Source organism: Mesorhizobium xinjiangense, from assembly GCF_009749525.1.
GTDB lineage: Bacteria > Pseudomonadota > Alphaproteobacteria > Rhizobiales > Rhizobiaceae > Mangrovimarina > Mangrovimarina xinjiangensis.
Window position 1 is genome coordinate 1 of sequence record NZ_WOAC01000020.1, and the last position, 90,028, is coordinate 90,028.

Annotated in this window: 82 protein-coding genes; 32 read left to right on the top strand and 50 right to left on the bottom strand. The window is 64.5% G+C overall.

Annotated elements, in window-relative coordinates:
• Positions 1 to 115 (bottom strand): LysR family transcriptional regulator (locus GM909_RS19365; RefSeq protein WP_157018936.1); only part of this gene is annotated, 115 nt, incomplete at its 3' end.
• Positions 116 to 744: 629 nt separating this feature from the next.
• On the opposite strand from GM909_RS19365, the gene GM909_RS26515 reads away from it, so the two are divergent.
• Positions 745 to 948 carry a hypothetical protein gene (locus tag GM909_RS26515; protein WP_198174316.1) on the top strand — a complete coding sequence of 68 codons (204 nt, stop codon included), beginning with the start codon at positions 745 to 747 and terminating at the stop codon, positions 946 to 948.
• Positions 893 to 3,037 (top strand): TonB-dependent siderophore receptor, encoded by a 2,145-nt coding sequence (locus GM909_RS19375; protein ID WP_157018864.1) that lies wholly within the window; start codon positions 893 to 895, stop codon positions 3,035 to 3,037. Before GM909_RS26515 ends, GM909_RS19375 begins: the two co-directional genes overlap by 56 nt.
• Positions 3,038 to 3,095: 58 nt before the next feature.
• On the opposite strand, the gene GM909_RS19380 is transcribed toward GM909_RS19375, so the two are convergent.
• A complete protein-coding gene (locus GM909_RS19380) occupies positions 3,096 to 3,785 on the bottom strand; it encodes a TetR/AcrR family transcriptional regulator (protein WP_157018938.1) in 690 nt (229 codons plus the stop codon).
• Positions 3,786 to 3,957: 172 nt separating this feature from the next.
• On the opposite strand from GM909_RS19380, the gene GM909_RS19385 reads away from it, so the two are divergent.
• The 7 genes from GM909_RS19385 (at position 3,958) to GM909_RS19415 (ending at position 10,493) form a co-directional block, all read left to right on the top strand.
• A complete protein-coding gene (locus tag GM909_RS19385) occupies positions 3,958 to 4,839 on the top strand; it encodes a shikimate dehydrogenase (protein WP_157018865.1) in 882 nt (293 codons plus the stop codon).
• Positions 4,836 to 6,728, top strand: coding sequence for a bifunctional sugar phosphate isomerase/epimerase/4-hydroxyphenylpyruvate dioxygenase family protein (locus GM909_RS19390; RefSeq protein ID WP_157018866.1), 1,893 nt, complete (start codon positions 4,836 to 4,838; stop codon positions 6,726 to 6,728). The genes GM909_RS19385 and GM909_RS19390 overlap by 4 nt, the downstream gene beginning before the upstream one ends.
• A gap of 29 nt (positions 6,729 to 6,757) precedes the next feature.
• Positions 6,758 to 7,741: a sialic acid TRAP transporter substrate-binding protein SiaP gene (locus GM909_RS19395; RefSeq protein WP_157018867.1), complete on the top strand. Its 984-nt coding sequence runs from the start codon at positions 6,758 to 6,760 to the stop codon at positions 7,739 to 7,741.
• 138 nt (positions 7,742 to 7,879) lie between these two features.
• A complete protein-coding gene (locus GM909_RS19400) occupies positions 7,880 to 8,389 on the top strand; it encodes a TRAP transporter small permease (RefSeq protein ID WP_157018868.1) in 510 nt (169 codons plus the stop codon).
• Positions 8,386 to 9,687 (top strand): TRAP transporter large permease, encoded by a 1,302-nt coding sequence (locus GM909_RS19405; RefSeq protein ID WP_157018869.1) that lies wholly within the window; start codon positions 8,386 to 8,388, stop codon positions 9,685 to 9,687. Before GM909_RS19400 ends, GM909_RS19405 begins: the two co-directional genes overlap by 4 nt.
• Positions 9,688 to 9,702: 15 nt before the next feature.
• Positions 9,703 to 10,143 carry a type II 3-dehydroquinate dehydratase gene (locus tag GM909_RS19410; RefSeq protein WP_157018870.1) on the top strand — a complete coding sequence of 147 codons (441 nt, stop codon included), beginning with the start codon at positions 9,703 to 9,705 and terminating at the stop codon, positions 10,141 to 10,143.
• A gap of 47 nt (positions 10,144 to 10,190) precedes the next feature.
• Entirely contained in the window at positions 10,191 to 10,493 is a 303-nt protein-coding gene (locus GM909_RS19415) for a hypothetical protein (protein WP_157018871.1), read from the top strand.
• Here GM909_RS19415 and GM909_RS19420 read toward each other — a convergent pair.
• From GM909_RS19420 to GM909_RS19445, 6 genes are all read right to left on the bottom strand, one after another.
• The gene (locus GM909_RS19420; RefSeq protein ID WP_157018872.1) at positions 10,439 to 11,470 is read right to left on the bottom strand and encodes an NAD(P)-dependent alcohol dehydrogenase; all 1,032 of its coding nucleotides are present in this window, start codon (positions 11,468 to 11,470) and stop codon (positions 10,439 to 10,441) included. The two genes, GM909_RS19415 and GM909_RS19420, sit on opposite strands and share 55 nt — an antisense overlap.
• Positions 11,471 to 11,575: 105 nt before the next feature.
• Positions 11,576 to 13,834: a tetratricopeptide repeat protein gene (locus tag GM909_RS19425; RefSeq protein WP_198174317.1), complete on the bottom strand. Its 2,259-nt coding sequence runs from the start codon at positions 13,832 to 13,834 to the stop codon at positions 11,576 to 11,578.
• Between the two features lie 88 nt (positions 13,835 to 13,922).
• The gene (locus GM909_RS19430; protein WP_157018874.1) at positions 13,923 to 14,486 is read right to left on the bottom strand and encodes a hypothetical protein; all 564 of its coding nucleotides are present in this window, start codon (positions 14,484 to 14,486) and stop codon (positions 13,923 to 13,925) included.
• Between the two features lie 60 nt (positions 14,487 to 14,546).
• The gene (locus tag GM909_RS19435; RefSeq protein ID WP_157018875.1) at positions 14,547 to 15,509 is read right to left on the bottom strand and encodes a DUF2950 domain-containing protein; all 963 of its coding nucleotides are present in this window, start codon (positions 15,507 to 15,509) and stop codon (positions 14,547 to 14,549) included.
• A gap of 21 nt (positions 15,510 to 15,530) precedes the next feature.
• Positions 15,531 to 16,943 carry a DUF3300 domain-containing protein gene (locus tag GM909_RS19440; RefSeq protein WP_235911979.1) on the bottom strand — a complete coding sequence of 471 codons (1,413 nt, stop codon included), beginning with the start codon at positions 16,941 to 16,943 and terminating at the stop codon, positions 15,531 to 15,533.
• 119 nt (positions 16,944 to 17,062) lie between these two features.
• Complete coding sequence (locus GM909_RS19445) at positions 17,063 to 17,857, bottom strand: transporter (protein WP_157018876.1); 795 nt, start codon at positions 17,855 to 17,857, stop codon at positions 17,063 to 17,065.
• 416 nt (positions 17,858 to 18,273) lie between these two features.
• Here GM909_RS19445 and GM909_RS19450 point away from each other — a divergent pair, with 416 nt between their 5' ends.
• The 10 genes from GM909_RS19450 to GM909_RS19495 all read left to right on the top strand — a co-directional run bounded on the left by GM909_RS19450 (position 18,274) and on the right by GM909_RS19495 (position 29,649).
• Positions 18,274 to 20,118 (top strand): sensor histidine kinase, encoded by a 1,845-nt coding sequence (locus GM909_RS19450; protein ID WP_235911980.1) that lies wholly within the window; start codon positions 18,274 to 18,276, stop codon positions 20,116 to 20,118.
• Complete coding sequence (locus GM909_RS19455) at positions 20,118 to 20,732, top strand: response regulator transcription factor (RefSeq protein ID WP_157018877.1); 615 nt, start codon at positions 20,118 to 20,120, stop codon at positions 20,730 to 20,732. The genes GM909_RS19450 and GM909_RS19455 overlap by 1 nt, the downstream gene beginning before the upstream one ends.
• A 109-nt stretch (positions 20,733 to 20,841) precedes the next feature.
• Positions 20,842 to 21,222 carry a response regulator transcription factor gene (locus tag GM909_RS19460; protein ID WP_157018878.1) on the top strand — a complete coding sequence of 127 codons (381 nt, stop codon included), beginning with the start codon at positions 20,842 to 20,844 and terminating at the stop codon, positions 21,220 to 21,222.
• A 148-nt stretch (positions 21,223 to 21,370) separates the two neighbouring features.
• Positions 21,371 to 22,954, top strand: coding sequence for an arylsulfatase (locus GM909_RS19465; protein WP_157018879.1), 1,584 nt, complete (start codon positions 21,371 to 21,373; stop codon positions 22,952 to 22,954).
• A 181-nt stretch (positions 22,955 to 23,135) separates the two neighbouring features.
• On the top strand, positions 23,136 to 24,125 hold the full coding sequence (locus tag GM909_RS19470) for an AAA family ATPase (protein ID WP_157018880.1): 990 nt from the start codon (positions 23,136 to 23,138) through the stop codon (positions 24,123 to 24,125).
• Positions 24,126 to 24,400: 275 nt separating this feature from the next.
• Positions 24,401 to 25,387 carry a DUF58 domain-containing protein gene (locus GM909_RS19475; protein ID WP_157018881.1) on the top strand — a complete coding sequence of 329 codons (987 nt, stop codon included), beginning with the start codon at positions 24,401 to 24,403 and terminating at the stop codon, positions 25,385 to 25,387.
• Complete coding sequence (locus tag GM909_RS19480; RefSeq protein WP_157018882.1) at positions 25,384 to 25,857, top strand: DUF4381 domain-containing protein; 474 nt, start codon at positions 25,384 to 25,386, stop codon at positions 25,855 to 25,857. Before GM909_RS19475 ends, GM909_RS19480 begins: the two co-directional genes overlap by 4 nt.
• Positions 25,854 to 26,840: a VWA domain-containing protein gene (locus GM909_RS19485; RefSeq protein ID WP_157018883.1), complete on the top strand. Its 987-nt coding sequence runs from the start codon at positions 25,854 to 25,856 to the stop codon at positions 26,838 to 26,840. Before GM909_RS19480 ends, GM909_RS19485 begins: the two co-directional genes overlap by 4 nt.
• Positions 26,837 to 28,354: a VWA domain-containing protein gene (locus GM909_RS19490; protein ID WP_157018884.1), complete on the top strand. Its 1,518-nt coding sequence runs from the start codon at positions 26,837 to 26,839 to the stop codon at positions 28,352 to 28,354. The genes GM909_RS19485 and GM909_RS19490 overlap by 4 nt, the downstream gene beginning before the upstream one ends.
• The gene (locus GM909_RS19495) at positions 28,351 to 29,649 is read left to right on the top strand and encodes a BatD family protein (protein WP_198174318.1); all 1,299 of its coding nucleotides are present in this window, start codon (positions 28,351 to 28,353) and stop codon (positions 29,647 to 29,649) included. Before GM909_RS19490 ends, GM909_RS19495 begins: the two co-directional genes overlap by 4 nt.
• A gap of 46 nt (positions 29,650 to 29,695) precedes the next feature.
• Here GM909_RS19495 and GM909_RS19500 read toward each other — a convergent pair whose 3' ends face one another.
• The 3 genes from GM909_RS19500 to GM909_RS19510 form a co-directional block, all read right to left on the bottom strand.
• Entirely contained in the window at positions 29,696 to 30,166 is a 471-nt protein-coding gene (locus GM909_RS19500) for a hypothetical protein (protein WP_157018886.1), read from the bottom strand.
• Positions 30,167 to 30,257: 91 nt separating this feature from the next.
• Positions 30,258 to 30,920: a hypothetical protein gene (locus GM909_RS19505; RefSeq protein ID WP_157018887.1), complete on the bottom strand. Its 663-nt coding sequence runs from the start codon at positions 30,918 to 30,920 to the stop codon at positions 30,258 to 30,260.
• Positions 30,921 to 31,028: 108 nt separating this feature from the next.
• Positions 31,029 to 31,805: a siderophore-interacting protein gene (locus tag GM909_RS19510; protein WP_157018888.1), complete on the bottom strand. Its 777-nt coding sequence runs from the start codon at positions 31,803 to 31,805 to the stop codon at positions 31,029 to 31,031.
• 292 nt (positions 31,806 to 32,097) lie between these two features.
• On the opposite strand from GM909_RS19510, the gene GM909_RS19515 reads away from it, so the two are divergent.
• A complete protein-coding gene (locus tag GM909_RS19515; RefSeq protein WP_157018889.1) occupies positions 32,098 to 33,150 on the top strand; it encodes a serine hydrolase domain-containing protein in 1,053 nt (350 codons plus the stop codon).
• Between the two features lie 449 nt (positions 33,151 to 33,599).
• On the opposite strand, the gene ligM is transcribed toward GM909_RS19515, so the two are convergent.
• From ligM to GM909_RS19575, 12 genes are all read right to left on the bottom strand, one after another.
• A complete protein-coding gene (gene ligM / locus GM909_RS19520; RefSeq protein WP_157018890.1) occupies positions 33,600 to 35,009 on the bottom strand; it encodes a vanillate/3-O-methylgallate O-demethylase in 1,410 nt (469 codons plus the stop codon).
• A gap of 155 nt (positions 35,010 to 35,164) precedes the next feature.
• Positions 35,165 to 35,899, bottom strand: a complete 735-nt coding sequence (locus GM909_RS19525; RefSeq protein WP_157018891.1) for a GntR family transcriptional regulator — start codon at positions 35,897 to 35,899, stop codon at positions 35,165 to 35,167.
• Between the two features lie 83 nt (positions 35,900 to 35,982).
• Positions 35,983 to 36,729, bottom strand: a complete 747-nt coding sequence (locus GM909_RS19530) for an ABC transporter ATP-binding protein (protein ID WP_157018892.1) — start codon at positions 36,727 to 36,729, stop codon at positions 35,983 to 35,985.
• Positions 36,722 to 37,483 (bottom strand): ABC transporter ATP-binding protein, encoded by a 762-nt coding sequence (locus tag GM909_RS19535; protein WP_157018893.1) that lies wholly within the window; start codon positions 37,481 to 37,483, stop codon positions 36,722 to 36,724. Before GM909_RS19535 ends, GM909_RS19530 begins: the two co-directional genes overlap by 8 nt.
• A 10-nt stretch (positions 37,484 to 37,493) precedes the next feature.
• On the bottom strand, positions 37,494 to 38,486 hold the full coding sequence (locus GM909_RS19540; protein ID WP_157018894.1) for a branched-chain amino acid ABC transporter permease: 993 nt from the start codon (positions 38,484 to 38,486) through the stop codon (positions 37,494 to 37,496).
• 8 nt (positions 38,487 to 38,494) lie between these two features.
• Positions 38,495 to 39,358 carry a branched-chain amino acid ABC transporter permease gene (locus tag GM909_RS19545; RefSeq protein ID WP_157018895.1) on the bottom strand — a complete coding sequence of 288 codons (864 nt, stop codon included), beginning with the start codon at positions 39,356 to 39,358 and terminating at the stop codon, positions 38,495 to 38,497.
• 36 nt (positions 39,359 to 39,394) lie between these two features.
• A complete protein-coding gene (locus GM909_RS19550) occupies positions 39,395 to 40,573 on the bottom strand; it encodes an ABC transporter substrate-binding protein (RefSeq protein ID WP_157018896.1) in 1,179 nt (392 codons plus the stop codon).
• A 254-nt stretch (positions 40,574 to 40,827) separates the two neighbouring features.
• Positions 40,828 to 41,703 carry an SMP-30/gluconolactonase/LRE family protein gene (locus tag GM909_RS19555; RefSeq protein WP_157018897.1) on the bottom strand — a complete coding sequence of 292 codons (876 nt, stop codon included), beginning with the start codon at positions 41,701 to 41,703 and terminating at the stop codon, positions 40,828 to 40,830.
• A 174-nt stretch (positions 41,704 to 41,877) separates the two neighbouring features.
• The gene (minE, locus tag GM909_RS19560) at positions 41,878 to 42,141 is read right to left on the bottom strand and encodes a cell division topological specificity factor MinE (protein ID WP_157018898.1); all 264 of its coding nucleotides are present in this window, start codon (positions 42,139 to 42,141) and stop codon (positions 41,878 to 41,880) included.
• Entirely contained in the window at positions 42,138 to 42,953 is an 816-nt protein-coding gene (gene minD, locus GM909_RS19565) for a septum site-determining protein MinD (RefSeq protein ID WP_157018899.1), read from the bottom strand. Before minD ends, minE begins: the two co-directional genes overlap by 4 nt.
• A 32-nt stretch (positions 42,954 to 42,985) precedes the next feature.
• The gene (gene minC, locus GM909_RS19570) at positions 42,986 to 43,723 is read right to left on the bottom strand and encodes a septum site-determining protein MinC (RefSeq protein WP_157018900.1); all 738 of its coding nucleotides are present in this window, start codon (positions 43,721 to 43,723) and stop codon (positions 42,986 to 42,988) included.
• A 299-nt stretch (positions 43,724 to 44,022) separates the two neighbouring features.
• Complete coding sequence (locus GM909_RS19575) at positions 44,023 to 45,195, bottom strand: acyltransferase family protein (protein ID WP_157018901.1); 1,173 nt, start codon at positions 45,193 to 45,195, stop codon at positions 44,023 to 44,025.
• 277 nt (positions 45,196 to 45,472) lie between these two features.
• On the opposite strand from GM909_RS19575, the gene GM909_RS19580 reads away from it, so the two are divergent.
• Positions 45,473 to 46,933 (top strand): hypothetical protein, encoded by a 1,461-nt coding sequence (locus tag GM909_RS19580; protein ID WP_198174320.1) that lies wholly within the window; start codon positions 45,473 to 45,475, stop codon positions 46,931 to 46,933.
• A 76-nt stretch (positions 46,934 to 47,009) separates the two neighbouring features.
• Here the strand turns inward: GM909_RS19580 and GM909_RS19585 are convergent, their stop codons facing one another.
• Positions 47,010 to 47,171, bottom strand: a complete 162-nt coding sequence (locus GM909_RS19585; protein ID WP_157018902.1) for a hypothetical protein — start codon at positions 47,169 to 47,171, stop codon at positions 47,010 to 47,012.
• A gap of 250 nt (positions 47,172 to 47,421) precedes the next feature.
• Here GM909_RS19585 and GM909_RS19590 point away from each other — a divergent pair, with 250 nt between their 5' ends.
• The 3 genes from GM909_RS19590 (at position 47,422) to GM909_RS19600 (ending at position 50,016) form a co-directional block, all read left to right on the top strand.
• Positions 47,422 to 48,285 carry an alpha/beta fold hydrolase gene (locus GM909_RS19590; RefSeq protein ID WP_157018903.1) on the top strand — a complete coding sequence of 288 codons (864 nt, stop codon included), beginning with the start codon at positions 47,422 to 47,424 and terminating at the stop codon, positions 48,283 to 48,285.
• 175 nt (positions 48,286 to 48,460) lie between these two features.
• Positions 48,461 to 49,249 (top strand): DUF481 domain-containing protein, encoded by a 789-nt coding sequence (locus GM909_RS19595; RefSeq protein ID WP_157018904.1) that lies wholly within the window; start codon positions 48,461 to 48,463, stop codon positions 49,247 to 49,249.
• A 71-nt stretch (positions 49,250 to 49,320) separates the two neighbouring features.
• Positions 49,321 to 50,016, top strand: a complete 696-nt coding sequence (locus GM909_RS19600) for a GntR family transcriptional regulator (RefSeq protein ID WP_235911982.1) — start codon at positions 49,321 to 49,323, stop codon at positions 50,014 to 50,016.
• A gap of 171 nt (positions 50,017 to 50,187) precedes the next feature.
• On the opposite strand, the gene GM909_RS19605 is transcribed toward GM909_RS19600, so the two are convergent.
• The gene (locus tag GM909_RS19605; RefSeq protein WP_157018906.1) at positions 50,188 to 51,171 is read right to left on the bottom strand and encodes an NAD(P)-dependent oxidoreductase; all 984 of its coding nucleotides are present in this window, start codon (positions 51,169 to 51,171) and stop codon (positions 50,188 to 50,190) included.
• A gap of 95 nt (positions 51,172 to 51,266) precedes the next feature.
• Positions 51,267 to 52,163, bottom strand: coding sequence for a LysR family transcriptional regulator (locus tag GM909_RS19610; protein ID WP_157018907.1), 897 nt, complete (start codon positions 52,161 to 52,163; stop codon positions 51,267 to 51,269).
• A gap of 112 nt (positions 52,164 to 52,275) precedes the next feature.
• Between GM909_RS19610 and GM909_RS19615 the strand changes: the two genes are divergently transcribed.
• The gene (locus tag GM909_RS19615) at positions 52,276 to 53,415 is read left to right on the top strand and encodes a TauD/TfdA family dioxygenase (protein ID WP_157018908.1); all 1,140 of its coding nucleotides are present in this window, start codon (positions 52,276 to 52,278) and stop codon (positions 53,413 to 53,415) included.
• 2 nt (positions 53,416 to 53,417) lie between these two features.
• The gene (locus tag GM909_RS19620) at positions 53,418 to 54,167 is read left to right on the top strand and encodes a class II aldolase/adducin family protein (protein ID WP_157018909.1); all 750 of its coding nucleotides are present in this window, start codon (positions 53,418 to 53,420) and stop codon (positions 54,165 to 54,167) included.
• Positions 54,168 to 54,198: 31 nt separating this feature from the next.
• On the opposite strand, the gene GM909_RS19625 is transcribed toward GM909_RS19620, so the two are convergent.
• The 13 genes from GM909_RS19625 to phnD form a co-directional block, all read right to left on the bottom strand.
• Positions 54,199 to 55,788, bottom strand: a complete 1,590-nt coding sequence (locus GM909_RS19625) for an FGGY-family carbohydrate kinase (RefSeq protein WP_157018910.1) — start codon at positions 55,786 to 55,788, stop codon at positions 54,199 to 54,201.
• Positions 55,788 to 56,495 carry an HAD family hydrolase gene (locus tag GM909_RS19630; protein WP_157018911.1) on the bottom strand — a complete coding sequence of 236 codons (708 nt, stop codon included), beginning with the start codon at positions 56,493 to 56,495 and terminating at the stop codon, positions 55,788 to 55,790. The genes GM909_RS19625 and GM909_RS19630 overlap by 1 nt, the downstream gene beginning before the upstream one ends.
• Before the next feature lie 54 nt (positions 56,496 to 56,549).
• Positions 56,550 to 58,034, bottom strand: coding sequence for a mannitol dehydrogenase family protein (locus GM909_RS19635; protein WP_157018912.1), 1,485 nt, complete (start codon positions 58,032 to 58,034; stop codon positions 56,550 to 56,552).
• Positions 58,034 to 58,807: an L-iditol 2-dehydrogenase gene (locus GM909_RS19640; protein WP_157018913.1), complete on the bottom strand. Its 774-nt coding sequence runs from the start codon at positions 58,805 to 58,807 to the stop codon at positions 58,034 to 58,036. Before GM909_RS19640 ends, GM909_RS19635 begins: the two co-directional genes overlap by 1 nt.
• Positions 58,804 to 59,805, bottom strand: coding sequence for an ABC transporter ATP-binding protein (locus tag GM909_RS19645; protein ID WP_157018914.1), 1,002 nt, complete (start codon positions 59,803 to 59,805; stop codon positions 58,804 to 58,806). The genes GM909_RS19640 and GM909_RS19645 overlap by 4 nt, the downstream gene beginning before the upstream one ends.
• Before the next feature lie 160 nt (positions 59,806 to 59,965).
• On the bottom strand, positions 59,966 to 60,790 hold the full coding sequence (locus GM909_RS19650) for a carbohydrate ABC transporter permease (RefSeq protein ID WP_157018915.1): 825 nt from the start codon (positions 60,788 to 60,790) through the stop codon (positions 59,966 to 59,968).
• Positions 60,791 to 60,805: 15 nt separating this feature from the next.
• Positions 60,806 to 61,675 (bottom strand): carbohydrate ABC transporter permease, encoded by an 870-nt coding sequence (locus GM909_RS19655; protein ID WP_157018916.1) that lies wholly within the window; start codon positions 61,673 to 61,675, stop codon positions 60,806 to 60,808.
• A gap of 104 nt (positions 61,676 to 61,779) precedes the next feature.
• Positions 61,780 to 63,087 carry an ABC transporter substrate-binding protein gene (locus tag GM909_RS19660; RefSeq protein ID WP_157018917.1) on the bottom strand — a complete coding sequence of 436 codons (1,308 nt, stop codon included), beginning with the start codon at positions 63,085 to 63,087 and terminating at the stop codon, positions 61,780 to 61,782.
• A 241-nt stretch (positions 63,088 to 63,328) separates the two neighbouring features.
• Complete coding sequence (locus GM909_RS19665) at positions 63,329 to 64,279, bottom strand: sugar-binding transcriptional regulator (RefSeq protein WP_157018918.1); 951 nt, start codon at positions 64,277 to 64,279, stop codon at positions 63,329 to 63,331.
• A 367-nt stretch (positions 64,280 to 64,646) separates the two neighbouring features.
• Complete coding sequence (gene phnE, locus GM909_RS19670) at positions 64,647 to 65,450, bottom strand: phosphonate ABC transporter, permease protein PhnE (RefSeq protein ID WP_157018919.1); 804 nt, start codon at positions 65,448 to 65,450, stop codon at positions 64,647 to 64,649.
• The gene (gene phnE, locus GM909_RS19675) at positions 65,444 to 66,250 is read right to left on the bottom strand and encodes a phosphonate ABC transporter, permease protein PhnE (RefSeq protein ID WP_157018920.1); all 807 of its coding nucleotides are present in this window, start codon (positions 66,248 to 66,250) and stop codon (positions 65,444 to 65,446) included. Before phnE (GM909_RS19675) ends, phnE (GM909_RS19670) begins: the two co-directional genes overlap by 7 nt.
• Positions 66,247 to 67,041: a phosphonate ABC transporter ATP-binding protein gene (gene phnC, locus GM909_RS19680; protein ID WP_157018921.1), complete on the bottom strand. Its 795-nt coding sequence runs from the start codon at positions 67,039 to 67,041 to the stop codon at positions 66,247 to 66,249. The genes phnE (GM909_RS19675) and phnC overlap by 4 nt, the downstream gene beginning before the upstream one ends.
• 82 nt (positions 67,042 to 67,123) lie before the next feature.
• The gene (gene phnD / locus GM909_RS19685) at positions 67,124 to 68,125 is read right to left on the bottom strand and encodes a phosphate/phosphite/phosphonate ABC transporter substrate-binding protein (RefSeq protein WP_157018922.1); all 1,002 of its coding nucleotides are present in this window, start codon (positions 68,123 to 68,125) and stop codon (positions 67,124 to 67,126) included.
• A gap of 203 nt (positions 68,126 to 68,328) precedes the next feature.
• Here phnD and GM909_RS19690 point away from each other — a divergent pair, with 203 nt between their 5' ends.
• A complete protein-coding gene (locus GM909_RS19690) occupies positions 68,329 to 69,162 on the top strand; it encodes an HAD-IIB family hydrolase (RefSeq protein WP_157018941.1) in 834 nt (277 codons plus the stop codon).
• The gene (locus GM909_RS19695; protein WP_157018923.1) at positions 69,162 to 69,953 is read left to right on the top strand and encodes a DeoR/GlpR family DNA-binding transcription regulator; all 792 of its coding nucleotides are present in this window, start codon (positions 69,162 to 69,164) and stop codon (positions 69,951 to 69,953) included. The genes GM909_RS19690 and GM909_RS19695 overlap by 1 nt, the downstream gene beginning before the upstream one ends.
• On the opposite strand, the gene GM909_RS19700 is transcribed toward GM909_RS19695, so the two are convergent.
• The 11 genes from GM909_RS19700 to ehuR all read right to left on the bottom strand — a co-directional run bounded on the left by GM909_RS19700 (position 69,943) and on the right by ehuR (position 82,625).
• Positions 69,943 to 71,874, bottom strand: a complete 1,932-nt coding sequence (locus GM909_RS19700; protein ID WP_157018924.1) for an autotransporter outer membrane beta-barrel domain-containing protein — start codon at positions 71,872 to 71,874, stop codon at positions 69,943 to 69,945. The genes GM909_RS19695 and GM909_RS19700 overlap by 11 nt on opposite strands.
• Complete coding sequence (locus tag GM909_RS19705; RefSeq protein WP_157018925.1) at positions 71,847 to 72,449, bottom strand: hypothetical protein; 603 nt, start codon at positions 72,447 to 72,449, stop codon at positions 71,847 to 71,849. Before GM909_RS19705 ends, GM909_RS19700 begins: the two co-directional genes overlap by 28 nt.
• Positions 72,450 to 73,325: 876 nt before the next feature.
• Complete coding sequence (doeB, locus tag GM909_RS19710) at positions 73,326 to 74,333, bottom strand: N(2)-acetyl-L-2,4-diaminobutanoate deacetylase DoeB (RefSeq protein WP_157018926.1); 1,008 nt, start codon at positions 74,331 to 74,333, stop codon at positions 73,326 to 73,328.
• Between the two features lie 7 nt (positions 74,334 to 74,340).
• On the bottom strand, positions 74,341 to 75,522 hold the full coding sequence (doeA, locus tag GM909_RS19715; protein ID WP_157018927.1) for an ectoine hydrolase DoeA: 1,182 nt from the start codon (positions 75,520 to 75,522) through the stop codon (positions 74,341 to 74,343).
• Positions 75,523 to 75,588: 66 nt separating this feature from the next.
• Complete coding sequence (gene eutC, locus GM909_RS19720) at positions 75,589 to 76,581, bottom strand: ectoine utilization protein EutC (RefSeq protein WP_157018928.1); 993 nt, start codon at positions 76,579 to 76,581, stop codon at positions 75,589 to 75,591.
• Between the two features lie 70 nt (positions 76,582 to 76,651).
• Positions 76,652 to 77,440 carry an ectoine utilization protein EutA gene (gene eutA, locus GM909_RS19725; protein ID WP_157018929.1) on the bottom strand — a complete coding sequence of 263 codons (789 nt, stop codon included), beginning with the start codon at positions 77,438 to 77,440 and terminating at the stop codon, positions 76,652 to 76,654.
• A gap of 192 nt (positions 77,441 to 77,632) precedes the next feature.
• Positions 77,633 to 78,073 (bottom strand): universal stress protein, encoded by a 441-nt coding sequence (locus GM909_RS19730; RefSeq protein ID WP_157018930.1) that lies wholly within the window; start codon positions 78,071 to 78,073, stop codon positions 77,633 to 77,635.
• A gap of 35 nt (positions 78,074 to 78,108) precedes the next feature.
• Positions 78,109 to 79,392, bottom strand: a complete 1,284-nt coding sequence (locus GM909_RS19735) for a TRAP transporter large permease (RefSeq protein ID WP_157018931.1) — start codon at positions 79,390 to 79,392, stop codon at positions 78,109 to 78,111.
• A gap of 11 nt (positions 79,393 to 79,403) precedes the next feature.
• Entirely contained in the window at positions 79,404 to 79,985 is a 582-nt protein-coding gene (locus GM909_RS19740; RefSeq protein ID WP_235911983.1) for a TRAP transporter small permease, read from the bottom strand.
• A 71-nt stretch (positions 79,986 to 80,056) separates the two neighbouring features.
• Complete coding sequence (locus GM909_RS19745) at positions 80,057 to 81,076, bottom strand: TRAP transporter substrate-binding protein (RefSeq protein WP_198174321.1); 1,020 nt, start codon at positions 81,074 to 81,076, stop codon at positions 80,057 to 80,059.
• Between the two features lie 163 nt (positions 81,077 to 81,239).
• Positions 81,240 to 82,625, bottom strand: coding sequence for a MocR-like ectoine utilization transcription factor EhuR (gene ehuR / locus GM909_RS19750; RefSeq protein WP_157018932.1), 1,386 nt, complete (start codon positions 82,623 to 82,625; stop codon positions 81,240 to 81,242).
• Positions 82,626 to 82,709: 84 nt separating this feature from the next.
• On the opposite strand from ehuR, the gene GM909_RS19755 reads away from it, so the two are divergent.
• The 4 genes from GM909_RS19755 to GM909_RS26320 form a co-directional block, all read left to right on the top strand.
• Positions 82,710 to 83,201: an Lrp/AsnC family transcriptional regulator gene (locus GM909_RS19755; RefSeq protein ID WP_157018933.1), complete on the top strand. Its 492-nt coding sequence runs from the start codon at positions 82,710 to 82,712 to the stop codon at positions 83,199 to 83,201.
• A gap of 127 nt (positions 83,202 to 83,328) precedes the next feature.
• Entirely contained in the window at positions 83,329 to 84,822 is a 1,494-nt protein-coding gene (locus tag GM909_RS19760) for an NAD-dependent succinate-semialdehyde dehydrogenase (protein ID WP_157018934.1), read from the top strand.
• Positions 84,823 to 84,847: 25 nt separating this feature from the next.
• On the top strand, positions 84,848 to 86,227 hold the full coding sequence (locus tag GM909_RS19765; protein ID WP_157018935.1) for an aspartate aminotransferase family protein: 1,380 nt from the start codon (positions 84,848 to 84,850) through the stop codon (positions 86,225 to 86,227).
• 426 nt (positions 86,228 to 86,653) lie between these two features.
• On the top strand, positions 86,654 to 90,028 hold a 3,375-nt coding region (locus GM909_RS26320), incomplete at its 3' end, for an autotransporter-associated beta strand repeat-containing protein (protein WP_198174322.1).

Below are 90,028 nucleotides of genomic sequence, written 5' to 3' on the forward strand. Positions count from 1 at the left end.
GTGAGACGGCCGGCTGGGCGGTATGCAGGCGCTCGGCCGCGCGGCTCACGCTGCGCTGGCGCGCAACCTCCAGGAAGGTGCGAATGTGGCGAAATCTGATCCTGCGTTCCCGAATGCTAGCCGTCCCCCTATTGATTCGGTGTCGTGTCTGCCTGCCATCGCGCGGCACGATAGGCGGGCCGTCACGGTCAAAGTAAGATTTTTTCTGCTCTGACGGAAAAAAATCCCGTTCCGAGTGCGGAAAAATCTGGAATCCGGCTCAACCAAATATTGGTGGGAGATTGTTCTGCTATCGAGGCCCTCGAACAGGCAGCACGCTACGAGGGGCATATTTGCATGACGGTTCGGGACCTTTGGGCGTCGCTTTGCGATCTGGAACGCGGGCGGAGCGGCGGCGCTGCTGGCAGGAAAGCTTGTCGAGCGCCAATCCTCGTGCGTCGCTGCCGTATGTCTTGTTCACCTGCCGGGCATGGTGATCGGAGATCGTTTGTGATCGCAGAAGGGAATTGGGGGTACAAAGTTTTGCAGCGTAGCAATCGGGAACCGGACACAAGCGGGCAGGACAGATTTTGCACCGCCACGTGCATGCGTTGCACGCGCTCCGGAGTCGGCTCAGGGCTGTCCGGTGCGATGCCTTTGCGCACGCTTTATGTGTCCACGGCCCTTGCGGCGCTGTTTTGCGCGGCGGCGGGCCTGCATCCGGTTTAGGCGCTGGAGGTCATCGATGGTGGCGAGACCGTCACCGTGCCCGGCGACCACGCCTCGCCATGGAATATCTCCCAAGACATCCTTCTTGTCGGCGATGATGGCAATGGCACGCTCACGATCGGGGCCGACGGAACGGTCACCAGCACCGACGGAATAATCCGTATCGCTGCAAGGCGGCGGCGGTGTGATCGAAGGGGCGACCGTACTGGAAAGGATCACGGTCGAGGACGCGTTGCGTGATGGAACCGCGGCGGACGGCTACCGGGTGGGCGAAGTCGGTGTTGGCGTGCTTGGCGAGAAGTCGCTTCAGGATACGCCCTACAGCATCGAGAGCTATTCTCGCGAGTTCATGGACAACATTCAGGCGCGCTCTCTGGCCGACGCGACCAAGAACGATGCTTCGGTCGGGCTCATGTCGGACAATCTCGTCACCGAGAACAATGCGCTCGCCATCCGCGGCCTGACGCCGGACGGCAATACCGGCCGGAAGATCGACGGCATGAATGTGCGCGTGCGGGCCGACGATCTGCCGCTGGAGCATTTCGAACGCGTCGAGGTTCTCAAGGGCGCGAGCGGATTTCTCTATGGCTTCGGCGCTCCGGGCGGCATCGTCGACCATGTGCTGAAGCGGCCGACCGACGAACCGCTGCGCAGCCTGAATGCCCAGGTGATGGATAGCGGCCTCGCGCTCGTGCATGGCGATGTCGGTGGCCGCTTCGGCCCCGACGATGCGATCGGCTATCGCATCAATCTGGCGCATGAATCCGGCGACACCTATGTTGATGGCGGCACGTCGCGGCGCATCTCCGGCTCGGCGGCCATGGACTGGCGCATAACGCCCGATCTCGTCTGGCGGGCCGATATTCTGGCGGGCGAGCACATCCGCAATGGCGGCTACTGGGCCGTCATCCCCAATGCCGACGGTGTCGCCAACAATTATGCCCTGGCGGCGCCCCTGTCGCCGATCGACGGTAGCCGCCGCCTGGCGCCCACCTTCTCGCGCTACGGATCGCGCCATCTCAGCTACGGAACCGACCTTTCCTGGCAGTTCGCGACGGATTGGAACCTGACACTCGCACACCGGGTTTCAGACAATGGCCGCGAATACCTGCTGCCCGGCATTTTCGCCAATACCGAGGGCGATTATGCCATGCGCTTCACGAACTACTCGAACCGTTTCGAGAGCCGCCATTCGCAGGCAACGCTGACGGGACAATGGGAAACCGGTCCGGTCACGCACGATCTGACGTTCGGCGCAGCCTATATCTGGACCGAAAGCTCGTGGTCCGAGGACGCGTATTACGCTGGCGATTTCGGCTCGGGCAACCTTGCCGATCCGGTGGATTTCGACAATTCCTTCGGCGGCTATGTGAGTTTCGACGAGGCGACGACCCCGTATGAGCGCACCAGGCGGCGCGAGGTCTTCGTCGCCGACACGCTGCATTTCGGCGACAGGCTGGACGTGATCCTCGGCCTGCGTCACGGCAGCTTGCAAAGTGACCTGTCGGGCTACGACGAGAGCGCCACGACGCCGACGCTTGCCGCCGTCTATCGCCCGGTCGACGGTGTTTCGTTGTATGCCAGCTATGTCGAGGCACTGGAGGAGGGGGCCACCGCCCCCATAACCGCCACGAATGCCAACGAAGTCTTTCCCCCGCTCGTGAGCAAGCAGTACGAGATCGGCGTCAAGGCGGAGGGCGAAGACTGGTCGGCGAGTGTCGCCGCCTTCCGCCTGCAGCGGGGACTGACCTATACCACCGACGACAATGTCTTCACGCAGGACGGCGAGGCCCTCTACCAGGGGGTGGAACTGAGCGGAAAGTTCAGCCTGACCCCGCAATGGTTCGTCGGCGGCAGCTTCATGCATCTCGACGCGACCAACGAGAAAACGACGGATCCGTCACTCGAAGGCAAGCACATACAGGGCGTGGCGCGCTGGCAGGCTGCCGCGTACACGGAATATCGCCCGTTCGACCTTCCACTGACCTTGACCGCGAGCATGCGCTATCTCGGCGAGCGGCCGGTGGATGCAAACAACAATTGGCATGTGGATTCCGTTACCCTGTTCGACCTGGGCGCGCGCTACGAGACGGAGGTCAACGGCCATCCGGTCTCGCTGTGGCTCAATGTCGATAACGTCGCCGACACGGCCTACTGGGTCACGCAGCCGCAAAGCGGCTATCTGAGGCAGGGCGCGCCGCGCACGTTCAAGCTGGGAGGGCGGTCTCTGGATCTGCTGGCGACCGGCATGGGGCTGCTCGTTTCGGTGCTTTCGGTGACCGGCGCCATCATCTGGTGGAAGAAGCGCAAGGCGCGCCGGGCGCGGTAGTGCGTTACGGGATGGGCGGGACAACAGCTCCAACGCACGGCTTGCAATCAGGTTTTGGCTAACCCCGCATCTCGGCAATCTTGTCGGGCATCAGGACGAAACGAAGAACCATGTCGCCGACGTGACGCCGCAGGTTTGTCTGACCTTCGGGCTTGAACAATTCATCGCCGAAGATCTGCGAGAAGGTCGCACGGTTCGAGACGTTGAAGTAGCACAGCGCCGAGATGTGCCAGTGCAACTCCACCGCGCTCAGCCCCGGCCGGAACAGGCCGGCTTCGCGGCCGCGGTCATAAATGTCTTCGAGCAGGCGAATGGCCGAACTGTTCTGGCCCGAAATCTCTGCCGCGTCAGGCATATGCTGGCCGTTGTGGACATTCTCGATCATCACCAGCCGGATAAAATCACGTGATGTCCTGTGGTGGTCAAAGGTGAACTCGGCCAGCTTGCGCAGCGCATCGACCGGCGGCATGTCTTCGAGGTCGAGCGTATCTTCGGCAACGCGCATCCGACGATAGGCATCGGCCAGGACCTCGCGGTAAAGTCCTTCCTTGTCTCCGAAATAGTAATAGATCATCCGCTTCGAGGTGGCCGTGCGCGCCGCGATCTCCTCGATCTTCGCGCCCGTCAGGCCTTTGTTGGCAAAAGCTTCCCGCGCCACCTGCAGGATATTTGCCCGCACGCCATCGGGATCCTGTTTCCAGCTTCGCCGGGGGTGGTCGACGGTGTCGGCGCTGGCCTGAATCGTCATGGTCATGTCCCGCTCTTCGTGGTTCCGGCCGCGATCATCGCCCGGACCGACCGATCTTTCCATAGCTTGTGACGATATTAACTGTCACGAACATTCTTGACTGAATTAACCGATGCGAACAATATGTGTTCGGAGTACGGCGAGTCGCCGAGCGTGGGGAGGCGTAGCGAACATGGTTGAAAGCGGGGGGACGAACGTCAGACAAAACGTAGTCGTCGGTCTTCTCGGCCGCGACGTGGGTCCGTCCCGCACGCCACGAATGCACATGCAAGAAGGGCGGGCACAGGGGCTCGACTACGACTACAGGCTGATCGACACGGCCGGCGCCGATACGGATACCGCTCTCGGCCCATTGCTCGTGCGCCTCCAGGACGAGGGCTTCAACGGCCTGAATGTGACATATCCCTACAAGCAGCAAATCCTGCCGCTTCTCGATGAGTTGTCGGAGGCGGCGCGGGCCGTCGGCGCCGTGAATACGGTGGTTTTCCGTGACGGCCGGCGCTGCGGCCACAACACGGATTGCTGGGGCTTCGGCGAGAGCTTCCGCCGTGGTCTGCCGGATGCCGGACGGGATACGGTCCTGTTGATCGGCGCGGGTGGGGCTGGCGCGGCCGTTGCCAACGCGCTACTGGAGCAGGGAACCGGGCTCCTCCTGATCTGCGACACGAATGACGCCGCTGCGCATCGTCTGGCCGAACGTTTGGCCGGTCGCTACGGAGAAGAGCGAGCCAAGGCCGTCAGCGATCCGGCCGAAGTTGCGGCCGCGGCCGACGGACTTGTGAACGCCACTCCGATGGGAATGGCGAAGCTGCCCGGCCTGCCGATCGCCGACAAGTTGATCGAAACGCGGCATTGGATCGCTGATATCGTCTATTTTCCACTGGAGACCGCGTTTCTGGCAACGGCGCGCGCGAAGGGCTGCGCGGTTCTGTCGGGCGCGGGAATGGCGGTGTTCCAGGCCGTGCGCGCATTTGAACTGTTCACTGGTCTGAAGGCGGACCCCGAGCGTATGTGGCGGGCGTTCTCTTCGTTCGAGACGGAGGTGGAGGGTTGAAGACGTCAATCGCCACCGTCTGCCTGGCTGGTGACCTGCGCGAAAAGCTGGCGGCGATTGCTGCCGCGGGCTTCGACGGTATCGAGATATTCGAGCAGGATTTCATCGCCTTTGACGGTTCGCCGGCCGATGTCGGCCGGATGGTTCGCGACCATGGGCTGGACATCACGTTGTTCCAGCCATTTCGAGATTTCGAGGGGTTGCCGGAGCCGTTGCGGCGGCGCGCCATGGAGCGGGCCGAGCGGAAGTTCGACGTGATGCAGGAACTCGGCACCGACCTGATGCTGGTCTGTTCGTCGGTTCACCCGGAGGCATTGGGCGGTGTCACGCGGATGGCCGACGACTTTGCCGAACTGGGCGAGAGGGCGGCCAGGCGCGGGCTACGGGCCGGCTTCGAGGCCCTGGCCTGGGGCAAGCATGTCCACGATCACCGTGACGCCTGGGAGGTCGTGCGCCGGGCCGACCATCCGAATGTCGGCCTGATCCTCGACAGTTTCCACACGCTGGCCCGCAAGATCGACTCCGACACAATTCGCGCCATTCCCGGCGATCGGATCTTCTTTGTCCAGCTTGCCGATGCGCCGCTGATCGAGATGGACCTGCTCTACTGGTCGCGGCATTTTCGCAACATGCCGGGCGAGGGCGACCTCGACGTCGCCGGTTTCATGCGGGCCGTGGCGGCAACGGGCTATGACGGACCGTTGAGCCTGGAAGTCTTTAACGATCAGTTCAGGGGCGGAAGCCCCCACACCATCGCCGTGGATGGGCACCGCTCGCTGCTCTACCTGATGGACCAGGTATCGCGGCAGCAGCCGGATATCGCAATCGCGGTGCCGGAAATGCCCGCGCGTATCCACGCCGACGGAGTTGCCTTCGTCGAATTCGCCGCCAACGAAGCCGAGACCGAAATGCTGGCCGGGCTCTTGCGCAGCCTCGGCTTCCGGCGCGTCGGGCGGCATATCGCCAAGGCGGTCGAGCTCTGGCAGCAGGGCGAGGTCCGGATGGTCGTCAATACCGATCCCGACGGGTTTGCGCACGCGTCCCATATCGCCCACGGACTGAATATCTGCGATGTCGGGCTGAAGGTCGACGATGCCCATGACACGGTCGCCCGGGCCCGCGCGCTCGGTGCCGCGCCCTTCCATCAGCCGGTCGGGCCGGGCGAGATGGACATTCCGGCGATCCGGGGCGTGGGCGCGGGCATCATGCATTTCATCGACGATACGAGCGGATTGTCGGAAGTCTGGCGGACCGAGTTCCGTCCGGTCGAGGATGATGCGCCGGGCCGCTCCGCCGGACTGACGCGTGTCGATCACGTCGCCCAGACGATGAACTACGAGGAAATGCTGACCTGGTCGCTCTTTTACGTCTCTTTGTTCGAGACGGCGAAGCAGCCGATGGTCGACGTGGTCGATCCCGGCGGGCTGGTGCGCTCACAGGCTATCGAATCCCCTGATGGCGCGTTCCGGATCACGCTGAACGGGGCCGAAACCCATCGTACATTCGCCGGCCGCTTCATTGCCGACAGTTTCGGATCGTCGGTCCAGCATGTCGCGCTGGCAACCAACGACATATTTGCAGCGGCCGAAGCACTGGAAGAAAACGGCTTCGAGCCCTTGCCGATCCCGGGCAACTACTACGATGACCTGGCCGCGCGTTTCGGCTTGGACGAGGCATTCGTCGCGCGGCTGCGCAAGGCCAACCTGCTTTACGACCGGACCGGCCAAGGCAGCTTTCTGCAACTCTATTCGCGCCCCTTCGGCGACGGAATCTTTTTCGAGATCGTCGAAAGGCAGGGCGGATACTCCGGTTATGGCGGTCCAAACGCGCCATACCGGGTGGCGGCGCAGTCCCGGCTGATGCGGCCGGGATCGGCGCCAAGCAACTGAAACCCATGGACCAAAAGGGAGGACCATCCATGCTGAACACTACTCGCAGAACCGCGTTGGGGCTGCTTTCCGCCGCCGCAATCGTACTGGGTGCACCGGCAATTGCGCAGGACAAGCCAACGCTGCGATTCTCGGCCGTGTTTTCCGAACAGGATATCCGCGCCGAGATGATGCAGCGGCTTGAAAAGTCGGCCGGCGACATCGCCGACATGGAGCTCTATTACGGCGGCAACCTGTTCAAGCAGGGCACCGAGATCGTCGCCATCCAGCGCGGGAACCTGGAAATGGGCAATGTCGCCCCGCAGGATATCGCGAACCAGATCCCGGCTTTCTCGATCCTGACGTCCGCCTATCTGTTCCGCGATGCCGATCACCTGAAGAAATTCTTCGCTTCCGAGGCGGGCGCCGAGATGAAGGCCATGGCCGAGGACCAGCTTGGCATCCACATTCTCGGGCCCACTTACTTCGGCACGCGTCAGGTCGGGCTGCGCATCGACAAGAAGATCGAGACGCCGGAGGACATGGCGGGCGTAAAACTCAGGATGCCCGGCGGCGACGCCTGGCAGTTCCTCGGCAAGGCGCTTGGCGCGAATCCGACACCGATGGCCTATGCGGAAGTCTATACGGGCCTGCAGACCGGTGCCATCGACGGACAGGATAATCCGTTTCCCAATGTCGAGAACATGAAGTTCTACGAGGTGATGGATCAACTCGTCCTGACGTCGCACCTTGTCGGCTACGATCTTCTGGTGATCTCGCAGAAGGCCTGGGACGCCATGGATGCCGATCAGCAGGCGGCGTTCGAGAAAGCTGCTGACGAGGCCATCGCCTGGTCGACCGAACAGCACCTCAAGCGCGAACAGGAACTTGGCGATCTCTTTAAGGAGCAGGGGCTGGAGATCTACACGCCGAACGTGGATTCGTTCCGCGAGCATGCCCAGCAGATGTATCTCGACAGCGAGTTGTCCAAGGACTGGCCGGAAGGCATGCTCGAGCGTATCAACGCCCTGTAACTGATGTGGCGTGTCCGGCGGTTGCGCCGGACACGCCTGCGACTGGCGGACCCATGAAAGAGCGATTGCTGAGACTTGGCGGGTGGCTGCACCACGTGTCCGGCGGTTGCGCCGGACACGCCTGCGACTGGCGGACCCATGAAAGAGCGATTGCTGAGACTTGGCGGGTGGCTGCACCGTCGGGCGGAGAATCTCGCCGCGCTGATGCTGGCGACGATGTTCGTGGCCTTCATCGTGCAGGTGGCGTTTCGCTACCTGTTCAATCTTCCCACCGGCCCTGCCTCCGAACTGACCATCGTCATGTGGCTGTGGCTTGTGCTTTGGGGCGCGGGCTTCGTTCTGAAGGAATCCGAGGAGATCCGCTTCGACCTGATTTACGGCACGGTCCGAAGGAGAACGCGCCGGGTGATGACGATCCTGTCGGCGCTGGCACTGCTGTTTCTCTATGGGTACTCCTTCCCTGCGGTCTGGGACTACGTCACCTTCATGAAGATCCAGGAGACATCGTATCTCGATATACGATACGACTGGCTCTATTCGATCTACATTCTGTTCGCTGTGGCCGTGATCGTCCGTTACGTCTGGATTCTCGTTCAGGCTTTGCGGGGCAGTGACGAAGACGCTCATCGTGGCGAGGGCGCCCAATGATGGGGCTCGATCCCTTCGCTGTCAGCGTCCTTTCGATCGTCGTCCTGGCGCTCCTCGGCCTGCCTATCGGGCACGCCATGATCGCGTCTTCGATCCTCTATCTGATGATCTCAGGGCTCGACATGGGCACGGCGGCCGAACAACTCCTGAACGGGCTGTTCACCAGCTATATCCTGCTTGCCGTTCCCTTGTTCATCCTCGCCGCCGAACTCATGAACACCGGCACCATGACGACGCGTCTGCTGGCCTTTTGCAATGCGTTCGTCGGCCGCTTTCCAGGCGGGCTTGCCCTGGTCAACGTGGCCCAAAGCGTCATATTCGCCGGCATGTCGGGATCAGCCATTGCCGACGCTGCCGGCACCGGCAAGCTGATGCAGAAGATGATGACGGAGGGCGGCAAATACCCGCCCCAGTTCGCCGCCGCGCTGACCGCATCGTCGGCGGTGATCGGGCCGATCATCCCGCCCTCGATCCCGGTGGTCATCTACGCGCTCGTCTCCGATGCCTCGATCGGCTACCTGTTCCTCGCCGGCGTCGTGCCGGGTCTGATGATGGGGCTCTTTCAGGCCGCGATCATCCTGTCCTCCGCGCGCCGGCGCAATTTTCCGGTCGAGCCGCCCGTGCCCGTGCGCCAGCTGCCCGGCATCACGCTGCGCGCCTTTCCTGCCTTGATGATGCCCGTCGTCCTGCTGGGCGGAATCTATGGCGGCGCAACCACGCCGACCGAGGCCGCCGCCGTTGCCGCCCTCTATGCGTTGCTTGTTTCGGCGCTTCTTTATCGCAGCGTCACGGCCCGCGCTCTCTACCACTCGCTTCTGTCAAGCGCGCGCATCACCGCGTCCATCGGAATGCTGATCGCGGGAGCGCTGGTCTTCAACTACGTGGTCACGGTGGAAAACATTCCGGCGGCCCTCAGCGCCTGGCTGGCCGGCTTCGAGCTCACGCCGATCGCTTTCCTGCTGATCGTCAACGTTGTCCTGCTGGTGCTGGGTTGCCTGCTCGAAGGCACGACGATCTTGCTGGTCGTAGTCCCGGTATTCATCCCCACGGCGAACGCGCTCGGCATCGACCTCGTCCATTTCGGAATCGTTTGCGTGGTCAACATCATGCTGGGGCTCATCACGCCGCCCTATGGGCTTCTCCTGTTCGTGATGACGACGATTTCGGGTCAGCCCTTGAAGAAGATCGCCAGTGAGGTCATGCCGTTTCTCATCGCCATGCTGGCGGCGCTCTTGATCATAACGCTCGTTCCCGATCTGTCGCTCTGGCTGCCGCGGCTGTTCGGCTACAATGGATAGGCAAGGACCAAGACGATGACGCGCCCGATCTACATCCTGAACGGACCCAACCTGAACCGGCTGGGGTTGCGCGAGCCTGAGATCTACGGAACCACGACGCTGGCCGAGATCGAATCCGCCTGCCGGAACGCGACCGGCGATAGGCCGCTTGTCTTTCGGCAGAGCAATTCGGAGACCGAACTGATCGAGTGGATCCACGAGGCGAGCGACGAGGCGGCGGGACTGATCATCAACCCGGCGGCGTTCACCTTCACCTCGATGGCGATCATGGACGCGCTGAAAATGTTTCCGGGGCCCCTGATCGAGTTCCACATCTCCAATATTCACCGCCGCGAGCCGATGTATCACAACTCGCTCGTGTCCGGTGTTGCGACGGCGGTGCTGGCGGGGCTGGGAGCGGAGGGCTATCCGCTGGCGATATCCGCTCTGCTTGGCATGATCGAACGCCGGGAGTGACGATCGGCGCGTGGCGAAGAACTGTGTCATTCATGCCACGATGCGCCGTGAACCCGCACGGCACATTCAACGGGCAGAAACACATTCCCGCGCAGCGCAAAAACGTCTATGTCGGCGAAAAAGTTGATAATTCTACTCATCAAATTGGCGGAACGAAGCGACATGGCGTGCGGGCAGCGGGCGCGGTGCTGAATGCTCGATGGCAACAGGATTGCGGCGTCGAAGTGGGGCGTTTCATGTTCCGCGTCGGCGCATTCGATGGGCTGGTGCAATTTCGTGGGGACCCAACCCATGATCAGGGCAGCAACACCGCGCGGCCGTGGATCTTGCCGTCGCGCAGACGCTGGTAGACCTCGACGGCCTGTTCCAGCGGAAAGGTTTCGACGTCGGCGCGGATATGGTCGGCCGCTGCGAGCGCGATGACTTCCATCAATTCGGTGCGCGAGCCCCAATAGGGTACCATCACCTGGCATCCGTAAGGCGGATTGTTGGCTTCATAGTTCACCACGCCGCCGGCCAGCCCGACCACGTACAGGCGGCTGTTGCGGCCCACCACCTGCACGCACAGATCGATGGTGGGTTGGGCGCCGACGAAATCGAGCGCCACCGTAATGCCGCGCGGGCCGGTGAGGTCGCGAATGGCCTCCAGGGCCTTTTTCGGATCGCCCGTATTGACGGTATGGGCGGCGCCGAGTTTCTTGGCGTGGGCAAGTTTGTCGTCGTCGATATCGGCGGCGATGAGCTGCGCCGACGTCATCGCTCGCAGGATCTGCACCGCCATATGGCCGAGGCCGCCAATGCCGACCACCAGCACGGTGGCTTCAGGCGTCAGCATCGGCAACGCGGCCTTGATGGCGTGATAGGGGGTGAGCGCCGCGTCGGAAAGCGGCGCGGCGGCGATAGGATCGAGGCCCTGCAGCGAAACCAGCAGGCGCGGCGAGGGAATGCGCATATATTCCGCCATCCCGCCGTCGGAGCCGAGCCCGCCGCCCATCGTGCCCAGGCTGGCGTGGTTCTCGCAATAATTCTCCATCGAGGTCTGGCAGGTGTGGCAGCGTCCGCAGCCCCAGGGGCCGTAAACCGCAACGGCGTCGCCCTCCTTCCAGCCGGTCACGCCGTCGCCGAGCGCGGATATCCATCCGGCGTTTTCGTGGCCGAGCGTGAAGGGGCCGGGAAGGCCCATATCGTGGTCGAGCACGTGCAGGTCGGAATGGCAGACGCCTGCCCCGGCGACCTTGATGACCACTTCGCCGGGGCCGGGCGTGGGGGCCTTGATATCAACGATTTCGGCCGGATGGCCGCTTTCGACGAAACGCACGGCTTTCATTGTCACCTCCTGCAAAAGTGGTCAGTTTCCAGACGGCCTGGGGATCAGTCGGCATTAATCGGGCAGGCAACCGAGAGTAGCACAATGGCTGTTGTCGTTTAACTCCTAAGGCATCCGCGACAACGCCTCGAGCTGTGGCGGCAGGCGCATGGTCGGATGACGCGCCGTCAGGGTGCGGACCGTCTCGCGGGCGCCAGCAATGTCGCCGGATGCAACCTGATAGAGGCCGTGCAGAACCATGACGAGGGGCGTGTCGGCGGCGCGGGCACGCAGGAGGTCGATCTCGGCGCCGGCCGCGGCGACATCGCCGGACTGCAAGAGCGCGTAGGCGAGGCTTATGCGCGTCTCCAGATTGGCCGGATCGGCGGCGACGGCGTCCTTGAAGAGCGGAACCGCTTCGGCGGTGCGTCCCTCCTGCATCAGGCTTTGTGCCAGAGCGGCGGCGATGGCGGGCTCGTCCGGGTTCTTCGCGCGTGCCGCCGTCAGGATATCCCGGGCATCGCCGCGCCTGCCGAGCGCCCCGGCGATGCGCGCGCGCGTCAGCCAGGCCTGGACGAGCTGCGGATCCATGAAGACGGCCTCGGCGAAGGCCGCCTCGGCGGCCGCCCAGTTGCGGGTCGACATGGCGAGGCCGCCGATTGCCATCTGCGTCTCGGGAAAATCCGCCTTGGCGGTCATGGAGGCGCGCAGCGCGTCGAGCGCCGTTCCGAGCGCCGTGCGGCTCTCCTCGGGCAGCGCATCGGGTGGAATGCTGGCGAGCTCGAGCGCGGCGGCAACCTGGACCGAAGCGACGGGATCGTCAAGCAGCGGCTGCAGGCGCTGCGCGCGTTCGGGCGGCGGGGCGGAGCGCCACAGCCGCACCGCCGCCTGGCGCACAATGTCGCTTCCGTCGGCCAGGAGCTCCGCGAGAGACTGTCTGGTTTCCTCGTCCAGTCGATCGCCGATCTCGTGCAGCGCGCTGGCGCGCACGATTGCCGGCTTGCTCGTGTCACGCGAAAGCGCCGCAAGTTCGGCCACCCGTTCGGGTGTCGGCCCATCCCGGCGCACGGCGTCGAACAGCATCGCGTCATGGTGATCCGCCGGCGGACGATCCGGTGCCCACTGTTCGATGGCGTCCGCGGCCCAGGCCGCGTCACGGCCTTCATGGCAGGACAGGCACGCATCGGGCGAGCCGACCTTGTCGGACAGGAGCGGGTCGGGCACGCGGAAGAAATGGTCGCGCCGCCCGTCGACGACCATATAGTCGCGCTCGGGCATGTGGCAGGAGACGCATTGCGCGCCGGCGCTGCCTTCCGGGTGGTGATGGTGGTCCGGCGAATCGTAATCCTTCAGCACCAGCGAGGGAAACTCCTCGCGCCCGGCTTCGTTGTGGCACTGGGTGCACACCGCATTGCCCTCGGCCAGAAGCTCGCCCGAATGCGGTTCGTGGCAATTGCTGCAGGTCACGCCCTTGTCGTGCATTTTCGACTGCAGGAACGAACCGAGAATATAGACCTCCTCGTCCTGCTGGCCGTCGGCAAAATAGAGCCCTCTGCCGAGCGTCGAAAGGTTGTAGTGGTCGCCCAGCGGCTCGCCCGGCAAGGTGCTGTTGGGCCCGAGGGTCTCGCGCCGCGAATGGCAAGGGCCGCACATATCCTGCTCGATCGCCTGCCGGTTGCGGCCCTGCGGGGCAATGAGCCCGTGCGATGCCAGTCCCGTCCAGTGCCCGGCATCATAGCCGGCATCCTTTTCAGCCCAGGCGATATGCGCCTCGCCTGGTCCGTGGCAGGCCTCGCAGCCGATCGTCAGCTCCGACCACGTGCTCTGGTAGCTGCGTGACTTCGGGTCGTAGTTCTTGCGGAAATCGGTCTGGTGGCAGACCGCGCAGCGCGCCTGCCAGTTCTTGTAGGGCCCTGTCCAGTGCAGCCCGTTGCCGGCCGGGACGTCTTCTTGCGGATAGAGGTGATACCAGCGCCCAGCTTCGGTGTCCCAGGCGATATCCAGCGCCTGCAGCCGCCCGCCATCGAGTTCGACCAGATATTGCTGCAGCGGTTCAACGCCGACGACATATCTGATCTCGAAGCGGGCAAGCTTGCCGTCGGCGCCGTCGGTCTCGACGTAAAACGTGTCACCTTCGCGAAAAAAGCGCGAGACGACCCCCTTGTGCTCGAAGGTCGCGTCGTCGAAATCGCCCAGCACGTTTTGCGGTGTCGGCTCGCGCAGCGCCCAGCCGTGGTGCGAGTCCGTCCAGGCGTCGAACTGCGGCTCGTGGCAGGTGCCGCAGGCCGCGGACCCAGCGAAGCCAGGCGTCTTCTCGTCGGCCAGCGCCGTTGTCGCTGCGGCAAAGGCAAGAAACGCGAATGCGGCGACGAGAATCCGAACCATGGCCATCCGTGCAGCGATAACAGATGCGGCCGGCGCCGGAAACGCCGCCGGTGCGCCGCGATGGGGCGGTTGAGGCATCATTCGATTGTCATATCCGGAAGCCGGCGCCGTCCTGATCGCCTGCAATGTCGTCGAAATGCAGTTTCAAGGGCTGGTGTTCGTCGGTGATGGACGTCTGGAACACCTGTCGGTCGGTGCCCTTGTGGACGAGGAAGGCGCCCGACCAGACGCCGATCAGGAAACCGCTCTTGTCGCGCAGTTCGATCGCGTGGCCGATGAGATCGGTGGCATCGAGGCCCGAGCGGTCCTTGCCGGCGACGATTTCGAGACTGATCAGGCCGTTGCGGTAGAAGCGCCAGCGCGCGCGATGCAGGACGCAGTCGTCGACCGTCTGGTCGGCCGGCCAGTCGAACTGGATCCAGCCGACAGGCTTGCCATCCTGCGTGACCGTTCCCTGTTCGCTCGATGCATTGCGCGTCCGGACATGCCCGTTATAGGGCAATGTCGCCTGCTGACGCCCGAGCGCGATCCAGCTTTCGCCGCTGCCGCCGTTGAGCAGCGCACTGACGGCGGCGAGCTTGCCTTTGGCGGCATCGGGCAGTGGCAGCTTTCCGAGAAGGGGACGGGCGAGCAGCGTGGCGAGCTGGATCATCGAGCGTCCCGCTCGCCAACGCAGTGCATGGTCTCTGCCGCCCCGGCGCGCATCCTGTCCTCAGTCTCCGACCACATTCCAGCTTTCGTCCGGATTGAAACGGTCGACATATTTGACGATCGCATCGGTGGCCGCGCCGAGATCGGCTTCGTAGATGGTGCCGTTCTGGTTGACCATGAAGGACTGCACGCCGGTTTCGCCATAGCGGGCCGGCCAGGCAACGAGGCCGAAGCCGGCGATCATGTTGTCGTTGATGACATAATCATAGGCGCCGCCGGCGATCCTGTCGCCCTGTCCGGCGAGGATACGGAAGTGGTAGCCGAAATAGCCGTCACCCTTGGCGGCCGTATCGAGCGATGCCTGGTCGACGAATTCGCCGGCCGGGCTCGCAGCGCTACCGGATTCGGACGGCCAGTAAAGCCCGTCGGTCGCGCCTTCGCTGCTGATGAGCTTCTGGGCGTATTCCAGCACACCATCGTCGTCGCGGTCCTGCGATGCATAGTCGTGCTGCGCCTCCAGATAGGCGCGCATGGTCGCGATCGCCTCCAGTTCATTCCCGCCGACGCGCCGGTTGACGATCTCCTCCAGCCCGGCATAGGTGTCGAAGGCCCATTTGCCGTCCTCGGTCTTGACCACCGGGAACGGGAACGGCCACAGCGCCGCTCCAAGGTCGATCAGCGCGCGGTCGTCGAACTCTTCCACCACGACCTGTTCTGCCGCGCTGGCACGGATGTCGGCATAGCTCTGCATCGTGGCGTCGTCGGCCTTGAGGCGCGCGGCATCGAGGCCGAGAACGCCGGCCAGTCGATCCACGTCGTCGGCGACGAGCGCTTCCATGAAGGCCTCGACCGCGGCTTCTGCATTATCGTATGCCGGCGGCTCGTCCTTGGCGGCAAAGGCGGAGATGCCGGTCTCCTCTTCCTGCGACCAGGCGAGGCTGGCGGGAGCGAATGTCGCAAGGCCCGCGGCTATTCCCGCGGCCAGCGCACGGCGGACAAGCAAGCGATGAAGTTTGGTGTTCATTGTCGTCTCCTGTCCGCCTGATCAGCGCCGCCGTCCGCCACCGCGATGGACGGCCCGGTGTCCGCCGCCACCGCGATGGACGGCACCGCCGCCATGGCGGCCGCCTCCCATCGAGTGGTGGCCGCGCTGTGCGGCGATCTTCTGTGACTTGCCGTGGCTGACATGGCCGAGCCCCGACGGTCTCGTCGGCCGGTGGTCGGCCCGGGCCGCCGGTTTCTTCCTGGCGACCGGGTGGTTGATCTTGGTCGGTTTCCTGGCTGCCGGTCGCGCCGCCGGCTTGGAGATGTTCGGTTTGTGCACGGCGGGCTTCTGGGCCGGTCTCTGGATGTTCGGCCGCGAGGAGGGTCTGGGGATGTCGGGCCGGTTGGCCGCCCGATCGCCTCTGCCCTTCAGCCCATCCAGCGTGCTCTTGCGCACGTCGCGCGCCTGCACCGTCCGGCCGACGCCGCCGGAACGGGCGCCGGCATGCTGGCGCTTTATGCTGGTCGCGCGGTCGCGCACGGAATTGTCCCGGCTGGACTTGAGGTTGTTCCTGATATTGTCGCGGTCGATATTGGCGAACTGATCGCGATCGATCTTGATCTTGGAACGGTCGATGTTCTTCCAGTTCGCATCGTTGAAGTTGATCTTGCCGTCGAAGTCGCGATTGTTGAAGCAGTGGTCGCAATCGATATCGATGTCGCCGCCATGCCAAGGACCGCCCCAGACGTCCCAGTCGTTCCAGTCGACCGCTGCCGCCCACAGCGCCCCTGTGGCGGCCGCCGCGAAGAAGGTCGCGGTGGGGTCGTAGTAATAGGGATAGGGGTTGGGATAGTAGCCGATCGGAGCGGGGGGATAATCGGCGACGTAAAGCATCTGCGGCTCGTACTGGGGAACATAGACGGTGTCCGGCGCGGCTGACTGGATGACCACGTTGTTGTCGTTGTCCTGGGTAACCGTCATCTTGTCGTCGGTCTTGATGATGTCCTTGGCGACCGCCTCGTCGCGCAATTGCTGGATGGCGACCAGGACATCCTTCTGCTGATAGGCGATCGCGTCGCCCAGCGTCTGGGTCCAGTCGAGGTCGTCGCTCATCATCTTGAGGACCTCGGGATAGTTGAGCAGCGAGATGACGCTGCCGTCCCACGTATCCTTCGGCTTCAGGCTGTTGTCCTTGTCGTAGTCGTCGAGAAAGCGTGCCGCCTCAACGATCTGCAGCGGATAGAGCGATGCGGCCGAGATGACCGCGACAAGATCGTCCGGGTAGAGCGCGATGCGGGCGACGAGCACCTCCATCTCATCCTGGCTCAGCGGGGCAGGGGCCTGGTCCGTTACGGCGGCGTCTTCGGCCGCAGGCTCTTCCTGGGCGATGGCGGCGGTGAGAGAAGGTCCGCCGGCCAGGCCGAACACCAGCGCGACAGTTGCACCGGCCGATACAAATCCATGCATTCTCATCGTGGCGATCCTCCTCGACCGGCGCGCCGATCGAATTCTTCGATTTTTTCCAATTCCAGACGGAAAACCGGTTTCCACTTCTGCTGGAATTGCTCCCTCGTCGTCATCGATCGAATTTCTCAGTTCTTCGGGAACAGGAAGGTTATGCCGAGCCGGGCGCCGAAGCCGTCCGGCCCGTTTTCCGGGCTCTCGGCCCAGTAGCGCACGCCGGCCTGAAGACTGATTGGCTGCTTGTTGATCGTGACCAGCTTGCTGACCATGAAATTGATCGGCACCGACCAGGACTCGCTCTCCCAGTCATAGGTGGATTCCGTGTTCAGCGCGAACGTCCAGGCGTCATGCGTGGTGTAGTTGATGAAGGGCTGCAGGAAAGTGGCCGAGACGTCGCTGCGCGCGCCATCGCCGGCGAATGACCAGATATGGTTGGCCAGCATGCCGTAGGTCCATGGTCCCGACTGCTTCAGCACCACGCCGGTCGGGCCGGCGCCCCATTTCTCGCCGCCGAGCAGATCGTCCGTCGCGGTCGGCACAAGGAAGACCGGGCCCACGCCCCAGATGGTGCCGCCGGGGCCCGGCGCCTTGGGCGAGAAGAACAGGCTCTGCACCGTATCGCCGAGGCCGAACTGGGTGCCCGACGGTCCGGCTATGTCCTCCTGCCACGCGACGGGCAGGATGGTGCGCGAAATCAGGTTCCAGTCGTCATTGAGCGAGAAGGGAAGCACCGGCTGGATGTTGACATAGGTCTTGGAACCGTCATTGGGGCCGTAACCGGTGTCGTAGTTGAACTGGAAGGGCACGCTGATGAGCGAGGCGATCGGGTTGGCCAGTTGCTTGGCCAGATCTGAATCCTGCGCCGAGGCGGATGTCGCCGACGCGGCAGCCACGAGAAGGCATGACAGCAGTCTTGCGCTCATTGTCTTCGACCCTTCATTCCGTTCTTCGTCCTTCTGTGAACAAGACGAAACCACACCACTGGCGACAATTGCAGCGATCACAGGCAGGGAAGGCAAGCGTCTGCTTTCACCTTGAAGGTCCCTCCGCGGCCTTGCCATGTGCTACACGCGGCCCGCACCCGGATCATGCGGCCACTCAAACATCGATATTAGAACTTGTGCAGTGATGGGATAGTTGGACTTTGGGGCAATGTCCCCGGCGGCCATGCGTGCAAGGTGGCTTTCATGTCGCCCATAGGTTACCTTCGCGTTGCGTTGCCTCCGGGGTGATTCTTGGAGACGTGGGAACCGGTTTTTCGTCCGGAATTGCAAAAAAGACAAAGAGCTAGATCGGCGAACCGATCCCGTGAACCGATGAACTGATCTATGGACCTGATTTGTCGCGTGCTCTTGCCTTTCTGATTGTCCTGATGTGTCTGGTCCCGGCGAGGGGCGAGGCCAATGAGGTCACGGACGTCAGACGCATATTGATCGTCTACGAAAACGAAAGCACGCTTCGTGCGGTGGTCGAAGTCGCGAGCGGCATGCGGCAGGGATTTGCCGATGGCGCGCCGACGCGGATCGAGTATTACAGCGAGTTTCTCGACGCCGTGCGCTTCCCCCAGGCCGAGCATTTGCGCCGCCAGGCCGAGCTTCTGACGGCGAAGTATTCCAAGATTCCGATCGACATCGTGCTGGCCGGCGGGCCGGGCGCGCTGACCTTCATGCTGGAGCATCGCGAGACCATCGCGCCGGGCGCGCCGGTGGTCTTCGGGGGCGTTTCCGAATCCTCGCTGTCTTCCATCTCCCTGCCGCGCGACATCTGGGGTGTCGTCAGCCGGTTCGACCCTGTCGGGACGCTCGACCTGGCGCGCCAGCTTCAACCGCAGGCGCAACAGCTCGTCGTGCTGACGGGCTCGTCCGAATTCGACCGGCAATGGCAGATCCGGGCCCGCCGGGAGCTTTCCGGGCGCCAAGACGGCCTGAGCGTGCAATATCTGTCCGGGCTGACCCTTGACGGATTCAAGGATGCCGTGGCCCGGCTGCCGCGCGATGCAATGCTGCTGATACTCACCGTGTTCGAGGATGCCTCGGGCCGCACTTTCGTGCCGCGCGACGTGGCGGCCGAGATCGCGGCGGCCTCGGCGGCGCCCGCCTATAGCGTCTACAGCACCTATATCGGCACCGGCGTGGTGGGCGGCTTCGTCGAGACGTTCGAGGGCGTCGGCCTGGACATGGCGGCGCTCGCCAACCGGATCATGGCGGACCAATCGCCGCGCGAGCAGATCATTGCCTCAACGGGGCGCCTGGTTGTGGATTGGCGGCAGTTGCAGCGATGGGACATCAGCGAAGAGCGTCTTCCCCCGTCCACGCTGCTCGAATTTCACGAACTGACGACCTGGGAACGCTATCGCGCAGAGATTCTCGGGGCGATGGCGATCATCGCCCTCCAGGCGGCGACGATCGCCGGGCTGGTCGTTATCGACCGCCGGCGGCGCACGATGAAGGAAGAACTGGCGCTCGAGCGGCTGGAACTGGCCCATCTTTCGCGCACGTCGCAGCTCGGGCAGCTTTCCGGTGCTTTCGCTCATGAGCTGAACCAGCCGCTGACCTCCATCCTCGCCAATGCCGAGGCCGGCGCGAGATTGCTGGAAAAGGACCCGCTGGACCTCGATGAATTGAGGGACATTCTCGGCGACATCGCCACCGACGACCGGCGTGCGGCCGGTGTGATCGCGCAATTGCGCCAGCTCATGCTGAAGGGTGAAGTGGAGCTTGAGCCATTGGACCTCAACAAGGTCGTGGCCGCCACGGTGGAATTGACGAGAGGCGAACTCGTCGCCCGTCAGACAACGGTCGACGTTCATCGCGAGCAAAAGGAGCTGTTGGTCAATGGGAACTTCTCGCAATTGCAGCAGATCGTCCTGAACCTGATGCTGAACGCATCGCAGGCGATGGCACATCTGCCGAGTTCGCAACGCAGGATCACCATCGAGACGCGGATGCGCGACGACGGCACGCGTGAACTGTCGGTCGCCGACCGCGGGCCGGGCATCTCGCCAGAGATGCGCGAGGGCGCTTTCAAGCCGTTCGTCAGCGGTGGCGGCAAGAGCATGGGCCTGGGACTGCCGATCTGCCGGTCGATCGCCCTGGCGCATGGCGGCACGCTCGGCTTTGACGAGTACGAGGCAGGTGGCGCCCGGGTGGTGCTTACGCTGCCGCCGATCTCACGGAACGCGTGATGGCTGCCGACACGCCCACCGTCTATCTCGTCGACGATGATGCCGGGGTCCTCATAGCGCTTTCCAGGTTGCTCGGATCGGTCGGCTATTGCGTCCAGCCCTGCATCAGTGCCGAGGAGTTTCTTGAATGCCACGATCCCGATGTGCCGGGTTGTGCGGTGCTTGATCTGCACCTGCCGGGCATGGACGGTTTCGGCCTGCAGGACAATCTGGCGGGTGCGACCTCGGACCGCCCGATCATCTTTTTGACCGGACACGGTGATATTCCCGCCAGCGTCAAGGCGATCAAGGCGGGAGCGATCGACTTTCTGACCAAGCCTGTCGAGGCTCCGGCCCTGCTTGCGGCCATTTCCGCCGCCCTGGTTCGCGATCTGCAGGTGCGGTCCGATGCAAACCAGCGCCAGTCGGTGGAATGTCGGCTGGCCAGCCTGACAGCGCGCGAGCGTGAAGTCCTTTCCCATGTCGTCGCCGGTCGCTTGAACAAGCAGATCGCCGCGGAACTCGGCATCGCCGAAAAGACCATCAAGGTCCACCGTGGCCGCATGATGGAAAAGATGGACGTCCAGACCGTGGCCGAGTTGGTGCGGCTGGTCACGCTTTACGAAACCCACTGAGATTTACGAAGCCCGTTGGATGAGCCTGTTGGGCCCTTTGGGCCACGCGATCACGCATGGGACCCAAGGCCAATTACGGCAGGCCCGCACCTTGCTGTAGATTATAGGGATGGTCAATGCGGGATCCATAGTAGCCATCGTTGACGACGACGATGCAGTACGCCGAGCCTTGCGACGCCTCGTCCTGTCGCTTCCGCACCGGCCGCAGACCTTTGCCTCCGGCGAGGAATTCCTCGACAGCCTGCAGCGGTGCGCACCCCATTGCGCACTCGTGGACCTGCATATGCCCGGCCTGAAAGGATTGGACGTGCTTGATCGACTGCGCATGCGGGACCGGCGCGTGCCGGCCATCATCATCACCGGCTATGACGAAATCGGCGTACGAGAAAAATGCCTGGCGGCAGGCGCGGCGGCCTATCTGGTCAAGCCGCTGGAGCGGGCGGTGGTGGCAAAGGCCATCGAGGACGCCATTGCCGCCGCCTCAACCTGACCCGGACTGTCGCGGTGCGAAATCGCCGTGTCCGTATTGCCCCAAGGTCCAACTTACCTTGTGTCATGAATGTCTGAAATAATCGGTCCGGACCCATGACGGTTTCCACGAGGACGCGTTCAATGAACGGACAAGACAGGAGACATCGATGAAACCTTGCGCCCTGACGAAAACGCTCGGCGCCGCGGCGCTTGCACTCGTTGCGGCCTACCTTGCCGCACCCGGTCCCGCCGTTGCCCAAGAATCGGCCGAGAAGCCCAACATCCTGGTGATCTGGGGCGATGATATCGGACAGACCAACATCTCGGCTTACAGCTTCGGACTGATGGGCTACCAGACGCCGAACATCGACCGCATCGCGAACGAGGGAATCAAGTTCACCGACTACTACGCCGAGCAGAGTTGCACGGCGGGCCGGTCGACCTTTATCACCGGCCAGTCGACGCTGCGCACCGGCCTCTCCAAGGTCGGCTTGCCCGGCGCCGATATCGGTCTTCAGCCCGACGACGTGACCATCGCCTCGGCGCTCAAGGATCTTGGCTACGCCACCGGACAGTTCGGCAAGAACCATCTTGGCGACAAGGACGAGTTCCTGCCGACAAACCACGGCTTCGACGAGTTCTTCGGCAACCTCTACCACCTCAACGCCGAGGAGGAGCCGGAGAATTTCAACTATCCGCGAGACCCGGCCTTTCGAGAGAATTTCGGCCCCCGCGGCGTGATCAAGTCCTCCGCCGATGGCCAGATCGAGGATACCGGCCCGCTGACGAAGAAGCGGATGGAGACGGTCGATGAGGAGACCTCGGCCGCGGCCATCGACTTCATGAAGCGGCAGGCGGATCAGGACACCCCGTTCTTCGTGTGGATGAACACCACTCGGATGCACTTCCGCACCCACGTCAAGGAAGAGAACCGCAGCGAGCCCGGTCTGACCGCACTGACCGAATATGCCGACGGCATGATCGAACATGACGCCATCGTCGGCCAGATCCTCGACGCGGTCGACGAGATGGGGATCGCCGACAACACCATCGTGATGTACGCGACCGATAACGGCCCGCATCAGAACACCTGGCCCGATGCAGGCACCACCCCGTTCCGCAGCGAGAAGAACACCAATTGGGAAGGCGCCTTCCGTGTGCCCGCGATGATCCGCTGGCCCGGCCATATCGAGCCCGGCACCGTCAAGACCGGCATGGTCTCGGGCCTCGACTGGTTCCCGACACTGCTCGCCGCCGCCGGAGATGCGGACATCAAGGACCGGCTGCTCGAAGGCACTACGATCGACGGCAGCGACTACAAGGTTCATCTCGACGGCTACAACCAACTGCCGTATCTGACGGGCGAGGCCGATGAGAGCGCGCGCAACGAGTTCTTCTACTTCAACGACGACGGCGACATCGTCGCGCTGCGATACGAGAACTGGAAGGTTGTGTTCGAGGAGCAGAAGGTGAACGGCACGCTGGAGATATGGGCCAATCCCTTCACGCCCCTGCGCGTCCCCAAGCTGTTCGATCTGCGCGCCGACCCTTATGAGCGGGCCGACGTCACCTCGAACACCTATTACGACTGGCTGATGGACCACGTCTTCCTGCTCACTCCGGCACAAGTCGAGGTCGCGAGGTTCTTCGCGACTTTCGAGGAGTATCCGCCGTCGCAGGGCGCCGCGAGCTTCTCGGTCGACCAGATCCAGGAGAATCTCAGGAGGAAATTGAGCGGCATGGCCCAATAACGGCCTGACCGAACCAGCCCGCGGGGACGTTGTCTCCTCGCGGGCAATTGAACTGGTGCTGCACCATGAGAACAAGGTGCGTTTCCATACCCAGGGGACCTTTGGGCTCGCGTGCTGATAAAGGGCGAGCCGTCGGACCTGATCGGGATGGTCAGTCGATTAGCAATTAGCCGGGCCAGCCATGACGCCACGTGACCAAATCGACGAACTGCGCACCCGCATGGGTACGGCCATCATCGGCCAGCGCGATGTGATCGACCGGCTGCTGATCGGGCTCCTGGCCAATGGCAACCTGCTTGTCGAGGGCCTGCCGGGCCTCGCCAAGACACGTGCCATCAAGGCGCTGGCACACAATCTGCAGGCCGATTTCAGCCGCATCCAGTTCACGCCCGATCTTCTGCCTTCGGACGTGACGGGAACCGAGGTCTATTATCAGTCGGGAGACAAGGCCGAGTTCCGCTTCGAGCCGGGGCCGATCTTCGCCAACATCGTGCTGGCCGACGAAATCAACCGCGCCCCGGCCAAGGTGCAGGCGGCGCTTCTGGAGGCCATGGAGGAGCGGCAGGTCACGGTGGCCGGCAAGACCCATGCGATGGAGCCGCTCTTCATGGTGATGGCGACCCAGAATCCGATCGAGCAGGAAGGCACCTATCCGCTGCCGGAAGCGCAGCTGGACCGCTTCCTGATGCATGTGCTCATCACCTATCCACCGGTGGAAGACGAGGTGGAGGTGATCCGGCTGGTGCGCGGCGAGGAGATTGCGGCGCTGGAGGCGAAGAAGAACAAGGCGGCCGCCAACAAACCGGACGCCATTGCGCAGGACGCGGTTTTTGCCGCGCGGCGCGAGATCGGGGCGATCCATATCTCCGAGGCGATCGAGCGCTATATGGCCGATCTGGTGAACGCCACGCGCATCCCGTCGGAGTTCGGCGAGGATCTGCCGCGCTGGATCGAGGTGGGTGCCAGTCCGCGCGCCTCGCTCGCGCTCGACAAATGCGGGCGCACCCATGCCTGGCTCGCCGGCCGCGACTATGTCGATCCGGAGGATGTGCGCGCCATCGCTCCCGATGTGTTCCGGCACCGGCTTGGCCTGACCTTCGAAGCGCAGGGCGAAGGCGTGACACCGGACAAGGTAACCGGCGAGTTGCTCAGCCAAGTCGCCTTGACCTGAGTAATACCAAGGACCACTGATAATGACCGATCTGATGGGGCAGGACGATACGCTGGCTAGGCGCGCTGTGCAGGGCGATGCGGGGCATCGGTCAAACAGCGCAACGACGTCCAGCGGTTCGCCCTGTCCCACCCAAAGGGCCGGGCTCTTGCGCGCCGTGGCCGCGTTGCGCCACGCTTATGATGCGACGGCATCACGGCGCGCGGCGCGCCTTGCCACGACACGCAATAACTCCGGTCAGATCGGTCATTATCAGTGGTCCTTGGTATAAAACCATGCGGGACAGGTCAGCACGCATACGCGCAGGCATAGACAAGCCGGCGGGTGAAACGGGCGTGGAGGATGCGCGCATCCATGTCGACCTTCCGCATCTGCGCGCGCTCGAGGCGCGGGCCCGCCGCATCAGCTTCCTGCCGCGCCAGCCGGCGCGCAGCGTGCTCAACGGCCGCCATGCCTCGCGCCTGCGCGGACGCGGGCTGAATTTCGAGGAATTGCGCGGCTATCTGCCGGGCGACGACATCCGCGCGATCGACTGGAAGGTGACGGCACGCACCGGCGAGCCGCATGTGCGCATCTACACCGAGGAGCGCGACCGCCCGACGCTGATCGTCGTCGATCAGCGCATGTCGATGTTCTTCGGCTCGGTCATGAACATGAAGTCGGTCACCGCGGCCGAGTGTGCCGCGCTTGCCGCCTTCCGCATCTTCGACCAGGGCGACCGGGTGGGCGGCATCGTGTTCGGCGACACAGAACTCGCCGAGATCCGGCCGGGGCGCAGCCGCAAATCGCTGACCGCCTTTCTGACCGCGTTGAGCGACGCCAACGCACTGCTCCACGCCGACCGCCCGCCGGTCACGCCGATGCCGATGAACCGCGTCCTGCAATCGGTGGCGCGGATTGCGCCGCGCAACCATCTGATTTTGCTGTTGAGCGATTTCGACGAGATCGACGAGACGACGCATCGGCTCGTCGCCGGGCTCTCGCAGCGCAACGATCTGGTGCTCGTGCTTGTCTCCGACCCTTATGTCGACGACATGCCGGCCGGGGTGAAGGTGGTCGTGTCCGACAGTGTCCTGCAGGCTGAGATCGACACCGCCGACAGGACGGTGCATCGCCGTCTCAGGGACATGGCGCAGGGCCGGCTTGCCAAGGTGCTCGACTGGCAAAGGCAGCTTGGCGTGTCGGTCCTGCCATTGACGACGGGAGAGGACAGCGTTGCGCAGATGCGGCGGCTCATGGGCCTGCCGGGACGACGGCGATGAACGGTGAAACCCAGCCCGTCACGCTGCTTGACTTGCTCGACCGGCTGGTCAAAGCGCCGGAGCCGCCGCCCGTCTCCATGATGCCGCAGACCTGGGGCTGGGTGGCGCTGGCGCTGATCCTGCTCTTGGCCGGCACCCTGATCGCGCTTCGAATCCGCCGCCGCAACTTGGCCAATGCCTATCGTCGCTTCGCGATCCGGGAACTTGACGCGGCGCGAGACGATCCGGCCGCCATTGCCGCCATCCTCAGGCGCACGGCGCTCGCCGCCTATCCGAGGAGAGACGTCGCCGGTCTTGCCGGCGAAGACTGGCTGCGCTTCCTCGATGAACGCGTTGAAGGAACGGATTTTCTCGAGGGGCCGGGCAGGCTGGTGGCCGAAGCGCCCTATCGCTCGGCAAAGGACGATCCCGCTCTCTACCGCATCGCCAGGGGATGGATTGCGCACCACCGGCCGGAGCAGGCGTCATGATCACGCTGGCCTTTCCCTGGGCGCTGCTCCTCTTGCCGTTGCCGCTCTTATTGTGGTGGCTGTTCCCGCCGCATCGCGAGCAGGTGCCGGCGCTGCGCTTCCCCTTCTTCAGGCGGATCGTCGAGACGGCCGGTTCCGAGCCGGGGCAAGGTGCGGTGATCCTGGCGCGCACGCGCCTGCAGATGGGGGCGGCCATCGTGATCTGGCTGCTGCTGGTTCTGGCGCTGGCGCGGCCCGAACGGCTGGGCGAGCCCGTCGAAATGAACAAGTCCGCCCGCGACGTCATTCTCGCCATCGACATATCGGGCTCGATGGACGCCAAGGATTTCACCGCGCCGGACGGCACCAAGAAGCAGCGGCTTGCAGGCGTGCGCGGCGTGGTCGACGATTTCATCGCCGGGCGCGAAGGCGACCGCATGGCGCTGATCGTGTTCGGCTCCAAAGCCTATGTGCAGGCGCCGCTGACCGAAGATCTGCAGACGATCAGCGAGCTCCTCGACCAGACCGAGGTCGGGATGGCCGGGCCGCACACCGCACTTGGCGATGCCATCGGCCTTTCGATCCGCACCTTCGAGGCGAGCGACATCGAACAGCGGCTTCTGATCCTGCTTTCGGACGGAACGGATACGGCCAGCCGCATGAGCCCCGTCAACGCGGCCGAGATCGCCAATGACAGGGACATAGAGATTTACACCATCGGCGTCGGCGACCCGAACGCCTCGGGCGAGGATCGCGTTGATATCGCGACCCTGCAGGACATCGCCAAGCGCACCGGGGGACGGTACTTCTTTGCCGAGGATGAGGACGGCCTCGAGCAGGTCTACGACCGGATCGACCAGCTTGCGCCGCGCCAGACGGAAACATTGTCCTATCGCCCGCGGCAGCCATTGGCCTTCATGCTTCTGGCGGCGGCCAGCCTCATCGGCGCGATGACCATCGCGGTGCTCGCCTTTTTCAGCGCCCGGAGGGTGCGACGGGCATGACGGATCTTCGCCTGTTCATCGACGCGTTCCATTTCATCAGGCCGGCCTGGCTTGTGCTCGTGCCGGTCATCGTCGTGATCTGGTTTTTCGTGCGCCGCCGGGCGACCCGGCCCGCCATGGAGCTGGAAGGCATTGCCGCACATCTGCGCCGGGCGCTGACGGTGGGCGGCGGGAAAAGGCGGCTCGTGCTGCCGATCGACGGTGCCGCATTGGCGCTCGTGCTCGCCGCGCTGGGTGCTGCCGGGCCGACCTGGTCGCGCGTGCCGGACCCCTTTGTCGCGCAGACGGCGCCCCTCGTCATAGTGCTGAAGGTCACGTCGTCGATGGAGCAGGAGGATCTGGCTCCCTCCCGGCTGGAACGCTCCAAGCAAAAGATCCGCGACCTGCTCGAACTGCGCGCCGGCGGGCGCACGGCGCTCATCGCCTATGCCGGCACGGCGCATTCGGTGGTGCCGATGACGGAGGACCCCAATGTCGTCCAGCCCTATCTGGAGGGCCTGTCGCCCGAAGTCATGCCCGAAGACGGCGACGATGCGGCGGCGGCGCTCGAACTGGCGCAAAATGATCTTGCCAAGGAGAATGCGCCGGGCGGCATTCTGTTCGTGACCGATGCGATAGAAACGGTCGATGTCAGCGCGATCGACGCGGTCGAGGAAGCCAGCATCGCGGTGCTCGCCATGCTGCCCGGCGGCACGAATGATCGCGGCATCGACAGTCTCGGCATTTCCGTCGTCCGCGCGACCCCGGACGATGGCGATGTGCGCACGCTCGATCGCCAGTTGAACGCCGCCTATCAGCGCGCCCTCACCGAGGAAGGCACCCAGCCCTGGGACGATCGCGGCTGGATCCTCGGTTGGCCGGCGGCCCTTCTGGCGCTCCTGTGGTTCCGCCGCGGCTGGACCATGCGCTGGTCGCTGTTCCTGGCGCTCAGCATGGGGATCATGCCGCCGGCGCCGGCACAGGCCGAGGGCATCGCCGACTGGTTCTTCACACCGGACCAGCAGGGCCGCATCGCCTATCAGCGCAAGCATTTCGACCAGGCGGCGGAACTGTTCGTCGATCCGATATGGAAGGGCGAGGCGCTTTCTCGCGACGGGCAGTACAGCGAGGCGGCAAAGGTCCTTGCCCGGCTCGACACGGCCGATGCCGCCTTCCGGGAGGGGTTGGCGCATGTCAAGGGACGCGAATACCGCGAGGGGATCGCCGCATTCGAGGAGGCCCTCAAGCGCGATCCCGACTATCCGGGCGCAGCCGAAAATCTCGAGACCGCCAAGCAGATCCTCGATTACGTCGAGACTGCCCGCGAGCAGTCCGACACCGGCGAGGAATCCGGCGAAGGCGCCGACGATGTGGTATTCGACAATGAGGATGCGCGCGGTGCAGACACTCAAATTCAGGGAGCAGACGAAGAAGGAGGACTGCTGACGGCCGAGCAATGGATGAACACGGTCGATACCGATCCCGGCGATTTCCTCCGCCAGCGCTTCGCGATCGAGGCAGCGAGGGGACAATGAGAACGTTTCTCCTTCTCGTCACCGTCTTCGTCCTGTCGGCCGGCGTCGTGCGCGCGCAGGACCCCGACCAGCCTGCAGCGCAGCCGCCCGCGCAGCCGATCGTCGAGACCGAGCTCGACACGTCGGAGGTGGTGCCCGGCCAGTATGCGACGCTGCGCGTGACGGTTCTGGTGCCCACTTGGCTGCCCAAGCCGGTGGAGTTTCCGTCGATGGAGGCGCCGAACCTCAGGGTGCGTCTGCCGGAGCGTTCGACCGGGCCGACGAGCCGAACCGTCGACGGCGAGGCGTGGTCGGGCGTCAGCCGGCGCTATCTGATCTCGCCCATGGTGGCCGACACGTTCGACATTCCGGCCCAGACGATCTCCGTCACCTATGCCGTTCCCGGAAGCTCCGATCCGACGCAGGTCGATTTGCAGACGGAACCCGTCACCATTACCGGCGTCGTGCCGCAAGGCGCGGAAGATCTCGATCCCTTCATTGCTGCCGAGAGCCTGAAGCTCACCCAGGACGTGACCCAGCCCACGACCGGCCTGAAGCCGGGCCAGAGCATCAAGCGCACGGTGACGGTGCAGATGGAAGGCGCTTCACCCATCGTGCTTCCCGCGCTGATGCCTGCCCTTGAAATCGACGGGATCGCCGCCTATCCAGACCAGCCCGCGATCAGCGAAAAGGACGAGCGCGGCGTCCTTTCGGGAACGCGCACGGAGACCGAAACCCTGATGGCCGAAGGCGGCGGCAGCGGCCATGCTCCGGGCATCGAGTTGCGCTGGTTCAACCTGAAATCGGGCGCCGTCGAGACGGCCTCGGTGGACGGCTTCGACATTTCCGTGGACGGTCCGCCTGCAGTGCGAGAGGGGGACGACCGCTCGCGGCTTGTTCTTGCGGTGGCGGGGCTTGCCGCGCTTGTCGTCCTGGCCCTGTTCGCCATGGCGATCCGGCGTTACGGGCCGCGCCTGTCAGCGGCCCGGCGCAACAGTCAGGAGCGCCGCCGCGCCAGCAAGGCATGGGCGGAACGCGAGCTGCTGAAGGCGGTTAGACGGCGCGATTATCACGCGACCCTGCGCGCCCTCGATGAATGGGCCAGGCGTTCCCCTGTAACGGACCCGTCCCAGATCATTCCCGTCCAGCAGGCGCTGACGACGATCGGCAGATCAATCTATGGCCGTGGACAAGATTCCCCGGCCTCCGCCAACTGGAGCGCCGTGGCCGAGGCGGTCGGGAAGGCGACGGCAGCGCATTCCAAGTCTGCCGGTATCGGCCTTCCGCCGCTCAATCCCGAGACCGCCCGAAACTGACACCTTCAGCGGCAAAGCGTGCAGGGCACTGACCTTGACCGGCCGGTCATCGCGTTGGCGGCGGCGGGCCTGATCTGCGGCTGAGACCGCGCCGGCGCTGAGGCTGCAGCGTTCCTGGCTGAACCTGGCGATGGAGCCTGGTCTGGTGCGCCTGCGGGCGGCTTGCCTTCCGACGCGGCTGTTCTGCCCTTGGCCGATCGGCCTTTTGTCTGGAATCCGAACGGTGGACCTTTCGAGGCCGGTCCGGGCGATGGGCGCGGTGATCGCGGTCATAGCGACGGTGCCGGTCATAATGACGGTGCCGGTCGTAGTAGCGGGGTCGGTCGTAGCGGTAGCGCACGCGTGGACGGCTATCGTAGATGATTGCGCTGCCGACATAAGAACCGCTGCCGTAATAGGGGCCGTATGGCCCGTAACCGTCATAATCGTAATAGCCGGCATCAGAGACGCAGCCCGACAGGGACAGCCCGGCAAAGCCGATGACGGCAAGGATGATCAGGAATCTGAAACGCATCATCCGGTTCGCCTAACATCGAATTGTGGGCGTCTCGTGGCTGCTGCGGTGCGCGCCGAGGTGTTGGTGCGGCCATGGGGAGACAATGGCCGCTTCAGTCCAGATCGAAATCGACGAGGCGGCCCAAGCGGTCGAATTCCGCCTCTATCTCGCCGCCCGAGGCCGAGAAGCCCTCGATCTCGACCTCGCCGTCGTCCGAGATTTCGATCTTCCGCAGACCGCTGAGGTTCTGGAGCTGCGGGTGACGCGCGATGGAGTCCGGCATGACGCGCTCAAGGAATGTGGTTGGCATCACGGCGCGGCGGCCTTCCGCCTCGATCTCGCGTACATGGCCGTCGCGGTCGACCTCGATCTCGATGCGCGTTCCGTCCGCCAGACGTGTCAGAAATTCCCGCTTGCCGTAGGGCCAGTCCCGGCTGCCGACGATTTCCAGGCCGAGGCCGCGCAGGGCGGCGGGCAGCTCCGCGTCGGAGGCCGTGGCGGCACCTGTTTCCTGCTGCGAGGCGCCATCAGTCTGGATATGCTCGGCGAGCATCTGATCGCCGTTGCGCTCGCCCGTCACCGTCAGGCGTTGTCCGGCCTGCACTTGCGGCGCGCCCGGCGGCGCCGTTACCAGAAGGTCACCGCTTCCCGTCTGCAGGACAAACCGATCGCCGAAGACTTGGCTCACCTCACCCGTCACCTCGAGCGGCTGGGCGTGTGCCATGGTGGCAAAGCATAGGGCCGTTACGGACAAACAGCGTCTGATTGCATTCATCGCAGCATTCTCCTGGTCCGACTTAGGCTTCTGGTTGAAGAGAGGCAAGGATCAGTGCTGAAACGTTGCGCGTCAAGATGCGACGTGATTGCTGAAGCCGGAGAGAAATCAGCCGAAGTTCTCCTTCGAATCCGCCTTGCCCATCACCCAATAGCCGGACGCCTTCATCCAGGTGAGCGGATGGCCGCGTTCTTCGACCAGATAGGAGCGGATGGCCCGGGTCACCTTGGCTTCGGCGGCGATCCAGGCGAATGTTCCTTTTTCCAATTCGACCGTCTTGACGGCGTTCAAGAGCGCTGTCGGGTCGGCGGCTTCGGTAAGCGGGCGATGCACCCAAAGGGTCGTCAGGTCGGCCTCGGTGTCGAAGGTTTGGTGCTCCGCGGCATTCGTCACGGCGACGATGCTGGTGATGATCGTCCCCCGCGCCGCTTCCTCGATCCTGCGTCCAATGGCCGGCAAGGCGGTTTCGTCGCCGATCAGCAGCCAGCGCCTGACGTCGGAGGATACAACGGCCGAACCGCGCGGACCGCCGACGACCAGCGTGTCGCCGGGCCGCGCTTCGAGCGCCCACTGCGTTGCCGGGCCGGCGTCGTGGACAGCAAAGTCGATGACGAGCGTGCGCGCGGCATTGTCGAAGCTTCGGGGCGTGTATTCGCGCCGCTCGACGCCGTCGGGACCGTCGGGGGAGGGCGCGGCGATCTTGATGTGATCGTCCGGCGCCAGGCTGACGAAATCCGCGAGTTCTTCGCCGCTTAAGGTGATGCGCAGCATCTTGGGCGTGAGCTTTTCGATCTCGGTAACCGTCAGCGAACGCCGCTTGAGTTCATGGCGCACGCGCTCGATGCCCGGAGCGGACGTCGTGATGTCGGAGTTGGTGATATTCATCTGAGTCCTTTCAGGATCCGGTTCCGGTTCTGCTGGACACAGCCGCGCAGACCGAAACCGGCGAATACGGTTCGATCATGCGCGTTGATTGACGTTAACGCTTACGTGCAAGGGCGTTCCGCCCGTGCGGATTTCGGCTATGTAGAATGCCATCATGGCAAGCGCAAGAATGGATCCGGACCCGGCGATCAAAATTTGTTGAGTGAAACTATCATGATTTTTCCGTCACACAACCGCTCGATTGGCGGTCGAAACAGCATGCCGATGCTCAACCCGGGAACAGACAACAGTCATGTCGATCAGGATCGCGGCTTCCTTCCTTTCGTTCATGCTTCTCGTCGCCGGGCCGTTGCCCGTTGCGGCGCAGCAACCCTCATCCGAGCAGCCTGCGTCTTCGACTGCGCCTTCGCTTGCGGCCATTGTCGATAAGGCGGCGGCGTTGGATCAGCTGGAAACGCTGATCGTCGCGCGCGACGGCGAGATCCTGGTCGAAGAGGGGTTTGGCGGACATTCGACGACCACACCGACCAACATCAAGTCCGCCTCCAAGGCGATCATCGCGGCCCTTGTCGGCATCGCCATCGACAAGGGCCTGCTCGAAGGGCCGGACCAGCCGATCGCGCCTTTGCTGGCCGACAAGCTGCCGGAAGACGCCGACCCGCGGCTCGAACGCGTCACAATCGGCAACCTGTTGTCCATGCAGGCCGGGCTCGAGCGCACGTCCGGTCGCAATTACGGCCGCTGGGTGGCGAGCCGCGACTGGGTGCGCGAAGCGCTCGCGCAACCCTTCGTCGACGAGCCGGGCGGCGGCATGCTCTATTCGACCGGCAACACGCATCTGCTCTCGGCGATCCTGACGCGGCAGGGCAGACGCTCGACGCTGCAGCTCGCGCGCGAATGGCTGGAGCCCGTCGAAGGCTTTGTCATAGCCGACTGGATGCGCGACCCGCAGGGCGTCTATTTCGGCGGCAACCAGATGGCGATGAGCCCGCGCTCCATGCTTGCCTTCGGCGAGCTCTTCCGCAATGGCGGCCGTGCCGGCGGCCAGCAGGTGGTGCCCGAGGCCTGGATCGAGCAATGCTGGCAGCCGCGCACGCGTTCCGTGTTTCACGACGACCAGTATGGCTATGGATGGTTCCTGACCGAGATGGCCGGGCATGACGTCAACTATGCCTGGGGCCACGGCGGCCAGATGATCTATGTCGCGCCCGGTCTCGGCCTGACGGTGGTCATGACGTCGGCGGCGGACCGGCCGTCCGCACGCAACGGCCATCGCGATCGGCTGCACGGGCTGATGCAGGACATCGTCCGTTCCGTGAACGCCGCGGAATCGGCCGCAGACTGAACCTTTCCGCGCCGTCCGGTCAAAAAAAAGCCCACTGCCGGGAGGAGGAGGCAGTGGGCTTGGATCTCGACACGGCACGGGAGGAGGTGTGCCGTATGAGCTGTCAGCTTTCCGGGAGGAGGTGGATCGCTGACAGGGATGCTGATAGCGCGGCCCTCAGTGCTGAGACAACCATCAGTTTTGCATAGCTGATGTGCAGACCGATGGGTGATGAAATTAGATGCAAATGCCGTCTTCATTTGCGCAGATTCGGCCTTCGAAAGATCATTCCCGGTCGGGTGTCCACACGGCCTTAGAACATGTCCCGCTCAAACGGTGACGTTTGAGCGAAAAGGTACATGTTCAAGCATATTGATCTGGCGCGCATATCCTTGCGTCAAACGTTTCCGTTTGAAGCGAACGCGCGCTATTCGAGCGCCACCCTGCCTCGTGGCGCTCTATAGCTGCTGTCAGCCTGGCGCGTGCGTGCGCCAGCCTTGCGCGTAGTGCTCTCGCGCTTCGCGCGCATAAGGCGTGGGCGAAACGCGGACGCGGATTTCGGCCTGTTTGTGCCGTTCGGTCGACGTCTTGCCGCTGCCGCCGTCCGGCTCGCCCCAGACCAGCGTCAGCACGTCGCCGACATTGATGTCGGGATCGACGACGCCGAGCGACAGCATGCAGCGCTCGTTGAAGGAATAGCCGTTGAACATCGACAGGCCGACCATCCTGTCGCCCTTCGTCACCCGGTCGAAGCTGGACGAGGCGTAGTTGGGCTGCGGGAAGTCGATCCATTTGTAATTGTCCTCGCCGGGCTGGAAGGCCGATGCGATGACCTTCATCACATCCTCGGCGTTCCATTCGAAGGTCACCTTCTTGCGGTGGGGCCTGTCCTTCATCGTTTCCAGCGCCGGACGGCCGACGAAGTCGTGGTCGTACTTGACATAGATGCCGTAGCCGAGCTCGAACGGGTTTGTGTAGTAGTCGCGGATGTCGTCGGAAATGAAGCTGCCGCCGATCGAGCCGTTCGCCTCGTAGCTGTCGGCGCCCAGCCATTCGCGGTAGGGCTTCATCTTATCGCCGGTGTAGATGGCGGGCAGCGGCGAGGGGATCCATCCCGATTCCAGCGTGTTGGTCGAATAGGCGCGCGCGCCGACCTGGTACAGGTCCACGCCCGATTGCGCCGCCGCCTCCATAATGGCGGCGTGAACCTCGTCCTTCTCCGCATAGGGGCCCCAGACCTCGAGCCCGGGTGCGCCGGCCATGCCGTGGCGCAGGGCGCGCACCTTGCGCCCGGAGATGTTGATCCAGTCGACATGGAAGAACTTGATGTCGGGCACCGGCCCGCCATTGAGTTTCTCCAGCACGCGCGGCGCGTCCGGTCCCTGGATCTGGAAGCGATAGTGGACACGGCGGACTTCCTTGCCGTCGGGGCGCGACGGCGAACGCGGATCGCGCGTGACCTTGACGTCATGCTTGCCGAGCGAGGCGTTGTACTCAACCCAGTCGGCGGTGGGCGCGCGCCCGACGAGGACGAACTTGTCCGTCTCCTCGCGAAAGATGATCATGTCGCCGATGACGTAGCCTTCCGGCGAGACGGGCACGAAGTGCTTGGCGCGGTTGGTGTCGAAGTTGGCGAAGCTGTTGATCGCCAGACCTTCCAGGAAGCCTGCCGCGTCCGGGCCTTCCACGATCAGTTCATCCATGTGATGCGACTGGTCGAACAGCACGGCGGATTCGCGCCAGGCGCGTTGTTCGTCACGCCAGTTGGTGAACTCGGCTGCTACCACCGGGTATACATACATGCCGATTTTTGAGTTGCGCAGCAGTTCCACGGCGTTGCCGGATTTCTGCAAAACGGCTTCAAGGCTCGATTTTCCCATGGTCTCTCCTCCCAGAACCATCGCGGTTCATGTATACATGACTGTCGCGCAACCAGGGGCGGAACGCAAGTATGCAAATGCAGGAGAGTGCCGGCCTGCGTGTCAATTCCAACGCCACCTCGCCACTCGAAAAGACCGCGCGGCGGGCGGCCAGTTCAGCTCATCACGAGCGCCAATCCGGGAAGGCTGTCGATCAGGCTGCGGTCCTCGACCATGACATATTCGAGGTTGCGCCTGGCAATGCGCGCATGCTCGCGCGCCAGGGCTTCGGCACGTGCGCCCTCGCGTGCGGCGATCGCCGTCACCATCGCGCGGTGCTGCTCCTGGGCCGTGTTGAGGGAGCGGCGAAAGGTTTCGATTTCGGCATTGTCCGGCAGGAAGGCCGATGGCGAGGCAAAGGGCAGGCGGGTGACGCGCTCGACTTCGCGGCGGATGATGTCGCTGCCGGAAAGGCCGGCGAGTTCACGGTGAAACGCGGCGTTGAACTCTGAATAGCGCTCGAAATCGACCTCTCCGGGTTTGTCGCCGAAGCAGTCGTCGAGTGTTTCGACGATCGAGCGAATGCGCGCCATCGCGTCCGGTTTCGCGCCACGCTCGGCTGCCAGACGGGCGGCGGTTCCTTCCAGCACGCCGCGCAATTCGATGGCGTCGACGACGTCGTCGAAACCGAAGGCGCGCACGATGAAGCCGCCGTTGCGCGCCCGGTCGAGCAGCCCTTCCTCGGCCAGCCGCGACATGGCCTCGCGAATGGGCGTGCGCGATATCTCGAGCTGCTCGGCCAGCGGCACTTCGAAGAGCCGGGTGCCGCCCGGCAAATCGCCGCTCAATATCCTCTTGCGCAACTCGATAAGGGCCCGCATCGCATGGGTCTTGCCGGTATTGTCGTCCATGGAACTGGCTTCCTTCCTTCTTGCGCCCATGTATACATTGCCTCGATCCGACACGCCAAATCGGCGCGCGACACGCCCGCTTGTCAGTGCGGATGGTCCCGGCCGTTGTGGCCGTGCATGTCGTCGAGCTGCAGCGCCACATAGCGGTCGAGCGCGGCGCGGTCATCGAGAAGTTTCGCCGACGGCGCACGGTGGGCGATCTGGCCGCGCTCGATGATGATCGCCTCCTCGGTCAGGCCGAGGGCCATTTCGGCGTGCTGCTCGACCAGCACCAGCGCAATCCCCTCGTCGCGGCTCATATGGCGGATCGCGGCGGTCAGTTCCTCCACGATGATCGGCGCCAGACCTTCCAGCGGCTCGTCGAGCAAAAGCACCGACGGGTTGGTCATCAGGGTGCGGGCAATCGTCAGCATCTGCTGTTCGCCGCCCGAAAGCTGGTTGCCCATGTTGCGCCGGCGTTCCCTGAGCCGCGGAAACAGGGCATAGACGGCCGGCAGGTCCCAGCGCCCGCGCCTGGCGGCAACGGTGAGGTTTTCCTCCACCGTCAGCGAAGGAAAGACGTCGCGCTCCTGCGGCACCCAGCCGAGCCCCAGATGGGCGCGTTTGTGCGCCGGTACGTGCGAGATGTCCGCGCCGTCGAAATGGATGGAACCGCGCATGAGGCGGACGATGCCCATCACCGTCAGGAGCAGGGTCGTCTTGCCGACGCCGTTGCGGCCGAGCACGGCGAGGCTGCCGCCGGCCGGCAGCGATAGCGCAATCGCGTCGAGCACCACCGCCTCGCCATAGCCGGCCCGCACACCCTTCAGTTCGAGCAGCGTCTCAGCCATGGCGGGCGCTTCCCAGATAGACCTCGCGCACCCGTGGGTCGCTTGCCACGACCGACGGCACGTCCTCGATCAGGACTCCGCCTCCCGCCAGCACGATGATGCGCGAGGCAAAGGCGAACACGATGTCCATGTCGTGCTCGATGAACAGGACCGAAATCTCCTCGGGAAGCGCGGCGACGACGCTGAAGAGCATTGCGCTTTCGTCTTTCGGCACGCCGGCCGCCGGCTCGTCGAGCAGCAGCACCTTCGGTTTCGTGGCCAGCGCCAGCGCCATTTCGAGCAGCCTCTGCTGGCCATAGGCCAGTTCCCGCGTCGGCCGGGTCGCGACGTCGCCGAGCGCCAGTTGACCGAGGATGGCATGGCTTTCGTCGATCGCTTCACGGTGGGTCGCCAGATTGCGCCAGAACTGGGTGGCGATGCCTTCGCGCTCGCAGACCGCGAGCGTAACCGCCTCGAGCGGTGTCAGTGCGGGAAACAGCGTATTGATCTGAAAGGTGCGTGTCAGGCCGCGGCGCACCCGCGCCGCTGTGGCCATCCCGGTGATGTCGTCGCCCTTCAGCAGGACATGGCCTGCATCGGGCTTCAGGTCGCCGGCGATGAGATTGATCAACGTTGTCTTGCCGGCCCCGTTGGGGCCGATCAGCGCGTGGCGCGCGCCGCGCGGCAGATCGATCGATACGTCGCGCGTCACCTCCAGTGAGCCGAAGCGCTTGCTAAGCCCGCGTGTGCTGAGGACGGCTTCTCCACTTGCCATCACGCCACCGTCATCCCTTTGTCCGGCCGGCCAGGCGGGTGAGGCCGCCGAGGATTCCCTTCGGCATGAACAGCACGACGACCATGAGCATCAGCCCGATCCAGAAATACCAGTATTGCGGGTTCACGCCCGACAGGCGGTCGCGCACCAGAAGGAAGACGAGGGCGCCGAGGACGGCGCCGTACAGCCGGCCCGTGCCGCCGAGGATGAGCATGACGACGACATCGGCCGAGCGCTGGAAGCTGAGCGATTCCAGCGCCACCGTGTTGGTGGTCTGCGTCAGGAGCCCGCCGGCGAGGCCGGCGATCGCGGCCGAGATGGTGTAGATCGCCTGCAGATGGCGCCGGTAAGGCGAGCCGATCGCCGGCATGCGGCGCACATTTTCGCGAATGCCGCGCAGGGCCAGGCCGAAGGAGGAGTTGACGATCCGGCGCGCGGCGAGAAAACCGAGGAAGAGCACGGCGAGGGTGTACGAATAGGCCGTGTAGCCCCACAGATCGAAGCGGAACAGGCCGAAGATCGGCCAGATGTCGATGCCGCGCAGCCCGTCCGTGCCGCCGGTCAGCCAGGACATCGCATTGGCGAGTTCATAGGTCAAAAGCCCGAGCCCGAGCGTGACCATGATCAGTGCGAGATGCTGGACTCGCACGATGAGGAAGCTGACGACGAAGCCGACCGCCCCGGCCATGGCGCCGGCGATGAGCAGGCCGGATATCGGCTCGCCCCAGCCGGCCTTGGCGCTTAACAGTCCGGCGGTGTAAGCGCCGATGCCGAAGAACATCGCATGGCCCAGCGTCACGATGCCGGCATAGCCAAGGATCAGGTCGACCGAGATCGCGAACAGTGCGGCGACCGCGATCTGGCTGGCGAGCATCAGATAGGTGGGAAAGAAATAGAAGGGCAAAAGCGCGGCCAGCCAGAAGGCGACCTCCAGGGCTGACCAGCGGCTTTGCCGTCTGATCCAGGCGGCGGGGTCGATTGCGGTGGTGGTCGTGTTGCTCATCGGCCGTCTCAGCGCTTTCCGAACAGGCCGAGCGGGCGCACGAGCAGGATCGCCACCAGCATGAGATAGATGAGGAAGGAGCCGATCTCGGGAACGAAATATTTGCCCGCAACATCGCCGATGCCGAGCAATGCCGCGCCGACGAATGAGCCGGTCACCGAGCCGAGCCCGCCCACGGCGACGACGATCAGCACATAGACGAGATAGTGAAAGCCGAAGGAGGGATCGAGACCGACGATCTCCACGGCGAGCGCCCCGCCGAGACCGGCCAGGCCACTGCCGAGGGCGAAAGTGACGGCGAATATGCGGTCGACATTGATGCCGAGCCCTTGCGCCACGCGCTGGTTGTCGACCGCGGCGCGGATGCGCGCGCCGAGCCGCGTGCGTTCCAGACCGAAGACCAGGAGAGCGGTAATGGCCAGCGCCATCGCGATGAGAAAGATGCGGTAGACGCCGAAGCGCAACTCGCCGACGACCACCGATCCGCGCAGCCAGTCGGGCAGCACGATCGGCTGCTGTCCGGTCCCGAAGACATAGGTGGCAGCGGCCGCGGAAACGAAAACGAGACCGATGGTGAAGAGCACCTGGTTCAATTCGCCGGCGCGATAGAGCCGGCGAAACAGGGTGCGCTCGAACACCACGCTGACGAGTGCAGCGGCGAGGAAGGCCGTCGGCAGGGCAAGCAGGAAGGGAAAGCCAAGCTGGCGCATCGCGGTGACGGCGACGTAGCCGCCGAGCATGCCGAAGGCTCCGTGGGCCAGGTTGATAAAATTCATCAGCCCGAGCGTCACCGACAGGCCCACCGACAAGACGAACAGCAGCATCCCGAAGGCAAACCCGTCGAACAGGACGATAACGAGATTGGCGTTCACAATGCGTTCAGCGTGATGGTTCGAGATGCACCGACCTCAATTGGCCCCATGCAGCGGGTCTTTCACCTCCGGGATTTCCTGAAGAATGACGTTCTGCAGCGATCCGTCGACCTCCTCGACCTGGCGGATATAGACGGTCTGCACGATGTCGCGCGTTTCGGGATCGATCGAGATCGGCCCGCGCGGGCTTTGCCACGCCATGCCCTTGGCCGCCTCCACCAGTGCATCGCCGCTCGTGTCGCCGCCGGTCTTTTTCAGCGCCTCGTAGATCAGGTGCATGCCGTCATAGCCGCCGATCGAGAACAGGTCCGGCGCGCGGTCGCCATTGGCCTCGCGATAGGCTGCCACGAATTCGGCGTTGAGCGGGTCGTCGCGCTCCAAAGTGTAGTGATAGGTGGTGATGATGCCCTTGGCCGTGTCGCCCATGCTTTCCAGCGCCTCGGGATGGGTAAGCTCGCCCTGGGCGAAGATCTTGGTATCCGGCGGGGCGAGGCCGCGGTCGACCAGAGCCTTGCCGATCGCCGCCGGCTGTCCGCCGCCCGGCACGAAGATGTAGACCGCCTCGGGATTGCTGTCCTTGACGCGCTGGACGAAGGCGGAGAAGTCGGGATTGGCGACCGGCGTGCGGTCGGAGCCGAGAATCTTGCCGCCGGCCTCGGTGAAGCCCTTCGAGAACGAACTTTCGGCATCGTGGCCGGGTCCATAATCGGCCACCAGCGTGTAGGCCTGGGTAACGCCGCCTTCCTCGAAGGCCCATTTGCCGAACGTGTAGTTGAGCTGCGGGATGGTCACCGACGTGCGCACGGCATAGGGCGACTGCTCGGTGACGATGGAGGTGGCGGCGTTCATCACCACCATCAGCTTCTGTGCTTCCTTGGATATCTCGGCCGCGCCCAGCGCTTCGGGCGTCAGCGCGAAACCGGCCAGGATGTCGACGCCGTCGCGCACCACGAGTTCCTGTGCCAGGCGCCGGGCGACATCGGGGGAGGGGCCGCCGGTGTCCTTGCGGATGATCTCGATCGTCTTGCCGGCAACCTCGTCGCCGTTTTGCGCCATGTAGAGCTTGATGCCGGCGTCGAGCTGGTTGGCGGCATCCGCGAACGGACCGGAATAGGGAAGGATGACGCCGACCTTCACCGTTTCCTGCGCCGTGGCGGCCATCGTCCACCCGAGTCCGACTGCGAGCGCAATTGCGCCAAAGACTGTCTTGGTCATTTCTGTTCCTCCCTGCCGTTTGGTCGGCTTATCAGCGCATCTTGTGTAAGTGCGACATATGAGAAGCAGTGTATACACCGCCGCCCGAATAGCCAAGGTACTTCGCGCAAGGATGACGCCACGATCGTAGAAGTCGGAGACACCAAGGCCGGTTATACTGCGGATCGTTCGACCGTTCGTTGCGCCGAGAGCAACGCTGTATACAGGCGGGCCGATTCCGGCGTCGTCTCGCGCGGCCCGGATGACGGCAAGTTCTAATAATCAGCTTCCGGGCATTCCAGTCCAGGCACGTCGACATCAAGCGACAAGAGACCCCCGGCAAAGGGCTGGGCTTCGATTTCTTCCGCGCTCAATGCCTTGGTGGCGGTGGTGACATAGAGCGTTTTCAGGTCGTCGCCGCCGAAGGCGCAGCAGGTCGGGCATTTGACGGGAAGCGCGATCAGACGGTCGAGGCTTCCGTCGCGAACGAAACGGGCGACAGACCATCCTCGCCAGCGCGCGTTCCAGACGAATCCTTGGCAATCGACCGCACTGCCGTCCGGTTTGCCCGGCGCGGCATCGGCTTCGGCATCGGCAAATGTCCGCATCGCGCCGATCCTGCCGCTCGCCGGGTTATAGTCATAGGCGCGGATCGTGCGTTCGTTGGTGTCGCAGTAATAGAGTGTGTCGCCGGCAGGGCTCCAGGCCAGCGAATTGGAGGTCGACACGCCGTGCAGGACCTGCGAGGCCGAACCGTCCCTTTCCAGCCGGTAGAGCGCGCCGGTCTGCTCTTTCGACACGGTGTTCATGGTGCCGCAGTAAAAGCGCCCCGCCGGGTCGACGCCGCCGTCGTTGAACTTGTGGTCCGGCGGAAGCGAGGGCCGTGCCAGCCAGCGCAGGAAACGGGCCGCGTCGTCGAGTTCGGCAAAGCCGTCGGCAAAGGTGCACAGGAATCCGCCGCCACGGCGAGGAACCACACAGGTGATTTCTTCACCGTAATCGACGAACGACACCTCGCCGGTCGCGGGGTCGTAGCGATAGGAGCGCCGCCCGTCGATGTCGACCCAGCGCAGGGCGCGTTCGCGCGCGACCCAGACCGGCGCCTCGCCGAGGAGATCGCGCGTTGCAGCACAAAGCCTGATCGTGTCCATGGAACGCTTCGACCCCGAATGCGATACGTCACACGAGGACAAGATAGGGCAATCATGCGGGGAGGCGAAGGCGGCCCGTCCGGGCGCGGGCCGCTCATGGGGCAGGCGGCAATCGATTTGCCGCCTGGAAAACGCATTCTGTCGGAAAGAGAGCCGGGCGAGGGAAGCCGCCGGTCAGGCCGCGCGCGCGTCCGCCTCGAGCGGGATCTCGATATCAACCTCGAGCGTCGAGACCTTCTTGCCGCGATCCATCTTCACATTGACCTTGTCGCGGTCGATCTGCACGTGCTTGGCGATCACCGCGAGGATCTCCTCGCGCAGTTGCGCCACCAGGTCGGAGTGCCCGGTCGTGGTGCGCTCATGGGCGAGCAGCACCTGCAGCCGTTCGCGCGCCGTCGGTGCGGATGCCTGACGGCTGAAGAAGCCAAATATGCTCATGCCGCCCTCCTTCCGAAGATCTTGCCGAACAGGCCGCGCTTCTCGCCGGGAACGGTTACCGGAACGGTTTCGCCGGAGAGCCGGCGGGCGGCGTCGAAATAGGCGAGTGCGGGCGCACTGCGATCGTCGGCAAGCGTCACCGGCGAGCCGAGATTGGAAGCGCGCAGCACGTCCATGCTCTCGGGGATGATGCCGAGCAGCGGGATCGACAGGATCTCCAGCACATCATCGACCTTCAGCATGTCGCCGCGCTCGGCGCGGCCGGCGTCATAGCGGGTGAGCAGCAGATGCTTTTCCACACGATCGCCGCGCTCGGCCTTCTCGGTCTTGGCGTCGAGCAGGCCGATGATCCGGTCTGAGTCGCGCACCGAGGAAACTTCCGGATTGGTCACGACCACGGCGATGTCGGCATGGCGCATGGCCAGCGTGGCGCCGCGCTCGATGCCGGCGGGGCTGTCGCAGATGATCCAGTCGAAGGACTTGCGCAACTCGGCGATGACCTTCTCGACGCCCTCGGCGGTCAGATTGTCCTTGTCGCGGGTCTGCGAAGCGGGCAGCAGATGCAGGGTCTCCAGCCGCTTGTCGCGGATCAGCGCCTGCGGCAGCTTGGCGTCGCCCTGGATGACGTTGACAAGATCGTAGACGACCCTGCGTTCGGCGCCCATGACGAGGTCGAGATTGCGCAGGCCGACGTCGAAATCGACGACGACGGTTTTCTCGCCCTTCTGCGCCAGGGCGGCGCCGAGCGCGGCAGTGGACGTGGTCTTGCCGACGCCGCCCTTGCCAGATGTTACCACGACTACTTTCGCCATCTTGCTCTCCTGTCTAGTGGCCGCCCGCCGGCTCAATTGAGTGTTTCCGCCTTGATTGCGTCGCCTTCCAGCCAGAGCTGCACGGCCTGCCCGCGAAGTTGCGGCGCCAGGTCCTCGGCGGTCTTGTAGAGGCCGTCGATCGCGAGCAGTTCGGCTTCGAGCTTACGACAGAAGATGCGCGCCGAGCTGTTGCCGACGGAGCCCGCCAGGGCCCGGCCGCGCAGTGTTCCGTAGACGTGGATCGAGCCGCCGGCGACGATTTCCGCCCCCGATGCGACCGAGCCGACGACGGTCACGTCACCCTCGGGAAAGATCACCGACTGGCCCGAGCGAACGGGCTCCTTGATGATGATCGAGGCCGTAACGTTGGGAGAGGGCGGATCGGCGGGAGCGGGGGACGGGGCGGGCCGTTGGGCCTCGCTGGCAGGCGCTTCTTCCGCGGCATCGATATCGGAAGCGGGCCGGCCGCCCTGCATGGCCGGCGGCATGTCGGCGCCAAGCAGCGACGAGCGCGCGCCCTCTACGCCCATGATGCGCACATTGCGGCCGGCGAGTTCGTCGATCAATTCCTTCAACTGCGCGCGGTCGATGCGCAATCCGTCGATGTCGAGCACGACCGGGCGACGCAGGAAAAAGCCCGCCGATCGGGCGGCAAGATCGTCGAGGCGAGCCAGCCAATCGGCAAAAGGCGGTTCCGGCGTCAGGACCAGCGCCATGAAGGAGCGGCCCTTGAGTCGAATGGGGCGGGTGTCGGTTAGGTCTTTGGTCATCTTCGTTAATTTTCCGTTGCTTCGGTCTAAGCGAAGGATGGTTAACGATTGGTTAATCCGCGTGGCAGGAGCGGGGCTGGAACGACATTCATCTGTGGAAAATCGACGGCATAAGAAATGCGCGGGTGATCGGTCTCGCTTTGTTCGCGCGGACGAGCAAACGACCGCGCCGGAATGGACACAATGCGGTCGTTTCAGGCCGTGCGAATCACCGTCACGACGATCCGGTTGGAAGACGGCAGGCCGGCTGCAACCAGCCGCCCAGTCGGGAGATCGTTGTGCTTGCGCTCTATGCGCACTCACTCGGCTGCCAGCGCGGGGCGGTGGATCGTGGAGGCGGGCCGTTTCCGTGTGAACCTGCTTTCAAAGTGACGATAAGAAAGCTCGGCGGCGGCCACGGTGACGGCATATGAGACGGCAAACAGCAGCAAGCGATCGGCCAAGGAGTGCTCGCCTGGCTCAAACACGACCGAAAGCAGCTCGACGCCGACGACGATAGCCAGCGCGTGAAAGATATAGGCGCCGTATGATGTCTCGCCGATCCGTTGCAACAGCCGGTGTCTGAGCAGCCGATCCGTCAGCGGGTCATTGGTCGCGGCAAGGGCGACCAGCCCAGTGGCGGCGGCGCCCAAGGCGCTGTAGACGAACACTTCGCGATATTGCCCCCAAAGGACGCCGGAAACGATATTGCGAAATGCATCCATCCCGTCCGCGTGGTGCATGGTGAAATTGATCCACACGTAGAAGGCGCAATATGCGATCAGCGCCGCCATTCCCGCACAGGCCAAGGGGCGCGCGATGCGGTCCAGAAATCCGTGCCTGTCGGCAAAGGCCAAGAGCGCGCCGGCGGCGAAGATGTCCGTATGCAGGAACGCGCCCGAATAGAGGATGAATGCGCTGGCTTCATCGCCCAGTCCGGCTTCGGCCAGTCTGAGGGAGATCACCCATCGCGCCACGGGTGTCGCCAGGAGTACGACGAAGAGGAGTGCGATCAGCCAGCGTCGCGGCAAAAGAATGAGGCAGATTCCGAAGACGAGATAGAACTGCATTTCGACGGATATCGTCCACAGATGTCCCACCGGCCAGTCTGCCAGCGTGCCGCGCCCCGCGCCCATGGCTACGTTGTGAAAGAAGCCCAGAAGAGAGGCGACGTCGTACGCCTCGAGCGTGGCGCCCGATGCAATGGCCAGAGCCACGCCGGCCAGGACATAGGCATAGTAGACGGGGACGATCCGTCTGGTCCTGCGGCTGAAGAATGATTTCAGCCTTCTGGCCGGGCTGTCGGTCTGCGGCTTCGCGATGACGGATCCGGTGACCACATAACCCGATATCACGAAGAACAGCCAAACGCCTGCCCAACCGAAGGGCAACAGACCGCAGTGCTGGGCAACCACGGCAGTCATTGCAAAGCATCTCAGGGAGTCGACAGAACCGATCCGACGTCCACCGGTCCCCTGTCCTTGTCGGGTCATGAGCGTTTCCAGGTCCGGTCGCTTGCCGTCCCATCCAATGGCGCTCCCCGCTCACTAAATTGACCATACATCCGCGGCCGGGCGAGGGAACGGAGCCCCGGTTCATGACTCCAGTTGATCCGGTGCCCGGACGAGGTGGGTGGTCATCGACCGGACACCGGCAAAGGGGCTAGCCGCGATAGTCCCCAAAGGCGAGGTTACGCCGAATGTCCGACTTGCCGGACGGACGATCGCACCGAACAGTTGCCTGACAACCGGCCAAGGAGGCGGGCGGCCAGTGCAGATATCACCCATTGGCTTCGTGGTTTGCGCGGTGATCCTGCTGACCGCTCATTACTGCAGGAGCGTGCTGATCGTCGGCCTGCTGGCGTCGGTGGCGTTCGGTTCGACGGCCCTCGTCGCACTGACGGGTCTGGGCGGTTCGTCGCCACTGATCTACACGTTGTTCTCTGCCCTGCTCATAACGGTCGTCGTCCTGCGTCGGCAGATATGGAGCGACCTCGGTGTCGTATTCGGCAGCATGCGGCCGATCTGGCTCCTGACCACCTTGATGGCCTACGCTATCGTCGGGTCATGGCTCCTGCCGCGTTTTTTTGCCGGTCAGACGACCGTTTTCGTGCAGGGCAAGACGAGAGGTGGAGTCGTCGAGACCTCGCTCGTCCCGGTTGGCGGCAACATCACGCAGACCGGTTATTTCGTGCTCGGCGGACTGACTGCGATTGCCCTGTGCATTCTTCTGATGAACCGCGGCAGCATCCGGCACATCCGGACCGGGATGTTCGTCATGTGCATTCTCCACGCCGGAATGGGGATGATCGATCTCCTCGGGAAGCTGGCCGGAGCAGGCGACGTGCTCGAGCCTATCCGCACGGCCAGCTATGCGATGCTCACCGAGGCGGTCGAGGGCGGCTTTTATCGTATCGCGGGGGCATATTCGGAGGCATCTGCCTTCGGCGCTCGCTCCCTGGCCTGCCTGGCATTTGTCTATACCTACTGGCGCAGGACGAATTCAGACCTCGCCAAATGGCTGGCAATTGTCATCTTGATGCTGACGGTGTTGTCGACGTCATCCACGGCCTATGTGGGACTGGCCATCCTGTGCGTGCCGGTCGGGTTTTCGATCTCCAAATCCTTTCTGCAAGGGCGGATCATGTTCGAGGATCTACTGATCGTGATCCTCTTGTGCCTCGGGATCGTCGCCGTCATGGCCATTGTCATCCGCAGTCCGGAGTTCTTCTCTCCTTTCGTCAAGCTGCTCGATGAAATGGTTCTCAACAAGGCAAGCTCGACATCGGGCCAGGAGCGGACCTACTGGAACGTGAAGAGCCTGCAGTCCTTTGTCGACACAAGCGGATTGGGCATCGGCATTGGGTCCTCGCGCGCCTCGAGCTGGCTGATTGCTGTGATATCGCAGCTTGGCGTGATCGGTGCCTTGTTGATGGCGATCCTGCTGGCCTATATCGCGCGCGGATTGGGGCGTCTGTCGGCCTGGGTTCCCTCCGAAACGGCCGCGATCGTTGCGAGCGTGCGCAATTATGCGCTGGCCGGGATCGTCTCGGGATCGCTCATAAGCGGCACACCCGATCCGGGACTGATGTTCTTCGTCGCTTTTGCCGTCATCGCGGCGGCGCGATTTCATGCGCGGCGTTACCGGCGCACGGACATGCGGCTTCTGGCTTCAGGCAGCTACATTGCCGGCCCGCCGGGTCTTCGTCCGAGTCTCGGTCATGCCGGATAGAAGCGCGATCGCGGCAACATATTGATCTGGCGCGCATATCTTTGCTTCAAACGTTTCCGTTTGAAGCGAACGCGCGCTAGCCAATCAGCGACGGCAGCAGCTTGGCAAGCGGCACGGTGATGATCGCAAGCGCCACAACCGCCAGTACGATCCTCAGCACCGGATTGCGCCCGCCAGTGCGTTCCTGACGTTCCCGGCAGACGCAACTCCATTGCCCCAGGCGCCGTTCGTTATGCATATCCCCACTCTCTCCCAAAAGTCTCCTCGCAGTGATCATACGGTGATCATCGGCGAGAGCAAGATCAAATGTAGCCGCGCGCAAGCCCGTAATATTCGGTGAGGGTCGGGGCTCCGCACGGTCGTGAAGGAACGCTCAGGCCCGCCAGCTGTTCGTGCCGGCGTCGATGTTTGACCAGACGGTGTCGGGAACGGCCGATGGCATGCGTCTTATCTTCAGCGACAACGGACCAGATCGAAGGAGAGAGAGAATGTTCCGCAAAACCCTCATTGCCGCAGCCTTGTTCGTCACCGCATCGCTTCCGGCCGGGGCTGAGCCGACGGGAGAGCGTGTCGAAGTCAACGGCATGCAGATGTATTACGAGGTTTCCGGTGAGGGCGATCCGCTGATCGTCCTGCATGGCGCCTATATGAATATCCCGTCCATGGGACCGATCATCCCCATGCTTGCCAAGAGCCACAAGGTCTACGCTCTGGAGTTCCAGGGGCATGGCCGCACGACCGACATCGACCGGCCGATCACCTATCCGAACCTGGCTGACGACGTGGCTCAATTCATGGATGCGGTTGGTATCGGGAAGGCCGACCTGTTCGGCTATTCTATGGGTGCGGCCGCCGGGCTGCAGGTCGCCATCCGGCATCCGGACAAGGTGAACAGGCTGGCAGCGGCCTCCGTTGCCTATGATTTCGAAGGCTGGCAGCCTGCATTCAAGGAATTCGTTCCGCAGATGACGGTCGAGATGTTTCTCGACATGCCCTTTGCCGAGGAATACCGCGAACTGGCGGCCGATCCGGAGGGCTTTCCCGCGCTGGTCGAAAAACTGATCGCGCTCGAGCATGAACCGATGGCCTGGGAAGCGGATGTCCGCGCGCTGCAAACTCCTGTGCTGATCGTCACCGGCGATGCCGACGTGGCGACGCTGGAACATTCGGTCGCGCTGTTCCGGCTGCTGGGCGGCGGCGTCATGGGCGACATGGGCGAGCCGTTGCCCGAATCCCGTCTCGCCGTCTTGCCGGCGACGTCGCACACCGCGGTCATCAATCAGCCGGCGCAGCTGCACGCCTTTGTCGAGCCATTCCTGAAGGAGGAGACGCCGAAGGGAATGTTCGAATAGGGAGGAGCGGCGGCCCTGGGGGCGCTTCTGCGCTTGCTACGTCGTCATGCGGCAATCGACAGTGGAAATGTAGTTGCTGAAGTCTGCCGCGATTCGGTTTATCCTCCCTCTGTCGTTAGACCAGCTCCGTTGAACGCTTGGTTCTTCGGACAGTGAAGGGGACGGGAGACGAATCATGAAGATCGCCGCTGCAGGCCTGGCCTGTCTCGGGAGCATCGTTTTGGCCGACAGCGTCCGGGCTGCCGACATCTATTCGCCGGTCACGCCAACGCTCGAGCAGATCGAGACCGAGGATGGGTGGACCTTTTCGGTCGCGCCCTATTTCTGGGCGGCCGGTCTTTCCGGGGATGTCGGATCCTTCGGCCTGCCGACGGTCGGTATCGATGCGGATTTCAGCAATATCTGGGACAATCTTGATTTTGCCGCCATGGCGACCGGCGAGGCGCGCTACGACCGCTACAGCCTTTTCGCCGATGTGATCTACACGAAGATCTCGGCCTCCAATGGAACGCCAAGGGGTGTGTTGGCCGATAGCGTCGGCGTGACCGCGGAGACATTTTCCGGCCTGCTCGGTGCCGGATATGCGGTTGCCGATGGTCCCTCGGGGCGCCTCGAACTGGTCGGCGGCGTCAAGATCTGGTCGGCAAAGACGGATATATCGTTCCACGGGGGTATTCTCGACGGAATTTCGCGCAGCGATAGCGCAACCTGGGCCGACGCCGTGGTCGGCCTGCGCGGCAACTACGCCATCAACGACAATCTCTATCTTACGGGATGGGGATATGTCGGTGCCGGCGGCGCCGACATCGACTGGGACGTGGCGGGGGCGCTCGGCTATCGCTTCAACGACCGTTTTTCGGCGGTCCTCGGCTATCGGGCGCTGGGCGTCGACTACAGCGACGACGGCTATGTCTTCGATGTCGTCGAGCAGGGCCCCATCCTGGGGCTGGTCGTGCGCTTCTGATCGAGGCCGCCTGTCCGGTCGGACCGGCGGGTTGCTTGTCCGGTTTCAGCTGACATGTTAGCATGGCAGCAATGGGCGAAGCCGGGAAAACGGAACGGGCCCCGCGTCTTGCGGGCGGGGCAACGGAACGCATCGTGGATGCGTTGCGCGAGGCCATCGTGACCCTGGAGATGGCGCCGGGCACCATGCTTGACAAGTCCGAACTGACGGCGCGCTTTGGCGTGTCGCGCTTTCCCGTCGCCGAAGCCCTCAATCGCCTGAAGGCGGAGGGATTGGTCGATATCAAGCCGCAAAGCGGGTCGACCGTTTCGCTCATTCGCGTCGCCGATGTCCAGGAAAACATGTTTCTGCGCCGGGCGCTGGAGGCGGAGACCGTGGCGCTTATCGCGCTTAGGCACGACGAGGCGCTGCTGGCCGAATTGCGGCGCAATCTGCGCTACCAGAAGGCGGCCGTCGACGCCGAGGACAGGCAGGGCTTCTACCAACTTGACCTGGCTTTTCACGACACGCTGGTGAGCGCCATCGGCTATGAGCGGGTGCGCGCCACGGTCGAAAAGGCCAGGCTGGCGCTGGACCGCGTGCGCCGGCTGCTCGGTTCGCCGCGCCGCCATGCCGTGACCTATCAGGAGCATTGCGCGATCGTCGCCGCGCTCGAACAGGGCGACGCCGTGGCCGCCCGACAGGCAATGGTCGCCCATATCGATGCGGTGATGCGCGAACTGGAGGCCTTCTGCGACGACAATCCCGGCGTTTTCGTCGATCGCTAGCGCGCATATCTTTGCTTCAAACGGAAACGTTTGAAGCAAAGATATGCGCGCCGGATCAATATACTGGAACATGTACCTTTCGCTCAAACGATTCCGTTTGAGCGGGACATGTTCGAGCGCGCGTTTGCTTCATGCTGGAGCGAGCGACCTCGCGGCCGCGTCGGAGACCACTCAGGTCTCAGTGTCCGGAAACCGTTCGAGATAGGCGTCGAGTACTTCGGGATTACAGAAATTGAGCGGCAGGCGGCCGGAAAGCACGCGCTCGGCCTCCTCGGCCGCGCCCACGCCCATGCGTCGCATGCTGCCTTCGGTAATGCCGGCCATGTGCGGGGTGACGATCACATTGTCGAAGGTGAGATAGGGATGGTCGGCTGGCAGTGGCTGCTGGGCAAAGACATCCAGCGCTGCACCGCCAATACGGCCGTCACGGAGCGCCGCGATCATTGCTGCGTCGTCGATGACCGCCCCGCGGGCAATGTTGATGATGATCGCGTCCGGCTTCATCCGCGCGAGCAGCGATGCATTCACCAGTCCGCGCGTTTCTTCGGCCAGCGGGCAGCAGAGTACGAGAATGTCGGCCTCGGCGGCGATTTCGTCGAGCTCCACGAAGCGCGTGCCGGCCGGGGCTTCGCGCCGGCTGCGCGAGTGGACGAGGACGTCGAGGCCGAAGCCCTGCCGCCCGATTTCGCAGACCCGTTGGCCGATATTGCCGAAACCGACGACGCCCAGGGTGAGATCGCCGAGATCGCGTGCATGGTCGGTCTGGCGCCGGGCGGTCGTCCAGCCCTCGGTGCGCAGGTCCCGCTCGACCATGCGAAAACGGCGCAGAAGCGCCATCGCGGCGAAGAAGACATATTCGGCGACGGTGGCCGCATTGACCCCGGGCGTATTCGCCACGAGCACACCGGCCCTGTTGGCGGCATCCATCGGCACCATGTCGAGCCCCGCGCCATGGCGTATGGCCGCACGCAGTTTCGTCGGCCCGTCGAAGAGCGCCGGCGGCAGCGGCGCCCTGACGATCAGGATATCGGCGTCGCGCCCTTCCTTCAGCAAGGTGTCTGGATCGGGCGCGGAGGCAAAGCGCAGGCGTCCCAGCCCTTTCAGTATCTCCACCGCCTCTGGGTGGAGATTGTGGGTGGAGAAAATATCCGTCAAGATTCTATGCCTTCGAGTTCGAGCCAGTTGATGTGCCGGCAACGCCTGTCAGTTCCGGACGTCTACAGCATGAGGCGGCATGCCCGTCAATCGCCTCAACGCTCAGCCTCCACCGTGCGCGCGAGCCAGGCCAGAAACGTTTCTGCCAGGGCGCTCGAACGGCGCGGCGACAGGGTGGCGAAATAGCCGGTGCCGATGTCGATTTCGCCGTCCGGCCAGGGAGCCAGATTGCCTTCCGAGACCAGGGTCGCGGTGATCGAGCGCCAGCCCAGCATGAGGCCGCGCCCGTCAAGCGTGGCCTGAACCGCCTGAACATAGTTGTCGAAGGTCTCGCCGCGTCCGGCCGGCCGGCTGCGCCCGCACGCCTTGAAATATTCCCGCCATCCGGCCCAATGCCCGTCCGCCGGCCCGCGCACATGGATGAGCGGCGCGGTGTCGAGGCCGCCGCCCTGCGCCAGGATACGCTCGATCAGGGCTGGCCGACCGACCGGGCAGACGATTTCCTCGAACAGCTTGACCGTTTCGCCGTCGCTCCAGTTCCCGCTGCCATAGCGCAGCGCGATGTCTATCCCGGGCAGGATGGCCGGCAGATCGGTGGGCGGTGCCTGGACGTTGACGATGGCGCCGGGCTGCTCGGCATAGAAATCCGGCAGGCGCGGCATCAGCCAGTAAGTGGCCATGCCGAGCGTGCAGGCGACCGTCAGCGCCTGGTCGGACACCCCCGCCTGGAAGCGGATGTCCTCGATCGTCGTGGCGATGAGGTCGATGCCGTCGTGCGTGGCGCGCGCCAGCTGCCGGCCCGCCTCCGTCAGCCCCGCCGGCCGCGTGCTCCGATCCAGGAGCGGCGCCCCCACATGGTCTTCCAGCGCCTTGAGCGCCTGCGTGACGGCGGGCTGGGTCACGTTCAGGCGGCTTGCCGCTTCGCGCATGGATCCCAGCCGGGCGACCATGTCGAATGTCGTGAGGAGGCGGAGCGGAGGAAGTCGGTCCAAAACTTAATCCAGGGCTTAATTTGAGATTATCAATAATGGCCTTTTTTCGTTGTACGGCAAGGGGCAGTCTCCGATCGAATCTTAATCAAGGGCTTTGACTTAGGGACCAGCCATGAACGACATGCAGATCGCGACGGTGCCCGTGCGCCTCTCCGACAAGGGGCTTCGGGTGACGCTTCCCGATGGCCGCGAAGGCTATTTCAACTATTACTGGCTGCGCGACAATTCTCCGACATCCTTCGACAGTGCGACGCGCGAGCGCACCTTCGACATTTTCCATCTCGACGAGCCGCCGAAGGCGGAAACGGCCGAGGTGGAAGGCGACACGCTGGTGATCCGCTGGCAGGGCGAGGATCATGTTTCGCCCTATCCGATGTCGCTGCTTGCCGCCTTTGCCGACGCCAAGCGGCGTCCGGATCCGGCGGATCTGCCGCGCAAGGCCTGGTATGGCGACCACTACCCCGATATCGCACGGTTTTCGCAGCGCGAGCTCATGGCCGACAAGCGCAAGGTCGCCGACTGGATCGAGGCGATGCTGAGAGAGGGCGTGGCGATCCTGACCGACATGCCGGACAGCGACGAGGCACTGACCGAGACGGCCCATCTCATGGGCCAGGTACGTCCGACCTTCTTCGGCGAATATTTCGACGTGCGCACGCATATCAAGCCGACGAACCTTGCCTATACGGCCAAGGCGCTCGAACTGCACACCGACACGCCGGCCGAAGAGGTGGCACCTGGCGTGCAGTTCCTGCATTGCCGGGCGAACACGGTGGAAGGCGGCGGCAGCCTGTTTGCCGACGGCGTGGCGGTTGCCAACAACTTCCGCGAGCGCGATCCGGAAGGCTTCCGCCTGTTGTCGCAGATCGACATTCCGTTTTACTGCGAGCATGACACCTACGACATGCGCTCGCGCCAGCGGGTCATCGAACTCGACGAGCATGGTGCGGTTTCCGGGCTGACGATCAGCCAGCACATGGCCGACATGTTCGACCTGCCGCAGACGCTGCTCGACGATTACTACCCGGCCTTCTGCCGTTTCGGCAGGATGCTGCAGGAACAGCGCTACGTCATGCGCTTTTTGCTCAAGGCGGGTGAGTGCATTACCTTCGACAACCACCGCATCGTGCATGGCCGCGCCGCCTATTCGGCAACGAGCGGCTCGCGCTATCTGCGCGGCTGCTATGTCGACCGGGCCGAGATGCGCTCGACCTATCGCGCGCTCGTGTCCGAGGGCCGGTTCAAGGGGTGACCATGTTGCAAGAGAGCGCCGAAACCCAGGAACTGCGGCGGTTGCGCCAGGACCTCGCCGCGGCCTTCCGTCTGTGCCACCGCTTCGGGTGGAGCGAATCCGTCGGCAACCATTTCAGCGCGGCGGTATCCGAAGATGGGCGGAAATTCCTGCTCAACCCGCGCTGGCAGCATTTCGCCACCATCCGGGCGAGCGACCTCCTGCTGCTTGATGCGGAGGATCCCGGCGTGATGGATCGTCCCGAGGCGCCGGATCCATCGGCCTGGGCCATTCACGGAACCATGCATCGCATGCTGCCGGAGGCGAAGGTGATCCTGCATTGCCATTCGCCTTATGCCGTCGCGCTGGCCTGTCTGAAGGATCCGAGGCTCAAGCCGCTCGACAACAACACCGCGCGCTTCTTCGGTCGCGTCGGCTATGACCTGGATTTCGGCGGCATCTCCGACGACGAAACCGAAGGCAAGCGGCTCGCCGAGGCGATCAGGGGCAAGACCGCTTTGGTCATGGGCAATCACGGAGTCTCGATTGCCGGCGAAACCGTGGCCGATGCCTTCGAGGACCTCTATTTCTTCGAAAAGGCTGCCCAGACCATGGTGCTCGCCCTGTCGACCGGGCAACCGCTTGCGGTGCTGTCGGATGAGGTGGCGCAGGCGACCGCCGACGGCTGGGCGGGCTATCGCGGCATGGCGGCGCGGCACTTCGACCATCTCAAGTCGACGCTGGATGCCGAAGATACATCCTGGCGGGATTGACGGTCCCACTTCCCGGGGCGACGCCGCCTTTTCACGTTGCGAGCATCGCCTCCAGTTCGCGGCGCTGCTCGTGCATCTTCAGGAAGATCTCATAGTCCCGGTCGAACCGTAGGCTGGCCTCGGGTGACGGGCGCCGCTCGGTGCCGCCCTGCTGCATCGCCGTGCAGGCCGAGACGAGGTCGCCATGCAAGCCCGCCGCCGTCGCCGCCACCATGGCGGTGCCGAGCAACACCGCTTCGTCCGTCGTCGGCTCGATGACGGCAATCCCGGTCGCATCGGCATAAAGTTCCATCAGGAGCGGATTGCGCGTGTGGCCGCCGGTCACGTGCAGCGTGTCGATGCCATGACCTTCGGCATTGAGCGTTTCGAGAATGTGGCGCACACCCAGCACGACGGCGACGGTGGTGCGCCAATAGAGCCGGCACAACCCGTCAAAGGAATTGTCGAGCGTCAGGCCCGAAATCACGCCTGTTGCATGCGGGTCGGCGAGCGGCGAGCGGTTGCCGTGGAAATCGGGCAGGATGTGCAGGCGCGACGCGAGGTCCGGCCCTTCCGTCTCGCGCAGGGCGTAGACCCGTTCGGCAATGCGCCGGTGCATTGTCGGGGTGGGGTCGCCGCCTGCCACGTGCTGACGGACGATGTGATCGAGCAGCGCGCCGGTGGCCGATTGCCCGCCCTCGCCGATCCAGCAATCGGGTAGGGCGGCGCCCAAATAGGGGCCCCAACCGCCGGGAAAGGGCCGGTATTCGCGCGAGATTGCCATGACGCAGCTCGACGTTCCAGCGATCAGCGCCAGGTGGCGGTCAATCGTGTCGAGATCGTTCGCATAGCCGCCAAGCACGCCGAGCGCGCCGGCATAGGCGTCGATCAGCCCGGCCCCGACCTTGCAATCGGTCGTCAGGCCGAGATCGCGCGCGGCCTGTGGCGTGAGCGGCCCGAGATCGGTGCCGATCGGCACGCCCTTTTCTGGCAGGCCGCCGCGCTCCGGCAGATCGGCCAGCCCCACGCCCGCAAGGAAATCCGCCTGCCAGCTCTGCTCTTCATGCGCCAGATAGGCCCATTTGCAGGTCAGCGTGCCTTGAGAACGGGAATTCGAGCCGGTGGCGCGCGCAGACAGGAAGTCGGCCAGATCGAAAATGCGTCCCGCCGCCGCCCATGTGGCGGGCAGGTTGCGCTTGATCCACATCAGCTTCGGCGTCTGCTTTTCGGGTGACATCGCACCGCCTGCGAAGCGAAGCAGGGCATGGCCCGTTGCCGTGCATTCGTCGGCTTCGCCGAGCGCGCGGTGGTCGAGCCAGGCGATCGTGTCCCAGCGTGCCTCGCCGCTGGGCGATACGCTCAGCTGCTCCCCGTCCGCGCGGCGGAAGACCAGTGAGCAGGTGGCGTCGAAGGCGATGCCCGAAACGGATTCCGGTGCGACTTTTGCTTGGCTCAAAGCCGCCCGGACGGCGCTCGAAACCGCCGCCCAGATGTCTTCGGAATCGTGCTCGGCATGGTCGGCCTGCGGCCGGTTCATCGCGATCGGGTGATCGGCGCGCGCCAGAAGGCTGCCGCTGCCGTCGAAGATGCCGGCGCGCGCACTGCCGGTCCCTACGTCCACGGCGCAGACATATCGGCGCATCAGACGGCCGGGGCTGCCGGCTCGGTGCCTGCGACCAGCGAGGGCAGTTGCGCCATGTCGTCGAAGATGGTTTCCGCGCCGAGCGGAGCCAGGGCTGCCTTCAAAGATCCGGGCACGGCGTGTGATCCTCCCGTAAAGCCGAAGACGCGCATGCCCGCCGCACGTGCGGCGGTCACGCCCGCGGGACTGTCCTCTATCACGAGGCAGTCGGTTGGCGCCACGCCCATCTCGCGCGCGGTGTGGATGAACAGATCCGGGGCCGGCTTGCCGCGCTCGACCATGGTGGCACTGTATATGTGCGGCTCGAGAAGTTCCAGCAGCCCCGTCACGCGCAGCGAAGTGCGGATGCGTTCCGGCTTGCTGGAGGAGGCCACGCAACGCGCGCAGGCAAGCGTCGTCAGCGTTTGGCGAATGCCCGGAATCGGCTGCAGTTCGGCTTCGAAGCGGCGGTTCAATTCGTCGCGCATGAATTCCAGATGCGCGTCGGTGATGTCGATGCCGAAATCGCCGCGCAGGATCTCGCAGGTCGAGGCCATGGAGCGGCCGAGAAAGCGGTCATAGGCGGTCGCCTCATCGATCGGGCCGCCCGCTTCGGCGATGACGTCGCGCAGCACGGCAATCGAGATCGGTTCGCTGTCGACCAGCACGCCGTCGCAGTCGAAGATGACGAGTTTGGGTCCGGCCCGGCCTGTCGAATTCGCGTTCACCCAAAATGTCCTGTTGCCTGTCCGGATCGATACTTCGTTGTCGCGGCAATGCTTTTAGCCCGCTTTGCCGCCTATGTAGCCTGCCAGGGTGTCGCGCGTGCCGTTTTTCCAGAGCTTGTCGAGATGGCTGGAAAAGGCTTGCGCAAATCGGTCGGATCGGCTGACCTCGCCGAAAATGTCATGAAGGCCGAGAAAGGCGTCCGGATCGTTCCGTGCGGCCAGTGCGGCCTCCTTGAGCCGGCCGGCGGCGGCATCGTTGTAGTCGGTCGGCCGGCCGCTGTCGGTGGTCCCGGCGCAAAAGCGGCACCAGAGCGCCGAAACGAGCGACAGGCCGGTGATGTCCGCGCCTTCGTTCAGTCGGTCGGCGGTCGAGGGCAGGATGAATTTCGGCTGCCGGTTGGACCCGTCCTGGCAGAGCCGGGCGATCGTGTCGCCCACCTTCGGATTGGAGAAGCGGTCTTCGATCTGGGCGAAATAGGCCTTGAGATCGACGCCCGGTACGGGCGGCACGACCGGAATGATTTCCTCTTCTTCAAGCTTCGACAGGAAATCGCGGATCAGCGGTTCGGCCATCGCCTCATGGACGAAATGAACGTCCATGAGCGCGGCCGGATAGGCGATGGCTGCGTGGCCGCCATTGAGGATCCTGATCTTCATCAGCTCGTAAGGCGCGACATCGTCGACGAAGGTGACGCCGGCCTTCTCGAATGCGGGCCGGCCGGTTGGAAAGTCGTCTTCCATCACCCATTGGCGGAACGGCTCGCAATAGACCGGCCAGGCGTCCTCGATGCCGAATGTTTCGGCCAGATGGGCACGCTCGCGCGCCGAGGTTGCCGGCGTGATGCGGTCGACCATCGAATTGGGGAAGGAGACGTTGCCGCGCACCCATGTCGCCAAATCAGGGTCGCTCAGTTCGGCGAGGCCGACGACCGCGTCGGCTGTGACGTGGCCGTTGCCGGGGATGTTGTCGCAGGACATGACCGTGAAGGGCGGGATGCCCGCGTCGCGTCGCGTCTTCAGGCCGGCCAGAATGAGCCCGAAAACCGTCTTCGGATCGTCCGGCTTCGCGGCGTCGGCCGCGATCTGCGGATGCCCGGGATTGAATGTCCCGGTCGTCGCATCGATGAAATAGCCGCCCTCGGTGATGGTCATCGAGACGATGCGGATTGCCGGATCGGCCAACCGCGCGACGATGGTCGCCCGATCTTCGGGCCGCAGATAGTCGATCATGACGCCAGTGACGCGCGCCGTGACCTTCTCGGCGTCCTGCTCGACGACGCTGGTCAGCCAGTCCTGACCCGCCAGCGCCTCGCGCATGGCGTTGTCGGCCGGCAGCACACCGGCGCCGACGATCGCCCAGTCATGGTCGAGGCCGTCATTCATCAGATCGTCGAGATAGAGGGCCTGGTGCGCCCGGTGGAAATTGCCGATGCCGAAATGAAGGATGCCCGGCGAGAGATCCGCGCGGCGATTGCGTGGGCGGGCGACGTCGGGCGCGAGCTGGTCGAGATTGGCGAGGGAGAGTTTCTTGACGGTCATCAGTTCATCCAGTTTCCGCCGTCGACATTGTAGGTCTGGGCGACGATGTATTCGGCCTCGGCGCTGGCCAGGAAGACGGCCATGCCGGTCAGGTCCTCCGCCCGGCCCATCCGGCCATAGGGGACCGCCTCGCCGACCAGCCTCTTCTTTTCCCCGAGCGGGCGGTTCTCATACTGGGCAAACAGCGAGTCCACATGGTCCCAGTGCTCGCCGTCGACCACGCCGGGCGCGATCGCGTTGACGTTGATGCCATGGCGGATGAGATCGAGCCCGGCCGACTGGGTGAAGCTGACGACGGCGGCCTTGGTGGCGCAGTAGATCGCCACCAGCGCCTCGCCGCGGCGCCCCGCCTGGCTCGCCATGTTGATGATGCGCCCGCCCTTGCCGCGCGCGATCATGGACCGGGCAACGGCCTGCGTGGTGAAGATGGTGCCCGAGACGTTGACGGCGAACAGCCGGTCGTAGCTGTCGCGCGTGATGTCGACGATCGGCGCCAGGTCGAACAGGGCGGCATTGTTGATCAGGATGTCGATTCCGCCCGCCTTGCCCTCGACAGCCCTCACTGCCGAGTCGATCGATTGCTGGTCGGTCACGTCGAGCGGCACGGCGAAGGCCGCCGCGCCGATTTCGGCGGCGCATTGTTCAGCCGCTTCCAGGTTGATGTCGCCGATGGCCACTCCGGCGCCTTCGCGGATATAGGCTTCGGCGAAGGCGCGGCCGATACCGCGCGCCGCGCCCGTGATCAATGCGGTCTTGCCGGCAAGTCTTGTCATTTGATGGTCTGCCCGTCCTTGTCGAAGCGGTGGATCTTGGAGGGATCGGGCGTCAGGTAGACCGGCTCGCCGTGACGCAGGGCGAATTCGCCGTCGGCGCGTGCGGTGACCTGGCCGATCCCGTCGACATGCACGTGCAGCAGCGTGTCGGAGCCGAGATGCTCGGCAACGCCGACGGTGCCCTTCCAGGTGCCCTCGGATTTCGACAGCTGCAGGTGTTCGGGCCTGATGCCGACCGTCTTGCCGTCGAGCTTGGCGGCTTCGTCGCCCTCGACAAAATTCATGCGCGGCGAGCCGATGAAGCCGGCGACGAAGAGATTGTTCGGGCTGCGGTAGAGCTCCAGCGGCGTGCCGACCTGCTCGATGCGCCCGGCATTCAAGACCACGATCTTGTCGGCCATGGTCATGGCTTCCACCTGGTCATGGGTGACATAGATCATCGTGGTGGCGAGCTTCTGGTGCAGTTCGCTGATCTCGAGCCGCATCGTGCCGCGCAGGGCGGCGTCGAGATTGGACAAGGGCTCGTCGAACAGGAAGGCGCCGGGCTGGCGCACGATGGCGCGGCCGATGGCGACACGCTGGCGCTGGCCGCCGGAAAGCTGGCCGGGGCGCCGGTCGAGATAGTCCGTCAAGTTGAGCGTTTCGGCGGCGGCACGGACCTTGCCGTCGATGGCGTTCTTGTCCTCTCCGGCCATCTTCAGCGGAAAGGCGATGTTCTTGTAGACGCTCATATGCGGATAAAGCGCATAGGACTGGAAGACCATCGCCAGGCCGCGTCTGGCCGGCGCTTCGCTTGTCACGTCCCGCCCGTCGATCGAGATGGCGCCGGCCGTCACATCCTCGAGCCCGGCGATCAGCCGCAACAGGGTCGACTTGCCGCAACCCGACGGGCCGACGAAGACGACGAACTCCCCGTCCTCGATTTCGAGGTCGATCTCGGGGATGACATTTGTCGTGCCGAAGGATTTGGCGACTTTCGACAGCGTTATCTGGCCCATGCTTCCCTCCATTTTTCCCTCCCCCTTGAGAGGAGGGCGGCCAACAGCCGGAGGCGGTTGGCCGGGTGGGGTGGTTGATGTAGTGCTCGGCCGCCGGGACCCCACCCGGCTCGCTTCGCTCGCCACCCTCCCCTCAAGGGGGAGGGAACCGCCGCCCCCATCACTTCACCGCGCCGAAAGTCAGCCCGCGCACCAGTTGGCGCTGCGAGAACCAGCCCATGATCAGGATCGGCGCGATCGCCAGTGTCGAGGCGGCCGAGAGCTTCGCCCAGAACAGGCCCTGCGGGCTGGAAAAGGAGGCGATGAAGGCGGTGAGCGGGGCGGCCTGCGCCGCCGTCAGCCGGATCGTCCAGAAGGATTCGTTCCACGCCAGGATGATGTTCAACAGCATTGTCGAGGCGATGCCGGGCAGTGCCATCGGGGTCAGCACATGGATGATCTCGTTCATCAGCGAAGCGCCGTCCATGCGCGCCGCTTCCAGGATCTCGCCCGGGATCTCGCGGAAATAGGTGTAGAGCATCCACACCACGATTGGCAGGTTGACGAGGGTCAGGACGACGGTCAGGCCGAGCCTGGTGTCGAGCAGGCCGGTGTCGCGGAAGATCAGATAGATCGGCACCAGCACGCCGACGGCGGGCAGCATCTTCGTCGACAGCATCCACATCAGGATGTCCTTGGTGCGCTTGGTCGGCGAAAAGGCCATCGACCAGGCGGCCGGGACGGCGATGACAAGCGCAATGAGCGTCGAGCCCAGCGAAACGATCACCGAGTTCATGAACGGCTTGAAATAGTCGCGCTGCGCTTGAACCTCGACATAGTTCTCGAAGGTGCCGGACGGGATGAGGCTGATCCCGGCAATGGCTTCGGGCTCCGTCTTGAAGGAAGTGACGACGGTGTAGAGGATCGGGAAGAAGATCAGCAAGGCGATGAACCATGCCGCGACCGTCGCGATCGCCTTGTGCCTGGTGGAAACTGTGCGGGCCATGATGCAGGGCTCCTGTCAATCGAGATTGCGGCCGACAGCGCGCATCAGGAAGAGCGCCAGGATGTTGGCCAGGATGACCGCGATGACACCGCCGGCAGACGCTCCCCCGACATCGTAGGAAAGCAGCGCCGTGCGATAGATGAGAAAGGCCAGATTGGTCGAGGCATAGCCCGGACCGCCATTGGTCGTCACCAGGATCTCGGCATAGACGGCGAGCAGGAAGATCGTCTGGATCAGGATGACGACGGTGATGGCGCGCGCCAGATGCGGCAATGTCAGGTGCCAGAAGCGCTGCACGACATTGGCGCCGTCCATCTCGGCCGCTTCCTCCTGTTCGCTGTCGAGCGATTGCAGCGCCGTCAGAAGAATGAGCGTGGCAAAGGGCAGCCATTGCCAGGCGACGATGATGACGATCGACAAGAGGGGATACTGGGCGAACCAGTCGACCGGTTCGACGCCCACGAACCGGGCGATATCGGCAGCGACGCCGTAGCCCGGATGCATGATCATGTTCTTCCAGACCAGGGCGGCCACCGGCGGCATGACGAAGAAGGGCGAGATGACCAGGATGCGCACGATGCCCTGGCCGAAGATCGGCTGGTTGAGCAGGATTGCAAGCAGGATGCCGCCGATCACGGTAATCAGAAGGACGCCGACGACCAGGATCAGCGTGTTGGCGATGGATTGCCAGAAGGCCGGATCGGTGTAGAAAAACTGGTAGTTCAGCAGACCGGCGAAGCTGCGGTTGGCCGGGTTGAGCAGATTGTAGTTCTCGAAGGAATACCACAGCGTCATGCTCAGCGGGACGATCATCCACACGAGCAGCAGCACCACGGCCGGAGCCATCATGAGGCGGGCGAGAGTGCGGGTTTGTCGGGTCGCCATGGCGCTCTCCAATTTTTCCCGAACGGACTGCGCTTCGGCCGGCGGGAAAAAAGCGGCTGCCCGAGGCGGGCAGCCGAAGTCTGGGAGGATGGTTGTCGGGCGGCCTAGTTGTAGCCGCCGCGTTTCATTTCACGCGTCGCCACCTGCTGTGCCTGGGCGAGCGCATCGTCCACCGACATCTGGCCGGCCAGCGCGGCCGAGAAGAGCTGGCCGACGGTGGTGCCGAGGCTCTGGAATTCGGGGATCGCGACGAACTGCCCGCCGGTATAGGGCACGGGCTGCACCGACGGCTTAGTGATGTCGGCGGCGTTCATCGCGGCCAGCGTGGGCTCGGCGAAGGACGCGGCCTCCTGGTATTCCGGGTTTTCGTAGAGCGAGGTGCGGGTTCCAGGAGGTGCGGCGGCCCAACCTTCGTTCTCGGCGACAAGGGCGGTGTAGTCCTTGCTCGTTGCCCAGGCGACGAATGCCTTGGCCGCGTCCTTGGCATCCGACGTTGCAGGGATGGCCAGGTTCCAGGACCACAGCCAGTTGCCGTGATTGCCGGTGCCGGCATCCGGGAAGAGCGCGAAGTCGACATTCTCGGCGACGGTCGAATCCTCGGGATCGGTGACGAAGGAGGCGGCGACGGTGGCGTCCATCCACATGCCGCACTTGCCTTGCTGGAACAGCGTCAGGTTCTCGTTGAAGCCGTTCGAGGAGGCGCCCGACGGTCCTGCGTCGTTCATCAGTTCGACATAGAACTGAACCGCTTCCTTCCACTCCGGCGTGTCGAATTGCGGCTGCCAGTTCTCGTCGAACCAGCGCGCGCCGAAGGAGTTGGCCATGGCGGTGAGAAAGGCCATGTTCTCGCCCCAGCCGGCCTTGCCGCGCAGGCAGATGCCGCTGATGTCGTTGTCGCGGTCGGTCATCGCGCGCGCCGCCTCGCCGATGAATTCCCAGCTCGGCTCATCGGGCATTTCCAGCCCGGCCTTCTCGATAAGGTCGGTGCGGTACATGATCATGGCGCTCTCGCCATAGAACGGTGCGGCGTAGAGCGTGTCGTCGACGCTCAGACCGCCGCGGATGGCCGGCAGGAGATCATCGACGTCATATTCGGCCGGCAGGCCGGTCAGCGGCTCGAGCCAGCTCTGCTTGGCCCAGATCGGCACCTCGTAATTGCCGATGGTGACCACGTCGTACTGGCCGCCCTGGGTCGCGATGTCGGTCGTCACGCGCTCGCGCAGGACGTTTTCCTCCAGCGTTACCCATTCCAGCTCGATATCCGGGTTCTTGGCGGTGAAGTCGTCGGTCAGCTTCTGCATGCGGATCATGTCGCCATTGTTGACGGTGGCGATGGTGACCGTTTCGGCGCGGGCGGCGCCGACGAACGCCATGGCCGAACATGCGCCGACCAGGATCGGGTGCAGTTTCATCTCATTCCTCCCAAGCATTGAGCAATTGATCTACTATTGAGCAATTACCCACATATCTGCAGGCAGAGTCAATCCAGATTCCTTGCTGCGGTGCAACAAAGGCTACGAGGTTGTGACGGAGGTCTGGGCTTAGAACATGTCCCGCTCAAACGGCATCGTCTGAGCGAAAGGTACATGTTCCAGCATATCGGTCTGGCGCGCTTATCTTTGCTTCAAACGATGCCGTTTGAGCGGGACATGTTCAGCTCGCCAGCAGGGCGCGGGCGGTCGATTCGTCGGTGACGAGACCGTTGATCAACCGGCGGCTGGCGGCGGCGTGGATGGCCGGCAGCTTGGCCTTGCCCATGGCCATGCCGACGACCAGCGAGCGCTCCCGCGACGGGATGGGGGCGCTGGCCACCCGTTCATTTGTCAGCCCGTCGATCATGCGGCCCTCGGCGTCGAAGGTCCAGCCAACGATCTCGCCGACCGCGCGCGCTTTCTGCAGGGCCTTCAGATCGTCGCCGCTGATGAAGCCGTCGACGAACAACGGCGCTTCGGGGCCGAGGTCGCCGATGCCGACAAAGGTGACGTCGGCGTTCGCCGCCAGTTCCAGGGTCGAGGCGATCATCGGCTGGCCATGCAGCATTTCGCGCTCAGCCGGCGACGAGGCGATGACCGGCAGCGGCATCGGGAAGCTGCGCGCCTTGACCTTGTCGGCCATGGTGAAGATGACGTTGTAATAGGCCGCCGAGCCGTCCGGTGCGATGTTGCCGGTCAGCGAGACGACCTTGTGCTGCGGGCATTCCATGGCAGGCAGCTGCTCGATCGCCGCCTTGAGCGTGCGCCCGGTGCCGATGGTGATGATCTGTGGATCGGGGCTGGCCAGGCGTCGTTCGATCTCCGCCGCGCCCGCCTGCGCAATGCCGAGCGTGGTGGACGAGGAGCCGGGATCGCTCGGCACGACTTCCGCCAGGTCGAGGGCGAAGCGCGACCGCAGCTTATCGGCCAGTTCCAGGCATTGGGCGATCGGATGGTCGATGCGGACCTTGACCAGCCCTTCCGAAACGGCGAGGGAAACGAGGCGCTGCGCGCTTTGCCGCGACACGCCGAGCTTGGCGGCGATCTGGTCCTGGGTGTTGCCGCCGATATAGTAGAGCCAGCCGGCGCGCGCCGCGTCGTCCAATCGCGTGATGTCCGTTGGCCGGCTCATGATGCTGCCTCCCGTAACCCATCCCTGACGACGGGTTATAATTCCGTCTGGGCGTCACCGCATCCAAACCGTGTCGCGCGGCGCGTCGGATCAATCGTTACCACAGCGAGCAATTGCCCGCAAAGAGGTATACGTGCTCAAGGCGGTGCGGCGCGCCAAGTGATTGGGGACGATCGGGGAGACAAGGAGGATGGCTGCAGTCGGCCGGCCGGGATGTTAGAGCATGTCCCGCTCAAACGGAATCGTTTGAGCGAAAGGTACATGCTCCAACATATTGAGCTGGCGCGCATATCTTTGCTTCAAACGTTTCCGTTTGAAGCGAACGCGCGCTAGTCCGGATTCCCCGCCCGCCTGTCTGGTGCGCGTTTCAGATGATGCGCTTGCGCAGCCAGGCCGAGACGATTTCGCCAAGCACGACAAGCGCCAGGATCGACAGCAGCACGGTCGCCGCTTCCTGCCAGTTGAACGTGTCGATGGCGCTTTGCAGGATGAGACCGATGCCGCCGGCGCCGACGAGGCCGAGCACGGTCGACTCGCGCAGATTGATGTCCCAGCGCAGGATCGCCACGGCCCAGAAGGTCGGCATGACCTGCGGCACGATCGCATAGGCGATCACCTTGAAGCGCGAGGCGCCGGTCGCTTCCAGCGCTTCCACCGGCCGCCGGTCGATCTCTTCGATCGCCTCGCCCAGAAGCTTGCCGATGAAGCCGATGGAGCGGAACATGATGGCGACGATACCCGCCACGATGCCCGGCCCGAAGATCGCCACGAAGAGCAGCGCCCAGATGATGGTGTTCACCGAGCGGCTGGAAACCAGAATGAGGCGGCCGAGCCACAAGGTCGCGGCGTTCGGCGTGGTGTTCTGCGCCGCGATATAGGCGACCGGCAACGAGATGAAGACGGCGATGGCGGTGGCGATGGTGGCGATGTTGACCGTTTCCACCAGCACCCACAAAATGCTCGGCAGGTTGGTCGCATCCGGCGGCACCATGCGGCCGAGAAGGTCGCCGATCTGCTGCGGCGCGTCGAACACCCAGGCCCAGATGACGTCGATGCTGGTCAGCGCCCAGACGATGGCGGCGACCACCACCAGGAAGATGGCGAAACGCTGCAGCCGCTCGCGCGGTGTGAAGCGGGCCCATTCTTCCGGCGTCGTTTCCATGCTCACCATATCCGTTTCCTGATCTGGCCGCTGATCGCCTCGCTCACCAGGATGACGGCGACGATAACGATGGTGATGGCAAGCGCGAAGTCATAGTCATAGCGGCCGAAGGCATTGGCGAGCGTCGAGCCGATGCCGCCTGCGCCGACGATGCCGACGACCGCGGAAGCGCGCAGGTTGCTGTCGAGCTGATAGATGGTGAGGCCGATCTGGCGCGGCATGATCTGCGGAAAGACGGCGTAGATCAGCGTCGGGAAATAGCCGGCGCCCACGGCGCGCATCGCCTCCACCTGGCCCCAGTCGATTTCCTCGATGCGTTCCGCCAACATCTTGGCGACGAAGCCGATGGAATAGACGATCAGGGTCAGCACTCCGGCGAAGGGGCCGAAGCCGACCGCCTTGACGAAGATGATGGCGACGATGACCGGGTGGAAGCTGCGCGCCACGACGATGAGCGCGCGGCCAAGATAATAGATCGGCCTCGGCGCCAGGTTCTTGGCCGCCATGAAGGCGATGGGGATGGAAAGCAGCACGCCGCCGACCGTCGCCAGGATGGCGATCTTCAGGCTCTCCAGGAACCCGTCGATCAGGAGGCCGCTGCGCGCGAAGCTCGGCGGAAAGGCGCCGCTGAAAATGCGCCCGGCGCGGCTGATGCCTTCGGACACCCGGGCCCAGTCCAGGGGCAGCATGACGAGCGCCCAGCCGAGATAGAGCACGATGGCCGCCATCAACCCGTAACGCAGTACGGGATTGGCGATCATCGGCGGCTTGCGCCAGGTGTCGGGCACCGTATCGGGCAGGGCGCTCATGCGTTGTTGGCCCTCAGCGGGGTGACGTTGTCCATCTCGCCGCGTTCCTCGGCGGGAACGCCGGCATAGATCTCGTCCATCGCCGCAGTGTCGAGCGCTGCCGGCTCGGCGTCGAAGATGATACGGCCGTAGCGCATGCCGACGATGCGGTCGGTATATTGCTTGGCTTCGGCGACGTTGTGGATATTGATCAGCACCGGCAGCGAGAACTCGCGCGAAAGGGCGCGCAACAGGTCCATGATCTGCTCGGAAGTCTTCGGGTCGAGCGACGCGGTCGGCTCGTCGGCGAGCAGGATTTCCGGTTCCTGCATCAGTGCGCGCACCACGCCGACGCGCTGGCGTTCGCCGCCGGACAATTCGTCGGCGCGCTTGTTCGCGTAATGGGCGATGCCGACGCGCTCCATCAGCTCGAAGGCGCGGCGGATATCTTCCTTGGGGTAGCGCCGCAGGACGGCGCGCCATGTCGGCAGGTAGCCGAGCCGGCCCGACTGCACGTTTTCCATCACCGTCAGCCGGTCCACCAGGTTGAAGCTCTGGAAGATCATGCCGATGCGCCGGCGCGCCGCGCGCAGGCCGGCGCCCTTGAGGTCGGTCAGCATCAGCCCGTTCAGTTCGATGGAGCCGGAGCTCGGCTCCACGAGCCGGTTGATGCATCGCAAAAGGGTGCTCTTGCCGGCGCCCGAGGCGCCGATGACCGACACCACGCTTTCACCCGGAACCTCCAGGTCCAGCCCTTTGAGAACCGGCGCGCCGTTGCCGTAGCGCTTTACCAGCTGGGAAATCTTCAGCATCAACCAACTCCGGAGAACAGATATACGCCCGGGAAAAAACCGGACGCGAGGCCAAGCCCGGCACCTCGCGTCCGTGGGAGGATCACTCCTTGGCGAGACCCTGGGGCGTGTATTCTACACCGTTCGCCTTCTGGATCTCCCGGATGACGGCCCAATCCTTCTTGTAGGTCACCGGCACGAACTTGCTGACGCCGGAAAACTCCTCGCCAAGCGCTGTTCCGGCGAAGTCGAAGGAGAAGAAGGCCTCCTTGATCTTTTCCGCCAGCGCCGGGTCGAGATCGTGCGCATAGGTGTAGGAGGTCGTCGGGAACGGGTCGGACTCCCAGACGATCTTGACCTCTTCGGGATCATAGAGATCGCGCTCGGCCATCCGGTCGACGACCTCCGAGGCCACGGGTGCTGCGTCATAGTCGCCCGCCACCACGCCGAGCATCGATTGGTCGTGCGAGCCGGAATAGACGACTTCGTAATCCTCATCCGGCGTCACGCCGAGACCGGGAAACAGCGCACGCGGCGCCAGATTGCCCGAATTCGAGGTGGGCGATGTGTGCGCGATGCGCTTGCCTTTCAGGTCGGCCATCTCGTCGATGCCGGAATCGGTGCGCGTGTAGACCTGCAGCTTGTAGCCGAAGCGGCCGTCCTCCGAGCCCATGATGGCAAAGGGAACCGCGCCGGCGAGATTGACGGCGAAGGGCGTCGGCCCGGTCGAGAAGCCGGCGATATGCAGGCGGCCGCTGCGCATGGCCTCCACTTCCGCCGAATTGGACTGCACGGCGAAGAACTGCACGTCCTTGCCCGTCACCTCTTCGAGATGGGCGATGAAGGGCTCCCAGATATCCGCATAGATGGCCGGGTCTTCCACCGGCGTATAGGCGAAGACCAGCGTGTCCGGATTGGCGAGCTTCGCCGGATCGCTCGGCGTATCGGCAACGAGGTCCTCGTCGGCATCGCAATACATGGCGTCGAGCTGGCCGCGATTGGCGCAGTCCTGGGCCTGCACCGCGGTGCTGGCCAGAAGCGTGGAAATGCCGAAAAAGGCCGCTGCAGCGCCCCCGGCCCAGAATGTGTCGGTCGTTCTAAGCATGTTGTCATCCTCCACTGCGGGCATTACGGCCCGCTTCTCCCACAGGGCCCTTGCCGGACCATATGAGAAGACCGTATCGGCACTTTGTGGCAGTTTGCAACACCTCGCGCAAAAATTTTTGGAATACCCTCGAAAATTTGCGATTTCGAGGTTACAAGCGTGGCATATCGCTCAACAATTCAGGAGGAGCACGCGTGATCGACATGACGGCGAAGCTGGCGCCGGCCGGCGCGTTGGTGCCGCGACCGTTTCGCGAATTGGGCCGCGACCGCCTCGCGCGGATCGATTTCGTGCTCACCGATATCGACGACACGCTGACCACGGGCGGGCGTTTGCCGAGCCTTGCCTATGCGGCTTTGGAGCGGCTGCACAATGCCGGAATCGTCGTCGTTCCGGTGACCGGGCGCCCGGCCGGCTGGTGCGATCTGATCGCCCGGCTCTGGCCCGTCGACGCCGTGGTCGGCGAGAACGGCGCCTTCTATTTCGCCTGTTCGCCCGATGGCGGCATGACGCGCGTCTTCGCCCAGTCGGACGAGGAGCGGCGCCAAGGGCGCGAGCGGCTCGAAGACGTCGCGGCATCCATCTTGTCGTCCGTGCCCGGCGCGCGGCTGTCTGCCGACCAGACGTTTCGCGAGACCGATCTGGCGATCGACTTCGCCGAGGACGGGCCGCGGCTCGCCGATGCCGACATTGCCCGCATCGTGGCCTGTTTCGAGGCCGCCGGGGCCGTAGCGAAAGTGTCATCGATTCATGTCAATGGATGGTTCGGCCGCCACGACAAGCTGGCAATGACGCGACAACTGTTCGAACAGCGCTACGACATGGATCTGAACGTGGAAGGCCACAGGGTGGTTTTCGTCGGCGATTCGCCCAACGACGCACCGATGTTCGGCTTCTTCGAAAACAGCGTCGGCGTGGCCAATTTCGCCGATTTCGGGGACGATGCGGTCACCCCTCCGAACTGGATCACCGAACAGGCCGGCGGTGCCGGTTTCGCCGAAGTGGCCGACGCCATATTGCAGGCCAGGGAGGGCTGATGGCGCGTCTGAGAAAGACCGACCGGCGCGAGCAGATCCTGATGGAACTGCGGCACCACCCCCATGTGCGCACCTCGGAGCTTGCCGCCCGGTTCGGCGTGTCGACGGAAACGGTGCGCCGCGATGTGGAGGCGCTGAGCGGCGAGGGGCTGATCCAGCGCGCCTATGGCGGTGCGTCGGCCGCGCCGATGGGCGCGCAGCCGCCGTTCGGCGAGCGCGACCGGGCGCATATCGAGGAGAGGGCCCAGATCGCCCGCCGCGCCGCCGATCTGGTGCGCCCCGGCGAAGTGCTGATGATCGATGCGGGCTCGACCACGCATCAGTTCGCCTCCGCCCTGGCGGCTAGCGCGCACGATCTCACCGTGCTGACCAACAGCGTTGCGGTCGCCTCGGCGCTGGCGCAGAACGAGACGATCCAGGTGATCATCTGCCCCGGCGATTTCATGGCGCGCGAGGTCGGCATCTACGGCGCCGAGACGATCGATTTCATCGGCCGCTACAACGCCAACCGCGCCTTCATCGGCGCCAGCGGCCTGACCGCGAGCGGCATCACGGAGGCGAACCGCCTCGCCGTCGGCGTCAAGCGGGCGATGCTGCGCCAGTCGCATGAGAGCTATCTGCTGGTCGATCATTCCAAGTTCGGCGTCAATCTGGTCGCCACCGTGGAGCCGCTTTCGGCTCTCACCGGCATCGTGACCGACGACCGGCCCGCCGGACTTCTGGAAAAGGCCCTGGCCGACTTCCGGGTCGACGTCTACCTGGCGGCGCAGGAGCAGCCGGTCAGAACCTGAGGGCGAGCCTCGCATTGAACCCATGCTCGCGGGCGTCGCTGGCGATCTGGCCGGCATAGGACAGGCCAAGCGTGGCGCTGTCGGTGACGGCGAGGTCGAGGCCGGCCTCGACGATGGCCGCATCCTCGGCGATCGGCGCGCCGGCCACCGTGAAGGCCGCGCCGCCATCAAAGGCCTGCGTGGCAAGCGGCACCGTGTCGCCGAAGGCATGACGCCAGCCGAGCGTGCCGCGCGCCGTGGCCGTCATCGTGCCGAGCGTGAAGTCGGTCGAAACTCTGAGGCCGAGCGTGGCAAATGTGGTGTCGGTGGTGCCGCCGCTTGCCGAAAGTGCGGCCGCGCCGCCTTCTTCGCCAAAGCCGTCCGTGTCGAGATCGACATAGGCAAGGCCGGCAAAGGGCTCGAAGGAGGCAACGCTTGTCTCGATCCGGTAGCCCGCCTCGCCGAATGCCTGGAACGTGCCGGCGTCGTAATCGGCCGAAAGAGAATCGGCAAAGCCGGGAAAGGCCACCGAACGGCTGGTCTCGATGGCGTGCCACGTATAGGCGAGGCCGCCGGTGAGCCTCAGCGCGTTCCATTGCCCGCCGCCGTAAAGGCCGAGATGGACATTGTCGCTCGAGCCAGACGAGGCCCGGTCGTCGGCATGAAAGGAGGAATGGCTGTAGCCGGCCAGAACACCGAGCCGAAAATTTTCCGTGACCGTGCCGTCGAGGCCGGTCAAAAAACCGCCGGTCGAACGGTCGAGCTTGGCCGCATTGCCGTTGCCTTCGCTCTCGCCCCAGGCGCCGAAGGCCTGGCCCCAGGCGACGAGGCCGGCACTGTCGGCCGCCGCCGGGCGCCGTCCGTCCGGCCCATAGGCCATCAGCGGCATGGCGGGAACGGCAATGCCGGAAAAGGCCGAGCGCATGCGCGCGCCGACGGCATCGCGCACGAAACGGCTGTCCTCGATGAGGCCGCTCTTGATGCTGGCGTGAATCTCGCCGGACAGGGCATCGAAGACTGCCGGCGCTGCCGCCTCGCCCAATCCGACCAGCGCGCGATAGAGCGTACTGTCCGTTGCCAGGCTGCCCGCGCTTTCGGCGACTGCCCTTTGATTGCGCGAGCCTGCAATGCTGACGAAATCGGCGTCGTTGCGCACGAGTGTCAACCGTACCGCGTCTGGATCGTAGGCAAGCGATGCGTCGAGGAAGGCGAAATCGTCCAGAACCGTCTCGAACGTTCCGGCTACGCCGCCACCGGCGGTCAGGATAGTGTAGGTGGTTCTGGGATCATATGTCGATCCATCATCGCCGCCGCGTTCGGCCGTGACACTGACCGTGCCGCCGACGATCGTCGCCTTCCCGGTCGCAACAATCCGATCGCTGCTGCCCGCGCCGTCGACCTCGACCGCGTAGACGGAGCCGGACTGGAAGGTGAGATCGCCGGCGACGCTCAGCGTGCCGACGGAGTTGCCCGGTGCGATGATGCCGCCATCGGCCACACTCGTCGTGCCCACGGTGCCCGAGCCGCCAAGCCTGCCGCCGGAGAGCACGGACACGGTGCCGCCGAGCGTGCCGTTGATGCTCAACAGCCCTCCCGAGACCGTGGTGGTGCCGGCAAAGCCGGAGCCGTCGCCGGTCAGCGTCCAGGTGCTCGTGCCCGTCTTTTCGAACGCTTCGAAACCCTGGTACTGTCTGTTGCCGCCGACCTGGCCGACGTCGAAAGATGCGTTGCCGGACCCACCGAGGGCGAGAGTGCTGCCCGTGCCGTCGGCCACCACGTTGCCGGTAAAGCTATAGCCGTGGCGCAGTTCAAGCCGGTTGTCGGCGCCCTTCAGCTCGACGGCATTGGCTTGCACGCGATCGGCGGGACCGGCATGGCCGCTCAATCCGCCGGCGATCGAGCCGGCGTTGACGATCATGACGTTGTCGTCCTCGACCACCACGCCGACGCCGCCGGCGCCCGGCGTAGTGGCGTCGGCAATCGCTCCGCCGCGCCGCCGGCAATGGTGCCGAAATTCTCCACAGAACCGCCGTCCGCATCGTCGACAAAAACAACGCCCGCGCCGCCGGCGCCGCCCACGCCTCCGTAGACACCTCTGCCACCATCACCGCCGGTGATCGTGGCGCCTACCTGGTTCGTGATCGTGCCGCCATAGGTTGTCATGCCATTGCCGCCGGCACCGGCAATGTTGGCGTCACCCCCGACGCCGCCAGAAATCGCGCCGGCATTCGTGACTGAGCCGCCATTGGTCAGAACGCCGTCTCCACCTTGTCCGCCATACGCCCTTGTGCCACCTGCTCCGCCGGTGACGATGCCCGAATTTTCGAGTATTCCGCCATCGTAGAGGAATATGCCAGCGCCGCCCTGGCCAGCGTGATGCCCACGGCCACCGGCGCCGCCGCTGACCGTGCCGCCGGTCACTGAGACGTTTCCGCCATCGACTGTCACAATGCCGGCGCCGCCACCGCCGCCGTTCGTGCTCGTGCCGCCGGCACCCCCGGTGACGGCGTGGCCCATCGTCCTGACGCTTCCACTGCCTTGGAGGATCAGGGCCCCGCCGCCACCGCCACCGCCAGCAACTGAACCTGAATCGCCACCGTTCGAGCCGGACAGGTCATTCGCGAGATCGACATCCGTATCGAAATAGAGGTTTCCCGAGCCTCCGTCGCCACCGGGAAGGATCCCTCCACCCCCGCCGCCTCCGCCGGCATCCAAACCCGTTCCGCCGGGCTGTCCGCCGGAAGCAATCACCCCGCCGGAGCAGTAAAAGGAATCCCCACCGGCCCTGGCGGGCTGGCCAGGCCGCGCTCCGGCGCCACCAACACTGCCAGTGGTACATACAGGCGACGTGAAGTCCCCTGCTCCGCCGCCGCCACCGGCCAAACCGCCACTCCCGCCAGCTTCACCTCCGAACTCCCTTCCACCTGCGCCGCCGCCGCTTTGAATGGGGCCGGCCGCTGCCGGCCTAGCCGGATAGGAGAGCATGAGCGCCGTCGAACACAAAAGCGCGGCCAGACAGGCAAGAGGCCGGCCTTTTCCAACTGACATGAAAATCGTTCCCCTCGCATGACGCCGCCAGGTCGGCAGCCCCGTCCATTCACTCTCCGCATGGACCCAGACAGCGCATAAGATTGCGCTGCGCGGTGCCGCGCCCGATCCATATGTCGGAGCATGCGCCTTGCGCCCAAACGTTTCCGTTTGAGCGGAACATGCTCGTCTCGCCCAATACGGGCCGCTTGAGTAAACGGGTTCTGCCGCGCAATGAAATACGGCAAATGCCGTATTTCGTATCCGGCGGCGGGCAATCGATTCTGGCCGCCGCGCGGTCAATAAAGGTGCGTTCGAACGATCACATGCGCGGCCGCAAGCCCTGCAATGCGCGGCCGCGCGCTCTCACACGTCCACCGCGGCGACGACCGCCGCGCAGTCGCCCGCCTTGATCAGGCCCGGGAAGTGCCGGGCCGCCAACAGGCCGGAGAGCTTCGCCCTGATCTCCACCGGCGGCAGGCCGGTGCGGCTGATCATGTGGATGCGGGCGATGACGTCGCCCTCGCGCACCGCCTCGCCGAGATCGACCATGGTCTCGACCATCCCGTCATGCTCGGCGATCGAGAAGCACTCGTCGGACGGCATGTCGAGCCAGCGCGTCGGCTGGCGCTCGACCGCGCCCTTCAGGATGCCGGCATGGCGCAGCAGGTTGGCCGCGCCGCGGCGCGCAATGCGCACGGTCTCGGCGCGCGCCGTGCCGCCGCCGCCGAGCTCGGTGGTGACGAACACCTTGCCCATCTCCTCGGCCGCGGTGTCGAACATGCCGCGCGCGTCGAGTTCGATCATGCGCATCGAATAGGGGGCGGCGAAGGCCTCCACGGCGGCGAAGGCCTTTTGCTCGATCTCCTTGTCGGGGTGCATGTGCGCGGCGCAAAAGGGCAGGAAATCGAGCGTCTTGCCGCCGGAATGGAAGTCGAGCACGATGTCGGCGCGCGGCAGCAGATGGCGGTGGACGAAGTCGGCCACCTTTTCCGTCACCGTCCCGTTGGGGCGGCCGGGAAAGCAGCGGTTCATGTTGACCTTGTCGATGGGCGAGGTGCGCGTGGCCGCCAGGAAGGCGGGGTAGTTCATCGCCGGCACGATGATGACGCTGCCGCTGATCTCGCCCGGATCGAGCGTGCGCGCCAGCTCGAACAGCGCCAGCGGTCCCTCATATTCGTCGCCGTGATTGCCGCCGGTCATGAGTGCGGTCGGCCCGTCGCCGTTGCGAATGACGCTGATCGGGATCATCAGCGATCCCCAGGCGGAGGTGTCGTGGCTGTAGGGCAGGCGCAGGAAGCCGTGCTGGACGCCCTCGCGGCTCAATTCGATGGTCGGCACGACCGGTGAAGAGCGTACGGACTCGTAGTTCATCGCCGCCTCATTCCTTCACGAACAATTGCCGCGGCACATTGGCCAGGCACTCGACGCCGGTCTCGGTGATCAGGATCGACTCGGTGATCTCGAGCCCCATCGTCTCCATCCACAGCCCGGTCATGAAATGGAAGGTCATGCCCGGTTCGAGCACCGTGCGGTCGCCGGGGCGCAGGCTCATCGTGCGCTCGCCCCAGTCGGGCGGGTAGGACAGGCCGATCGGGTAGCCGGTGCGGTTGTCCTTGACGATGCCGTGTTTCTTCAACACGGCGAAGAAGGCGTTGGCGATGTCCTCGCAGGTGTTGCCGGGGCGCGCGGCTTCCAGTCCCGCCTCCATGCCTTCCAGCGTCGCCTTCTCGGCGTCGAGAAAGGCCCGGGTCGGCTTGCCCAGATAGACGGTGCGCGACAGCGGGCAGTGATAGCGGTTGAAGCAGCCGGCGATCTCGAAGAACGTGCCTTCGTCCTTCTGCATCGGCCGGTCGTCCCAGGTCAGGTGCGGGGCCGAGGCGTCGCGGCCCGAGGGCAGGAGCGGCACGATGGCCGGATAGTCGCCGCCGATGCCGTCGACGCCGCGGATGCCGGCATCATAGATGTCGGCCACCAGATCGTTCTTGCGCATGCCAGGCTCGACCTTGTCGAGGATGCGCTTGTGCATCGCCTCGACGATGCGCGCCGCCTTGCGCATATAGTCGATCTCCGTCGGGCTCTTGACCGCGCGCTGCCAGTTGACGAGCGCCGTGGCGTCGAGGAAGCGGGCATTGGGCAGATGCTTTTGCAGCGCGGCGTAGGCGGCGGCGGAAAACCAGTAATTGTCCATCTCGACGCCGATCGCCAGCTTGTCCCAGCCGCGCCCGGCCAGCACTTCGGCCAGATAGTCCATCGGGTGGCGCTCGGTCGACTGCACATAGTGGTCGGCATAGCCAACGATGTTGTCTTCACTCAGATAGGCGGTGCGCCGGGCGCCATTGGCGTCCTGCCCGCGTCCGAACCACACCGGCTCGCCCTGCGGCGGCACGATGACCGCCTGATGGACGTAGAACGACCAGCCGTCATAACCGGTGAGCCAGGCCATGTTGGAAGGATCGGAGACGATGAGCAGATCGGCGCCTGCCCTGTCCATGGCGCGGCGCGTCTTGGCCAGGCGTTCTTCATATTCGGCGCGCGAAAATTTCAGGTTGGGTTGCGTCATTCGGGTCGGGTCCTCGCAAGAGCGGTGTCGATGTCATGCACAGCGCCGGCTTCGCCGGGCGCGAAACTAGCTTTCAAAGATGGTGCCGGCGCCGGCCGCGGCCGCGCGCTGGCGCGCCAGGGTGGCGATCGCCGTGTCCTGGACGCCGGTGCCGGTGAGGTCGCAGACCGTGATCGCCTCGGGCGAGGGCCGGCCGGCAGCCTTGCCGGCGACGATCGCGCCCAGTTCCACAAAGGCGGCGTCCGGCGCGATCCGGCCGGCCTCGATCGCGTGATGCAACTCGCCGAGGCGGCGCGTCTGGGTGAGGCTATCGGCGACATAGAGGTCGGCGCGGACAATGACGTCGGGCGCGATCTCGTTCTTGTGCTCGGCATCCGAGCCCATCGCCGTGACATGCTGGCCCGGCGACAGCCACTCGGCCTCGAGGATCGGGCTGTCGGCCGGCGTCGTGGTGACGACGATGTCGGCGCCGGCGACCGCGCGCGCGCCGTCGGGCTCAGCGGTGACGTCGATGCCCAGCTCCCGGCTCAGCGTCGCGGCGGCCGCCTTTGCCTTTTCGCCGTCGCGTGCCCAGATGCGCGCCTGGCGGATCGGCCGCACCAGCGTCAGCGCCCGCAATTGAAGCGCGGCCTGCACGCCGGCGCCGAAGATTGCCGCCACCGCCGCGTCGGGGCGCGACAGATGCCTCGCCGCAGCCGCGCCGGCGGCGGCCGTGCGCACATCGGTGAGATAGCCGTTGTCGAGCAGCAGCGCCTCGACCAGGCCGGTCTTCGACGACAAAAGCACCATCATGCCGTTGACGCTCGGCAGGCCGAGCGTGGGATTGTCGAAGAAGCCGGGGCTGATCTTGATCGCAAAGCCGTCGATGCCCGGCACATAGGCCGTCTTCACGTCGACCTCGCCGCGATGTTCGGGAATGTCGAGACGCAGGATCGGGGGCATGGCGACGGGCTTGGTCGCCAGGGCCGCGAATGCGTTTTCCACGCAGTCGACCGCATCGAGATCGAGCGGAACGATGCGACGAAGCTCGCTCTCGGTCAGGATTGCCATGCGGCTCATGACGTCACCTCATTGTACCACCTGTTGCCGGCCGCCTTTGCCTGGCATGTCGCGTCCAGACCCTGCATTTTCAATCCTTCGGCAGAGCCATTGCCATGAGCCGCCCCAATTCCGGCCGTGGATGCTCGCATGCGCTCAAACGCAGGCAGTTCCACGCCGTGGCCAGATTGCTGGTGACGACCGGCTTGCCGGTCGCCGCCTCGATGGCGGGAACGGCGGCCGCCGCACGCATTGCGGTACAGGAGATGAACAGCGCCTCTGCCGACGAATCCGCTGCCATTGCCGCGACCGCATAATCGACAATCACGTCGGGCGCAATGCGCGCCATGTCGCGGTCGTCCTCCATGCCGAGACAGGTCAGGCCGGTGACGTCGAGGCCCTGCATTTCGAAATATCGCGCCACCGACCGGCTGGTTTCGATCGTGTAGGGCGTCAGTACGGCGATCCGACCGGTACCCAGGGCGCGCAGGCCGCGCACGGCCGCCGCCGCCGGCGTGACGAGCGGCACGCCGGGCTTGCCGTCGGCGATTGCCGCGGCCACCTCGGCGTCGCCGATGACGACCGAAGCGGAAGTGCAGGAATAGCAGATGGCGTCGAGGTCCTCGCCGGGCAGGATGAGCCCCGCGGCCTCACCCAGATGTGGCTGCATGGCGCGCAGGCTGTCGGCATTGATCGGGTTGGTGAAGGCAACCCGATTGGCATAGACGCCGACGCCTTCGCGGCAGACCATGCGTTGGAAATCGGGCTCGGTAGTGTGGTCGGTCGACAGGACGACCAGCCCGACGCGCCTGGCCACGGGGCGCGCATCAAGCGCCGGACCGTCGCCTCCGGCAGCCGGCCAGACGCGCTCCTCACGCATCGCTGCCTCCGGCGATCGTACGGCGCCGGCATTGTGGGCGTCTGCGCGCGAGGCGTTGTGCGCAGCAGCCGGGCCGGCCCTGATTTACGCACTCGAGAGGCGGAAGCGCGTCGTTTCTCAACATCGGAACACCTGAGACATGCCGGTCCGCTCGCGCGAACTGACCGGCGGCCAGACGGGACTGCTACCGCTTTATTTGACGGTCAGACAGGGACATTGGGCAAGGCTGGTCACCTTGTGCGACACACTCCCCAAAAGAAAGCCTTCCACGTCGCCCACCCCGCGGCCGCCAAGAACGATCAAATCGAAATCGTTTTCCTGGGCGTATTTGACGATGGTGCGGGCCGGCGGACCACGCTTGACCACCTGGGGCACATTCTTGAAGCCCAGTTCGGTCAATTCGCCCGCCGCCTCTTCCACGACGCCTTTGGCATATTCTCGCAGCGCCTTGTCTGGCGTTTCCGGGTTATAGGGCCGGACCATGGACAGGGAGGCCTCGAGCGGGCTGTGGTGGCGATAGACGCACAGCACGGTAAGCTCGGCCTCGTAATGCTTGGCCACGTCCGCACCGAGCTGCACCGCCCGCTTGGCGGGCTCGGATCCGTCGACAGGAAGCAGGATCTTCTTGAACATGGGACCTCACCAATCTGGCTTCGCCGTTGCGCCGCTCAGCGGAATGCCAAGTCGCGCAGGAAAAGCGCGATCTGCGGGAAAAAGATCAACGCCACCGCGACACTCAGCAACATGATGATGAATGGCGGCGTGCCGCGCACCACCTCGATATAGGGCCGTTTGAACACCGCGATCGCCGTGAAGATGTCGCAGCCGAAGGGTGGTGTCGCCGAGCCGATCGCCACCTGCAAGGTGATGATCGTGCCGACCAGCACGGGGTCGAGCCCCGTCGACTGGACGACGGGAGCGAAGATCGGCACCAGCACGAGAATGACGACGATCGGGTCGACGAACATGCAGCCGACGAAGAAGGCGATCGAGATCACGAACAGCACGCCGATCTGGCCCATCTCCGCAACGCCGACCGCGGCGAGCATCTGCTGGGGAATCTGCGCGAAGGATATGACCCAGGAGAAGGCCGCCCCGGCGCCGACGAGAATGAACACCACGGCGGTGATCAGGCCGGTCGACTGGGCGATCGAATAGATGTCGCGCGGGCCCATCGAGCGGAAGACGACCAGTTCCAGAACGAGCGCATAGAGCACGCAGGCGGCGGCCGCCTCCGTCGGGCTGAACACGCCGCCATAGATGCCGCCGACGATGATGGCGGGAAAGCCGAGGGGCCAGAGGGCCTGGCGCACGGCTGTCAGGCGCTCCGACCAGCTCGCTTTCGGCTCGGTCGGGACATTGTTGCGCACGGCATAGAGCACGGCATAACACGAGAATATCGCCAGAATCAGCAATCCCGGTCCGATGCCGGCAATGAAGAGTTCGGCGATCGAGGTGCCCGACACCACACCGTAGATGATCATGCCGATCGACGGCGGGATCAGAAATGCGATGTCGGAGGAATTGACGATCAGGGCAAGGATGAAATTGTCCTTGTAGCCGGCCTTGAGCATGCGCGGCCTGAGCGGCGTTCCCACCGCCACCACCGTGGCCTGCGTCGAGCCGGAGACGGCGCCGAACATCGTGCAGGCGGCCGCCGTCGAGACGGCAAGCCCGCCCTTCACATGCCCGACAAAGGCCATCACCATATCGATCAGCCGTCCGGCCGACTGCCCGCGGGTCATGATGTCGGCGGCGAAGATGAACATCGGCACCGCGATGAGCGATGCGGGCCTGATGCCGGCCAGCATCTGCTGAACCATCGTCTCGAGCTGACCGAAGCCGCCGAAGAGCGAGAAAAAGCCGACGAACGCGGCCACGATCAGCGGAATCATCATCGGGAAGCCGAAGAGCAGCAACACGATCATGATGGAGAAAATGGTGAGCGCCATCGAACGGCCCCTCAGATATCGTTTGTGTCTTCCTCGTAGCCTTCCAGCACGAGGGTCGACAGCCAAACATCCTTGTCGGTCAGGTTCTTCACCGCCGTCAGCGCATACTGCATACCGGTCATGAAAAAGCCGACCGGCACCCAGACATACATCCACCAGACTTCGATCTGCAGGGCCGGCAGAACGCGTCCCTGCTTGGCGAGCGTCAGGACGTATCCGGTCGAATACCAGCACAGTCCGAACATGAAGATGGCGGTTATGAGCGTGATCACGATCATGGCGGCGCGCCGCATGGGCGTCGATAGCGTGTCGAAGATCGCCGACATTCTGATGTGGCGTCCGTGCCTGGCCGCATAGCTGAGCCCCGCAAACGTGATCAGAACGATCAGAATGCTGTTGAGCTCCTCGGAAAAATAGATGCTCTTCTGCAGCACGAAACGTCCGATGACATTGGCAACGGTGTTGAACGCCATCAAAAGCACGCCGACGGAAAGCATCACTGCTTCGATGCGAGCAATGATGCTGTCGATGACGCCGAGAACGCCAGGGAGGTTGGACTCTGTCTGTCCGATAGTGATGTCGGGCTCGCTCACAGGCGATCTCCACGAGTCGAGAGCATTGCTGCGGCGCGCCCGGACATCATCGCCCGGACGCGCCCGTCCCCTTATTCGACGGCCGACAGGTCGGCTTTCATCTGGTCGAGGATCTTCTGCCCGCTGTCACCGGTCATTTCGATGAATGTCGCCTCGACTTCGCCCGCGGCATCCATGAACGGCTTACGCTGTTCTTCGGAAAGGACGTTGATCTGCATTTCCGGCTTGGCTTCCTTGATCTTGGCCAGCGACTCGTCCTGCAATCCCTTCTGGTATTCGAGGATGTAGTCGAAGGCCGACTGGATCGCGTTCTGGACCAGTTCCTGATCCTCGGCGCCAAGCCCGTCAAAGAACTGCTTGTTGGCCATCACCGCGGTGGTGAAGTTGTTGTGGCCGATGCAGGTGATGACGTCGGTCACCTCGTACATCTTCGTCGATTCAAGGAAGAAGCCGGGATTTTCCTGGCCCTGGATGATGCCCGTCTGAAGGGCGCCGTAGACCTCGCCCCAGGGCAGCGGCGTCGGGGTCGCGCCCCAGACATTGTAGGACTCGACCAGGAGCGGGTTGGTCATAACCCTGAACTTGACCTCGTTGAGATCCTCCGGCTTCGTCACCGGCTCCTGGGTGGTCATGCAGACCTCGCCCTCGGGAAACATGGTCAGCAACTCGAGCCCCTGCTGGGCGTAGAGCTCGGGGAACATCTCGTTGATCGCCTTGGACGTGCGGAAGAAATCGAAGAGCTGGCCTTCGTCCTGGGGCAGCAGGTAAGGCACGAAGAACACCTGCGCCTCCGGGATCAACGCGCCGGTGAAGCCCGGCGACTGGTCGACGAACTGAAGGATGCCGGCCTGGGCCTGCTCCATGATGTCGGCCGACTCGCCCAGCGTGCCGAACGGGTACAGCGTGACGGAATGGTCGGAGTTCTCTTCGATATACTCCTTGAACTTGGTAGCATAGACGCCCTGGACCTCGTTGAGTGCTTCCTCGAAGGCGTAGCGCCATTCGGCCGCCTGCGCCGATAGCGGCAACACGGCCAGAGCCGTGCCGAGCATCAGGCCGCGAAGAATCGTCTTGGACTTTGTGGTGCGCATAGCATTCCCCTTTTTATGTACCAGCTCTGTCGAGCTTATTCCCGCCAGCAGGCAAGGACCAGCCAGTTGCTGCAACTTCAGGGGAGAATCAAAATCATGTCAATTCATAAAATAATATCATGACAATATTTGCACAGCTGCGCGGAAAGGATGCATTCGGCGCCTAAATCGCCAGCAGCACTACTTCCGGGTCGCTCAGAAGCAGCTTGACGATGATGGCGAGCCCGGCGCGCAATTCCTCCCGCGTCGTCGAGCCGAGCGAGATGCGCACGGCGGGCTTCCATTGCGAATCGGATGTGCGAAACGACATGCCCGGCGCGATGGCCACGCCCTGCAGCCTGGACTGGGAGACGAACCCTTCCTCGGTGCGCCCTTCGGGCAGCGGCAGCCAGACATGCAGGCTGTTTTCATGGGTGAGGTAGTCGATATCGCCGAATGTCTCTGCGGCGATCGCATGGCGGCCGGCAAGCGCGCGGCGCTGCCATTGCACCATCTCCGCCGCCGTCCCGTCCAAGACCCATTGCGTGGCGATCTCCGCCAGGAGCGGTGCGGCCATCCAGTTGGTGACCAGGTGCCGGTTGGCGACGGCGGAGACGTAGCGGTCGGGCGCGACCAGATAGCCGATGCGCAGGCCCGGCAGGACGGTCTTGGTGAAGCTCGTCACATAGAGGGTGCGCTCGGGCGCAAGGGCCGCGATCGGCGGCGGTCGGTGTTCGACCAGCGGCCCGAGCACATCGCTTTCGATGATCGCCAGATCGTGGCGGCGCGCCACCTTGACCAATTCCGCCCGACGCGCCTCGCTCATCAGGCTGGCCATCGGATTGATCACCGATGGCTGGATGAACACGGCCCGAACCGGGGTTTCGCGGCAGATCCGGTCCAGCGCGTCCGGCACCAGGCCTTCCGTATCGACGGTGGCGCCGCGCAGCTTGACGCCGAGATAGGAGGCGAGCGGCACCAGCGTGTGGTGGCCGATCGCCTCGGTCACGACGGTCGATCCGGGCGGCGCCGCGCTCATCAGCGCGACCGTCATGCCTGCGGTCGCGCCGTTGGTCACGCTGACATTGAGCGGCGAGACGCTGAGCCCGCAATTGCGCAGCCATTCCACCGCCGCCGATTTGTGGCGCGGGAAGACGACATTGGGCCTGAAGGACAGTGCCGCGCTCGGCGGCAGGTCCTGCGCCAGGTCGGCCAGCGCCCGCTTCATCTTTTCCAGATGCAGCGTCTCGCAGACCGGCTTGAGGATCGTCAGGTCGATGACCTCGCCGAGCCGTTCGGGCAGATAGGGTGGTTCGGCCTCGCGCTTCTGCGACTGCACGAAGGTGCCGCGGCCGATTTCGCCCGAAATCAGGCCGCGCCGTCCGAGTTCCTCATAGGCCCGGCTGACGGTCTGCACCGACAGGCCCAGATCGTCGGCCATGTGCCGGTGGGGAGGCAGCCTGGCGCCGTTCTTGAGGCGGCCGTCGCCGATGGCGAGGGCGATCTGCTCGGCCAGCGAGAGATAGGCCGGGCGCGTCAGGAGCGAGGGATCGGGGCGCCACAATGTCATGATTTATATCAGATCAGAATCAGTGCAATTGACAATCGAAAAATGACACGGTCATGCTCGAGGCTCATTTCGACGGGTTAAATCATGACATTGGCGCGGCTCGACGCTATCGACATCAGGATTCTCGACGCCATCCAGCGCGATGGGCGGATCACCAAGCTGGCCCTGGCCGAAAAGGTCGGCCTGTCGCCGACGCCGTGCTGGATGCGGCTGAGGAAGCTGGAGAAGGCCGGCATCGTTACCGGCTATCATGCGCGGCTCGACATGCGCCGCATCGCGCCGGTGGCGACCGTGCTGATGGAGGTCACGCTGGGCGCGCATCGCCAAGCCGATTTCGACCGCTTCGAGCGCGCCGTGCGCGACACGCCGCAGATCGTCGCCTGCTGGTCCGTCGGCGGCGGCGTCGATTACATCCTCAAGGTGGTGGCCCGCGACATCGATGCCTATCAGCGTCTCGTCGATACGCTGCTGGAGCGCGAAATCGGCATCGACCGTTACTTTACATACATCGTGACGCGCATCGTGAAGGGTGATTCCACGCTGCCGGTCGCGGCCTTGATCCCCGGCGCCGAGTGACGGCAGACAATCTGTCTGCGGCAAGGGCGATCCGTAGACAGATTGTCTGTCGCGCCCGTCGTGATTGGCTACACTGTCCGCCGCAACAGACTATCTTTCCCCTTGAATGCAACCGGGAGGCCTGGATATGTCGGCATTGTTCGCCCGCATCGACCATCATGAAGCGCTCGGCCGCCTCGCCGACCGCCGGCTTCTGCGCGAGCTGGCCTATGTCGAGGGCAGCTGGACGGCCGGCAATGGCGGCAACGGCTTCGCCGTCAGCGATCCGGCCACGGGCACGCCGGTGGCCTGGGTCGCCGCGCTCGACGAAGGCCAGACCGACGGCGCGATCGCCGCCGCCCACAAGGCTCTTGCCGCCTGGCGCGGGCGCCTGCCGCAGGAACGCGCCGCGATCCTGCGCAGATGGTTCGAGCTGATGATCGAAGCCAGGGAGGATCTGGCGCTCATCATGACGCTGGAGCAGGGCAAGCCGCTTGCCGAGGCGCGCGGCGAGATCGATTACGCCGCCTCCTTTGTCGAATGGTATGCCGAGGAAGCCCGGCGCGTGAACGCCGAGAGCGTGACGAGCCACCTGGCCGACGCGGAGATGGTCGTGCGGCGCGAGGCGCTCGGCGTCGTCGGCGTGGTGACGCCGTGGAACTTCCCTTGCGCCATGCTGACGCGCAAGGCGGCCGCCGCGCTCGCCGCCGGCTGCACGGTCGTCGCGCACCCCTCCTCGCAGACGCCCTTGTCGGCGCTGGCGCTGGCCGAGCTCGGCGAGCGGGCGGGCCTGCCGGCCGGCGTGTTCAACATTCTTACCGGCAAGGCCGCGACCATCGTCGGGCGCCTGTGCGCCGACCCGCGTGTGCGGGCGATGAGCTTCACCGGCTCGACCGAGATCGGCCGGCTGATCGCTGCCCAATGCGCGCCGACCATGAAACGCCTCGTCATGGAACTCGGCGGTCACGCGCCGTTCATCGTCTTTGCCGACACGCCGCTCGACAAGGCCGTGGACCTGGCGATGGCCGCCAAGTTCGCGACCTCCGGCCAGGATTGCCTGGCAGCCAACCGCATCTATGTCGAGTGGCCGATCTACGAGGATTTCTGCGCCGCCTTCGCCGAGCGCATTGCCCGGCTGCGGGTCGGCAACGGGCTCGAGGACGGCATGGAGATCGGCCCGCTGATGCATGATGGCGCGGTTGAAAAATCGCTGGAGCACATCGCCGACGCGCAAGCCCGCGGCGCGCGCCTGCTGGCCGGCGGCGGCCGCCACGCGGCCGGTCAGCTCTTCGTCCAGCCGACGCTGCTGGCCGACGTGCCCGACGACGCGCTCATCATGCGCGAGGAAACGTTTGGGCCAGTGGCCGCGGTCACGCCGTTCGATGCCGAGGACGACGTCGTCGCGCGCGCCAACGACACCGAATACGGCCTCGTGGCCTATCTGGCGACCGAGAACGGGGCGCGCCAGCGCCGCCTGTCGAGGGTGCTGGAATACGGCATGGTGGCCGTCAACCGGGTCAAGATCACCGGCGCGCCGGTACCCTTCGGCGGCGTCAAGCAATCCGGCCTCGGCCGGGAAGGCGCCCGCCAGGGCCTCGAAGCCTTCACCGAGCTCAAATATGTCTGCCTCGAGGCAGGCTGAAACAGACAAGAACAGGAGTCGCCCAATGCTCGACCAGTCCAACGAACTGAACGCCTGGGACCGCGATCATTTCTTCCATCCCTCCAGCCATATGGGAACGCATGCGCGCGGCGAGAGCCCCAACCGCATCATGGCCGGCGGCGAGGGCGTCTATGTGACCGACCGGCAGGGCAAGCGCAGCCTCGACGCCTTTGCCGGGCTCTATTGCGTCAATGTCGGCTACGGACGCACCGAGATCGCCGAGGCGATCGCCAGGCAGGCGCATGAGCTGGCCTATTACCACGCCTATGTCGGCCATGGCACGGAAGCCTCGATCCGGCTTGCCAAGATGATCATCGACCGGGCGCCGGAAGGCATGAGCCGGGTCTATTTCGGCCTGTCGGGTTCGGACGCAAACGAGACCAACATCAAGCTCATCTGGTACTACAACAATGTGCTCGGACGGCCTGAAAAGAAAAAGATAATTTCGCGCTGGCGTGGCTATCACGGCTCCGGCGTGATGACCGGCTCGCTGACCGGCCTGGCGCTCTTCCACAACGCCTTTGACCTGCCGCGCGCGCCGGTCCTGCACACCGAGGCGCCCTATTATTTCCGCCGCGCCGACCGCTCGATGAGCGAGGAGCAGTTCGCCCAGCATTGCGCCGACAAGCTGGAGGAGATGATCCTGGCCGAGGGGCCGGAGACGGTCGCCGCCTTCATCGGCGAGCCGATCCTCGGCACGGGCGGCATCGTGCCGCCGCCGGCCGGCTACTGGGAGAAGATCCAGGCTGTTTTGAAGAAATACGACGTGCTGCTCGTCGCCGACGAGGTGGTGACCGGCTTCGGCCGTCTCGGCACCATGTTCGGCTCCGACCATTACGGCATGAAGCCCGACCTCATCACCATCGCCAAGGGGCTGACCTCGGCCTATGCGCCGCTGTCGGGCGTCATCGTCGGGGAGGATATGTGGAAGGTGCTCGTCGACGGCTCCGACAAGCTCGGTTCGCTCGGCCATGGCTGGACCTATTCGGCCCATCCGATCTGTGCGGCGGCCGGTATCGCCAATCTGGAGCTCATCGACACGCTCGGCCTGGTCGACAATGCCGGCGCGACCGGCGGCTATTTCCTGTCCGAGCTGCGCGCCGCGCTCGGCGACCACGCCCATGTCGGCGAGGTGCGCGGCGAGGGCCTCTTGGCGGCGGTCGAATTCGTCGAGGACAAGGACGATCGCAAGTTCTTCGAGGCTTCGAAGAAGATCGGTCCGCAGGTCGCGGCCGCGCTCGCCGAACGCGGCGTCATCGGCCGCGCCATGCCGGAAGGCGACATTCTGGGCTTCGCGCCGCCGCTCTGCCTGACGAAGGCGGAGGCCGACACGGTCGTCGCGGCGACCGCCGACGCGGTCAAGGCGGTGTTTGCCGGGAACTGAACCTCCACGCGTTCCAACGGCGGCAATCGCCGTCCTGAGCTCTGAACCTGATTTCGGGCCGAGCACCGTTCGCGGTCTCGGCCCGAAATCTGTCCAACGCCATCGGACGAAATACGGCATTTGCCGTATTTCTTTGGGCGGTACGACCTCCTAATTTGCGCGCCCACAGGCCGCCATCGAACTCACCTGCCCGGTGCATTGACCGTCGGCAGACCGAAAATCAGGCATAGTTCAAAACTACTTGAACTATGCCTGATTTCGGCTATGGCGATGGCGCTTGCGGGCATGAAGCTGCGCAGATCGAGGAGAGTTCACGGAGTGGCAAAGGCGGTGGGGCGCGGACCCGGCGGGAATGGGGCTGATGTCGGGGCTGGCAGGGATGTGCCCGCTTTCAATGGGCGCGTTCGACGGCTCGCTGCAGCGCTGTTGGCCGGTACTTCCGCGCTGACGCTGGTGCTGGGAACCCTTTCCGTAACACAGGCAGATGGCCGCATCACCAGTGGCGGCGGAGCTGGAGGCGGCGGCCTCAATTCCGGCGGAGGCCTTGGCGGTGCGGGAAGTATCGGCGGCGGCGGTGGAGGAGGAGGCGGCCCCGGATGGCTTGCTGGAGAAGACCACCGGGCCGGTGCCGGGGGCGACGGCGGTCAGCCCGGACAGGACAGCGGTCCTGGCGATGGCGGGACCCCCGGGCAAGGCGGCGCTGCCGGCGGACGCGACGTGGGCGGCGGCGGTGGGGGCGGGTCGGCGCCGCGCGACTCGAGCGCCGGACCAGGCAAGGGTGGCAATGGCGGCGACGGCGGCTCGGGAAACTGGTGGATACCCTTGGAAGAGTTAATTTCCTCCAGGTGGGGCCAGCCGGGCGGTGATGGGCGGCCCAACAGTATTGGCCGGGGCCTGGGCGGCGGTGGCGGCGGTGGCGGCGCCGGCCTCTATTTCTCAGGCTTCCATGAATCCAACCGTATTTTTATGAAAGACAAGGATGTCCACGGCGGCGCCGGTGGTATGGGTGGCTATGGCGGCGGTGGTGGTGGCGTTGGGCTCGCCCTGGCTTCATTTCCTGGCAACACTTTCTACATTGACAGTTCCACAATCGAAGGCGGCGCCGGTGGTTTCGGTGGCTATGGCGGTGGCGGCGGAGCTGGCGTCTTCTTTGTCCGCGGCGGCAATCTGTATAACATCGGCTCGATCACGGGCGGCAATGGCGGTTACGCGTTAGATTTTACAGGAGGCGCCGGCGGGGCAGGAGTCCTCGCCAATGGCGGTGTTCATTATAACGGGGCCGCAATAATCGGGGGCGCGGGCGGCGATGGTCCATATGGAGGCGGGGCGGGCATTGGTCCAATGGGAGGCGGGGCGGGCGGCTCTGGCATCCGGTTGTATGAAGACTTCTGGTCGGCCAATGTCACCAACGACGGTTCGGGCACGATCAGCGGTGGGGACGGCGGGTATTCCGACTATGGCCGCGCAGGTGCGGGTGGCGACGGCATTGCTCTCGAACTCGATGGAGGCTCCGCCACGATCGTTAACGGCGGCGTTATCGCCGGTGGTGATGGTGGGGATTCCGACTATGCCGGCGCAGGTGCGGGCGGCAACGGCATTGCTCTCGAACTCAATGGAGGCTCCGCCTCGATCGACAACTACGACGTTATCGCCGGTGGTGATGGTGGGACCAATAGCGGCTCCGAAGGTGCGCCGAGCCAGTGGCATGGCGCTGGTGGCGTGGGGGTACGTGTCGTCGGCGACGCGGTGACTGTGCGCAATTGGGGAACCATCTCGGGCGGGCCCGATGGCGATGGCGTGAACCGCGTCAACGCGGTGGAACTGATCGGCAATGACAATACGCTCGTCATCGGCGGCGAGGCCATCTTCAACGGCAATATCGTTGCGCAGGGTACAGGAAACGGCCTAGACTTGGGAGGTGCTGGGCGTGCTGTTCTCGATCTCAATGATATTGGACCGACCGGAACGTTCCGGGGATTCGAGCGCTTCGTCACCAGCGGTGGCGAGTGGACACTGACGGGTGCTGGCGCGCAGGGCTGGTCGGTGAGTGGCGGCACGCTGCGCGCCGGCAACGACGGTGCCTTGGGCTCGGATCATGCCTACGCGATCAATGGCGGCCGGCTCGACCTCGGCGGCTACGATCTTTCCATGTCACACCTTGCGGGCACTGGCGGCGAATTGGCCATCGGTTTGGCCAATCTGATCGTTGACCAGACGTACGGCAGTGCATTTGGCGGTACGCTTTCGGGGACGGGTGATTTTGCCAAAAAAGGCATAGGTGACCTGATTCTCACAGGCGACAGTTCCAGCTTCTCGGGCGTCACGACCGTTCATGGCGGCACGCTGTTCGTCGGGGATGCAGCGGGCAACGGCGCGCTCGGCGGGACGGTCACGGTAGAAGATGGCGGCACGCTTGGCGGTTCGGGCACCGTGGGCACGACGACGGTGGCCGATGGCGGCATCATCGCGCCGGGCAATTCCGTCGGCACGCTGAACGTCGCCGGCGACCTATTGCTGTCGTCGGGCTCGATCCTCGATTTCGAACTGGGTCGCGCGGGCATGGCCGGCGATCCGGCGGCGGGCGCGAGCGACCGGGTCGATGTGACGGGCGACCTGACGCTCGACGGAACGCTCAACCTTTCCCAGAGCGGCAATGCCGCCGACGGCACGACCGGCCTCGGCTATTACCGGCTGCTGACCTATGGCGGCGCGCTCACCGACAACGGTCTGACCCTCGGCACCACACCCGCGATTGACGGCGTCGGCGGGTTTGAACTTCAGACGGGCGGTGACCGCGTCGATCTGTTCGTCGCCGCGCTTGGCGACGATGCCTTGCAGCATTGGCAAGGCGGCGACGGCACCTGGAATGCTGCCGATACGCAATGGTTGAACCAGAACGGAGGATGGCCGGTCGCCTGGGCCGGCAAGCATGCCGCCTTCAAGGATGCGAACGGTCACTCTGGCGGCACGATTGCGGTTAAGGGCACGCAGAGCTTCAAGGGCCTGCAATTCGTCGACGAAGGCTATCGCCTGGAAGGCGACGGCGCACTCGAGAGCGATCCCGGCGGCTCGGAAATCCGCGTCCTGGCCGACAATGCCGAGATCGCGACCGCCATCATTGGCGCCGGCGGCATTGCCAAGACGGGCGCAGGAACGCTGACGCTTTCGGGAACCAACAGCTATTCCGGCGGTACGACCGTGGCGGCCGGCACGCTGCTTGCCGGCAGCGCGGGCGGACTGGTGCATGACAGCGCCTACACGATCAATGGCGGCCGGCTCGACCTCGGCGGCTTCGATCTTGCCATGTCGAACCTCGCGGGCACCGGCGGGGCACTGGCCATCGGCACGGCGGCACTGAACCTCGACCAGGCGGGTGACAGCACCTATGCCGGCACGATCTCCGGGACTGGCCGCTTTACCAAGGAGGGTGACGGCACGCTGACGCTCACCGGCGAGAACTCGGGCTTTATGGGCACGACGGAGATTGCCGCCGGCAAACTGATGGTCGGAACGCGTGGCAACGGTGCTCTGGGTGGGGCGCTCGACGTTCTGGACGGCGGCACGCTGGGCGGTTCGGGCACGGTGGGCGGTCTCGTCGCTGCCTCCGGTGGCACGATTGCGCCGGGCAATTCCATCGGCATGCTGAGTGTGAATGGTGATGCGTCCTTCGGCGTCGGTTCCGTCTACGCGGTCGAGGTCGACGGCGCGGGCAACAGCGATCGGATTGTTGCGACCGGGAAGGCGACGATCGTCGGCGGCACGGTCAGTGTCACGGCCGAACGCGGCGGCGATGATGGATCG

Bases quoted from the DNA above. Each gene is read 5' to 3' on its own strand.
- GM909_RS19380 (WP_157018938.1), bottom strand. From the start codon at position 3,785: ATGACGATTCAGGCCAGCGCCGACACCGTCGACCACCCCCGGCGAAGC.
- GM909_RS19385 (WP_157018865.1), top strand. From the start codon at position 3,958: ATGGTTGAAAGCGGGGGGACGAACGTCAGACAAAACGTAGTCGTCGGT.
- GM909_RS19395 (WP_157018867.1), top strand. From the start codon at position 6,758: ATGCTGAACACTACTCGCAGAACCGCGTTGGGGCTGCTTTCCGCCGCC.
- GM909_RS19400 (WP_157018868.1), top strand. From the start codon at position 7,880: ATGAAAGAGCGATTGCTGAGACTTGGCGGGTGGCTGCACCGTCGGGCG.
- GM909_RS19405 (WP_157018869.1), top strand. From the start codon at position 8,386: ATGATGGGGCTCGATCCCTTCGCTGTCAGCGTCCTTTCGATCGTCGTC.
- GM909_RS19410 (WP_157018870.1), top strand. From the start codon at position 9,703: ATGACGCGCCCGATCTACATCCTGAACGGACCCAACCTGAACCGGCTG.
- GM909_RS19420 (WP_157018872.1), bottom strand. From the start codon at position 11,470: ATGAAAGCCGTGCGTTTCGTCGAAAGCGGCCATCCGGCCGAAATCGTT.
- GM909_RS19425 (WP_198174317.1), bottom strand. From the start codon at position 13,834: ATGGTTCGGATTCTCGTCGCCGCATTCGCGTTTCTTGCCTTTGCCGCA.
- GM909_RS19430 (WP_157018874.1), bottom strand. From the start codon at position 14,486: ATGATCCAGCTCGCCACGCTGCTCGCCCGTCCCCTTCTCGGAAAGCTG.
- GM909_RS19435 (WP_157018875.1), bottom strand. From the start codon at position 15,509: ATGAACACCAAACTTCATCGCTTGCTTGTCCGCCGTGCGCTGGCCGCG.
- GM909_RS19440 (WP_235911979.1), bottom strand. From the start codon at position 16,943: ATGAGAATGCATGGATTTGTATCGGCCGGTGCAACTGTCGCGCTGGTG.
- GM909_RS19445 (WP_157018876.1), bottom strand. From the start codon at position 17,857: ATGAGCGCAAGACTGCTGTCATGCCTTCTCGTGGCTGCCGCGTCGGCG.
- GM909_RS19455 (WP_157018877.1), top strand. From the start codon at position 20,118: ATGGCTGCCGACACGCCCACCGTCTATCTCGTCGACGATGATGCCGGG.
- GM909_RS19460 (WP_157018878.1), top strand. From the start codon at position 20,842: ATGGTCAATGCGGGATCCATAGTAGCCATCGTTGACGACGACGATGCA.
- GM909_RS19465 (WP_157018879.1), top strand. From the start codon at position 21,371: ATGAAACCTTGCGCCCTGACGAAAACGCTCGGCGCCGCGGCGCTTGCA.
- GM909_RS19470 (WP_157018880.1), top strand. From the start codon at position 23,136: ATGACGCCACGTGACCAAATCGACGAACTGCGCACCCGCATGGGTACG.
- GM909_RS19475 (WP_157018881.1), top strand. From the start codon at position 24,401: ATGCGGGACAGGTCAGCACGCATACGCGCAGGCATAGACAAGCCGGCG.
- GM909_RS19480 (WP_157018882.1), top strand. From the start codon at position 25,384: ATGAACGGTGAAACCCAGCCCGTCACGCTGCTTGACTTGCTCGACCGG.
- GM909_RS19485 (WP_157018883.1), top strand. From the start codon at position 25,854: ATGATCACGCTGGCCTTTCCCTGGGCGCTGCTCCTCTTGCCGTTGCCG.
- GM909_RS19490 (WP_157018884.1), top strand. From the start codon at position 26,837: ATGACGGATCTTCGCCTGTTCATCGACGCGTTCCATTTCATCAGGCCG.
- GM909_RS19495 (WP_198174318.1), top strand. From the start codon at position 28,351: ATGAGAACGTTTCTCCTTCTCGTCACCGTCTTCGTCCTGTCGGCCGGC.
- GM909_RS19500 (WP_157018886.1), bottom strand. From the start codon at position 30,166: ATGATGCGTTTCAGATTCCTGATCATCCTTGCCGTCATCGGCTTTGCC.
- GM909_RS19505 (WP_157018887.1), bottom strand. From the start codon at position 30,920: ATGAATGCAATCAGACGCTGTTTGTCCGTAACGGCCCTATGCTTTGCC.
- GM909_RS19510 (WP_157018888.1), bottom strand. From the start codon at position 31,805: ATGAATATCACCAACTCCGACATCACGACGTCCGCTCCGGGCATCGAG.
- GM909_RS19515 (WP_157018889.1), top strand. From the start codon at position 32,098: ATGTCGATCAGGATCGCGGCTTCCTTCCTTTCGTTCATGCTTCTCGTC.
- ligM (WP_157018890.1), bottom strand. From the start codon at position 35,009: ATGGGAAAATCGAGCCTTGAAGCCGTTTTGCAGAAATCCGGCAACGCC.
- GM909_RS19525 (WP_157018891.1), bottom strand. From the start codon at position 35,899: ATGGACGACAATACCGGCAAGACCCATGCGATGCGGGCCCTTATCGAG.
- GM909_RS19530 (WP_157018892.1), bottom strand. From the start codon at position 36,729: ATGGCTGAGACGCTGCTCGAACTGAAGGGTGTGCGGGCCGGCTATGGC.
- GM909_RS19535 (WP_157018893.1), bottom strand. From the start codon at position 37,483: ATGGCAAGTGGAGAAGCCGTCCTCAGCACACGCGGGCTTAGCAAGCGC.
- GM909_RS19540 (WP_157018894.1), bottom strand. From the start codon at position 38,486: ATGAGCAACACGACCACCACCGCAATCGACCCCGCCGCCTGGATCAGA.
- GM909_RS19550 (WP_157018896.1), bottom strand. From the start codon at position 40,573: ATGACCAAGACAGTCTTTGGCGCAATTGCGCTCGCAGTCGGACTCGGG.
- GM909_RS19555 (WP_157018897.1), bottom strand. From the start codon at position 41,703: ATGGACACGATCAGGCTTTGTGCTGCAACGCGCGATCTCCTCGGCGAG.
- minE (WP_157018898.1), bottom strand. From the start codon at position 42,141: ATGAGCATATTTGGCTTCTTCAGCCGTCAGGCATCCGCACCGACGGCG.
- minD (WP_157018899.1), bottom strand. From the start codon at position 42,953: ATGGCGAAAGTAGTCGTGGTAACATCTGGCAAGGGCGGCGTCGGCAAG.
- minC (WP_157018900.1), bottom strand. From the start codon at position 43,723: ATGACCAAAGACCTAACCGACACCCGCCCCATTCGACTCAAGGGCCGC.
- GM909_RS19575 (WP_157018901.1), bottom strand. From the start codon at position 45,195: ATGACCCGACAAGGACAGGGGACCGGTGGACGTCGGATCGGTTCTGTC.
- GM909_RS19585 (WP_157018902.1), bottom strand. From the start codon at position 47,171: ATGCATAACGAACGGCGCCTGGGGCAATGGAGTTGCGTCTGCCGGGAA.
- GM909_RS19590 (WP_157018903.1), top strand. From the start codon at position 47,422: ATGTTCCGCAAAACCCTCATTGCCGCAGCCTTGTTCGTCACCGCATCG.
- GM909_RS19595 (WP_157018904.1), top strand. From the start codon at position 48,461: ATGAAGATCGCCGCTGCAGGCCTGGCCTGTCTCGGGAGCATCGTTTTG.
- GM909_RS19600 (WP_235911982.1), top strand. From the start codon at position 49,321: ATGGGCGAAGCCGGGAAAACGGAACGGGCCCCGCGTCTTGCGGGCGGG.
- GM909_RS19615 (WP_157018908.1), top strand. From the start codon at position 52,276: ATGAACGACATGCAGATCGCGACGGTGCCCGTGCGCCTCTCCGACAAG.
- GM909_RS19620 (WP_157018909.1), top strand. From the start codon at position 53,418: ATGTTGCAAGAGAGCGCCGAAACCCAGGAACTGCGGCGGTTGCGCCAG.
- GM909_RS19625 (WP_157018910.1), bottom strand. From the start codon at position 55,788: ATGCGCCGATATGTCTGCGCCGTGGACGTAGGGACCGGCAGTGCGCGC.
- GM909_RS19635 (WP_157018912.1), bottom strand. From the start codon at position 58,034: ATGACCGTCAAGAAACTCTCCCTCGCCAATCTCGACCAGCTCGCGCCC.
- GM909_RS19640 (WP_157018913.1), bottom strand. From the start codon at position 58,807: ATGACAAGACTTGCCGGCAAGACCGCATTGATCACGGGCGCGGCGCGC.
- GM909_RS19645 (WP_157018914.1), bottom strand. From the start codon at position 59,805: ATGGGCCAGATAACGCTGTCGAAAGTCGCCAAATCCTTCGGCACGACA.
- GM909_RS19650 (WP_157018915.1), bottom strand. From the start codon at position 60,790: ATGGCCCGCACAGTTTCCACCAGGCACAAGGCGATCGCGACGGTCGCG.
- GM909_RS19655 (WP_157018916.1), bottom strand. From the start codon at position 61,675: ATGGCGACCCGACAAACCCGCACTCTCGCCCGCCTCATGATGGCTCCG.
- GM909_RS19660 (WP_157018917.1), bottom strand. From the start codon at position 63,087: ATGAAACTGCACCCGATCCTGGTCGGCGCATGTTCGGCCATGGCGTTC.
- GM909_RS19665 (WP_157018918.1), bottom strand. From the start codon at position 64,279: ATGAGCCGGCCAACGGACATCACGCGATTGGACGACGCGGCGCGCGCC.
- phnE (WP_157018919.1), bottom strand. From the start codon at position 65,450: ATGGTGAGCATGGAAACGACGCCGGAAGAATGGGCCCGCTTCACACCG.
- phnE (WP_157018920.1), bottom strand. From the start codon at position 66,250: ATGAGCGCCCTGCCCGATACGGTGCCCGACACCTGGCGCAAGCCGCCG.
- phnC (WP_157018921.1), bottom strand. From the start codon at position 67,041: ATGCTGAAGATTTCCCAGCTGGTAAAGCGCTACGGCAACGGCGCGCCG.
- phnD (WP_157018922.1), bottom strand. From the start codon at position 68,125: ATGCTTAGAACGACCGACACATTCTGGGCCGGGGGCGCTGCAGCGGCC.
- GM909_RS19690 (WP_157018941.1), top strand. From the start codon at position 68,329: ATGACGGCGAAGCTGGCGCCGGCCGGCGCGTTGGTGCCGCGACCGTTT.
- GM909_RS19695 (WP_157018923.1), top strand. From the start codon at position 69,162: ATGGCGCGTCTGAGAAAGACCGACCGGCGCGAGCAGATCCTGATGGAA.
- GM909_RS19705 (WP_157018925.1), bottom strand. From the start codon at position 72,449: ATGGGCCACGCCGTCACCGGGGGTGCCGGCGGCACGAGCACGAACGGC.
- doeB (WP_157018926.1), bottom strand. From the start codon at position 74,333: ATGAACTACGAGTCCGTACGCTCTTCACCGGTCGTGCCGACCATCGAA.
- doeA (WP_157018927.1), bottom strand. From the start codon at position 75,522: ATGACGCAACCCAACCTGAAATTTTCGCGCGCCGAATATGAAGAACGC.
- eutC (WP_157018928.1), bottom strand. From the start codon at position 76,581: ATGAGCCGCATGGCAATCCTGACCGAGAGCGAGCTTCGTCGCATCGTT.
- eutA (WP_157018929.1), bottom strand. From the start codon at position 77,440: ATGCGTGAGGAGCGCGTCTGGCCGGCTGCCGGAGGCGACGGTCCGGCG.
- GM909_RS19730 (WP_157018930.1), bottom strand. From the start codon at position 78,073: ATGTTCAAGAAGATCCTGCTTCCTGTCGACGGATCCGAGCCCGCCAAG.
- GM909_RS19735 (WP_157018931.1), bottom strand. From the start codon at position 79,392: ATGGCGCTCACCATTTTCTCCATCATGATCGTGTTGCTGCTCTTCGGC.
- GM909_RS19745 (WP_198174321.1), bottom strand. From the start codon at position 81,076: ATGCGCACCACAAAGTCCAAGACGATTCTTCGCGGCCTGATGCTCGGC.
- ehuR (WP_157018932.1), bottom strand. From the start codon at position 82,625: ATGACATTGTGGCGCCCCGATCCCTCGCTCCTGACGCGCCCGGCCTAT.
- GM909_RS19755 (WP_157018933.1), top strand. From the start codon at position 82,710: ATGACATTGGCGCGGCTCGACGCTATCGACATCAGGATTCTCGACGCC.
- GM909_RS19760 (WP_157018934.1), top strand. From the start codon at position 83,329: ATGTCGGCATTGTTCGCCCGCATCGACCATCATGAAGCGCTCGGCCGC.
- GM909_RS19765 (WP_157018935.1), top strand. From the start codon at position 84,848: ATGCTCGACCAGTCCAACGAACTGAACGCCTGGGACCGCGATCATTTC.